The following is a 111,194-nucleotide window of genomic DNA, read 5'->3' as shown; positions in this document are numbered from 1 at the left end:
CGATCTCACATCGGGCACCGGCGTCATCCACGACCTGCCGATGCCGCGCCGTACCATCTGGCTTCAGGCCCGTTACAGCCTATAATCTTGGGATGACATTGCGCTTTCTACGCCACCTCCTGACGCTCCTGCTGCTCGCCTGTACCGTCCAGGTGGAAGCGGGCGTCACGCGCATCGCAGTGATCTTCGCCGAGGCGGACGATGCCGGCCCGGCCAATTTTGCCGGCTTGCTTGGTGGCATGGAAAACACACCGGGGATCGAAATCATCCGCTTGACACTGAGGGATTTCGAAGAACCCCGCTTCAGCCAGCTACTGCAGGCCAATGCGCAGCGCGGCGCTTCCATCCGGCTGGCCGCGGCGGGCGGCAACATCGGGCCGATCGCCGTGCTTTACCCGGATATCGGCGAGCCTTATCGCAGTGTTTTTTCCAAGATCATCGAGGGGATCGAGGAAAGCTCCCAGGCCAAGGTCAGCAGTTATGCAGTGGGTAGCAATTTCAACGCCCAGGCAATTTCCGGCGAACTGAAGCGCCAGGATATACGCGTCGTCATCGCCCTCGGCCGAAATGGCCTGAAAGCCGCCAGCGCGCTCGACAAGGAATTCGGCGTCATCGCCAGCGGCGTGGTTTCCGTACCCGACACCGAGGCCCGAACCGGCGCCATTCTCAGCCTGGCCCCCGACCCGGCGCTACTGTTCACGCGCCTGAAAGCTCTATCACCCAAAACCCAGCGTGTCTTCGTCGTCTTCGAACCGCGCCAGAACGCCTGGCTGATCAAACTCGCTAAGGACGCCGCGCGTAACCAAGGCATCGAATTGGTTACCCAGGAAGCCACCGACCTGAAGAGCGCCCTGGCGATCTACCAGAACATCTTCGCCCACGCCGATGCAAAGCGTGATGCCCTCTGGTTGCCTCAGGACAGCGCTACCGTGGACGAGTCACTGGTTCTGCCGCTGGTCTTGCAGGAGTCATGGAACAAGGGCATCCCGGTGTTTTCAAGTAACGTTTCCCATGTCAAGCGGGGAGCGCTGTTTGCCTTGTACCCCAACAACGTGGAACTGGGGCGCAACCTGGCCAGCTCCGCCCTCGGCATGGCGAGCGGCAGCCCGGTGGCGCGCGGCGTATTGCCGCTGCGCGACGTGTTAACCGCATTCAATACACGGACGGCCAGCCATCTCGGCTTGACCCCCTCGAAAGTCCAGCAGCAGGGCTTCGATCTCCTTTTCCCGGAACAATAAACGCACCATGGCTTGGTTGTCAGGTTTGCTGCGGCGCTTCAGGAAAACCACCTTCCGCAGTCAGCTGTCCATCCTGTTTTCAATCGGCGTCGTCTGCGCTTCGCTGCTCGCCGCCCTGATCACATCCTGGCAAGGTAGCCGCCAGCTCTACGACGGCAAACTGGATGACGGTTTGCGCATCACCCGGAACCTTGCTTCGCAAAGCAGGCTGGCCCTGGCCTTCGGATCGACGGAAAATGTTTCCGAAGCGTTGGCTGCCACCTCGGCTTTCCCCGATGTGACCCGGATCGAAATCCGCCACGCCGATGGCCGCATCCTCCTCGAAAAGGGAAAACCCAGCATCGATGCTGACCAGAAAACCCCGCAGCCAGATGTTCACGATCCTTACCTGGATGGCGAAAGTACCGCCGGCTGGCGCGTCGTAGGACCAGAGTGTTCGGTTTCCGGCCCCGATACCCAGTTCGAAACGACCGAGCGCAAGGACATGCTGCTCGGCTTCGTCATCATTGAACAAAGCAAGGCAACGTTGAAAACGCTGGTTCAGGAGGTTTTCATCATCAATTTTGCGGCGGGGATAGCCTTCGCCGCACTCTTTGTCCTCGCCCTCCGCTCGCTCGCCCGGCGTCTGACCCGGCCGCTGGCCAATCTGTCGGACACCATGGCACGCGCCGAAAAAGGCGAAATCGGACTGCGCGCCGACCTTTCTGGTCCACAAGACGTCGCCGACATGGCCCATGCCTTCAACAGCATGATGGAAGCCCTCGAACAACGTGAGCAGGAACTGCGCACGGCCCGCGACAGTGCGCTCCGCTTCGCCAAGCTGAAGGCCGATTTCGCGGCGACGATCAGCCACGAAATCCGTACGCCGCTAAATGGGGTCATCGGCACCCTCGACATGCTGAAATTGGGCCGCATGAATCGTGAACAGCAGGAATTGCTGGGCCTGGCCTGGGACTCCTCACAATACCTGCTCGAACTGATCAACAACATCCTCGACTTTTCTCGCCTGGAAGCCGGCCGGATGGAGGTCGATGCCTGCGACTTCCAGATACAGCCGCTGGTCGATGGTGTGATGAACATGTTCCGCACACAAGCCGAGCAGAAGAATATCGCCCTGACCGACAGCGTGGCGCCCGACGTTCCACTGGTCCTGACCGGCGACCCCGACCGTATCCGTCAGGTATTGATCAACCTGTTGGGCAATGCGCTCAAATTCACCGAGCAGGGCTCGGTCACCGTGACCGTCGAACGCATGGATGCAGGCCGGCAATTGCGCTTCAGTGTCCGCGATACCGGCATCGGTATCGCCAAGGAACTGCAGTCGGTCATTTTCGACTCTTTCACCCAGGCCGATACCTCGACCACGCGGCGCTACGGCGGCAGCGGCTTGGGACTTTCCATTTGCAAACAGATCACCCACCTGCTTGGCGGTGAAATCGGCGTCGAAGGCGCGCCGGGCGAAGGTAGCAATTTCTGGTTCACCGTGCCGTGTATACGCGGTGCATCGGTATCGCTTCAACAGCCGGAAAACAACCGGCAGGTGAGCCGTAGCGGCCGCATCCTGATTGCCGAAGACAACGCCACCAACCAATTGGTCGCCGCCGGCATGTTGCGCATGCTCGGCTGCACCTACGAGATCGCCAAGAATGGCATCGAAGCCGTGGCAGCCTGGCGGAAAGGCGATTGGGACCTGATCCTGATGGATTGCTCGATGCCGGAAATGGACGGTTTCCAGGCCACCGCAGCGATTCGCAGCCAGGAATCGGGCAGCGCCCGCCGCATACCGATCATCGCCATGACCGCCAACACACTGCCGGACGACATCGCGTGCTGCAAGATGGCCGGCATGGACGACCACCTGCCCAAACCGCTGACCCTGGACGCCCTCGCCTCCTGCCTGGGGCACTGGCTCAACTGGCAGGCCGAGCAGTTACCGCAGACCAATACACAGCAAGATACTGCCGACGGCAATTCGCCGCTCGACACTATGGTACTCAAACGCCTGAGAGAGATCCTTGGCACCTCGGTCAGCGAGGCCATCCGTCCTTTCCTCGAAGACGTCCCGAATTATCTGATCGAATTGGAAAATGGTATTGCACAAGGCGATGCGACGACGCTGCGCAACGTTTCCCATATCATCAAGGGTGCCGCGAGCAATCTAGGAGCAGTAGCCATGGCTGGCGTTGCCCGCGAGATGGAGTTGCAGGCTGAAGCGGGCACGCTGACTGAGGCAAGCGAACTGCTGCTGCGCCTGCGCACCGAATTCGCCGTCATCGAACCGGCCTTGATGGCCGAACTGGATGAACCGGCGGCGACTTTGCCGCCGGTACGCGAAGATGCGCCGGTTGTCCTCGTCGTCGACGACGACCGCAGCACCCGGTCAGCCCTGCGCCACGCCTTGTACCGGAGCGGCTTCCGGGTGGCGGAAGCGGGCGACGGCAGCGAAGTCATCGACTGGCTGGAATACAACACCGCCGATGCCATCCTGATGGATGCGCTGATGCCGGTGATGGACGGTTTTGACACCTGCACTGCGCTCAAGCGCCACCCGCGCTGGAAGGACATTCCCATCCTGATGATCACCGCGCTCGAAGACCGGCAGTCGATCGAACGTGCCTTCGAAGCCGGGGCCAGTGATTTCATCCCCAAGCCCATTCACCTCTCGGTGGTCAATCAGCGGGTCCGCCGCATCATCGACGCCACCCGGGCCGAGCGCCATGTTCGCCATCTCGCCTACAACGACACGCTGACCGGCCTGCCCAACCGCCTGCTGTTCATGGATTTCCTGACCCGTGCCATCGAGCATGCGGAGGGCAACGCCAGCATGCTCGGCATACTGTTCCTGGACCTCGACCGCTTCAAGTTCATCAACGACACCCTCGGCCACGAAGTGGGCGACAAACTGCTGGCCACCATGGCCCAGCGTCTCAAGGGATGCGTGCGTGCCGACGACTGCGTGGCCCGCCTGGGCGGCGACGAATTCACCGTGCTGCTCGACGACCTGCCCAATGCCTCCGTCGCTGCGAGCGTCGCCCAGAATATCTGCCGCACCGTCTCGGCCCCCCTGATCATCGACGGCCAGGAAATCGTCGTCACCGCCAGTGTCGGTATCGCGCTCTACCCGCAGGACGGACCGGACATCAACCGCCTGCTGCGTCATGCCGATACCGCGATGTATCGGGCCAAGAGCAGCGGCAGCGGTTTCTGCTACTACGAAGCGGCGATGGAATCGGCCATGTCCGGGCGCCTGAAATTGGAAACCGACCTGCGGCGGGCGCTCGAACGCGACGAAATCACCGTCTTCTACCAGCCGGTGGTCGAAACGGTCGACGGCAGGATCACCGGGGTGGAGGCACTGGTCCGCTGGCTACATCCCGAACGGGGGGTCATCTCGCCTGCCGAGTTCATTCCGATCGCCGAGGAAACCGGCCTCATCCTGCCGCTTGGCGAACGCGTCCTGCGCAACGCCTGCCAGCAGGCCAAGGCCTGGCTGGACAACGGCATCCCCGACCTGTACGTGGCGATCAATCTGTCATCCAAGCAACTGGAACAGCCCGACCTACGCAACATCATCCTCAGCGCGCTGAACGAAAGCGAATTACCGGCATCCTGTCTGGTCCTGGAAATCACCGAAAGCGTCATGATGGCGCGGGCAGCCGAAAGCATCGACCTATTGCGCGAATTGCGCAATCTGGGCATCCACATCTCGATCGACGATTTCGGCACCGGCTATTCCTCGCTCTCCTACCTGAAGCACTTGCCGGCCGATATCCTGAAAATCGACCGCTCGTTCATCCAGGACATTCCGCAGGATGGCGACGCCGTGGCCATCGTCAAGGGAATCACGGCATTGGCGCACAGCTTGCGCATGAAGGTCGTCGCCGAAGGCGTCGAAACCGCCGCCCAGCAGGAAACGATGACACAACTGGGCTGTAACTTCCTGCAAGGCTACCTGTTCTCCAAACCGCTGCCGGCCGAACTTATCGAAACGCAGTTGCATTCCGCCCGCCACAAGAAACCACAGGTCAGGAAACAGAACTGAACGCCGCCTATTTTTTAGGCAAGCCTCGATTTTCTTTCCAGTTCAGCGACTTGGCTACTCTGTCCCGAGCTTATCCACAGACTTACCCGACCGAAACGGGGATAAACAACATTTATTCAGTACCACCCCGGACTGCCTAAAAATCAGGCAGCGCAAGCAAACGCTATTCAGATCAACAAGTTGGAAAAACACCTCAGTGTTTATCCACAGGCTTACCCAGAGCAAACGGGGATAAACCGCGCTATCCCCGCTGCCTCCAGCGATTACAACGCCTGAGCCATCAGCGACGCGTTACCGCCCGCTGCGGTAGTATTGACTGTCTGAACATGCTCGCAAAGCAGGCGGAACAAGGGGTATCGTCCTTTCTCCCGGGGCGTGACCAAGGGAACCAGGGGGCCATCGCTGGCCGCCAGCCGTTGCTGCAGGCTGCGTCTGACCTTGGCATCACCCTCGTGCAGCACACCGCCGGCCAGGCAAGCCTCGGCGAATACCGCGCTGCGCCAGCCCGCACTCAAGGCCTCCGGCAAGCGGCTCAGCACGGCCTTGGCAACCGCATCGTAGCGATATAGGCCGGGCGTCGTATCCGCAGCGCTCAGCAGCACCGGGGCATTGCCCGTCGCCAGCACGGCAGCGATCTGGCGCAGCAGGCCGGCCTCGCTGTCGGCCAGGCAAAACACCTCGCCACGCGGCGAAAAGTCGAGCCGGTTGCTCTCGCCGGTCGGCCCAGGTAGATCGGCCTCGCAACCCCACGGCGTCAGCACGGCATATTCGCGGCACAGCGACTGCAAATCCGCCTCTCCGGCCTCGCCAGCCCAGGTGATGAAGCTCTCCAACGCCGGCAAGCCCTTGCCAGTCGCCAGACGATCGAGCCCCAGGACGGCCGGCGCGGGATTGACCGCACCCAGCAGACGCGGCAGATAGAGCGGACCTCCGGCCTTGGGTCCGGTGCCCGACATCCCCTCGCCGCCAAACGGTTGCACACCGACGACGGCGCCGACCATGTTGCGATTGACGTAGCGGTTGCCGGCGCGCACACGGCCGGTCACCGCCTCGATGCTCTCGTCGATCCGGCTGTGCATGCCGAAGGTCAGGCCGTAACCGGTGGCATTGATGGCGTCGACCACGGCCAGCATGTCGCGGGCGGCAAAGCGCAGCACATGGACGACCGGCCCGAACACCTCGCGCCTCAGTTGATCGAGGCGATCGATCTCGATCAGCGTCGGCGGCACGAAGCAGCCACGGGCGCAGGACAGCGGCACGGAAATCTGGTGGACACGATGTCCGGCCTGGCGCATGGCGGCGATATGCCCTTCCAGCACACTGCGCGCCGCCTCGTCGATAACCGGGCCGACATCCGTCGCCAGATCGGCCGGGTTACCCATGCGCAGCTCGCCCATGGCGGCGCGCAGCATATCGATCAGGCGATCGGCGATCTCTTCCTGCACGCACAGCACGCGCAATGCCGAGCAGCGCTGTCCGGCGCTGTCGAAAGCCGAGGCGATCACGTCCTGCACGACCTGCTCGGCCTGCGCCGACGAATCAACGATCATCGCGTTCTGGCCGCCCGTTTCGGCGATCAGGAAGGCATCCGGCGCCTCAGCCGGACGCTGGGCCAGACTGCGGTTGATGATCTGCGCCACTTCGGTCGATCCGGTAAAGATCACGCCGCGTACGCGCACGTCGGCAGTCAGCCGGGCGCCGACCGTCTCGCCGCGCCCCGGCAGCAACTGCAGCGCTGCCGTGGGTATCCCGGCTTCGTGCATCAGGCGCACGGCCAATGCAGCAATCAGCGGCGTCTGCTCGGCCGGCTTGGCGAGTACCGGCGAACCGGCCGCCAACGCGGCAACGACTTCACCGGTGAAGATGGCGAGCGGGAAGTTCCACGGGCTGATGCAGACCACGACACCGGGTTCGGCAAGCGCCGGCTGCAACGATTCGATCTGGGCGGCGTAATAGCGGCAGAAATCGACGGCTTCGCGAATCTCGGCGACGGCGTTGCTCCAGGTCTTGCCGGCCTCGCGCACGCACAGGCTGATAAGCTCGCTCCGGGCCTCTTCCAGCTTGTCGGCACAGGCGCGCAACAGCCGGGCACGTTCGCCGACCGGAACGGCCGACCAGTGCCCGACGAAGGCGCTGGCCGAGGCAAGCGCCATGTCGACCTCGGCCGTGCTGGCCTCATGGACCCGACCGACCACGTCGTCTCGATCCGCCGGATTGAAAACGGCCTCGCATTGGCAGCCCTCGCCTTCGCCATGCGCCAGCAGGGGCCGGGCCTCCCAGCGGCGCTCGCGCAAGGCGGCGAGTTCGGCGCCCAGGCGATCGATTTCCGGGTCGTCGGCAAGATCGAGGCCGGACGAATTGCGCCGCGTCGCGCCATACAGGTCGGCCGGCAAGGGTATCGCCGGGTGCGGCTGCCCTTGCCACTGCTCGACCACGAGCAGCGGCGAGGCCGTCAGCTCGTCGATACCGACCGCTTCATCGACGATGCGATTGACGAAGGAGCTGTTGGCGCCGTTTTCCAACAGACGACGGACAAGGTAAGGCAGCAGCGTCTCGTGACGCCCGACCGGTGCGTATATACGGCAGCGCAAGCCGTCGCCATCCTTGCCGACGACGTTGCCGTAAAGCGCTTCGCCCATGCCGTGCAGGCACTGGAATTCGTAATCGGCAACGCCACGGTCGGCGGCCATGCGTTCGACGCAAGCCAGGGTGTGGGCGTTGTGGGTGGCGAACTGCGGGTAGATGACATCGGCGGCGTCGAGAAGACGGCCAGCACACACCAGATAGGAAAGGTCGGTGTGCGCCTTGCGTGTGAACACCGGGTAGCCGGCCTGCCCGTCGACCTGGGCACGCTTGACCTCGCTGTCCCAGTAGGCCCCCTTGACCAGGCGGACCATCATGCGCCGCCCGGCCAGGCGAGCGATATCGGCAAGATGCGCGATGACCAGCGGCGCCCGCTTCTGGTAGGCCTGGACCACCACGCCCAGCCCTTCCCAGCCCTGCAGTTGCGGTTCGAAAGCCAGGCGCTCGACCAGTTCGAGCGAGATCGACAGGCGGTCCGCCTCTTCGGCATCGATGTTGAAGCCGATTTCGTAATCGCGGGCCAGCGCAGCCAAGGCAAACAGGCGCGGGTAGAGTTCAGCCATCACCCGCTGATGCTGGGCGCGGACGTAGCGCGGGTGGAGCGCCGACAGCTTGACCGAAATGCCGTCGCCATTGACCACCCCCTGGCCGTTCGACTTGCCGATGGCGTGGATCGCCGCCTCGTAAGCAGCGTAATAGCGCTCGGCGTCGGTCGCCGTCAGCGCCGCTTCGCCGAGCATGTCGAAGGAATGGGTAAAACCGCGCTCGACGTTGGCACGGCTGCGCTCCAGCGCATTCTCGATGGTTTCGCCCATGACGAACTGCTGGCCGAGCAGGGTCATCGCGAATTCGACGCCGCGCCGGATCAGCGGCTCGCCGCCACGCCCGATAAGGCGTGACAAGGCATTGCCCAGCGTCGCCTCGCGGTGCGTAGACACCAGATTGCCGGTAATCATCAGGCCCCAGGTCGCGGCATTGACGAACAGCGACCCGCTCTGCCCGAGGTGGGCGCGCCAGTCACCCTTGCTGATCTTGTCGCGGATCAGCAGGTTCATCGTCTCGGCGTCCGGGATGCGCAGCAGCGCCTCGGCCAGGCACATCAGCGCGATGCCTTCCTGGCTGGACAGCGAAAACTCGTGCATCAAGTGGTCGACGCCACTCGCCGTCTTGCGCTGGGCGCGCACGGCCGCGACCAGTTCGCCGGCCCGCCGGGCGATGGCCGCTTCATCGAGCGGCCGGGCCCGGTATTCGGCAGTCAGCGCGGCAATGCAGCCGGGCTCGTCGGCACGGCAATGAGCCGCCATCTCGGCGCGGCGCTCGGCAAAACGAAGATGCGTTTGATTCGGGGCATTCATGGTGGGCACTTTCACAACAGGGAGCAGAGCGGCTTGCGCCGGTCCCCGGCGCACCGCCCCGGACTCAGGATTGATACAGACGCAACAAGGTACTCTTGCCAAACAGGCTTTCCACCAGATCGACCGCCAGTTCGGCCGTCATGTTCCGGTTATCGAGCGCCGGGTTGAGTTCGACGATGTCGAGCGAACCGAGGCGGCCGGTGTCGGCGATCATTTCCATGCACAACTGCGCTTCGCGATAGGTCGGGCCGCCGCGTACCGTGGTGCCGACGCCAGGCGCGATTTCCGGGTCGAGAAAATCGACGTCGAAGCTGACATGCAGGTGGGTATTGTCGTCGAGGCCGGCGAGCGCCAGTTCCAGCGTGTGGCGCATGCCGACTTCGTCGATGTAGCGCATGTCGAAGACCTCGACGCCCTGCTCGCGCAGGAAGCGCTTCTCGCCCTCGTCCACGCTGCGGATGCCGATCTGGCGGATATCGGCCGGGCTGATCGCCGGCACGTGGCCACCGATCCCGGTCAGTTCCGCCGGCCCATGGCCGCACAGGCAGGCCACTGGCATACCGTGGATATTGCCGCTCGGCGTGATGGCCGAGGTGTTGAAATCGGCGTGGGCATCGAGCCACAGGATGCGCAGCTTCTCACCATGCTCGCGGCAATGCCGGGCAACCGCGCTGATCGAGCCGATGGCCAGACAATGATCGCCGCCGATCATCAGCGGCAGGCGCTCTTCGCTGAGTTCGCGATAAACTGCCTCGTGCAGCTTGCGGTTCCATTCGGCCACCTCATGCAGGTGACGAAAGCCATCCACCGGCCCCTGCTGTGGATTAAGCGGCCCTACCACGTCGCCGCAATCGCGCACCAGGCAACCGTAGCGGGCCACCGCCTCGACAATGCCCGCCACGCGCAGGGCTTCCGGCCCCATGCGGGCGCCGATGACGCTGGCGCCAATATCCGTCGGGGCACCGATGATGCTGACCGGTCGCATGCTCATTGCTGTCTCCAAAGCAAATCAGGCTGCACGGGAGAGAACGCGAACCTCGTCCGCCGCCGGGATGAAGCCGAACAGGTTCTTCGGGTCCGGCAAGGCGGGAATCAGCGAGATCTCGTCCTCGACACCCAATTCAATAGCCAAATCGCGCATAAAACGCAATGCGGAATAATCCTCAAGCGCGAAACCGACCGAGTCGAACACCGTCACATCGCTGTCTGCAGAACGACCGGCGGCCTGACCGGCCAGCACCTTCCACAGCTCGACCACGGCGAATTCGGCCGGCATCTGCTGGATGTCGCCCTCGATACGGGTCTGCGGCTCGTACTCGACGAAGACCTTGCCCATGTCGAGCACGCCGCGATGCAGTTCGGTCTTGCCCGGGCAATCGCCGCCGACACCGTTGATATGCATGCCCGGCTCGATCATGTCCGGGGTCAGGATAGTGGCATTGGTCTTGTCGGCGGTGACCGTGGTCACGATATCGCAGCCGCGCACGGCATCGCGGGTGCTGTCAAAACGACGGGCCTTCAAGCCCAGGGCGGCCAGGTTGGCGAGCAGCTTGTCGGTGGCGGCGGGATCGGTGTCGTAGAGATGGAATTCCTCGATGCCGAGGAGTCGGTGAAAGGCCAGAGCCTGGAATTCACTCTGCGCACCGTTGCCGATCAGGGCCATGCGGCGGCTGTTCGGGCTGGCCAGCGCACGGGCAGCAACAGCCGACATGGCGGCAGTGCGCAAGGCGGTAGTCAGGGTCAGTTCGCTGACCAGCGTCGGCGCCCCGGTTCCGACATCGGCCAGCACACCGAAAGCCATGACGGTCGACATGCCGAAACGGAAATTCTTCGGGTGACCGTTCACGTACTTGAAGGAATACAGGCTGTGATCGGAGATCGGCATCAGTTCGATCACGCCATCGTGCGAATGATTGGCAACGCGCGGGGTCTTCTCGAAATCCTGCCAGCGCAGGAAGTCGTCGACGATGTAATCGGCCATGCCCTCAAGGCAAACGGCAAGCCCCTTGCGCTGGATCATGCGGGCGGCGCTCTCGGCGCTCAGGAAACGGGTCTGGATACGGTGGTTGGCGGACATGGTGTGGCTCCTCGGTCGTTGTTATGTCTCGATGGAAACATCATCTCCGAAAAGCAAGCCAACCAAAATAGCAACTATTGCACTATTTCGGCAATTAGCTGAACATATCGATACCTATTTTTGGCAAATCGGCAAAATGGACAATCTGGACCAACAACTCATCGCCCTGTTGCGCAACAACGCCCGCACCAGCGTGGCCACCCTGGCCCACAAGCTCAAGGTATCGCGCGGCACTGTCACCAACCGGATCGCGCGGCTCGAAAACGAGGGCGTTATCGTCGGCTATACCGTACAGTTGCGCCCCGACTCGCAACCCAATGAAATCCGCGCCTGGATGAGCATCGTCGTCGCCGGCAACGAGACCCGCTCGGTCATCGCCAGCCTGCTCGGCGAACCCGGTGTCGCCTCGCTGCACGACACCAACGGCCGCTGGGATCTGCTCGCCGAACTGCGCGCCGAGAACCTAACCGAACTCTCCGACGTATTGGAGCGCATCCGCCTGATCCGCAGCATCCAGGCCACCGAAACCAGTATCCATCTGGCGACCTACCGCAGCGGCAGCGGCGCTTAGCGGCGCAAGGCACAGCCATCGCCGCCGCGCAGCGGCGAGTATGCGATCTCCCGGCAGCAGCGTAAACACCCGCGCAACATTATGCCAGGCGCAAATGGATCGATCCGCTCGTGACGGGCTACAATCCGACACACATGCGCACACCGGGGACAGTCGCCCCCCCGGTGCCGCATGACGAGACAACATCTGGAAATCCGCGCGAAGAGGAAAAAAACTCCCTCGCATTCTGCACGACAAAGCGTTTGAGTGCTGCCTGCCGCCTTTGCAGAACAGCGTTTCAGCAGCCAGCCATGAACTGGATAAAAAATGATCGCATGCAAAACCAAGTCAGCCATCCCCGGCACCAAAGATTCCAAGCCCCCATACACGACGAGTCATGCCTACCCGCTGCCTCGTCGTTTGACCGGCCGATTCGCTTCGAAGGCAAGAACCATCGCCTCTGGCGCGCTTACCGCCCTGTTCATTGGCCTGGTGACGGCGCCCTGGACTTCGGCATACGCACAACAATCCGAGGGGAAAATCATTACGCGTAGCGAACTCGGCGCTTGGGCCTTGCGCTATGACGAATCCACGCCCGGTCTGAATTGCGGCATCCGTTTCATTCCGGGCAAACGCAATGTGGCCAGCCTGGCGATATTTGGCCCCACCGCCAAAGCGGCTTACTCGACTCTCTTGTTCTCCGGTCCGGATATTCCGACGACGCGATCGCCCAAGGAAGTTCAACTGGGCTTGCGCCTGAAGGGATTGCCGGAGTCGAGCCTGAAAGGCGTCATCTTGCCCAAACAAGCCGACGCGAAGACCAATAACCTGATGATCGCCACCGGCGACATCCGGAAATTATTGCAATCGATGCGGGATAGCGAAGAAAAGCTCCGCTTGACGATACAGCGCGAAGTCATTCCTGAAACAATCGTCGATCTGGACTACGACGGGCTGGATAAAGCGCGTGTGGCAATGCTCGATTGCATAGCCGGACGTAAGCCGGGTGGACAGGATATGGACACGGCGCTTGCCGAAATCCGCCCGCTCGGGAAATCCACCATCCGCGGCAGCGCCTATTACAAGGGTGGATTCCTGGCAAGCAAACAGTATCCGCCGAAGGGAAGTGAAGCGGTCGCCCTGATCTGGATGAGCAAGGAATTCAAAGCGTGGTACGAAGAGGTCAAGGCAACCAAAAAAGCCCCGGATCATATTCCGGAAAACATTGCCAAGCACATCATGAGTACGAAGATTCTCGACGACGAAGGTGGCTTTTCCTTCAGTCGCCTGCCCGCTGGTGAATATATGTTGATCGCGAGTTTCAGCTACAACGAAACGATCAGCGTTCCAGAGGTAGTCGGCCAAACGCATGTATTTGCCGGGAACAGGCATATCGGCACACAGGATCACGTGGTCAATTGGTCTTATCTCATCAAGCAACCGACGACCTTCCAGAAGCAGGTAACAATCCAGAACGACGGGGACGTCCTGGATGTTGCGCTCGACAAGTCGCAAATCCTTTGTTTCTTTGTCTGCTTTTAATAGCGGATTCAAATTAGTTCGTCGCTCCATGCCAGCGACGGCTTCATTGCAGCAATAGCCAAGTTGGCTGGCGAAAGGGATTTGCCAGCCAACTTGATCGCTTCGTCTTTATTGCGGCAAGGGCAGCAGTCGGTATGCCGCAGATAACGCTAGCGCAGGGCCCTCAGGCGGGCAATGCGCTCGGTGGTGTCGGGATGCGAGGAAAGCATATCGCCACCGGAGGACTTCCCGCGCTTCTCCGCATGCGCTTTTTCCATGCTTTCCAGCATCGCGGCCAGCGGCTCGGTTCCCAAGCCGGCGGCCAGCATGCTGCGGGCAGCGTAGGCATCGGCTTCGTACTCAAATTCGCGTGAATAGCGCGACTCAAGCGCAAGAGCACCGAAGCTTGCAGCCATCGACGACACGTCGCCGAAATAGATGCCGACCACGAAGGAAACCACCGACGACTGAATCAACTGGCGCAACCCGTGACGGTACGCCACATGCCCCAGTTCGTGGGCGATGACGCCCGTCACCTCGTCGTTGCTGTTTGCCAGTTCGACCAGTTGATCGAAAACTACGACATCACCGCTCGGCAACGCGAAGGCATTGGGCCCCAGTGTCGATGAACGGAAGTGCAAGCGATGGGGCGGCAGATTACCCCCTTGCCCCAGAATCCGGCCGGCATACTCGGTCAGTTCGGTGCGTCTCGCTTCGCTCAGGCGTGACGGCGCCAACAGCTTTTCGTCGAGGAAACTCAGCGTGTGTTTCGACAAGCCCTGGAGAACCGTATCGGGAATCCTCGGCGCCATCATTTTGCCGAAGGCTGGCAGCCCCCAGAAATAGATTGCCGCGACCAGCAATACCGCCCCCAGCAACGAACCCAGTGACCACGACCAGCGCTTCTGCACGCACACCACCGCCGAATCCCTGAAGCCGGCCGCCACGAGCCAAAGACTGAAGGCCTCGAGATCGGCCACTTCGAAACTGCCGCCGTCGTCGAAACGCAACACGCGCGGTGCGCGCCCCATGGGTTCGGAAATGTCGACCCGGTCCCGCCGGGCTCGCAACTCACCGAAAGCGCCACGGGCGACAAGTTCATCGCCGATGGCGAACAGCTCGGCCGGCTGCCGGCGCGGCGTTCGCCCATCGTAGTAGATGGCGGCAATACCTTTCACAAACCGATATCCAGATCAAACATTTCGGCAGCTTCGTCGCCCACGGCCGTTGCCGCCGCCGCCTCGCCGGCGACGAAATCGTCGAGGCTGCCATCGACCGCCAGGGTCAGGTACTCAGCCCGGTAGCGGGCAACTCTGACCTTCGCCCAGGGGATGAACAAGCCCAGGGTGCACAGGATGCACAGCCAGTTCACCACGGTCAGGCCAATGAAGCCGCCGACCGGGATGTTGCTGCCAAAACGGTGGGGGCCGAGGGTGGTTGCGCTCCAGACGGCATTGTTGCTGCGGGCGGCAATATACGGGACGAGCACCACCTGCGGCAGGATCAGCAGCAACGGAATGAGCAGGAAGACGAAGCCGGCGGCGGCCAGCCCCGCGGTTCCCCCGCCGGCACTCATGACGGCAATCAGGATGATGGCCGCGAACAGCGCCAGGATAATGAAGCCGGGAAACAGGAATATCCGGTAGATGGCCCCCGTCGTCACCGAGCAATTGAATGCGGTATTGCCGAAATGCGTGTTGTCGAGGATGAACTTTCGCAACTGCCGGTAAAAAACCGGGAAAGCCAGCCAAAGCGTCACCATGGCCAGAAACCCGTAACCGACGAACACTTTGAATGCCTGGCCGTAGGTGCCATGAAAGGAGAAACGCAGCCCCCGATAGCTGGTGTTGAAGGCCCTGAAACGAAAGGCCTTGACTGCCAGCCAAGGCACTACCGGCACCAGGCACAGAAGCGCTACGCCGTAGGCCAGCGGACTGAAATGCTGGGCCGCCGAAAGGCCGCCGACCAGCAGCAGCGCGACGAGACGCCCCTTGAGGATGGCCGCTGGCTTGCCGTGATAGTCGAAACCCGAGCCGTCGAGCATCAGGTTGCGATGAAAATACTGTTCCCGGCGCACCTTGGCCCAAGCCGAATAAATGCCGAGGGTGACGATGGTCAGGAAGATGTTGACGATCCAGATCCTAAAATACTCCCCCCCCTCGCCGAGAAACTCGAACCGCTCCTCGCCTCCTCCACCGGTGTGCGGCACCGCCACGGGCGGCTCGGTTGGCAACGCTGACAGCGGCGGCATGTCATCCAATTCGGCATCGTAGGCAACCCGTGCTTGAGGATCGCTCAACGTCTTGAAGGCTTCGCGCAATGCATCAAGGGACTCCACCGGAGGCGGTTCGCGGCGGGCCAGCATGTCGCGAAACTCTGCCAGTTGCCTGGCGTAGGCCGCCTTGATTTCATCCAGTGTCGCCTTCTGCCCTATCCCGAGCAGTTCGTAGTAATTTGCCGCGAGCGCCTGCATGCTTCCCCCTGTCATGATCATCAATCGTGCTTGTGCGACATTCTATACATTTGTCACAGAATTGATGACAAATGATTCAACGCCAACCGATCAATCACACCACAGGGGAAGGCTTTCGGCCAGACAGCCGACGATCGGTCGTCAAGCCGCCTTGGCCGACTTGCGAAAAAGCATCGGGGCCAGTTGCACGCCCAGGATACAGACAAAAATGATGCCTCCACCCGCAAGCTGCAACGGGGTAAGGCGCTCGCCCAGGTAGAGGGCTCCCGCCAGGGCGGCGAACAGGATTTCCGAACTGAGCAGAATGGCGGCATCCGTCGCCGGCGTATGGCGCTGCGCGATCACCTGCACCGTGAAGGCGACACCGACCGACAGCAACCCACCGTAGAGTATGGCCGGCATGGCCTCGACCAAGCCTGACAACTCAATGTCTTCGATGGTCAGCGCAACCAGCATCGACAACACGCCGCTGACCACGAACTGCGTTACGGCCACCATGATCGGCGCGCCCCGGTGCGCGGCAACCCGACCGACCCAGAAAACGTGGGCGGCCCAGAACAAGGTACTGGCGATCACCCAGTAATCGCCGACGGTCAAGGCGTCGAATCGTCCGCCCGAAAGCATGAACGTCCCGATAAAGCTACCAATGGTTGCCGGCCAGACAGCGGGATGCGGCGCCTGGCGATCGATCAGCCAGGCAAGAATGGGCACCATGGGAACGTAGAGCGCGGTCAGGAAACCCGCATTGGAGACCGTGGTCCCCATGATGCCGATCTGCTGGAAAACGGCGCCCAGGAACAGCAATACACCCAAGCCGCACCAGGCGAACCAGTCGGAACGCTCGAGCCGAACGCCGCGCGCCTGAAGACGGCCGTACTCACGAAGGGCCAATGGGAGCACGAACAGGGCGCCGAGCAGGAAACGCACACCGGTATAGGTCAAGGGGCCGACATGCGCCATCCCCAGTTGCTGGGCGACGAAGGTTGTCCCCCAGATCAGGGCAACAAGGAGCATCAGGGAATTGGCGACGGAACGGCTCATGTGTTTCAGGGAATCATCGGTTGAGACGGCAGGGAAAAAGCGACCCGGACGCCGGAAATCAGCATTTGGACGGCAATCGTGGTCAGGATCAGGCCCATCAGGCGCTCCATGGCGGCCAGGCCCGCTTTCCCGAAAAGCCGGGCGAGACGCCCGGCCGACAACAGGATCAGGGTGTTGATGATAACAGCGATGACAATCGCCAAGACCAGCGATGTCGGGTGATCGGTCTGGCGCGCGTTGAGCAGAACGGTCGCCAGCGCCGACGGGCCGGCGATCATCGGTATGGCGAGCGGCACAATCAGCGGGTCGCCATCCACATCGCCGGCAGCCTCGTCGCTGGAACCGACGGGGAAGACCATGCGCAAGGCAATCATGAACAGGATCAGGCCGCCGGAGATTTCCAGTGCCTGCTCGGAAAGGCGCATGGCTGCAAGCAGCCAGTCGCCGACGAAAACGAAAATCAGGAGCACGCCGCCAGCAATGGCCGACTCGCGCAGAACGATGCGCTGCCGGTCCGACGGCGAGAAGCCGCGCAGCAGCGAGAGCAGCAGCGGGATGTTGCCGAGCGGATCGAGCAACAGCAGCAACAGGAATACGGTCGACAGCAGTTCTTGCATCGGTAGCGTCAGGCCATCGACCGGGGAAACACGGCACCGTGCACAAGCCCGGAGCCGTTTCGGTCAGGCCGCCTTAGTTGAAGTTGTAGCGGGCCAGGAAATTGATGCGGGACATGTTGCCATGCTCGCCGGCCAGGGTTTCGCGACGGCCATAGATGTACTCGAGACCGATATCCATGACCTTGACCGGGTTCCAGATACCGCCGATGTGGAACTGGCTGACATTACGGTTGACACCGTAGCGCCCGGAATCGAGGCCGTTGGCACGAGCCCAGTCGGTATAAGCGCTATCGAAGTTACGCTGATGCCCATAGACAAAGTTCATGCGGAAGGAGTCGCTGAATTTGCGCTGATAGCCAAGAACCACGCCCATCGCCTTTTCCATCTCGATGCTGTTGGTGGTGGCGTTGTAGCCCGCACCTTCGATGTAGTTGAAGTAGCGGCCGATACCTTCACCGCCGGTGACAATCCAGCTTATGAAATCATCTCCCCAGGTCTTGATCTGGCCGCTGGCCGCGAGGCCATAACCACGCTTGCTGCCATTGACATTGGCGGTTTCGCCCGGAATCGTCGAGTCGCAGTTGGAAACAAGGCAAAGCGTACCGTTGACGCGATGCTCGTGGCTGATCCCGCGCAGACTCAAGGAACCCCAGGTGAACGGTTTGTCCCAGCGCAACACCAGATCCGGAACCTTGGAGAAACCAGCTGCCGAGGCGCTGCCGGTCGGGTCAAGCACATAGCTGACCGAGTTTTCCAGCGCCACGGCAAAGTTGCCATACTGCGGCGTCACGTAGGTGTAGCGAATCTGCGGCTGACGAATGAAGGTGGAGCCGATCGGGCCGTTGAAGTCGATGGTTTCCGGCGTATTGTCGATGTCCATGAAGGTCGACCAGGTCTGGCCGAACAGCCAGTTCGGGGTCTGCACATAGGCATGGCGCAGACGGAAGCCATAGCTGTTGGTCGCCTGCTGGGTGTAGATGTTGTTCAGCGAACCGTAAACCGCCGAGTTGCCGGTGCGTGGATCGTTGTTGAAGTCGCCTTCGACCTTGGCCATGATCATGCCGAAGGGGCTGGGCGTCGCGCCTTCGATGCCGATGCGCGAGGTGCGGGCATGCAGGTAGGTCTGCCCTTTGCGCTCGGAGGCACGTGAGCCGTTAAGCGGCATGTAGGGCATGAAGGTCGAGTAATCGTTATTGCTGTTGTCGCCCTAGGTTTCGTGAATCATGTTCAGCTCGGCGACGCCGTACACACGAATCGACACATCGGAACCCGGAACGCGGAAAGAGTTCGGGATATCGCCGACGACGACGTTTTCCTTGGTTTGGGCGCTCATCTGGTCGCGCAATTCGGAGACCTCGCTGGCCGAAACCGAATTCTTCTTCATTTCATCCAGCTGGGCCTGCATCAGCTTGAGCTGTTTTTCGAGCTGGGCGATGCGGTCGGCGTCCGCGGCATGGACCAGCGGCGCACCGGCGCCGATGCCGGCGGCGAGCAACGCAATGACAATTTTCCTTACTTTCATAACTCCTCCTTGGAATGAACGGTATGACCGGCCCCCCCGGGGCCGAACCGACGTGCTTCGACTAGAAGCCGTGCCTGACCTGGGTCAGGAAGGCTTTTGCCCGGTCGTGCTTGGGATTGCTGAAGAACTCGGCGGGCGAAGAGTCTTCGAGGATGGTGCCGTGATCGAAGAAGATCAGGCGGTCGGCCACTTCGCGGGCAAAGCCCATTTCATGGGTAACGACCAGCATGGTGATGCCGGTGTGGGCCAGCTCGCGCATGACGGCGAGTACTTCGTTGACCATTTCCGGGTCGAGTGCCGAGGTCGGCTCGTCGAACAGCAACACCTTGGGATCCATGGCCAGTGCCCGGGCAATGGCGACGCGCTGCTGCTGGCCGCCTGACAACTGCACAGGGTACTTTTCGGCCTGGTTCTTCAGCCCGACCCGTTCCAGCAGCGCCAGCGCCTTGGCCTCGGCGGCCTCCTTGCTCATCTTGCGGACCCGTATCGGGGCCAGCGCGACATTGCGCAGGATGCTGAGGTGCGAGAACAGGTTGAAGCTCTGGAAAACCATGCCCACCTCGCGGCGGATGGCATCCAGGTTCTTCAAGTCGTCGTTGAGTTCGATGCCGTCGACCTTGATCGAGCCGGTGTCGTGCGTTTCGAGCCGATTGAGGGTGCGCAGGAAGGTCGACTTCCCCGACCCCGAAGGGCCGATGATGGCCGTGACCTGGCCTTCGTAGAAGGTTGCGTTGACCTTTTTCAGTGCATGGAATGCACCGAAATGCTTGTCAACGTCGCGGGCCTCGATGATCGGCTTCAATGCGGATGATGTGCTAGTCATCGTGGGCTCCTAGCGCTTGCGACCGACGTCGAGCTGCGATTCCAGCGCGGCGGTGAGCGAAGTGAAGGCGGTGGTCAATATCAGGTAGATCACGGCGATGGTGACGAACACCGGAATCGGCTGATAACTCTCGGCCTGCACCCGATAACCGACCATGGTCAGTTCGACCACGCTGATCGCGTAGGCCAGGGACGAATCCTTGACCAGTGAGGCGAGGTTATTGGCCAGAGCCGGCAAGGCGACCCGCATGCTTTGCGGCAAGGTGATATCGACGAAGGTTTGAAACGGCGACAGACCCAGTGCCCGGGCGGCCTCGACCTGTCCATGCGGAACGGCGAGGATGCCGGCACGGACGCATTCGGCGTTGTAGGCGCCGATGTTCAGCGCCAGCGCGATGGCGGCACAAGCGAAGTCCGATATCTGCATCGACTCCGGCAGCAAAGTCGGCACCGCCAGCCAGACGAAGAGAATTTGCAGCAGCAGGGGCGTGCCGCGGATCAGCCAGACGTAAAACTCGCTGATCCAGCGCAGCGGCGGCACCGACGACAGCTTGCCGAGGCCGGCGAGAACGCCGAGGACGACACCCGCCGAACCCGAGATCAGGGTCAGCAGCACGGTCATCCGCGTGCCTTCGGCGAACTGCTGCGCCGCCTGGCCGATGGGGTCCGGCGCCCACGACAGCGGCACCGCCATCCCCCACAGGAACAGCAGGAGGCCGATCATCGCCGCGAACATCGCCAGTCCGGGATGTTGCTTGGTCCAATTCATGTTGATTCGGACCTATCAGGAACGGCAGGAAATGTCGGTCTTGAAGTACTTCTGCGACAGCGTCTGGTAGGTACCGTTCTTCATGACCTCTTCCAGTGCCTTGTTCAGCTGGTCCTTCAGTTCCTTGTTGTTCTTGCGCAGGATCATCGAAACACGCTCGACGAAAACCTGCTCGCCGACGACGATGCCCGAGTCGGCGTTCTTTTCCAGCGTGGACTTGATCAGCCACTTGTCGGAAATCCAGGCATCGACCTTTTTCGACTTCAAGGCCGAGAAGGCCTCCGGGTCGGCCTTGTAGGTCTTGACCTCCTGCACCCCGGGGATCTTTTTCGCGTTGTCGAAGTAGCTGGTCGCCAGCTGAACGCCGACCGTCTTGCCGCTCAGTGCGGCCATGGTGAGCGGTCCGTTCGGATGGGCGGCGATCTGGCCGCCGGTGCAATAGTGCGGGTTGGCGAAATCGACAGCCTTGCCGCGCTCTTCGGTGAAACCGTGCGAGGCGATGGCGAAGTCAAAGCGGTCCTGGCGAATGGAGGCGAGCTGGGCATCGAAGGAGACCACGCGCCACTCGATCTTCATGCCCAACTGCTTGACCACCGCCTCGGCCAGTTCGACCTCGAAGCCGGTCAGTTTCGACCCTTCGAAATAATTGAACGGAAAGAAAGCGCCTTCCGTGGCTGCAATCACCGTTCCTGAATCCTTGATCGTCCCCCAGTCACGCGCCTCGGCTGCGCCTGCTGCCAGCAGCGCGACAGTGGACGCGACAGCCATCCATTTATTGATGAACTTCATAACTCCTCCTGTGAATTTGAACCTGAAAAACCCCCTATTTTTTATCAAGACGCCTTCTCTTCCAGTGAGTCGAATCGGGGATTACCGCGCTGCGACTCTATGGTTTAAGGGGTACTCAACCTAGTAGGGTAAACCCCCACTTTACTACCAAAAAAGATAACAAATTATCACTTTGACAACACAACAATAATTTATGCAACGTTATGACACTTTATTGTTGATTTTTTACATGCACAAATGACGTTTTGATCAAATCGGATATACAGTTAGTAAATCAATTACGCAAAATGGAGTAGTTTTCTCGCTTCCGCAGGGCTAGCAACCGGTCTACCCAGTGTGCCGGCCAGACCGGCGACCCGCTCGACCAGTTGCGCATTGCTGCTGGCGAGCACCCCTTTGCTGAAATAAATGTTGTCCTCGAAGCCGACCCGAACATGGCCGCCGAGGAGGATACCCAGTGTACCCATGGTTAGTTGGGCAGCCCCCAGCCCCGCCACCGTCCACGTCGCTCCGGCAGGAAGCTGCGACTTCAGATAGAGCAAGGCTTCCGGCGTCGCCGGCATGCCGCCCGGCACGCCGAGCACGAAATCGAAATGCGGATTGGCCGGCAGCTTGCCTTTCGCCAGCCAGCGGTTGGCCGTCGCCAGCATGCCGGCGTCGAAAATTTCCAGCTCCGGGCGGATGCCCCGCTCGCGCATGGCGGCGGCAAAGGTTTCGATATCATCCGGCACATTGAGAAATACCTCGTCGCCGAAATTGACCGAGCCCATCGACAGCGTCGCCATCTCCGGGTTGAGCGCCAGCGGCGCCATGCGTTCCTCGGTCGTCATGCCGACGGCGCCGCCGGTCGACACCTGGATGATCGCGTCGCAACGCGACCGCACGGCGGCGATGATCTCGCGATAGACACCGGCATCCTGCGTTGGCCGTCCATCCGGCCAGCGGGCATGCAGATGCACGATGGCCGCGCCGGCAGCCACGCATTCGGCTGCCGCCTCGCCGATTTCTTCCGGTGTGATCGGCAGGGCCGGCTGCTGGTCCTTGCCGACCTCGGCACCGGTCAGCGCGGCAGTGATGATCAGCGGATTCATTGGCGTCCGCCGCGCTGGCATTCGGCCGGCACCACGCAGGTGCCGCTGGCCCGGCAGACGACGACCGGCGGATCGAGCACATCGGCCGCCGAGGGCTGGCCGGGCACGTCAGCGGCGGCGATGACCTTGCGCGCCTCGAAACGCATCTTGCGTGAGGTCTTGCCCTGCGCAACGATTTCGCCGAAGGCCTCGATGTAATCGCCGGCCCGTACCGGCGCCAGGAACTCGACGCTGTCGTACGCGACGAACAGCCCTTCGTCGCCGTCGCTGCGAATCAGCAATTCGGTTGCCACATCGCCAAACAGATTGAGCATCTTGGCACCATCGACCAGATTGCCGGCGTAATGCACGTCGTGGGCGCCGATGCGCAGGCGGATCAGGCTGGTGATCGGGGTTTGCGTGGTTTCCATGTCAGGCGGCCTTTCTCTTGATCCATTCATTGATGGCGAACGAGGCGACATCCTCGGCGTAGCTCTTCGGGCCGAAACCGGCGTCGTAGCCCAGCTCCTTGGCCAGCTCGTGGCTGATGCGCGGCCCGCCGACGACGAGGATGATCTTCTCGCGCAGCCCCTCGGCCTCCAGGATGTCGGACAGGCGCGTCAGGTTGTCGAGGTGGATGTTCTTCTGCGTCACCACCTGCGACACCAGAATCACGTCGGCCTGTTCCTCGATGGCCCGCGCCACCAGTTCCTCGGAATCGACCTGCGCCCCCATGTTGATGGCGCGCACCTCGTGGTAGCTTTCCAGCCCCTTGTGGCCGTTGTAGCCCTTCATGTTCATGATGGCGTCGATCCCCACGGTATGGGCGTCGGTCTCGATGCAGGCGCCGACGACGACCATCTTGCGCCCCATCTTCTCGGCGATCAGCGCATTGACGCCATCCTTGTCGAGCACCTCGAACTCCGGCTTGGCGACCTGAATGGTCGACAAGTCGATGCGGTGCTTGCTCTGCCCGTAGAGAACGTAGAAGGAAAAGCCCTGCCCCATGTCCTCGGCGTGCACCACGGCCGGCTCGTCGAGGCCCATGGCCAGCGCCAGCCGGCGGGCGCCTTCCTTCGACACCTCGTCGAGGGGCACCGGCAGGGTGAAGGACAGCTGGACACGGCCGTCATCCTGCGTGTCGCCATAGGGTTTGATCCATTGTTCAGCCATGGCGGGCACCTCCTTGCAGCATGCGTTTCGGGAAGGGGTTGTAATAATCGGGCGCCTTGGCGATCACGCCGTCGAGACCCTTGCCGCCGGTCGCCGTGCGCTTGATCTCGGCGAACATGCCCTGGGCGATGGCCGACGGCAGGCCGATCCGCTCGATCTCGGCGAGCATGGCCTCGGTTTCGGCGAGTACCGCCTGCGCCCGCTGCTCGATCAGGCCGCCGGACTTGAACTCGATTTCCGAATGCAGGTCGCGCATGGTGCCGAAGACGTAGCGGGCATTCTGGATGGCGAGGAAACGATCCTGGATGAAGGGCGTGTGGATCGCCTCGGTCATCATGCCCAACAGGTGGATGTTCTGGCGGGTCACCGTGCTGACCATATTGAATAGCGCGTCCTGGACGTGGCCCTTGAAGATGTTGCCGGTCATGTGCTTGGTCGGCGGCATGTACTTCAGCGACGCTTCCGGGAAAACCTGGCGTACCAGCTGGGCGTGCGCCAACTCCCACAGGAAGCCGTTCTCCAGCTCGGGGTTGATCTCGAAGGCGTGGCCGAGGCCCATCTGCTCTGGAACCAGCCCCGACAGGTAGGCGAACTGCTCGTTGATCATCTGCGAGGCGAGCACGGTATGCGCCGCATCGTAGGCATCGGCCGTGGTCAGGTAGTTGTCCTCGCCGGTATTGATGATGATCCCGGCGTAGCCGTTGATCATGCGCGAGAAGAACTGGTCGATGAAAGTGCGCTGCATGTTGATGTCGCGGAAGATGATGCCGTACATCGAGTCGTTGAGCATCATGTCGAGGCGCTCGATGGCGCCCATGGCGGCGATTTCCGGCATGCACAGGCCGGAACAGTAATTGGTCAGGCGAATGTAGCGGCCAACCTTGGCGCCCACCTCGTCGAGCGCGGCGCGCATCAGGCGGAAATTCTCCTGGGTGGCGTAGGTGCCGCCGAAGCCCTCGGTCGTCGCGCCGTAAGGCACGTAGTCGAGCAGGCTCTGGCCGGTCGAGCGGATCACCGCGACGATGTCGGCGCCCTGCTCGGCCGCCGCCCGCGCCTGCTTGATGTCCTCGTAGATGTTGCCGGTGGCGACGATCAGGTAGAGCCAGGGTTGCGGCGCTTCGCCGCTGTTGCCGATCAGCGCGGCGCGCTGCGCCCGCTGGGCGGCAATATGCTCGCAGCTGCGGGCAGCCAGTTCGTCGGCCGTGTCGCGCGCCGCAGCATCGTCGCGCCCGCCGTCCAGCACCAGACGGCCGGCAGCAACGGCTTCGGCCACCTGCTGCGCCGTCCAGCCCTGCTCGTTCATCGCCGCTGCGACGGCCAGCGCCGCGCCCCGGTTGAGCAAACCCTGCTCCTGCAAATGGTCGACCACGCGGTTGGGCAGCGGCACCTGGTTTTCATCAACCCCATCGATGCCCATCAGGCGCAGGGTCGCCCGCTCCACGGTGGTTGTCGTCGAGCGGTCCATTTCATCGAACACCCGGCCGGCAATGCGCCGCGCCGAGCCCCGGGCGCGGTCGATACGCGCCTGGTCAAGCTGCAAATGAGCCATCTAATTGCTCCTCTTGTTGTTCCAGTGGTTTTCACCGTAGATGACGGAACAGGATGAAAGCGAAGGATTTGTTCCGCTGGCTAGGCGCGAACCGCAGCAATAGCCATCGCTATTGCGAGGATGAGCAACAACGCCAGCGGGGCAAAGACTAGCTTTCATGTTTCGTTATCTGCGGTGGAGACCACGCTTTCCAGCAGGACGTCGGTGACGTGCAGCCCGTCGAAGGCTACCCTGCTGGCTTCGAGAAATTCATGGGCGGCAAAATGGCCGCCCAGCGGTGAAAACGGATTGAGCGTCAGGCCGGCCATGCGGATGCGGCGCATCGCCGCCAGTTGCCCGCCGAGCGCCCGGAAAGCGGCCAGGTCGCCGGCATCGACAAACAGCCGCGTGCCGTCGGCGACCACCACCTGCAGCCCCTTGTGACGGCGAACCAAGGTTTCCAGCGCTTGCCACAACTGGCGCCCCACCGCCCCGCTGACCGCCACGCCGGCCAGCGATGGCTGGTCGTTGGCGAGCAGCACGCTACCGGCGTTGAGACTGGGAATGGCGGCACGGAAAAGCACCTTGCCGTCGGCATCCCACATCCCGACGCCGCCCTCGGCAAAGACCGACGCACAACGGGCCGCCGTTGCTGCATCGGCCTCGGCGATGCCGAGAATGGCCAGCCGGTCGCGCGTCTTGCGGATCACATCCTGAATGCCGCCGCCGACCGCCGCGCCGGTTGCCAGAACCACCCCGTCGGCAATGGCTGGCGAGGCGTGCTGACTGCGCCCGAGCGCACCGTCGAGAAAGACCTGGCTGGCGCCGCACTGGCGCAGCCGGGCAATGATCTTCAGCTGGTCATGGCCGCGCGAGGCGCCGGCGATTTCCATCTCGCCGCCATCAAGCACCTTGACCACGACGATCTCGCCCATCGGACTGTCGATGCCGCTGCCGTCGATCAGCTTGCAGCGTGCCTTGGCCTGCTGCAGCGTCTCGCGCGCCGTCGCCACCAGCGCCCCCGGCCAGACGACGACCGGCGGCTTGGGGATGGAAAACACCTGATCCAGCGCCTCGCCATCGCGCCCGATCGAGGTCAGACCGACCGCCACATCCTCGGCCGCCGCGCAGGCGAGCAGGCGATTGAGCGCCACCGTCTTGCCGGTGTTCTTGCTCATGCCCATCACCGCCAGCGTCGCCATGCCGCCATCGCGGATACCTTCCCACAGCTGGCTTTGGGGTCGTTTGAGATGCATTGCCGACGCCCTCAGACGTAACGCTGCTCGAACAGCCGGCGCAGCGTCTCGCTCTCGCGCAGCAGGTTCAGCGCCAGCTCGGCGTGACCGCGGGCATAACCGTTGCCGACGATCATCTCGACATCCTTGCCGACGCCTTCGGCGCCGAGCGCGGCGGCGGTGAAACTGGTCGCCATCGAGAAGAAGTAGATACGGCCGCCGTCGCGTGTGGCGAGAATGCTGCCCATCTCGGTGCCGGGAATGTTCACGCAGTTGATCGTCACGTCGGCCATCCGGCCTTCGGTGACAGCCGAAACCGCCTCCATCATCGCCACCGCGTTACCGGCATCGACCTGCAGCGTATGGTCGACCCAGCCCAGTTCGCGCATGCGCACGCAGTCGCTCTCGAAGGGCGAAACGCCGATCACGCAACCGGTCGGCCCGGCCTGCTTGCGCGCCTCATAGACGCACAGGGTGCCGGACTTGCCGCCCCCGCCGATGACCACCACCGTATCGCCGGCCTTGACCAGGCGGGCGGTCTGCGCCGGCGCCCCGGCCACATCGAGGATGGCGAGCGCCATCTTTTCCGGAATGTCTTCCGGCAGCACCGCATACAGCCCGGTCTCGAAGAGGATGGCCTGGCCGTCGATCTCAATCTGGTCGCGGTCGAGATGAATGGCGCGAATGGCGTCAATGCGCAGCGGCGTCAGCGACAGCGACACCAGCGTCGCGATGCGGTCGCCCGGCTTGAGGTCGGTCTTGCCAGCCAGCGCCCGGCCGATTTCGCGCACCCGGCCGATCAGCATGCCGCCCGACCCGGTGACCGGGTTATGCAGCTTGCCGCGCCGGGCCACGATGTCGGCGACGATCTCGCCGACCCGGCCGGCATCGCCACCGGCCTCGCCCTTGATCTGCGTGAAGCTGGCGGCATCGACGTTGAGCGCCAGCACGTCGATCAGGATCTCGCGCTCGCCGACCACCATGCTGTTGTCGATCTTCCACGCCCCTTGCGGTAGCACGCCGAGCGGTTCGACCACGCGGTGGGTGCCGTAGGCGGATTGCATTGCACTGCTCATGCCGCCCCCTCAGTTGCTCTGGCTCGGCACGCGGAACTCGACGCCGAGGCCCGGCATCTCGACTTCCATGCCCTTGTAGTTGCGGCACTTGATGGTCGTTCCCTGGCCGTCCGGGCGCACTTCCTCGCGCACATAGCTGGGGATGATCGGCAGCTTGCCGAGGCCGCCCAGGCCATCGACGATGAAGGTCGGCACCGCCGGCCCGCTGATCCAGCCGCGCAGGCCTTCGTACAGCGCAATCATGCGGGCATGCGGGACGATGAAGTGGTGGGCGCCTTCGACCATGTCGGTCGAGTACACATAATAGGGACGCACGCCCATCTCGATGGCCTGCATGAACAGCTCGCGCATGATCTCGACGCTGTCGTTCACGCCACGCAGGCACACCGTCTGCAAGCCCATCATGACGCCGGCCCTCTGGATCATCTTGACCCGCTCGCGCAGCAAGGGCGTGATTTCCTTGGGATGGTTAATGTGGATATTGATCATCTGCACACGATGCTTTTCCAGTACGGCGCACAGTTCCGGGGTAACGCGGGTGGGTAGCTGCACCACCATGCGCGATCCGATGCGCAGGAAGCGGACATGCGGCGCACGGCTGCGAATCTGGCCGAGGATGTAGTCCAGGCGCTCGTCGTCGAAGGTCAGCGGATCGCCGCCGGAAAGCAGCACATCGTCGATATCCTTGTTGCCGGCGATGTAGTCGATGGAACGCTCGATCTCGTCCTTGTGCACCGAACCGGTCGGCCGCGATACCATGCGCTTGCGGGTGCAGAAGCGGCACAGCGTGGCGCAGGTATTGCTGACCAGGAACAGCACGCGGCGCGGGTAACGGTGCACCACGCTGGTCCCGGGAATGGTGTCGCCCTCCTCGCCCAGCTCGTCGAGCATGGTGGCGAAGCCCGGCTTGGCTTCCTCGTGGAAGGTCGGCAGGTATTGCAGGCGGATCGGGCAGTTGGGATCGTCGTGAGGTGCCCCCGGTTTTAGTGCCAAGGGCGTTTTAGTAAAAGTCCTTGGGTTGTACCGTTAAAGACATTCTTCGGCGGCTGGCTGGGCAGAGGTGGTTGCCCGATGCTCGGCCGCGAACTCTGCCGGGGTTTGATAATTCAATGCGCTGTGCGGCCGATGCTGGTTGTAGTCCCGGCGCCAGGCGGCGATCAGGATACGAGCCTGTGGCAAGCTCGTAAACCAATAGTCATTCAGGCACTCATCTCGGAAGCGTCCGTTGAAGCTCTCGATGAACGCGTTCTGCGTGGGTTTCCCGGCCTGGATCAGTTTGAGCTGAACGCCATGCTGGCAGGCCCACTGGTCGAGCGCTTTGCCGGTAAATTCTGGTCCCTGGTCAGTTCGAATGGCCTTGGGGTAGCCCCGGAAGCGAGCCGCCTGATCAAGAACACGCGTAACGTAATGGCCTGAAATGCCGAAGTCGACCGCGAGATCGATGGCCTCCTTGCTGAAATCATCGACGATGGTCAGCACCTTGATCCGGCGGCCATTGGCCAGCGCGTCACTGACAAAATCCATCGACCAAACTTGGTTGGGCTCGGTAGGGCGTTCCAGTGCCTGCCGCTCAACAGCCACACCATGTCGCTTTTTGCGGCGCCGAACTGACAGACCGGCATCACTGTAGAGCCGATAAATCCGTTTGTGATTGGCTCGAACGCCCTCTCGCCGAACCAGCGCATGCAAGCGGCGATAGCCGAACCGGCGGCGCTCGCCGGCCAGTTCGACCAGCCTGGCTTGCAACTGCTCGTTCTCCGGCTGCGCCTTCGATACGTAATGCAGGACCGTGCGTGACAAACCCACCAGCTGGCAGGCACGGCGTTGGGAAATTGCTGTCGCTTTCCGCATCACCATGACTGACTCACGCTTTTGCTGGGGGCTCAGCGCTTTCGGCCCAAGGCCGCTTTGAGAGCTTCGGCATCAAGGATCGATTCGGCCAGTAGGCGTTTGAGCTTGGCGTTCTCGGCTTCCAGTTCCTTCAGGCGCTTCGCATCCGGAACTGACATGCCGCCGAATTTCGCCCGCCAGTTGTAGAACGAGGCGTCACTGAAGCCGTGTTGCCGGCACAGTTCCTTGATCGCCACGCCGGCTTCCGCCTGCTGCAAAAAACCGATGATCTGCTCTTCTGAAAACCGCTTCTTCAAGTCCATTCTCCTTCTCGAAAACGGACTTTACTAAATTGCCGGTGGCACTGATTACGGGGGGCACCTCAGTCGCGATCCATCAGCTGCGCCATGTAGGGCGTGACCGACACGGCAAACTTGTCGTAAACCGTCTCGTTCACATCCTCGATGTTGTTGAGAACGCCCTTCATCTCCGAATGATGGACATAACGACGGGCAAACTGCTTCTGCCACGGCTCGGCGGCCGGGTCGTAAGCGTCGAGTTCCTCGCGCAACAGCAGCTTGCCTGGGGTAACGGAAACGATCTTGTGCAACATGACTCCTCCTGTGACTGAATGACCCTGCGTTCAGCAGTGGCATGGGGGCATTCTAGGAAGCGCCTTCGGCCGACGAAAACAATCACAATGATCGAATCGGCCAAAAATAATCAGTCATAATGACCGATATCAAAACAAACTGAATGAGACACCATGAGCAGCACGCCGTTGGACACCCTGGACCGCCAATTGATCGACCTGCTCAAGGTCAACGCCCGCCTGCCCGTCGTCAAGCTGGCCAAGGCACTGGGCTGCGCACGCAGCACCGTGCAGCTGCGCCTCAAGGCGCTGGAAAGCAGCGGCGTCATCACCGGCTACACCATCGGCGTCTCGACCCCGCAACGCGGCCCCGGCATACGGGCCATGGTGCTAATCTCCATCGACTCCAAGTGCGAACACGAGATCATCCAGTCCATCTCGCGCCGCCACGAAGTCCGCAAGCTGTTTTCCGTCAGCGGCCGCTACGACCTGTGCGCCATGCTGAGCACCGACTCCACCGAAGAACTCGACAGCGTCATCGACCGCTTCCGCGCCATCAAGGGCGTCGTCGAAACCTTCTCGACCATCATGCTCAGCACCAAGCTGGATCGGCCGGATTGAAATGCCACGTCATTAAGCGGAGGGCTTTCAGTCGAAACGGCAACCCTGCCCGCAGCATCGCCCTCCCAGATAGCAGGTTCAGACGCCATGAACAGATCCACAGCGGATCACGACACGAGCCACCCACTCGACATAAAAACGCCACACACTTATGCCGTAGCACTTACTACAGACCACTCACGCACAGCTAAAGACAACAAAAAAACTTATTCAGTTCAGCGCCTTACACAAAGAACAAAATATGCCGCATGCAAATACAACAATCGACTCCTATGCAAACAACAAGCACTTTAGAGATGCCGTGTTGGCCAGAATGGACGGCACGTTCCCAGAATATACGTCGCTAACGCCTTATATCCCGGTAACTCGCCATGTTTCACCGCCATCCATCCTCGGAAATATGGCATCGCAATTAATCCAACACACCACAGGCCGTCCCTTTCAAGCTGATGTGTTAGCAAGCATAGGCGGCGGTTTTCCAGAACATATGGCGAAATCGCCATCGACTTTACGTTGGGCCTTTCGATCGTTCCTCTGTAAAGCCTCACAAGATGAATAAATTCGCTTTGTTATTTCTAGCAGCCTCTTGTGCCTCCATTGCAGCAACTGACGCTAATCCCTTCCCATTTGATCGCAGCCAGCTGTCTGGCTGGTGGGGAGAAAGCTATAACACCGACCCGGCATGTGGCCCCGAAAACTTGAAAAGCACTATGGAGGTAAGTTCGGACGGCAAACGCCTCCAAGTGCGTTTTGACCGCCGTTGGAAAACAGAACTTGGCGAAATGGAAGGAATTTCCGCAGACATTGTCTCTGCAACGGCACGCACGCTTGTAATCAGATATGAGAATGAAACCCGAAAGAAATCGTCAGGCGTACCGGTCGAATGGGAACTCGTGATCGTTGCTCCAGGTGTGTATCGTTGGCGGGAAACCGAATGGAAGCCAAGTGCAGTCAATACTGTTGTTGGTATCCGGTGCTCGCCCTAATGGGTGGCCCAACAAATCATTCCACCGGACCTGCGCGAAAAGCCGCGCAGGTCGGTGAATTCAAACGTTGTGCATCAATGCGAAAGGCCATGGCATGCGTCTAGCCTCCGTTGCTAGGTATTTAGGGTTGCTGGCTTTGCCTTCGGCATTGCTGGCATGTGGCTCCATGGTCACGTTTAGCGACATGGAAACCTCGCTCAATGCAGATGTAGGGAAGTCCGCACCGGATTTGGCAGTCGGTCACACGAGGTGGATGTTTAATTATCACGACGTTGACGCCGAAACTTATGAACTAACCAGTCTGAGACCAGATGAATGCAATTACGCCTTGATGGTTCGAAAGAAAGACAAGGTGATTATTGGTTGGCGCTATTTGCAGAATCCGCCGCCAACTGGCTGCAAGTTCCAAAGCATTAAACAATTGATGTAATACCAAATGGCAAATTCATATATTTGGCGTGGGAAATTGATGCCCAACATCACAATCCACCGGACCTCCAGCAAGCTGCGCTTGCCTTCGTCCGGTGATTTTCAACGTTGACGCTGTAGAAAAACCCTTTTCCAGCCAGATTTCCGGCAAAGAAATGGCGCAGGTTTGATCCGCGCCATTTTCGTTTTCAGGCTTTTTCCCGGTTGACCGTGGGATTCTCGATACGAGCTGTTTCGGCCCCGTCAGGTGAATTTCCCTTCTTTTTCCTCTACTGCCCGAACCCGTGATGCGCCAGTTTCTCGATGTTGTGCACCAGGCAATAGAGCTTCCACTGGGTATCGACCTTCTTCCACCCGCGTAGCGTGAACCGGTCCAGCCGTTTGTTGTGCCTCAGGTTGCCGAACACCGGTTCGACGGTGGCGAATCTTCGCCCGTAGCGGGCTCTGCCTGCTTCGCTGTCGATGGCTTTCTTCATCCGCTCGGTGTCGCTTTCTTCGGTTGTGTTGGCTTTGCCTCGAAAGAACGCAACTTGCCGCACCTTGGTCTTCTCGGGGGTACGCAGGCATTTGTCGCGATGTTCGCAGGACAGGCAATCGCGCAGGGTGCCGCTGTATTTGGTGGCGAGGTGGCCGTTGTGGATGCAGTTCGTGCCATTTCGATAGAGTTGCTTGCCGGCCGGGCAGGTGCAGATGCCGGTTTCCGGATCGAGCGTGAAGTCCTGCAGACGGTAGCGTTTTGCAGCTTTCTTCGGGTGCGCCTTGTCGTAGAGCGGATCGGGTTTGGCTTTGTGTTTGCCCTGATCCTTGAAGCGCTCGTCACGTTGGCGCATGCCGTTGTCAGCAATCAGGGCGTTGATGTTCTCTTGGGCCAGTGCTTTGAGGTTGTGTTCGGAGTGGTAGCTGGCATCCGCCGTGTAGAGCGTGTCCGGTGTGGCTTGCGCTTGAGTGGCGCGCACGACCTGCAGCAGTAGCTCTTGTTCCGAGCCGGTGCCGTGGGCCTGGGCTTCGATGATGATCTGGTGCTTGGCATCGACGGCGGCTACGCCGGTGTAGCCTTGAATGACGCCTTTGCTGGTGGCCATCTTGGCGCTCTCGGGGTCGGTGCGATTGCTTTTGCGGATGGTGCCTTTGCTACCCTTTCTGTCTTGGGGGTTGGCGCTCAGCCATTGGCGTAGCTGGGCAGCTTCCTGATGCAGGCGCTCGACACGCTGCCGGGATTTCTCGGCCAGCTCGGGTTCCACAGGCAAGCGGTCGTTCTCGCGATGGCGGGCCAGCATCTTCTTTGCGGCGGTTTCGAGTTTGTCGGCTTGATGGGCGAAGTCGGCTCGCGTACCACTCTTGGCTTTCGAAGCGTTGCTGGGCAGCTTGACGCCGTCAATGGCGAACATTTCCCGGCCGATCAGACCTTGCCGGTCGCAGAGGTAGAGCACCTGGGCGAAGAGCCGGGCGACTTCTTCGTCCAGGCTGGAAATGAAGGCAGACAGCGTCGTGAAGTGCGGCGCGGTGTCGCCACTGAGGGCGATGAAGGTAACTTGTTCGCGGCATAGTCGCTCAATGCCCCGGCTGCTGACGACGCCTTGGGCGTAGGCGCAGAGGATGACCTTGAGCAGCATCCCCGGCGGGTAGGCGCAGGCACCGCTCTGGTCATTGCGGTAGCGGGTGTCGAAGTGGGAAAGGTCGAATTCATGGTCGAGCAGATGATGCACGGCGTGTTCGAAGCTGCCCGGCAATAACTGCTTCTCCAGATCCACCGCCAGGAACCTCGGGCTGGTGTCGATTGCTTTGTAGCGGGCCATGGCGCCTCCCTGAATTCATCTTCAGCTTGGAGCCTTGTTATTCCATATGGTTCACGGCACGATGCCACCATGAATTCACTTTTTCTACAGCGTCGTTAAAGTATTTAAGAGGTGGCCCCGCGCAGTTGGACAGAAATTTGGTTTTCTTAAGTGAGTTCTCTGCGGGTTAAGCCGCTGCGGCGAGCAGCGGCTGGTTGAAGTAAGCCGTATCCGGGGTTTGCCCGTCAAGCGTTGAGTGCGGGCGACGACGATTGTAAAAATCGAAGTAGCGGGCCAGCGCCTGTCGGACCTCGGAAACGGTGTCGTAGCCGTGCAGGTAAATCTCCTCGTACTTGACCGATTTCCAGAGGCGTTCGACGAATACGTTATCGCGCCAGCAGCCCTTGCCATCCATGCTGACCTGAATGCTGTGCTCCTGAAGCAAGCCAATGAAGGCCGAACTGGTGAATTGGCTGCCCTGGTCTGTGTTCATGATTTCCGGTCGGCCATACTTCATGATGGCCTCTTCCAGAGCATCGACGCAGGGATCAGCCGTCAGGCTGTTCGACAGGCGCCAACTCAGCACCCGACGGGTTGCCCAATCAAGCACCGCGCTCAGATAGACGAAGCCCCGGCGCATCGGGATGTAGGTCGTATCCATGGCCCAGACCTGATTCGGACGCTCGATGGCAAGGCCGCGCAGCAGGTAGGGATAGATGCGGTGTGCCTGGTTGCGCCGACTGGTGTTGGCCTTGCGGTAGATGGCCTGGATATCGAGCTTCTTCATCAGCGTACCGACATGTTTGCGACCGATTTCATGGCCTTCGAGCTTGAGCATATCGCGCAACATCCGCGCACCGGCAAAGGGATGCTCCAGGTGCAGTTCATCAATCCGCCGCATCAGCATCAAATCGATTTCGGATGTGGGCTGCGGCTGGTAATAGACAGAAGAACGCGAAAGCTCAAGTAACTGGACTTGCCTGACGACAGGCAGATCGTGGGCCTTGTCGATCATCGTTTTGCGCTCGCATCGCCGATGCGACCGAGCGCGACGGCCAAAAAATCAATCTCCAACGCCTGCTGGCCTATCTTTGCATGCAAATCCTTCAGGTCCGGCGTGGCCGCCTGCTTCTCGGCAGCCGTCGCAAAGACACCCGAGGCGTTCTCGAGCAATTGTGTCTTCCATTGCGTAATCTGATTCGGATGAACGTCAAACTTCTCTGCTAACGCAGCCAGCGTCTCATCGCCCTTGAGGGCGGCAATCGCCACTTTGGCCTTGAAGGCGGCTGTGTGGTTACGGCGGGGTCTTCTCATTGCTTCTGCTCCTAGGCAGGCGATTTCCATCGCCCATTGAAGCAGAGATTTCACTTAACTCGATGTCCGGATTCGCGGAACCACCTCTTTATGCCATTGGTACGAATTGCAATTGGTTTAGTTCTACCCCTTGGACCTATCGCAATGTTTCTGTTCGTTTCAGCATTTCCAGGCCTTTTCAGTAGTAACACCATCCTTATGTGGCACTACTTGTCTGCATTTGGCCTTGTGCTCACAGGCCCCATCGGCTTTATTCTCGTAGTCACTGGAGTGATTGAGCTAATTAAATCCCCACAAAGAAACGCACATGACAATCAGCCATCTCAACCCTAACAATCAGGTCAAGGCGCAGCCTTCGGCTGCTAGGACGTCCTGCAAGCGGGCCACCCCTTATACCTCGGGAGCCCTGCATGTTCGGCCGTAAAGCCATCGAGCTGGAGAAGCCGCCTTTGTCACGCGACTACAGAGCTTTTGAAATATTGAGAGTGTGGGGCGGTGATAACTTGCCGCAGCAGTATTCATTGAAAACGGTCTGGGGCGACCCTGGAGCATGGGGCTTAATGCTTGTAGATATTGCGCGGCACGTTGCCAAAGCTTACGGAAATACCGGCGACCTCTCTGAAGAAGAGGCATTAAAACGAATTAAAGAGCTATTTGATGCCGAGTGGACTTCACCAACCGATGCGCCGCTTCAAGTCAAATAAGCATGCTACGTATAACACATTCAATGCACCGGACCGTCAAAAGCTTCGCTTTTGCTGTTCGGTGATTTAGCACGTTATGCGTCTTGGTGCGCCTCATGAGCGTTGTTGATCAGGCAGTTCTCTTGGCCGGTTATCTCCTCGCGCACTCGGCCGCGAATCTCTCCTTCGTTGAAGAAGTGAAGGTACTCACCCCATTCTCCATTTGTCTTCGGAACGGCCAGCTTTACACGAAGTTTCACACTGGAAAGACCCAGGCCGAGGCAGTAGTCAATGCAAAGGAAGAACTATCCGTCAACGCCGCCAAGTGCGATGCGTGGGCCTTCACACGGGAAGGCCGCATGGAAGAAGAAGGTCGCACCACTATGAGCCTAGCGGTATCGGCATGGGCAAACGGAATGAACGAACAAATCGTGTTCATCCAGCGCTTCAGCCGCGCACCGAAATTTAGACTCAATGGCTCGCCGACCGTAGCCATTGGAGAGCGGCTCCTCGAATCTTCGGAGTCTGAACCGCTCCTTACCGTCTTGCGCACTGGTATCTCTCGTCATGAAGAAGGTGGTCCACAGTGGAATTCCTGGTACTAAGCAATACGCATAACACGGCGCTCAACCTCGCTCCCTTCGGTCGCTGTACGCTGCGCGATAAAGCAGCGCAGCGCCGGTTCGCTCTACGTTGGGCATAATGACTACTACAGCAATCCGACACTCAGAGTTGCGCTCGGCACTTGAGTGGTACTTCGAGTCAAAGAATCTCGCAATCAAGAACGCGCTTGGATTCCGATGTCCGTTGTCTCCGGAGCAACAGAAGGAGCTACTTCAGTACTACTCCGAGTATTTTGTCGCCCTTACCCCCCTTTAACTCACTTCCTGCAACCAGCTTCGCCGGGCAACAGGTTACAAGCAAGAAAGTGGTTCAGGCGGCCTCTCCGAGTTGTCGGAAATCATCGCCATAGGGCATAACCGCCCACACCAGCCGCAGGTTCCTGGCGGCGATGGCGACCACCGCTTTCCGGTAGCCACGTCGCTCGACCAGATTTCTGGCCCAGCGACTGAAGCGGTCTTGCTTGTCGCCGAATCCGGCGAGAAGGCCCCCCCATGCAGCACATGCGCATGAAAATATTAAATTTGCCGGGTTAAAGGCATTTCTGGGTAATGAAACCTCCGCAGGCCCTCATTCTCAGACTCAGCTTATGCCATTCGACATATATAATAGGAGGCAACTATCGTGGCATATTGTGTTTTCACCTTTTTTTGAGACCAGCATGAACAAGTTTTCGCCACTCCTTGCCGTCGCGGTGCTTTGTAGCGGATGTGCATCCATCTTTTCGGGTACGACACAGGAAGTTTCCATCCGAACGACCCCTGGTGCCCGTTACAGCATCAGCAATTCCAACGGATCTCAAATTGCCGCTGGTGAATCCGCCGGAACGGTACAACTTCAACGCGGCGTTGGCTATTTCAGCCCGCATGCGTACAAGGCGAAAATCAGCAAGGAAGGTTATCAAACGAAATTCGTCGACATCACGCCCGGAATCAACCCTTGGTATTTCGCGAATATCTTGCTGGGTGGGGTGGTTGGCATGGTCATCGTCGACCCGCTGACCGGCGCAATGTTCAATTTGAACCCCAGCATGATCGATGCAGAGCTTGATCCCATATCCGGTGGAACCGATCACCACCCGACAACCGGGCAGTCGGTAAATCAGCAGGATGGGCAATACCCAGCTAAACAGCTACGCCCCGTTTCGCGATTCGACTACACGGCCAGCAGGCTTGCCAAGGATAAACAGTGCATTGCGAAAGATAGTCCGGAAGTCGCTGACCACGGAAAATCGGTTGAAACCTTGACCTTTCAATGCCAGGACGGGCGCCGCCTGGCGATAACCTGCGCCTCTCTCGAGGGATGCCGATAGCACTCGAATTTATCGGGAATAAAGCGCAATTAACCCAGCAAGGGGGATCTGTCGTAGAACTGGACAGCGCCCCCTTTGTTCTTCCGTATCGGTGCATGTATTGATGAAACAACTCCTGTGGCTTCTACTTTTCCCGGTAAATCTTCTGTTCTCGATCTTGTGCACCGTCATATCCCCACTTGCGGCCTGTTTTGTCACGCCTGATCGTCGCCATTTGCGCAGCCCGTTCAAATGGCTCGATACCATCGACAATGACTTGAGTGGTGACGCGGGCTGGAAACAAGAACACTTGATTGGCACCGACCCGCTGTCGTGGATTAACCGTACCCGATGGCTGATCCGCAACGGGGGAAATAAGATCAGCTACAACGTCTTTGGCTGTCTTGACACGCCCTATACCCAGCAGGGGTTTTACTACGCCAACCCAGAGGGTTATTGGCTGTATCGGCGGCCTTTGCCCATCACTTCGAAACGATTCATCGATCTGTTCATCGGATGGAATTTACCGGGGGCAAAGTATGGCCGGGCGAAGTACACCTCGTCTTTTCGCCTGAAAACCAAGCTGTGAAACACAGCTGAACACCATGCACCGCGGTTTGCCCCCCTGATCGCTCCGCCCCCCGACAAGCACTGGTTCCCGTCTCAAATTGCAGCCTTGCCGCAGCAAATCAATGCTTGACCTACAGCGGCGGCAACCCGCAACGCTGCCGCGCCCGGTTGCAGGCGGCGTGCTCGACATCGAATTCCCGGCACGGTGACGGCCGGGCGTCGTAGAGGGTGCAACTGACCGCGACGCCGACTTCGCCGGCGAGCGCGATGCAGCGTGGGGGCGAATCGTCGGTGCCGCGCATGCGGACGATGCTGGCGGTGACGGGTACGGTCAGGGCCTTGGGCACGCCCTCGCCCCAAGCGAAGGTGCCGCCGGCCAGTTCGGCCGGGTGGAAATCGACGCGGAAGCTGGCGCAGCAGGCGCCGCAGCTCTGGCAGACGCTCACGGCAGGCTCACCCGGCAGCGCCAGAGCTCGTGGCCCGAGGCCAGGTATTTCTTTTCGAAGGGCGTGATCGGGTCGTCGGTGTGCCAAGGTTCGGCAGCCACCGGCCGGCCGCTGAGCAGGGTCAGGGCCTGCGCCATTTCCTCGATGTAGATGCGCCAGTTGCTGCGGCATTCGAGTTCGCCGCCAAGCTGCCGCCATACGGGAAACACGGCGTGCCCGTGCCAGCGGCGGGCGAGATGGCCGATTTTCGGCCAGGGGTTAGGATAGAGGTTGTAGTGGCGCGCCAGACGAACGCCGTGCTCAGCGAGCAGGCGCCAGAAATCGACCAGATCGGCACGGACGAGCAGCGCATTGGCCGGCAGTTCCATGGGTTTGCCGCGACCGATGCGGTCGCTGGACTGGTCGACGCCGAGCACGAAGTGATCGGGGAAGGCCTCGGCGATGCGCAGGGTGCTCCAGCCGACACCGCAACCGGCATCGAGAATGAGCGGCGCGGCGGGGTTCCAGGCGGCGCGGGCGGCCATGGCCTGGGCGAAGGCGTCGCGGTTGTAGTCGAGGATGGGCTTGCGGAAGGGGTGCGCCAGATGGCGGCGGAGCAGCGCGTCGAGATCGTCGTGCGGGCCGCTCTGGGCACTGCTGATGAAGCGTGAGTTGCCTTCCATGGCCCTGGCCTCAGGCGGCGAGCAGGAGCTTGTCGGGCATGGCGTCGAGGATGCCGGCCTCGATCAGCATGCGGTCGATATCCTCGGCGGCCTTGACCGGGCGCAGCTGCTGGTAGAGCGCCTCCGCTTGCGGGTAATGGCGGCGCAGCAGCAGCAGCCACTGCTTGAGGCGGCCGCCGGCATGCACCGGCAGCACCCGCTCGCGCACGCCGCGCCAGTAGGTGGCGACCGAGGGCACGAGTTCTTCCCAGCCGCCGGTTTCCTCGCCGCGCACCTTGCGCGGAAGCAGCGGGTCGGCCAGCGCGCCTCGGCCGATCATCACGTCGGCACAGCCCGATTCCATCTGGCACTGGCGAAAATCGGCCACCGTCCACACTTCGCCGTTGGCGATGATCGGAATATTGACCGCCGCGCGGACGCGGTCGATCTGCGCCCAGCGGGCCGGCGGCTTGTAGCCGTCGACCTTGGTGCGGCCATGCACGATCAGTTCGTCGACGCCGCCGGCCTCGATGGCCTGGGCGCAATCGACGGCCAGGCTGCTGTCGGCGATGCCAAGGCGCATTTTGGCGGTGAAGGGGATGTCGGCCGGCACCATCGCCCGCACGGCGCTGACGATGTCGTGCAGCAGTTGCGGCTCGCCAAGCAGCGCCGACCCACCGCGATGCCGGAAAACGGTAGGTGCCGGGCAGCCGAAATTGATATCGACGCCGGCCGGCCGGTGCTTGACCAGGCGCCGGGCATTGGCCGCCATGAAATGCGGATCGGAACCGAGCAGCTGGACGCGCATCGGTGTGCCGGAGTCGGTCAGGCTGCCGTGGTGCAATTCGGGGCAGGTACGCAGGAAGGTGCGATTGGGCAGCACGCTCTCGGTAACGCGGATGAATTCGCAGATGCCCCAATCGTAGCCACCAACGGCCGTGAGCACGTTCCGCATGAGCGGATCGGCCAGACCTTCCATCGGGGCGAGAAGAATGCGGGACATCGACGAACTTTCGGCAAGCGCTTGAAAAGGCGGCGATTATAATCCACCCCATGCTGCGTATCGTCTTAGACACCAATGTCGTCCTCGACCTCTTCCACTGGGCCAATGTGGATGCGGTGCCGATCATGGCCGCCCTCGAGGCCGGCCACATCGCCTGCTTCGCCGACGCGCGCACGCTCGACGAACTTCAGCGGGTACTGACCTACCCGCAACTGAAGCTGACACCGGAGATGATCACCGAACGCTATGCCCGCTACAGCGGCCTGGTAGAGGTGATTCCCGAGGGCGAAGCGCCGCCCTTGCCGCGCTGCAAGGATCGCGACGACCAGAAGTTCCTCGAACTGTCGGCGCGCTGCAATGCCGACATCCTGGTCAGCAAGGACAAGGCCCTGCTCAAGCTGCGCGGTCGTACCAAACTCGGCTTCCAGATCATCGGCCCGGCCGCTGCCTCAAAACGTATCGGCGAGCTCGCCGGCAGCGTACCACCCGGCAATCCGCAACATACCCTGCCAGCTTGATCACCACCGGTGAAGCCCGGGCTTGAAAGCTCCGTTTTTTTCGCACACCCAAGCCGCCTGCCTGCCAATCGCACCTGCCCTTTCGGCCAATGCACCGCCTATTTCCCGACATGGCGAACTCACTCTCTGGCGCCCCGAATATCAGGCATCCACCCTCACGACATATGTTATCGTGCTAACCCAATCACATATTCAGCGTTGAACAGCCGTCGCCCCATGCAGGGATGACTGGTCGGCGAGACGCCCTCAGCCGCCATGGAAACGACACGCCAACCGTCGCCGCCTACGTCGCGCAAATACTTGCCATCCAGCCCGAGGCTGATTGCCCTTGGATTGGCCCTGGCGCTTGCCGCACTGCTCGGATACGACCTGTGGCAATCCTACCGGCAAGCCCATGCAAACACCCTGGCCATTGCCGAAAATCAGGCCAGCCTGCTGGAGAAACAGCTGACCACCAGCGTCAGGAAGATCGACATCGTCCTGCGCGAAACGGTAAACGACTACACGCCGGTCGTTACCGGCAACGCCCGGCTAACGCGAAGCGAGGGGAACCGCGATCTGCTGAGGCGGGAAGCGGTGCTCGAGGAAAGCCAGGCCAACAGCCTGCGCATCATCGACGCACAAGGCGCCGTGCTGTTCAGTGCGGGAAACGACGAGACGATCCCCAGCTTCAACATCGGCGACCGGGCGTACTTCCAGATCCAGAAAAACGCCCGGAAGCTACCCATGGTCATTTCCGAGCCCATTCTTTCCCGCTTCTCCGATCTGCGGGTCATGACCTTTAGTCGGCGCATCAACCACCCTGACGGCCGGTTTGCCGGTCTCGCGCAAACCGCCGTTCGCGCCGAGGTTTTCAAGAGCATGCTGAGCGGCGCGAATATTGGAAAGCGTGGGTCGATTGCCCTGCTCTCCGACAACAACCTTCTGGTCGCCCGCATTCCCGACACCGACGAACCGGCCGGAGAAACGCCGGCATCCGTTGAAATCCCGGTGGACGGGATACAGGGCAAGCAGCGCGGGTCGTACGTGGCCGTTTCACCGACCGACGAAATCGAACGCATACATCACCTCCGCAAGCTGGACGAATTGCCGCTGACCCTGAATATCGGACTATCCCCCGAAGACTTCCTGACGCCCTGGCGACAAAAGGCAACGCTGTACGCCATCAGTTGGCTGATTTTCTCCGGCGCCCTGCTGGCCATGATCCTGCTCACCAGACGGCGTACCCAAGAAACAAACCATCTCAACCTGCGTCTGGCAGCCCAGATCGCGCAGGCAGAGGCCGCGAACCAAGCCAAAAGCGAATTTCTGGCCAGCATGAGCCACGAAATCCGGACACCGATGAACGCCATCATCGGCCTCACGCACCTGCTACGCCGCGACCGGATCACACCGACGCAGTCCGAAAAGCTGTCGCGTATTGCCGGCGCGGCCGACCATTTGCTGGCGGTGATCAACGACATTCTCGATCTGTCGAAAATCGAGGCCGGCAAGCTGGAGCTGGAATCGGCCAATTTTTCGCCGGAAGAGATGCTGCAGCACATCTGTAATGCAGTCGTCAAACGCGCCCAGGCCAAGGGGCTTGAACTGGTCGTCGATATCGGCGACCTGCCCCCCGTCCTGCATGGGGATGTCACGCGACTGGGGCAGGCCCTGCTCAATTATCTCGGCAATGCCGTCCAGTACACCGACAAGGGCTCGATCGTGCTGCGCGGCAAGCTGGCGGACGAAGCGGACAGCACGCTGCTGGTCCGCTTCGAAGTCCAGGACACCGGCTGCGGCATTCCGGCCGAAGCCATGCCCTGGCTCTTCAACGCTTTTGAACAGCCAGGCGCCGCGACACACAGGCGGTTTCGCGGAACGGGCCTGGGCCTGGCGATTACCCGTCACCTTGCCGGCCTGATGGGTGGCGAGACGGGCGCCATCAGCACACCGGGCAAAGGCAGCACCTTCTGGATGACGGCCCGCCTGGGCAAGGCACATCAGGAGCTGCTACCACTCGAACCCGAACTGGCCGGGCGACGTGCGCTGGTGGCCGACGATCTGCAAATCACGCAGATGGTGCACACCCACCTCCTTACCCAGATCGGCCTTAGCCCTCAAGCCGTTGCCTCGGGCAAGGAGGCCATCGCGGCCATCGCGCAGGCGGATGCCGAAAACGACCCGTTTTCCGTCCTTCTGCTCGACCTGCTGATGCCCGACCAGAGCGGCATGGATACCCTGGCCGCCATTCAGAAGTTGAACCTGAAACACGCTCCGGCGTGCATCCTGGTAACCGCTTCGGGGGACAGCAGTATCGCCATGTCGGCACGAGCCGCCGGTTTTGCCGACGTGCTGGTCAAGCCGATCAACAAAGCCATCCTGCAAAAAGCGATCACCCCGCTCTTTTCCCCCTCACCGCCCGCCCCCGCCACGCCGGATGCCCGGCCCGACCTTCGCTTGCGCTGGGAATACGGCGGCACCAAGGTTCTGCTTGTTGAGGATGAACCGATCAACCAGAGCATCATCAACGAATTCCTCAGCGAGGCCGGCATGGCCGTGACCGTTGCCGACAATGGAGAAGCCGCCGTCATACTGGCGGAGGCACGGCATTTCGACCTGATCCTCATGGATATACAGATGCCCGTCCTGGATGGTCTGCAGGCCACCGGGAAAATTCGGGCGATCGGCGGTTACGGCGATGTCCCGATCATCGCCATGACCGCCAGCACAACCTCCGAAGACCGCAACAAATGCCTGCAAGCGGGCATGAACGATTTCGTCGGCAAACCTGTCGAGCCAAACCGGCTATTCGTTACGCTCCTGAAGTGGCTGGAGGGGCGAAAATCCTGAGTTTCGCCCCCTCAACAGCCCCCCGTCAAACGGTCAGTTGGGCGTTATGGCGTGGCCGCCATCCGGCGTCCACTTCACATTGGCATCGAGAAAATAGGCAGTAATCCCCGGTTTAGCCTTGCGCGCCTTATCGAGTGCATCCCCGCTGCGGCCACCGGCCGAACAGAAGAAAATCACGGGGCGGTCTGTGGGCAGTTCAGCTGCCCGTTTTTCAACCTCTGCGACAGGCATATTGATCGCGCCCTTGAACGTCCCCTTGGCGTATTCAGCCGGATCACGGACATCGACCAGTAGAACGGCGCCGGCTGATTCCTTCAGGATTTTTTCAAAGGAGGCGATGGCGATCGCATCCTGATCGGCGGTCGTCTGGATAACTACTTTCGGCGATGCCGAAGTGCCCGGCCCCGGTCCGTACAGCCTGGCCCACAGCGGATAGCCTTCCGGAACCACCTTGACCTGCTTGTAACCGAGCTTGACGGCTTTTTCCGCTGAATCGGAACTCAATTTGCAGTTCAGGCCTTCGCAATAGAAATACAGGGGGCTGTTCCTGTCGGCCGGCAGGCGGTCGATCAGCTTGTCGAAATCGCTGTCTGGCAGGCTGATCGCCCCCGGGATATGTCCCTTGTCGTATTTACGCTCCTTGGGTCTGGAGTCGATCAGGGTCAGCGGCGAACCTTCGTCCAGCTTTTTCTTGAGGAAGGGAACCGATACCGCAACCATGCGCCCTGACTTGACCCACTCCGGGTAGCCGGCGGCATAGACCCTGATGTTGGTATAGCCGAGCTTTTCCGCCCTGAAGGCCGAGTTATGGCTGAGCATGCACTCGTATCCCTCGCAGTAGAAAATAAGCAAGGTGTTCTTGTCGCCGGGAAGCTGATCGGCCAGCTTGTCGAAATCGCCATCGTGCAGATTCATGGCGGTCGGTATGTGCCCCGGGTCGAACTTCCGTGCCGCAGGCCGCGAATCGATGATCTGTACTCCCTCGGGTTTGGGCAGGACGGCGTATTTCGCGACAAACTCGGCATCGACCAGCTGGCTGTACCACCCAGCCCTGGCTTCAACCGCTACGCTCTCCGCCGCACGCGCGCCGACAATCAACACTTCGCCCGGCATGCCCGACAAAGCCGCCAGCAACGTCGCACACATCACTGTCAGACGTAGTTTCATATCATCCCCCTGTTCCACATCGCAAAATCAGGACAGGCCGCGAGTTCAAGCCAGTTGGCCTGTCCCATCAGTTGGATTCATGCCCCCGCAGACACGAAACACACACCAAAATATTAGCGCTTAAGAATATTGCTGTTTGGCAATGGATATGACCTAGATCAAGCTTGGTTCAAATATTGCCGGCGACGAAATCCGAATCACGAGCGGTAGGGCATGGCCGAAGGAATCCACTACAATCCGGCAACCGTTCGTTGCTGGATTTCCATGAAGCGCCTTATCCCCCTCCTCGTCGCCGCCCTGGCTCTGTTTTCCCCGGCATATGCCAGGCCCCCTGGCGAGGTGGAAGTCGGCAGCATGCTGCGCGACCTACCCATGCAGGGCTTGAATGGCCCCACAAAGAAGTTTTCCGACTTCCGGGGCAAGCCTTTGATCGTCAATGTCTGGGCCAGCTGGTGCGGGCCATGCCGTGCCGAGATGGGATCGCTCGACCGGCTGGCGAAGCGCTACGCCAAACAGTTCACCGTGATGGGCATTTCAACAGACGACTACCCGCAAAACGCCAAGACCTTCCTGCAAAAATCGGGCACGTCGTTCCCGATGTTCATCGACGACAAGCCCTGGCCGCTGGAAAACATGCTCGGCGCCAACCGCCTGCCGCTGACCGTTCTGGTCGATGCCGACGGCAAGGTGCTCGGCAAGTATTACGGTGCCCACGAATGGGACAGCCGCGAGGCTGTCGAGGCTATCGGCAAGCTTTTCAAGCTAAAGCTGTAAGCAGCGGTAACAAAATGAAGCGCGGCGGTCCTGGCTAGGCGTGCCGACGCAGACAGTACTGCGCGTGCGGCAAGGAAGCACAACAACGCCAGGATCATGTTGTTAGCGCTTCCAAGTCGCGACTTTCACACCCTTCCGGCTCAACGGCGGCAAGCCCGGAATCCAGGATTGGCGATTGCCGCCCACAATTACCGCCATAAAAAATGTCCGCTGTCAAGTCGTTAGTGCGGACATGCAACGGTACGAAAGGTCTTGTGGGGCAATAGGTTAGGCCAGATTTCGGCCTCGGTGTGCTCTTACCGCGTTTTGAGCTAGGTGCCGCATAGGCGCTTCGCGGTAGCAAGCCTAGGAGCGGCGGAGCGGGCAAGGTCGCACCGCCATCATAGCCCGGCCTATCGCAAGCCACCGCTCAAAGCGAAAGCGCAGCCCTTGGGCTGCGCTTTCATCGTGGGCGGATGGTAGAGGCGTCCGCATCGTCAACTCGGCTTCGGCGGGGCGGCCTTGCCTGCCCCTCCTTTTCTGAATCCCCGATCCCCCGCCATGAACGCTTCCAGCATGTGCGGGATCAGCGTCGCCGCATCGACTGCCTCGCCATACGCCTGCGCGTGCAGCGCGGCGTAGCGGTCGAGGTCGGTTTTAAGACTGGCCGGGCAGGCAAAGGTGAGCTTGACGCTTTCGGTCTTGGGCAGCGGCCCCAGCCGCAGCTTCTTGGTTGTGCTCATCGTGAAGTCCCCCGATTGAAGAACAGCGGCTGGTACGGCCGCAACACCAAGTCGCGGTTGACGATGATCCGCACCGGCAGGCCGGGCCGTTGGGTCAAGGTGGGCTGGATGTTGAGGTTGCGCCGGGTCACTTCCTGGCCGATTTGATTCACCGTGTCCTGCAAACTGTCACGCCCGGCGATGATGACGCGATCGCCATCTTGTCGATTCTCCGGCGCGGCCAGTTCGGCGCCGACGCCCAGCAGGGTCGTCAGCGCCGCACCGGCAAAGATGCGGCCCCAGTGGTAGTCCACATCGTCTTCCAGGCCGGCATAGCCGGCCGGATCTGCGCCGGCCAGATTGTCGAGCGTCAACGAAGACGTGTCCGGCAGAATGATCCGATTCCAGACGACTTGAACGCGGCTCTGCCCGTAACTGACCTGGCTGTTGTATTTGCCCAGGATGCGCGAACCCTGCGGGATCAGCAGGAAACGCCCGGTGGCCGTGTCATAGACCGGCTCTGTCACAGTGGCGATCACGTCGCCGGGCAAGTCCGACTTGATGCCCGTCACCAGCGCTCCGGCAACCACCGTTCCGGCCATGACCTGATACGGCGAAGCCGGCAGGGTCAGGTTGCCGGAATTGCGGGTTTCCGTAGAGCCGCCTTTCAGGAAAGCCTCCTTCTGGTCTTGCCGGTTCTGCACGGCGGTCGGATCGGCAGGCTGGGCCGCCGTCGAGGCCGGCCCGGCGGCCATCGGGTCGAACGCCGCATTGGCGGCGAAGCCCGGCGCGGTGGCGGCCTGCGACTGCGCGACCGGCGCGGCCGCCTGCGCACCCGAGCGGAAGAACACGGACGATGCTGCGGCAGCTTCGGCTTCCTTGCGCAGCGCATCGTTCGGGTCGTGGCCGGGAGCCGCGTAGGCGGCTGTCACCGGCTGCTGCGACTTCACGATGACCGGGCCGAGGTCGCCCGGCAGCGGCGGCCCCAGCTCGGGTACATCGTGCGGCAAGGCTGGCGGCAGCTTCGAGTAGTCCGTCGGTAGCGCATCCAGCCCTTCGGACTTCGAGACGCGATCGACGTTGTAAAGCTCGGTTTGCTCGCCCGTACCGCGCCGATGCGGTTGCAGCGACCAGATCGTGGCCCCAAGCACGGCGACCGACAGGCCGCCCGCGAGGATGGCCAGCGTGCGCCGGTTCAGGCGCGTGACCGGGCGTGGTTGGGCACGCAGTGCCACCGCCTCGGGTGCCACCTTGTCCACCTGCGGCGCGGCAAGGTCGGGAATGTCGTCCTGGCTCATGCTCAGTTCCTCCCGGTGATGCCATCCGTGCGCTCGATGCGCACCACATCGCCCTTGTCGGCCCCCAGGCGCAGTTCGGCCGCGCCGAACAGCCGATCCACGATGTAGTACGGCGAGCGGAAGCGATAGTTCACCAATTGCCCATCCCCCTGCGCGCCGATGACGAACAGCGGCGGCAGCTCACCCTGGGCGATGCCTGCCGGGAACTGGATATAGACCTTCTCGCCATCATCGAAGGCACGCAGCGGTTTCCACGGCGGATTGCTGCCGCTGATTGCATAGCGAAAGCGGATGTTCTCCAGCGACAGACCCGCATCAACCGGCGCGGCAGCGTTGGCGGCTTGGGCCTGGCGCTGCAAGGCCAGCATCCGATCCTTGGGGTAGTCCCAGGACACCGAGGCCATCCATGCCTTGTCAGTCGAAGTCAGTTCCAGCAGATAGGTGCGGCGGCTGGTGGTGATGACCAGATTGGTCTTCAAGCCGGAACGGATAGGTTTGACCAGCACATTGACGCGCAGCTCGGCACCGCTGCCGCTGGAGGTGTCACCCACGATCCAGCGCACGGTATCGCCGGCAGCGACCGTCACCAGTTCCTCGCCGGGCTGGAGCGCGATCACTGTCACGCGGCCCACGGACGCATAGACCTGGTACAGCGCGCCATCGGTGAAGGGCCAGACCTGGATCGCATTGACGTAGCCCTCGCGGGTCGGTGCGATGCGCGCCTCCGCGTTGGCGCGGGAGACGCGCACCTTCTCGTCAGCAGGCTCCGCCGTGATCGGGGCCGAATCAATGTCCGGCAGCGGCTTCAACTGTGCTGGCAGCGCCAAAGGTTCGGGCACTGCCACCACTTCGATGGGCTTGGGCGGCTCAGGCAATGGCTTAGCCTGCACCGGCTCATCGAGCGAGATCACCGGCGGCGGTTTGCCCTGTGTGGCGCAGCCCGCAAGGCCCAGCAAGATCAACGGCAAAGCGTAAAAACGGAAAGGCACACTCATGGCTTTACTCCTTCAGAAGAATCCAGTTCACGGCTCCACGACAGGCCATTGACGTAGATGCCCAGCGGGTTGCGGCGCAGGCGTTCTTCGGTGCGCGGGGTCTGCTGCACGATGGACACCACCGCCGTCCATCTCTCCAGCCCGTCAGCCGCGCCATTGACGTAACGGCGTTCCGTCCAGCGCACGTTGAACGACGCATCGCTGGCGCGAACCACACTGGTGATCTGCACCGTCACCGACTCCTTGCCGATGCGGGCGAAGGGGTCATTCACCCGCGCGTAGTCGTTGAGCACCGCCGCGCCCCGATCGGTGGTGTAGTCGTAGGCATCGAGCCAGTTCTGGCGCACGACGATGGGATCGATGGACAGCGAGCGCACCAGCGTCACGAAGCGCGCGATGTGGTGCGCCGTCTGCGCATCGGTGGGCCGGTACGGCGTGGCCGCTTCGCCCACGGTGCGCACCTGGCCGGACTGATCCACCTCGATGACATAGGGCGTGACGATGGACTGGGCCGAGCGCCACACCAGGCCACCGGCCATCAGCAGCGCGAGCACCAGGCAGCCGAAGGCCATCAGCCGCCAGTTCTTGGCCTGTACGCGGGCCGAGCCTATGCGCTCGTCCCACACCTGGGCAGCGGCTTGATACGGGGTGGCAGGCTGCGGCGTGTCGGCGTAGCGCACCTGCGGTCGTTTGAATCGCATGGAGTTCTCCTTGAAAGTCAGCTATCGGAATCCCGCAGGCTCGGGCCTTGGCCCGAACCGCCGCCGTCGCCACCGCGCAGCGTGTGCGCGGCCGTGGTGGTGGCCTGGGTGAGTCGTTGGCGGCGTTGCAGGCGCTTGGCCCAGCCGGGTTGTTCCTGCTTCCGCGCATTGGCCGTGTCGCCCGCGCCATCGCCTGTGGTGGCCTGCCCGGAACTGGCACTGCCATCGCCTGAGCCGCCATCTGCGCCAGAGCCTTGCCAGCCTGCTTTGAATGGCGCGGCCGCCTTGGCCGCCGCCGCTTTGATTCCTGCACCGGCGCGTTGGCCTGCCGCCTGTGCGCCGCCCTTGGCGACACTGCCCAGCCCTGCCATCGCTCCTTTGGCTCCGCCGCCCGCAGCAGCAGAACCGGCCTGGAAAGCCGACTTCGCGCTGCCAGCCGCCGAGGTCGCGGCCCGCGCGCCTGCCCCGGCGAGCTTGGCGGCAGCCGGTGCCATGCGCGCCCCAGCCATCACCGCACCGCCCACGCCAGTGGCGGCGGCACCTACGGCCACCGCCGCGCCTGCGGCACCCACAGCGGCCCCGGCCATCGCCCCGGCCCCCAACTGCGGTGCACCGGATACCAGGCCGGTGGCAATGCCAGGGCCGAAGATCCCCAACGCCAGCAGCGTGAGTGAGGCCAGCATGATGACCACCGCATGGTCGATGGAGGGTTCGGCAGGATGTACTTGGAACTCGGCGAACAGACCTGAGCCGATGCCGACGATGACGGCCAGCACCAGCACCTTGATGCCCGAAGACACCACGTTGCCCAGCACTTTCTCGGCGAGGAAGCTGGTCTTGTTCCACAGCGCGAACGGCACCAGTACGAAGCCCGCGAGCGTGGTCAGCTTGAACTCGATCAGCGTGATGAAAAGCTGGATCGCCAACACGAAGAAGCACAGGATCACTACCGCCCAGGCCAGGAACATGACCACGATGGGCGTCATGTTCACGAACACTTCGGGGAAGCCCGCCATGTCGCTGATCTGCTCAAGGATCGGCGCGGCCGCGTCGATGCCGGTCTTGGCCAGGCGGCCCGGTTGCAGGAACTCGCTCATGCTCATCGTCGAGCCGCTGGCCGTCAGACCCAGGCCAGCGAACGAACGGAAGACGATGCTGGCCAGCCAGTTGAAGTTGTTGATGATGTACGCGAAGGCACCGACGTAAAGCACCTTGCGCAGCAGCTTGGCGATCACATCATCGCCCTGGCCGGTGGCGTGGCTCATCGCCCAGTAAAGCCCGGCAATCGTCATGTCGATGACGATCAGCGTGGCGGTGAGGAACGCGACTTCGCCCTGCAGCAGCCCAAAGCCCGAGTCGATGTAGCGCGAGAAGGTAGCGAGAAAACGGTCGATCACTGTCACGTCATTCATGGCACGTCCCCCTCGAAGGGCATGGCGTCCTGGTCACTGGCGGGGGCATCAAAGCTCGGTGGGATCGGCGGCAGATCGGCCAGCGTGCGGAACTCGTCAGGCCCGGTTTCACCAGCGAAGAAGCGCCGCCGGAAAGCTTCAGCCGCTGCCAGGCAAGCGTCTTCGCCTGCCGTAGCTCGGTCGGCGGCACACTGCGCACGCAAAGCCTTGAGCCGCACGGGATCGGCGGCCAGGGCAGCGGCCAGGTCTTCGGTCGGCTGCTGGCTGCAAGCGACCAGCAGCACGGGAAGCAGCAAGGAAACGCATCGCATGGCCGTCTCCCGTCAGTTGCCGTAGAAATCCACGCGCTGCGGCGTGTAGGGCGTGCCACCACCCAGGAAGCGGCGCGTCACTTCACGGCCGCGTTCGACAGCCGCCGCTTGGCGTGCCAGTTCCAGCGCGGCGGCGCGCTCCTGCGTGATCTGGAGTTGCTGCGCCTGGATGGACTGCTTGGCCTGCAAGGCCAGAAGCTGGTTGGTTGCCTGCATGGCTTGCAGCGCGCCGGTGGCGGACTGACTCTGGCTGACCAGATCGGACAGCGCGCTTTCGTCTTGCGCCAGGTTCTGCGACACCTGCGCCTGCATCCGCATCGCGGTGTGCAGGCCGTTCAGCGTGTTCTTCCAGCGCTCCTGCGCATCGCGCAGCATCTGGTCGCCGCTGACGGTCGCGGCATACTGCTCCGGGTACAGCCGGGCGAAGGTGGCATCCATGCTCTGCACGTCGTAGGCCAGGCCACGCGCCTCGGCGATCAGGCGTTCGGTGGTCGCCAGCGTCGAACGCAGGCGATTGACGATGTTGAAGTCCAGATTCGCCAGATTGCGCGCCTGGTTCATCAGCATCTGCGCTTCGTTCTGGAGTTGGTTGATCTGGTTGTTGATCTGCTCCAGCGTGCGCACGGCGGTCAGCGTGTTCTGCACGAAGTTGGACGGGTCGAACACCGTCAGCGCGGACGCCGGCTGTGAGGCCAGCAGCGATACCGACAGCACGGCAGCGAGCGAGATGGACAGCAAACGGGGTTGGGTCTTCATGGTGAAACCTCCAGGGGTTGAGAAGCGAGGAAGGACGCTGCCGCCGGTGCGGACGGCAACAGGTCGGCAGCCCAATCGAGGCCGCGATGGCGCAACCAGGCACCGGCGAAGCCCGGTGTGCCGGCGTCCAGCAGCACGCGATCCATGTCACGTTGGTCTTGCGGGGTGGAAGCCCCGGCAAAGGCCAGCGTGGCTGGCCCCAGGTCGAGGTCGAACAGGCGGTTCCCGAGGCGCGATTGGTAGTAGTAGTCGCGCTTGGGTTGCGCGGTGGCGATGATTTCGATTTGCCGGCTGTTGAGGCCGAAGCCCTCGTAGATCGTGCGGATCTGCGGCTCGGTCGCCTGTGGGTTAGGGAGAAAAATCCGACTGGCGCAGCTTTCGATCACCGCCGGGGCAATGCTCGAATCCTTGATGTCGGCCAGCGACTGCGTGGCGAAGATGACGCTGACATTCTTCTTGCGCAGCGTCTTGAGCCACTGGCGGATGCGGGCGGCGAACACCGGGTCATCGAGGAACAACCAGGCTTCATCGAGGATCAGCAGCGTGGGCGCGCCGTCGAAGCGCTCATCGAAACGGGCGAACAGGTAGCCCAGCACGGCCAGCACCGCCGCCTTGCTGTGCATGAGTTCTTCCATCTCGAAGCACTGCACACTGCCGGAACCCAGGCGGTCGGCATCGGCATCCAGCAGCTTGCCGTGGGCACCACCCAGCACATAGGGCGCGAGCGCCTGGCGCAGTGCGTTCGATTGCAACAGCACCGACAGGCCCGTCAGTGTGCGCTGCTCGACCGGCGCACCGACGAGGCTGCCGAGTGCCGACCAGATCGCTGCCTTCTCGTCCGGGCCGATGGTCACGCCTTCGTGCAGCAAGCGGCCTTCCACCCATTCGGCGGCCCAGGTGCGGTAGCCCTCCTGGTCAATGCGGGCCAATGGCTGGAAAGCAATCGCCCCGCCGTTGCCCAGGTCGTAGTGCTCGCCGCCCAGTCCCAGGATGGTGGCGCGCATCGAGCGCCCCATGTCGAAGGCGAAAATGCGCGAACCGGGATAGCGGCGGAACTGCATCGCCAGCGTGGCGAGCAAGACCGATTTGCCCATGCCGGTCGGCCCGGCGACCAGCGTGTGGCCCACGTCGCCGATATGCGTCACCAGCCGGAACGGCGTTGCGCCATCGGTGCGGGTGACGATCAGCGGTGGGCCATCCAGATGCGCGTTCTTCTCCGGCCCGGCCCACACGGCGGACAGCGGCATCATGTGCGCCAGATTCAGCGTCGAGACGATGGGCTGACGCACGTTGGCGTAGGCGTTGCCAGGGATGGACGACAACCAGGCATCCACCGCGTTCAAGGTTTCAGGGATGGTGACGAAGCCCCGGCCCTGAATCACGCGCTCCACCATGCGCAGCTTCTCGTCGGCCACGGCAGCATCGGCATCCATGACGGTGACGGTGGCCGTCAGGTAGCCAAAGGCGACTTGATCGCTTCCCAACTCCTGCAAGGCGGCATCGGCATCGGCGGCCTTGTTGTTGGCGTCGGTATCGACCAGCGGGCTTTCCTGCTGGAAGATCGTTTCGCGCAACAGCGCGACGACGTTCTTCCGTTTCGCAAACCACTGGCGGCGCAGGCGACCCAGTTCTTTTTCTGCCTCGGCTTTGTCGAGGCACAGGAACCGGGTTGACCAGCGGTAGCCAAAGCCCAGGCGGTTGAGGTCGTCCAGTAAGCCCGGCCAGGTGGAAGTCGGGAAGCCGCGCACCGACACCACACGCAGGTGCTGGTCGCCCAGCATCGGTGCGAGGCCACCGACCAGGGCGGAGTCGGCCAACAGTGCGTCGATATGGAACGGCACGTCGGGCACACCGACGCGGTAGCGCCGCGTGGACACCGTGGCGTGCAGGTAGCTCAGTGTCTGGCTGTCATCCAGCCAGGCAATTTCCGGCATCACGCCGTCGAGCAGGTCGAGCACGCGATCAGTTTCCGCCACGAAGGCATCGAGTCGGCCGCGCCAGTCCACGCCATCACCGGGCGCGTTCTCATAGAGCATCTTTGCGGCACGGGCGCGGGATTCTTCTGGTGGCAGATAAGCCAGCGTGAGGTGATAGCCGCTCTGGTAGTGGTGGCCGGATTCCTCGAAAGCCGCGCGGCGTTCTTCCTCCACCAGCCAGGACAACGGCTCAGGGAAGTCGGAACGTGGATAGCCGGCTGCCGGGCGGCGCTCGGCCTCGACGAACAAGACCCAGCCCGATCCCAGTCGGCGCAGCGCGTTGTTCAGCCGCGCCGACGTGGCGATCAGCTCGCCTTGCGTGGCGCTGTCCAGATCCGGCCCACGAAAGCGTGCCGTGCGCTGGAACGAACCATCCTTATTGAGTACCACGCCCGGCGCGATCAGCCCGGCCCAGGGCAACCAGTCGGCCAGCAGCGCGGGCCGCTGGCGGTATTCGGCAAGGTTCAGCATGTCGGCTTCTCCCTATGCGTCCAGCAGCGGCTTGTGCTTGATGTGCCGGGCGAACACGGCCATGAACTGCGGATCGACGCGCGCACCCCAGACCGCCAGCGAGTGGCCGACGATCCAGAGCACCACGCCGGGAACCCAGAGTTGAAGGCCCAGCCCAACGGCGGCGGCCAGCGTGCCGTTGGCGATTGCCACGGTGCGCGGCGCACCGCCCAGCAGGATCGGCTCGGTCAGCGAGCGATGCAGCGGCACTTCAAAGCCCGGAAGATCGGTGGCCGTGCTCATACGACGGCCCCGCCGGAGAAGCTAAAGAACGACAGGAAGAAGCTCGAAGCCGCGAAGGCGATGGACAGGCCGAAGACGATCTGGATCAGCTTGCGGAAACCGCCACTGGTATCGCCGAAGGCCAGTGCCAGGCCGGTGGCGATGATGATGATCACTGCGACGATGCGGGCCACCGGCCCCTGGATGGATTCGAGGATGGATTGCAGCGGGCCTTCCCACGGCATTGAGGAACCGGCGGCCTGCGCCGTCCCCGCCAGCAACAGCATCAACACCGCGAGCAGCAACCCTTGTCCTGCGGGTCGGGCCAGGCGGTGCAGCCGCGCCAGCATGGGCAGCGGGGAAAGCGGATTTACAGAAAGACGGAAAGCATCAACGTGCGTCATGGCAGTTCTCCAGGTTGTTCAGGGGTCGAGGAAGGCGCAGCGACAGCGGCTGCAAGAGGAACCGGCGACAGCTCGGGAAGCGGCGCTTCCAGCGCATCCGCCAGGCGGTAGCCCGCGCCGTCGAAACCGACGACGCGAGAAATGGTTTCGACGTGGCGCTTGCGGCCACGGCCTGCGATGTGGATCACCACATTGACCGCCTCGGCGATCAGGGCACGAGGCGGATTCACCGCCACTTCGAGGATCAGTTGCTCCAGGCGCAGCAGCGCGCCCAAGGCGGAGCCGGCATGAATGGTGGCGATGCCACCGGGGTGGCCCGTGCCCCAGACCTTCACCAGATCCAGCGCTTCGCCGCCGCGCACTTCGCCGACGATCACGCGATCCGGGCGTAGCCGCATCGTGGCGCGCACCAACTCCTGCATCGACACCACGCCCGCACGGGTACGCAGCGGCACATGGTCACGGGCCGCGCATTGCAGTTCGATGGTGTCTTCGAGCACCAGCACGCGGTCGCCGGTGGCGGCGATCTCGGCCAGCAAGGCATTGGCCAGCGTGGTCTTGCCGGTGCTGGTGCCTCCGGCGATCAGGATGTTGTGCCGCTCGCGCACGGCATGGCGCAGGAACTCTGCCTGCCCGGCGGTCAGGATGCCGTCGGCCACATAGCGATCCAGGCCGATGATGCTCACGGCACGCTTGCGCAGCGCGAAAGCTGGGCCAGGCGCGGCTGGCGGCAAGATGCCCTCAAAGCGTTCACCGGTCTCCGGTAGCTCGGCGGTCAGCAGTGGCTGGCCGCGATGCACCTCAGCACCGACATGGGCGGCGACTAGGCGGATGATGCGTTCGCCATCCGCCTCGGGCAGTTCGACTCCGAGCGGTGCACGTCCAGAGGACAGCCGATCCACCCACAATGTCCGGTCGGGGTTGAGCATCACTTCCACCACGTCCGGGTCTTCCAATGCGGCGGCGATCACCGGCCCCATCGCCGTGCGCAGCATCTGGATGCGGCGATCCTGGGACGCTGCAACGGATGAGCGCGGTTCTGGTGGGATTTGTGGAACGGCGCTCATGAGGCACGCTCCGCAGCACGTTCATGGGCCTGTGCCTCTACGTCATCCATCCGCATCGGGTCGGGATGCAGTTCTTCCACCACGTCGCGCACTAGGCTGCGGCCACGCAGCAGGTGGCGGCTCAACTGTTCGACGAACTGCTCGAAACGCGCCTTGCCCTGGGCGCGGGCCGCATCCTGATGGGCCTCCGGCACCGGCGTGCTGACGGTCAGGTAGTAGCGGACGAACAGCGCCAGCGTTTCTATCTGGATGTTCTGGTCACGCTCCAGGCGCTCGGCCTGCCGCGACAGGCGATCCAGCCGCTTGGCAATGGCGGCCTCGCGCTGGTCGCCCGCGTCCGGCGACAGCCAGGACGCCAGCGCCGCCGCGACGATCGACGACTTGGACACGCCTTTCTTGGCGGCCAGCTCGTCCAGGCGCTTGGCGTGCTCGTGCTGGATGAACAGGTTCAATCGGTATTGGCTCATAAGTCGATTCCGTCATTGGGGTCGAGAGAAGCCAGTCGCGCCGTGCGTTGCAGGGCGGGGTCGAGCTGGCCGGGAAGCACCGGGGGCATTTCTTCGTCATCGAGAAGCGACAGGTCGCTAGCTGGCGCATCCATCTCGGGGGCATAGACGATGGCTTCGGACAGTTCGGGCTGGCGGCGTGGGCCGCCGTCGTCGGTCGAGCCCAAGGTCTCCAGGTCATCGCTGGATGCCGTGGCCGGTGCCGCAGGAACCGCAGGTATTGCCAGACCGCTCCAGTCGTCAGGTCGTGCAGGCGGCACATCGGCATAGCGGCCTGCCGCCACCGCAGGCGGCGGAATTACCCGTTGCTTGAAATTGGCGTCGGCGAAATAGCGCAGCTTCTTCGCCTTGATCGGTGCGACGCTGGACACCATGACCACCGATTCGTCGGGCGGCAGTTGCATGACTTCGCCCGGCGTCAGCAGTGGCCGTGCGGTTTCTTGGCGCGACACCATCAGGTGCCCCAGCCACGGTGCAAGCCGGTGGCCCGCGTAGTTGCGCTGAGCGCGCAACTCAGTAGCCGTGCCGAGGGTTTCCGAGATCCTTTTCGCCGTCCTTTCGTCGTTGGTGGCGAAGGTCACCCGGACATGGCAGTTGTCCAAAATCGAATGGTTCTGCCCGTAGGCTTTGTCGATCTGGTTGAGTGACTGCGCGATCAGAAAGCTGCGGATACCGTAACCCGCCATGAAGGCCAGCGCTGTCTCGAAGAAGTCCAGCCGCCCCAGCGCCGGGAATTCGTCGAGCATCAGCAGCAGCTTGTGGCGGCGTTGGATGCCGTCACTGCCATCCAGCGATTCGGTGAGCCGCCGGCCGATCTGGTTGAGAATCAAACGGATCAGCGGCTTGGTGCGCGAAATGTCCGACGGCGGCACCACCAGATACAGCGAGACGGGATGCTCTGCCGCGATCAGGTCAGCGATGCGCCAGTCGCAGCGCGAGGTGACTTCAGCCACCGTGGGGTCGCGGTACAGCCCCAGGAACGACATGGCGGTGGACAGCACGCCCGAGCGCTCGTTGTCGCTTTTGTTGAGCACTTCGCGGGCAGCAGATGCAACGACGGGATGCTGGGCATCACCCAGGTGTTTGGTCGTCATCATCCGGTGCAAGGTCAGTTCGAACGGACTGGCCGGATCGGACAGAAAATTGGCGACACCGCGTAGCGTCTTGTCTTCGCCCGCGTAGAGCACATGCAGGATCGCGCCGACCAGCAGCGCGTGACTGGTCTTCTCCCAGTGATTGCGCTTCTCCAGCGCACCTTCGGGATCGACCAGGATGTCGGCGATGTTCTGCACGTCGCGCACTTCATGCGCGCCGCGCCGAACCTCCAGCAGCGGGTTGTAGGCCGCCGAACTGGCATCAGTCGGGTTAAACAGCAGGCAGTGCGAGAAGCGCGAGCGCCAGCCAGCGGTGATCTGCCAGTTCTCGCCCTTGATGTCGTGGATGACGGCGGATGCCGGCCAGGACAGCAGCGTCGGCACCACCAGGCCCACGCCTTTACCCGATCGCGTCGGCGCGAAGGTCAGGACGTGTTCCGGCCCTTCGTGGCGCAGGTAATGGCCGTCATGCTGACCGAGAAAGACGCCAGCAGGCTGCGTCAGCCCGGCCTTGCGAATGTCGGCAGCATCGGCCCAGCGGGCCGAGCCATAGGTCGTCACCTTGCGCGCCTGGCGCGAGCGCCACACCGACATGGCGATGGCGAGCGCCACGGCCAGCAGGCCGCTGCTTGCCGCGATCATGCCGCCGGTGTCGAACACCTGCGGCGCGTAGGCGTCGAAGAAGAACCACCACTCGAACAGCTTCCACGGGTAATAGACCGGCGTGCCGTGGAAGTCGAACCAGGGCGAGCCCAGGCGTAGCTGGTAGCCCAATGCAGCGGCTGTCCATTGCGTGGCACCCCACACACCGGCAATCACGATGCCGAACACGGCGGCGATCTGCCCGAACAACACACCCTGAGCCTGCATACCTTGGCCTCCGATTTCTCCTGCGCTGATTCCCCGTGGAAAACGCGGCACAAAGGCGTGCCGCAGGCGTCAGGATCGGTGCCGGTTCAGTGCCGGTCAAAGACCGTTATCGGCAGCAAGGTGATGCGAAAAACATCGCTCCATGCAGGGACGAAGCCAATAAAAACGCCGCAGGCGTGAGCGCACTGCGGCGTGTCGAGAAAGAAAATAAGGATATGCGGCAAGCCGCCAACGGTCAGAACTTTGGGGGTGTTTCCGATGGCGTGTAAGGCACCTTGCCGTCGCCGAAGAAGCGCTTGTTCGTCGCTTCGGCCACCCGGTTACACAGCACGTCGCCCATTGCCGGACGCTCGGTCTTGCACTGGCGGCGCAGTTCCTTCAAACGATCGGGATCGGCGGCCAGTTCGTCCACGGTCGGCACATTGGCTTGCTGCTTCGGCGGCTCGGACGGGCCGCAGGCCGTGAGCGAGGCACCCAACAGGACCGGGAAGATCAGCTTCATGGTCATGGCTCGACTTTCTCCTGGGGGTCAGATTCAACAGTTGGTGTGGATCTACGGCCTTCTGGTGATTCGATTGACTGAACCCGTTCGATGAAGCGCGCCAGCGAGTCCGAGGATTCACCTTCCCGGTGCAGCACATAAGTGGTCAGCATGGGAGAGCGGCCCGCCAGCGGACGGGCAACCACACCGGACTCACGGCTACTTGCGATATGCGGCGCTCCGGCCAAGCCTAGGGCGAAGCCCGCCGCGACTAGCGCCATCATCAGGTCGAACGACGTCACCCGTTCGGCGATCAGCGGCTCCATGTCCATGCGCCGCAGCACGCGATCCACCTGGCGTGTATAGCCCTCGCAAACCTGCGGATCGCACAGCACCAGAGGATGGCGCAGCACGTCTTCCAGCGGGATACGTTTGTGCCTGAGCAGCGGGTGACGCGCAGGCACCGCCACCATTAATACATCACTCCAGACCGCTTCTGCCGTGATGCCTTCGCCCACCTCGTCGGACTGCGAAAATCCCACGTCGTACAAGTCGTCATGCAGCCCTTTGATCTGCTGAGACAGCGGCACCTCGAACAGACGGATCTCGATTTCGGGCTCCTCCTGGCGACATAGCGCCAGCAAGGTCGGCAGGCGCGACGGCGTGATGCCGTCGGACAGGGCAATGCGCAATTGCCCATGAAAGCCGTTGGCCGCTGCCTGCACGCTGTCGCGGGCTTGCTGCAAGGCCGTGAAGATGCGCGGCACATGCTCCAGAAACAGCTTGCCCGCCCGTGTCAGTCGTGTGCTGCGGCTGGTGCGGATGAACAACTGTTCGCCTAGGTCTTCTTCCAGTTCCTTGATGGTGCGCGACAGGGGCGACTGCTCGATGTGGAGCCGCTCGGCGGCACGGGCGAAATGGAGTTCTTCGGCAACGGCCAGGAAGCAGCGCAGATGACGTAGTTCCATTTCAAGCTCTCCCGCCGCAGTAGATCACCCCCTTGCTCGTCATCTCACATCATCCCAATCAGTTCTTCACTTGTAATGCTGCTGCCAAAGTGATGAATGACATGCGCAAGTACGTGCCTTTGCTGTTCTGCCGTGAATGCAGGTGCAGCATCTCTCACCACCGTCACGTCGTAACCAAGGTCATGAGCATGACGCATGGTGGACTCGACGCACACATGCAATGCAAAACCCAGCAGGTAAATGTGCTCGATTCGGTTGTTGCGCAAATAGGGGTCAAGATTCGAGTTGGTGATAACGCTTGCCCCGGATCGGCCCGCAACAACAAACTCTCCTGTCTGCGGAGAGAACGGGGCAGGAAAAGCGACCTGATCTGGACTTCGCCATGTCCCTGCCGTGGGAATGGCACCCCTCAATCCAGGCTTGTCTTTACCACCGGCAAAAATTAGGTAGTCCGGGTCTGCAACCAGCGACAATCCTGCGTGAACCACATTGGCTTGTCGCTCACGGGCTTTCCGAAGAACACGGGCAGAGTTCTCAACAGCAGCTGAAAATAATGCTCTGTCCTGCATCAAAGCATTCAGAGGGCTGGCTGAGTCCAGCCATTGGTTCTGAAATTCAATGAATATCAAGGCGGTCCTTTTATTATCGAAAGACCGACCACCGATGCTTTCTGAAATCGCAGGTGAAGCGAAAGACATTGCAGCCACACCCGAAGCCGCCGCCTTCAAAACATCTCTTCTGTTCATTGCCCTATCTGCTCCCATTGCTGTGTCATTGCTTGGCGTCTATTTTTTTGCTGCTTCACTCGGCCTGATCCTTCAGCCAGCTGTCGTGCAACCATTTCTCGGTCTTGCGATGGCCTGGGAAGGTGATCCAGACAATGTCGCGTTCGAACACCATCGGCTTTTCTTCGCTGCCGACGATGACCCAGAACCAGCGCCCGTCGGCCAGGTTGCGGGCCTTGACCTTCATGCCGGTCAGCGTGACGGTTTCGCTGCGACCGTCGCGCTGCACCCGGATTGGTTCGTCGTGCGCTTCGATCCAACTGATCTTCATGCGCGGCAGCAGGTCAGGTGCGGTTTCCTGAAGAAATGCACGCGCGATCTGCTCGCTGCGCTCACGCGATGGCAGCGGTTTATCAGCCAAGTCCAGAGATATATTGGCAAAACCCTTGAGCGTGCCATCAGTCGCCACGACTGCACTGAAGTGCTCGCCTTCCAACCCGGCATTGCGACCATCGCGGCGCTCATGGCGGATCAAGGTCGCGTTTTCGCCATCAACTGAGACAGCGCGTTCGGACACCTGCGCATAGGCATCAGGAACAAAGCGGGAAATAGCGGATGGGATGCTGGCGAAATGTGTCGTCATGGCAGGACGCTCCTGGCTGGATGGGTTGGATTGGGCAAACGCTGTGCTGCCTGTGCCGAGCACAAGCGCAGTCACCAGCGCGACGGTCTGAAAACGGGACATGGACGGATCTCCTTTCAATGGATGTTGATGAACTAAGGGGAAGTCAGGTGTCGGACGGCAGCACGGCCACGGCATCCACCTCCACCAGCACGTCGGGATGGAACAGCTCGGCCACGCCGATCAGCGCGCTGGCAGGCGGCTTTTCCTGATTGATGAAGCGGTCGCGTGCGCGGCGAATGGCGGGCAATTGATCCGGCTTGAAATCGCGCACATAGATGGTGATGCGCGCCAGATGGTGCGGCGTTGCACCAGCCGCTTCCAGCGTTGCTCCCAGGTTTTTGAAGACCTGATCCAGTTGGGCTTCAATATCCGGTGGCAGCACGGCTCCGTTTGCATCCATCGGCACATGCCCAGACAGAAACATCAATCGACCGTTTTCCACGACCATCGCCGAGGAAATACCGGGGATGGAAGCACCCGCAGGGTTCACGGGACGAAGCATGGCGTTGACAGTAGGCATGACGGGTTCCTGGTGGATGGACAGCGTGGAATTGACTTGGCTGGCATGGGCGCTGGCGCAGAACAACAGCGCCGCCGACAGCACGGATAAGCAACGAATGGGGTTCATGAAGTGCGATGCTCCGAGGATTGAAAGCGTGAAAGCGAAGGCGCCCAGCCATTGACCACCGCAGCCGCGCACAACAGTGCCGCAATGGGTGTCAGCAAGAGCGCGTTCCAGCCGAGTGGTGCCAAGGCTTGCGCAACAGGTGGCGCGACGCTGGCGCCAAGGAACAGGGAAAAGGTGTAGAGCGCGATGGCTTGCGCACGGACGTCTGGTGTGGCGCGGTTGGCGACGGTGCCAATCAGCCCCGGCACGGCCAAGGCAATGCCCGCCGACAGCACCACGCTGGCCATCAGCAACCACCCAAAACTCCCGCCCAGCCCGAACACCAGCCCAATCGCAGCCAGTAAAAGACCAGCGCGTGCTGTTGCCACCGTACCGAAACGACTGACCAGCCGCGCTGCCGCAATGCTGAGCAACAACGGCGACAGGCCCACCAGGCGCAAGGCTTGCAGATCTCCCGCAGAGACCCCGGCTGTCTGCGCGCCGGCATGGAAAACAACGAAAGCAAACAGCACTGTGACAGCCGCCAGCCATACGCCCATCAAGTGCGTTTGCCGCCACATCGGCACGGGTGCCGTTGCTGCGACAACACGGCTCACCAATGCAACACCAGCAGGCAGTAAACGATGCAGTCCAAGGGTCAGCAGCCCATACGCTGCCGCCAAGACCAGCATGATGGCGGGCAGGCCCAGCCCAGCGAACTGCGTAGCAAGGAATTGGGCAAGAGGCGCGGCAGCCAGAAAGGCAAAACTCATCAGCGAGATGCCAAGTGGCCGACGTGCCGGCGGCAAGGCTTCTGCCACCAATGCCAATGCAGCGGGCGGAAAAGCTGCCGCCACCAGCCCCTGCAATGCCCGTGCGGCCAACAGCATGCCGAAGTGCATGGACACTGCCACCAGCACGCTTGCCACAGCCGTCGCCAGCAGGCTGAACAGCAGTACCGCGCGCCTGCCAACCCGATCCGACAGCCGTCCCAGCAGCAGGAAACCTGCCGCATAGGCAAAACCAAAGGCACTGCCTACCCAGGCGGCTTGCCCATTCGTGATTTGCCAGCGCGAGGCCAGTGCTGGTGTCAAAGGCAACGTGACGTAGAGTTGGCCGACCACCAGCACGGCTCCTAACATCAGAAGCAGCAGCAATCGGGTGTTCTTCAATTCCATAAAAATAAACCTTACGTTAACTGTAGATTTGACTTAAAAAAGGGGACGGCCCAATGCCGCCCCATCCCGATCAGGACTGTTTGCGCGCCACTTCAATCAGCGTTTTCATGCGCGCAATGTTGGCTACCAGGTCACGCTCAAAGGCCTGCATCTCGCCCAGCTTGCTGCGCGTGGCCTGCAACTGAGTCTCCAGAATCTTCAGCACCTCTTCCTTGCCCTTGATGCCACTGGGGTCATCAAAGTACAGGTCAATGACCTGGCCGATTTCATCCAGGCTCAGGCCCAAGCCCTTCAAGGCGGCAATCTTTTCCAGCCGCTGCACGGCCTGTTCATCGTAGTAGCGATAGCCAGCGCCCTCACGCTCTGCCGGGCGCAGCAGGCCGATGCGCTCGTAGTAGTGGATGGTGCGATGGCTGACACCTGCCCGTTGGGCAAGCTCACCGATCTGCAACAAGGCGTGGGAAGACGACATGAAAAACAACCTGACGTTATGTGTAGATTGGATTGTAGGCACTCCCCTGGATACGGTCAAGCACGATCAACCAAACAAAGCAATGTGTCAGAACTTTGATCGCGATTCTGTGGAGCGTACAAGGCTCCTTGCAGTCACTGAAAAGCGCTTGATTTCTTACTCGGCCAAGCAACAGTGTTACGAGACGCCAAAGCTACGCTGCCGCCCAAGCTCCCACGAAACGCTACCACCGCGCACCGTCGCGGTGATCTGTTGCCCCAGCCGCTGTTCGATCACCGGCCGCCACGGCACCAAGCTGAATCCAATGCCGTCATCGAGCATCGCGTAGCGACCACTCGCCAGCATGACGGAGCGCCGGTAGATGCCGGCCACGCGCTGCCCGTCGGCCACCGGGCGATGCTCCAGGCCGGTTTCGGCGGCAATGTCCTTGGCGACCTGCGCCAGCTCTCGATTGCGCAGCGTGCCCAGCAGGTTACGTGCGAGAATGACGCGCTGCCCACGCCGCTGCACCAGCCCCTGTTCTTCGAGGAAGTCGGCGCGCTGGTGCATGGCCTGCTTCGCATCGCCGCCAAAACCCAGGTCGCCCAGCCCACGGCCGCCGCCGATCAGTTGTTGGTCAAGCCAGGTCGCGCCGATCACGCGGGCCTGCCGCTCGATGGGAAGATGGGACTTCATTTCCACGGCCACGCCACCCAGGCGCTGCGCGTCGTACTGGCGGCCACGCACGTCCAGGTCGTCCGGCACCTTCCATAGCCCTTCGGCCACGCGCTCCACGATGCCCGCCCGGCGCAGGACTTCCAGCCGCCGGACGTGGGCGGCGACAACCTCCTGCGGGTCGCGTCCGGGCTTGGCCCGGCCCTGTTCAATGGCCAAGTGATGATCGGCGCGATACAGGCCATCACTCGCCAGCGCGGCGATGTTCTTGTCGGCCGCCCGTACCTCGGCAGAACCGCGCACCTCCACCACCGCGCCGGTCGGGTAGTTCGACAGTTCGTCGCGGGCGTTCAAGGCGACGTAGTGGGCCTTGCCGTCCACGCCGTCGATGACCAGATAGCCACGGTCGTGCAGCTCGTCGGCTAGCCCCTTGGCAGCGACGCGGCCGATGATGGTGCGGCCGCTTCCGTCTGCATTTTGGCTCGGCTCGAACACCGCCAGCTCGCGCGGCTGTCCGCTCATGGCGCGCTGCATGGTGCGGATGATGTCGCCACGCTCGCCCAGGGCACGCAAGGTCTTCTCCGCATCGGCATGGACGGCCCAGGTGCCGGGCTGCGTCTCATCGGCCAAGCCCAGGCGCTGCAAGCGTTGCAGGCGGCCGATCAGCAGCAGGCGCTGGCGTTGCAGCCGGGGTTCATTGAAGCGTTCGATCTGCACCCGGCCATCTTCGCCGGCCTCACGCTGCAACGTGCGGTCGAGGCTCGTCCACCGCTCTTGCTCCACCTCGCGTTGCAAGGTCTGCTGGATCTCCAGTTCGGTGCGCTGCCCCAGCCACTCGGTCGCCAGTTCGGCGGCGCGATGACGGAGGCCGTGGGCAATGTAGTCGCCCGCGATGATGAGGTCTTTGCCGGTGTCGTCGCGTCCGCGCACGATCAAATGCGTGTGCGGGTTGTCGGTGTTCCAGTGATCGACCGCCACCCAATCCAGCCGTGTCCCCAGGTCGGCTTCCATCCGGTTCACCAGATGCCGGGTGTAGGTACGCAGGTCGTCCAGCTCGGCACCGTCCTCCGGGGAGACGATGAAGCGGAAATGGTGCCGGTCGTCGGCGGCCCGCTCCTTGAAGGCATCCAGGTCGGCTTCGTCGGTCTGCGACCCGTAGGCCCGCCCAGGTTCGCCATCCCGGCCCGTGCCGTCGCGCTCGACATAGCGCAGGTGCTTGGCGAGTGACTGCGGGCTGGCGTTGCGCTGATTGACCAGCAAGGTCTTGATGGTCACACGCCGCGACATGGGCGTTAGATTCGCGCCTGCGAAACGCGCCGCCGTGTGGCCGCGCCCCAAGCGCGAACCGGGACGTTGGCCGCTGCCGCCAGTACCAGGACGGCGCACCACCGACTTGCCGCTGCTGGCCTTGCCTGCTTGCTTGAGCACCTTGGAAACAAAGCTATGGCCCTGGCCCTTACCCCGATTCTTCGGGGCGCTGGGGCGCACGCGGAAATCGTCGTCGCGGCGGTCGGTCATAGCCGCTCTACCTGCAAGCTCTGGCGTGTCCCGTCGTGCGAAGCACGCGGACATGCCTGCATTGGCGCGACCTTCGCGCCCCACGCGGCACGGCGGCGGAGCCGCTGCGTGCCGCGCCACCCCCATGTGCAGACAGGCTCTCGACGCGGCCTGGTGCCGCGTCCTTTTGTCTTGCCTTCCGCCTTTGCCCTTCGCTGTCGCTCCGGGCGTCGGCGGCCCGGCGGCGCTGCGCTGCTTGCAACCCGCCCGCCGGCGAACGCGCCAATGGCTGCAGGCCGGGCGCGTTCGAGGCAAGACGCCTGCACGTTGGACGGCTGCGCCGGATGTTGCGCGAGGCGCGGCGCGGATGCGCCCGCGCTGCACGCGCGACGACACGGCGGCAGCCACCGGAACGACATGCCCGATGGCACGATGAGATGCACGGCAACGTGCAGCGAATCGGCGGCCATCATGGGCGTGTTTCCAGCCAGACCGGATACGCGACGCCGATCACGGCGGATGCGCTGACCGGCCCGAAATAGCGGCTGTCGAACGACGCTGGATTGGTCACGCTCAACAGGAACAGCTCGCCCGATTCGAGGCGGCGGCAAAGCTGCAAGGATGGCAGCGGCCGGCCCAGCCGGTCGGCAGGCAGCGCGGCGGCCGCAGGCACGCCGTCGATGCGTACCTGCCCGGCGACGATGCAAACGTGTTGCGGCGCGACCGCGCCCACACGTTTGAGCAGCGGAACGCGGGTCGGCAGGTAGCCGCGCTGCGCAGCCAGCATGGCGGCCCTGTCGGGCAGCGGCACCAGCACGATGCTGTCCACGGACAACGGACGTGGCAGCGAGGCGGTGCGCGGGTCGAACGGTTCGATGCGATACCAGCCGACCGCCACGCTGTCGGACGGGTTGTAGGTCAGACGCGGCAGCGGCGACACGAAAGCCGCCCAGGCCAGCGCAGCGAGGCCGACGGCGGCGAAGCCCGCCAGCACGATGCGAACGCGCAGGCGCGAGCGAGGTTGCGGCGCGACTTCGTGCGTGCATGGGGTGTTGGATTGGGTCGTCATGGCAGCGCCTTTCCGGCCAGCCAGGCGGCGTGCCGCTCGGCGGTGTATTCGGGCAGCGCCAGGCGGGCCGCCAGACGGTTGCCCAGCGTGCGCCAGTACGCTGGCGACACGTCGATGGCGGCGATGCCTTGCCCTTCGATGCCGTCGATGCGTTCCAGCACGGCACGCACCGCGTTTTCGCCTTCGGCGTGCAGCAGCAGGCGTGCGCCGGGCCGCACGCCGGGGATGCGCTGCATGTCGTCCAGCGGCGTGGCGGCTTGCATCACCATGAGCTGCCAGCGGATCGTGCCGTAGTCGTTTGCTTCCCAGCGCACGCGGCAGAACATTGCACGCGGCAGGAACACCGCGCAGCGCCGCCAGCGGTCGAGCCGCAACGTGCGTGCCGGTTCGCCGAAACGCAGGTAGAGCTTGAAGCGCGGTTCGATGTAGGCGAGCGATACGCGCGTCAGCGGCACGCTGCCGGCCTGGCCGGCGAGCGTCGAAAGCGAAGGCGGCGGCGCAGCAGCCGGTGCAGCCGTCGCCGCGTGAGCGGCAGGCAAGGCGGATGCGTTCATGGCAGGTTCTCCGGGCGCTTGTCGGGGAACTCCCGTTCCAGCAAGCCGCGCAGCAACTCGGCCACGGTCACGCCCTGGCCGAAGGCGGCGATCTTGATGCGTGCACGTAGCGCGGGCGTCACGTCGAGCGTCAGGCGGGCCGTATAAAGGTCGCCCTTGTTGAGCGCATCGGCATCGCCCTGGCGAATCCACGCCTCGGCGTGCGGATTCGCGGGCGGACGTGCGCCGATGCCGACGCGCTTGCTGCGCGGGCTGCTCATGTCGGCCACCGCAGCAGTTCATCGGTGAGCACGGCGATCTCGCGGGCGGCGGCGCTGTCGGGCGCCGTCTCGCGGGCGAGCCGGCCAGCGGCCACGCTGTCGGCGAAGACGATGCGCTGGCGCACTTCGCTGCGCAGCGCCGGCAGCGGCTGTTCGGCCAGCGATTGCCGCGCTTCCCTGCCGATGATGGTGGTGCTGACGCGCCGGTTGATGACGAAGGCCGCGTGCAGCGCAGGCCGGAACACCTGCGCTTCGCGGATCAGCGCCACCATCTCGGCGCTGGCCCACAGGTCATACGGACTGGGCTGCACGGGAATCAGCACGCGCTCGGCCGCCAGCAGCGCGGAACGCGCCAATGCGGCGATGCGCGGCGGGCCGTCGATGATGACGTGATCGGCGCGGCGGGCCAGCTCCGGCGCTTCCTGATGCAGCGTCTCGCGGGCGAGGCCCACGGTGCTGAACAGCCGGGGCAAGCCCTGCTGGCTTCTGCGCTGCGTCCAGTCCAGTGAGGAACCCTGCGGGTCGGCATCCAGCAGGATGACGTGCAGACCGCGCATCGCCAGTTCGCCCGCGATGTGCGTGGCGAGCGTGGTCTTGCCGACGCCGCCTTTCTGATTGAGAAGCGCGAAGATCATGACGCGGCCTCCCATGCTGGAAAGCCGGGATTCGCCTGCCCTGCAAAACGCTGTTCGCTGTGCCGTTTGGCGGTTGTCCACCGAAACGGTGCGCTTCTACTAAAAGTTAGAGATTTATAGTTAGGTAAGTTAGAGAGGCTGAAAACCCGCGCCATTACTGGCTTTGCGGCGTTTTCGTACTCCTGATAGCACGATAGGCGTACTCCCGATAGCACGATACCGGGTACTCCTGATAGCACGAGGCCGTCCACAGCTTTTCCCGCAGTTATCCCCGTGCCGTATGCAGCACGGGCCGGAAGGTCAGCAGTTCGGTGTTGTCGTCCGGCATGCGCTCGATGCCGAGGACGTAGCCGGGTAACGACTGCCGTGCCACCAGCACGCGCAGGTCGTAGGCGAAGTCCGAGAAGCGAGCCGCGCTGCCGGATTTGCGATGCAGATGCCGGAAGTCGAATTGCCAGCCGTGTTCCTGCCGCCCGCCGTGCTTGCGTACCAAGCGGTACAGCCAGCGTTCGATGCCGCCCTTCAAGCGGAAATAAGCCGGGTCGATGGTCAGCACCAGGGCGGCGTCGAGCACGCCGGCATAGAACCAGTCCGGCAGGATCAGCTCGATGCCCAGCGGCGTGCCGCTGGCATCGGCCAGTTCGCGCCATTCGTTGATCCACGAAAAGCGATGCAAGCGCCTGCCCGTGGTTTCTCGGATGGACGTGGCCACACTGGTCGATTGCAGCCGGTCGAGCGCCGCTTTCAGGCGCAGGTAGTCGTTGAGGGATGTGCCGCGCCCGATGAAGCGCAGGATCTCGTAGGGCGTGGCGTGTATCCAGCGCGACGGGCGAATGCCCGCGTCGCGTGCCTCCACGATCTGCGAGGCCGCCCAAATCAAAACGTCGGCATCCCATATCGTGGCGATGCCGTGCTCGGCCGTGCCTTCCACGCGGATGGTGATGTTCCCGCTGCGGAAGTCGATCGGCGCGATGCGCCGCGACTTCGCCAGCGAGAAGAATGGAAAGGCCATCAAGTCCTGGCTGTCGCGTGGCGCCATGTCGCCCGGCAGCGCGCGGAACAGGTCGAGCTGTTCGCACTGCGGCAAGGCTTGCCCTGGAGGGCCGGACATGGCGAAGGCCACCCACGCGCCGACGATCAGCGGCCATCACGGTAGTCACCCGCGTGGCGTTCGGCGTATTCCGGGTCGGATGTAGCCTCGTAGCTGCGCTGGTCGGCCCAGGCATCGAGGTCGCTTACTGCGTACATGACGCGGCGACCGAACTTGCGGAACTTCGGGCCACCGCCGATCACGCGCTGCTTCTCCAGCGTGCGAGGACTGAGGCGCAGATACTCGGCGGCTTCGTCGTTGGTCAGGTAGCGTTGGGGCTGCGAGGGCGCAGCGACAGTAGCGGCGGCAGGCCGCAAGGGAGAGGGTCGCATGGGGTGTACCTCCATCAAGCCCGGCCACACCACGCGGCCGGATAGAGGCACTTTCAAGAAAGCAAGGCTTCTTGCTAAGGGACGATTTGCAGGGGGCGCGAAACGTCCCCCCTCCTAATGCGACGGGAACGGCGGAAGCTGTGCCAGGCGGCGGTAGCCGCCGCGCATCAGCGCATCGCCCCGGCGCACCAAGCGCCGCACGCGGGCACGCAAGGCGCTGTCTTTGTGCCAATCGGCCGCGACGGCATCAACGCCGAACAGCCCCTCGGCAACCTCGCGCAAGGACGCGCCCGCCAGGGTCGCGTCGAGTGCCTGCAAGGTGTGCAGTTCCAGCACTGCGGCGTGCGTGGGCCGCGAGCGGGTCGCCGCCGCAGGCGCGGCCCCGGTTGCAGTGGACAACGCATCCAGCCCAGCCGCCAGTGCGCGATAGCGTGCGCAAGGCGTAGTGCAGCCTCGGATGGCGTAGAGGTAGGCCATTCCGTCGGCCATGCTCGGCGTGAGCGTGAGCCGCACGCAGCAGCCGGGCCATTGCGCCGTCAGCATCAGGCGCTTGCCATCATGGATCAGGTGCTTGCGTCCTGGGACGTTCCAGAACTCGAAGGCATCGGCATCCGGCGGCGGGTCGTCGTCCGGGTAGAGCTGGATCACGCCATCGTGATCGGGGAACCACGCCGGATGTGCGTCGCGCGCATCCAGGGCGGGATCTTCCAGCAGGCGCAAGCCCCAACGATGCGCCGTATCTGGTCGGCGGCGGCGGTGCAGCCAGTCGCGCCGGTAGTCAGGGTTTCGGCGCAGGTACTCCCAGGCCAGCGCGGGGCCGCCCTGGTGCAGAACGTAGAGATAAGCCGCTGTCGGATACCAGTGTTCGACGCTGCGATTAGTCATGACGGAACCTCCCTGTGCTTGGGGTGCGTCGCCTGGATTCCGTCGTGCGGGAGCTATCGAATCACCATCAGGTTGTCATCGAAATCGGGGTAAGCTGTAACTACTGGTGTCAAGACAGATTCGCTCCGGGGCATTGCTGAAATCGTCTGAATGCGACGGCTGCGCCGCCACGAAAATGGTGCGCGGCATGGCGCACGGTGCAGCAGCCCGCGCCAAAGATCATGACTGTTTGCGTCAGAAGCGCACCGCTTCGGTGCAAGGATGTGGATTCAGACCTGCCCGGTCTTGGGTAAGACCGAAATAGTCACGATGCGCCCGTTTGACCCGGCTGCGCTGGCTTGCATCAATCCATGATCGAGCCGTTTTCCTGCGCCAGCCGCACGTATTCCGATAGTCGCCGCGCAGGTTGAAAGTAACTGTCGCGCATCACGGGCCACTTGCACGGCCCGACGATGGCAGCCAGATCGGACAGCTTCACCGTTCCCAAGGCGGGCATCCCGATCCCGAGGTCGATCAGGCCGTAGGCCGTATCGCCATCGGTAGGATCGAGCGCGGCCAGCAACCAGGTCGCGTGCGCGTCCGGGGTGAATAGCCGCACCACGGGCATCGGGTCGATGCTCTGGCCGTTGGCGCGCGCCTCGCCAACGGCGAGCAGTTGTGCGTGCTGTTCGGCAGTGATGAGCGGTTGGGTCATGGTTGGCGCTCCCACGAATCCGACGATGCAAGGAGGAGCCTTCCTGCCAAAACACGGAAGCGGCGAAATGGATGCGTGCTTTCGTGCGAAAGCACGAAGGCGTAAGCCGTCGAATCCGTACAGGCACGGAAGCGCAGAAGCGGAATTGTGCAGGCCATGAAAGACACGGATGTGGCTCCACGGGTTTGAGGAAATCCGCATATGCGGATTTCCGTAAAAGCACGAAAGCGTGCCTCTCAGCCATAAATGAACACTATAGATTGTAGCCCTATAGGGCGCAATGGACTGTCATCTTGGTTTTTATGGGGAAACCAAGTTGGTGACAGCGAAACACTCATTGGCGACGGCGATACGGACAGTCAGGAAGGCGCGGGGCTTGAGCCAGGAAGCGTTTTCGGACGTGTCTAGCCGCACCTACATGAGTTCGCTGGAGCGCGACTTGAAAAGCCCGACCCTGCACAAGCTGACCGAGCTGTGCGAGGTCATGGAGGTGCATCCGCTCACGCTGCTGACGCTGGCCTATGCCGGCGACAGCACGGATAAGACCGATGAGCTGCTGGCGCGGGTACGCCAGGAGCTTGAGGCGGTGTTGAAAGAGCGCAGCACGCCGTAGCGCGCGTCGGCGTGTAAGACTGGATTCCGCAAGCGGAGCGCGTAGCGCCGCAGGCGCGAAGGCGTGAGGGATTGAAGCCGCATGGCCGTGACGGCTTGCCGGCACGGGGCGCAGCCCGAAAGCCCGGCGGTGCTAGCAGCGCCGACACGCCATCTTGGATTTGCCTCCACGGGCATTGAACCTGCTGAATATGACTGCGGCAATACCGGAACCAGAAACGATCGGGCGCGAGCTGACGGTTTCCCGCTGCCGCGTGTTCGGTGCTGCGATAAGCAGCGCTGCACCCCGCCGCAATGGGCGGGATGCTTGGGGTGGCCGTCAGGCCGCTTGCGGCCTGCTGCGCGACCAGATCAGGTCGTGCGTGCCGTCCTCGCCTTCGATCAGGCGGGCATACACCGGCGCCGGGAACGAAGGATCGTCGAGGGTCACGGACAGGTACTCCCGCCCGGCCTCGCTGGTCTTCTTCCACGCCGCGCCGATGTCGTGGCTGGCGGCCTGGAGGCGGAAGTCGGGGGCGTTCTCGCTGTTGCCCTTGTCGTTGGGAACCAGCTTGACCTTGACGTTGAGCGTCAGGGTGCGAAGCGTGCCGGTGAAGCCGTCTTTGTCTGCGGTGAAGGTGCCGATGTTGGCCATGATGTTTTCTCCTTTCGGTTGAACAAGGTTCGCGCCCATCGCGTCCTTGTTGTGATCCGGCCGGCGGGGGACGGGCTGGCTGCACCGCCTGCGGTCGCAACGCAGTGGAGAGCCGGGAGGCGAAAAGAATTTGCTGCGCGAGGAAGCCGCGCAGCGGCGGGGAAATTGTTTTCGCCGGACGGTTGCAGCCATGAAGCCCGAGGCGCAGCCGCGCCCCCGCCAGGATTCACAACGAGACAAGGACGCCTTGGGCCGAACCGCTCCGAAAGAAGATGGGGCCGGCTCGGCATCCCCGCCCGAAGGCTTCTCCGGCTCGCCCGCTGACGCGGGCCAGGTCAACCACCCAACGACAGGCGAGAGCGCCCCTGCCGCACCTTGCGGCGCCGGTTTTGAGGCGTGGCGTGGAAGCTCCATAGCGATGCCGGGCGGGATGTTCGTGAACCGTCCTTCGTGACGTGATGGGCGAGAACCGCCAGCGTTGAGGACGGCACGCATCCGAACAACCTGCCGCAGCAAGCGCCAGCGTGTTCGCCAGCACCCGTCCATCGCGGCGGGACGCTTGCCGGGCCGATCCGGCGCAGCCGGTTCGGCGGTATTAAGGGGCGCCAAGCTGCGCGCGGCGGGGATAGCCCGCAGGGCTTTCCCCTGGAGGCAAGCGAAGCACGCAGCGCCGCAGGCGCGAAGGCGTGAGGGATTGAAGCCGCATGGCCGTGACGGCTTGCCGGCACGGGGCGCAGCCCGAAAGCCCGGCGGCGCTGTGCGCCGACACGCTCAAGCAATTTACGGCATCATTCTATGACTGAATATTTAGCCATTTTCCCGTTGGGAACCGCTCATCAGGCAAGGAGGTTGTCGAGTCATGCGTGTTTATATGATCGACAGAAATATCGTATCCAAAATTTCATCAGGCTTCAAAAATTGCAGCATCGAAGATAAAAATTTCATTAAATCACTGGATACAAAAGGAAGTGCCATAAGCCTTCTTCTTTCAAACATCGAAGGCCGACTTGGGATTCCTCAAGACATGAGTCAAGCATCCTCCGGCATGTTCGCTGAAGGTGACATAGCTAAGGGGTTCTTCAAGAAGGCTCGCGTTGATTCAGGTTTTTTTGAAGCCTTCAACAATCTTGCCTCCTGGGGTATCACAACTCATCAGAGAGACTCTTTTCTGAAAAATTCAGAAATCGTCGCATACCTACAAGATACGTTGCATCAGCCGCGCAGCCCGGCCCAAGCTAAAGAGGTTAGGGAGGATATTTTAAATTTCGCATCTAAGCGAGATATGGAAATTGGCCACCCAATCATGCTGTGTGGCTTGTCGACTTTATATGGAAACAAGAATGCGCATGGAGTGCTAAAACCTAAGAAACCCAAACAGAATGATCCTAAGAGAAATGCGAGGATTTATAACGCATTGGCCGACCTGATGGTGATTGTCAATCTTTCAGAGTTGGCGGGCATAAGCAGAGGAATGAAAATGCGAATTCATTTCGCAACAATCGACAAACCTCTCCATGGATTTGTTCAGGAATTCGGACTGCTTGGTGTTACAAAGAGCCGTTTAGCCCTAGTCAATGACAGCACAATCACCCTTGGATTCAATATGTCGCTTTTCCCAAAGCTAACCGGCAACGAGGCAGAAGAGTTCAAGGAATGGTTCAACACCAAGAAGCAAAAAACATGAACATAAGGTTTAAGCCTTGACCTTGAACACCGGGCGCGGCTACTGCCGCGCCCGGATTTGCTTTTCACCGCGCCCAGGACGGAACGGCCTGGGCGCGGTGCTGATCGCGGTTATTCCTTCGTCTCGATGAGCCACCACACGGCACGCGGCAAGACGCGGCCCGTGATGGGATGAATGTCGGTGAGGTCGGCGCAGGCCGTCCAGCCCAAGGGCGGACGGTAGCCGCGCACGTCGCCATCGCCGTGCCAGCGGCGGGCGCGTACCGTGCCGGGGGCGTAGATCGCAGCCATACGCGGGCGGCTGATGGTGGTGCGGGTCATGGGGGTGTCTCCTTCCAGCGAAGCGCCCCGGTTGAGGCCGGGGCGCATGCCTTCGGCGCGGATCAAGCGGCCAGCGCCTCGGCAGGTTCATCCGCTATTGCCTCGGCATCCTCCGGGGCGTCCTGCTCCGGGCCTGCCTCCTGCGCGGCATCCTGCGGGCCTGCGGCCTTGAAGATGGCGGGCATCCAGCCGGTGCCATCGGCCAGCCGTTCGGCCTCGCTGGCAATGTCGGCCTTCTTCAACTTCGCCAGCCGGGTGACGTGCTGCGGCGCGTACTCGCCCACGGCATCCAGAATCACGGCCTTCGGAACGTGCTTGAAATAGCCTTCTGCGGTCGGCTGCCACCATGCGGCCATGTCGAGGCCCACGGCCTGCGCCAATTCCTCGCCGGGTTGCTGCACCGTGGTGCGGGGCGTCACCACGTCCACCGTGGAAGCCACGCATACGGCCAGCAGCCGCACCAGTTCGTCTTGCGGCTTCGCCAGCAGCGCGGCGAACAGTTCGGCGCTGTCCTCCGGCAAGGCTTCGCCCGCCACCTGTTGCAGTTCGCGCAGTGCCACGGCGGCGGGCGATTCCGGCCAGTCCGGGGCCATGCCTTCCAGCCGGTCTTGCACTTTCAAGCTCATGCCCAGCGGCAGGTCGTGGCCGTAGTGGCTGCCCTGCAAGATGGTCTGCACCATGCCATGCACCACGGCAGCCAGCGCGGCTTGCGGGTGCCGGGCGACTTCGATTTGCAGCGCGGCGGTGCGGTGGGCGCTCAACCGCTGCGCCAGCCGGTCAGACATGGCGGCGATCTTGGGCTGTTCGTCGTCCTCGCCTTCGTCGTCGTTTCCGGCTTCGCCTTCGCCGCCGAAACCCTGCCGCAAGCGTTCCAGCGTGCGCAGCGCCTTGGCTTCGGCCTCACGCATCAAACCGCGATGAATCACGGTTTCGCCGTTGCGGTCGATGGTGACGATAGCCCCGGCTGCGGCCTTCACGTTCGGACTGTAGTCCTGCAAGCCATCTTCCAGCGCCTGCAATTGCTCGCCCACGGCTTCGCCTTCCTCTTGCAGCGCGTCGGCCTTGTCCTCGTCCTCGGCGTCCAGCGCGGCATCCACTGCTTCGGCCAGTTCGTGCAGCTTGGCTTGCAGCTTCTCGATACGTTGGGCCTCGCGCTTGATTGGCTCGCGTCGCTCCCTGGGCGCACGCTGGAAGGCGTGCAGGTCGGAATGGGTCATTCCCGGCGTGGCATCCACCCATGCCCAACCTTCGGCGCGAACATTGGCGGCAATGCCTGCCAGCCGGTCTTGCACCAACCGTTCCAGCAACGCGGCATCGGTCAGATACACGCCCGCGTCACCTTCCGCGAACAGGTCACGGCGAATCCCGCCGCCTGCGGCTTCGTAGCTGTCCAGCCCGACAAAGCGCACCAACGGATGCCGGTAGGCGTCGATTTCCCGTTCGGTCAGGCGCTCGCGCAAGTGCGAGGGGTGGCGCTGCCATTGCGGGGCATCGTAGAACGCCGCTTCCTGCGCAGTGTGTTCGTCAGTGATGGCAAGGGCCATCAACTGGTCAAGGCTCACGGCATCGGCGCGATAGTCGGCCATTAGGCGCGGGGAGACATTCGCCAGCTTCAAGCGGCGCTGCACCACCAGCGGCGTGACGGAAAAATCCGCTGCAATGTCCTCGATGGGCCGTCCTTCGGCCACCAGCGCCGCGAAGGCTTCAAACTGGTCTGCCGGGTGCATGGCCTCCCGCTGCACGTTCTCGGTGAGGCTGGCCGTGCGGGCGGTTCCATCGGCCACCAGCAGGCAAGGCACTTCCCATTCCTTGCTGATGCGATGCTTCTTCGCCAGCAGCTTCAAGGCGGCGAGGCGACGGCCACCGGCCACGACTTCGTAATGCTCGCCATCGGCGGATGCAATCACAATCAGGTTTTGCAGCAGGCCCACGCGCTGGATGCTCGCGGCAAGTTCGGGAATCGACATGCGCGGGGTCTTGCGCACGTTGCGGCCCGTGGGGCGCAGTACCAACCGTGACAACGGAACCAGAATCAGGTTCTTGGTCGGGTCGGCGGCTTCCAGCGGGATAGCTGCGGCGGTATTGACGGCGCGGGCTTCGGTTTGGGTGATGGCGTTCATGATGATAACTCCTTGCGGTTAGGAAATGCAGCAGCGAAAGAAGCGGTAAGGGCTGCTGCCTGCCCCTGCCGCGTGGGGAATCAGGCTTTCAACTGGCGCAGGCCATCGGCCAGCAGCCACAGGGCGCGGTTCAGGCGCACATCGGAATCAATGCCCTGCACGGGGCGGGTACGTTGGCGGCGTCCGTTGGCGCTGCGGCCATGCAATCCGCCTTTGGTCAGGTTCTCCTGCGTGCGGTTGAACACGCTCCACAAGTCCGGGCGGCGGTCGTCGAACCGGCGCGGCATCAGGATTTGCGATTCGGTGATGGGTGCGGGCTTGTCGGGGTCGTCGTACTTGAGCGACAGCGCAGCGCGGGCGAACACTTCGGCCTCGCCTTCGTCCAGCGTGATGCTGCGCATCAGGTCACGGGATTCCTTCACCCGCTCGAAGCCGCTCAACACCTCGAAAGCGCCTTCGATGACGTGCCCGGCCACGTCGCCTTTGTGGGGTACGCGCACGTCCGCCACGGTGTCGCCACACACAAGGCCATTGCTGCACACGAACCGGAACATCCCGGCCAGCATCTGATAGCTGCTGGTGCCGTCGTGCGAGTTCAGCAACACGATTTCATTGGCTTCCGCGCCGTTGATCTGGCTGGCGTGGCGCAGGCGAATCATGTGTTTGGTGTGCTCGCGGCGGCCTTCATCGCGCACGCGGGTCTGCGTCACCATAAAGGGTTGAAACCCCTCCTTGCGAAGCTCGGTCAGCACCGTGGCGGTGGGGATGTAGCTGTACCGCTCGGAACGGCTCTCATGCGGGGCATCCGCGAAGATGGACGGGGCCACCCTGCGAATCTGGTCATCGGACAGCGGGTAGTCGCTGCGCAGTGCTGGGGAATGGGAAGCGAAACGGGATGCGAGTTGCATGGTCTTTCTCCTGACGAAAAGGGTTTGCTGTTCAAACCGCACACCGGATTCCTAGATTCGGAGCCCAGCCTTTCGGTTGTTCGGTGCGGTCGGCACGAGGAACCCGGTTGGCCCTGTTGCCACCGTCTTTCCTGAGTTCATCGCCCGCGACGGTCAGGAGCACGCGAACGGGTGCCGTCAAGGAGGCAAGCGCAGGGTTGGTGCGGCCCGCAGGCGAAGCCGAGGACACGGCCCTGCGCGCCTTGACGGCGCACGGGCGCGGGCTACAGTCGCGGACAAGGTGATGAAGTCAGGGGAGACGGCTCGACAAGGCAACGGCCTTCCCTGTGTGCCGAACCGCACGGCAAGCGAAGCGCGCAGGCCCGAAGCTGGAAGCCGGGCCGGAGGCGTCAGCCGAGCGGAGCGAGGGAACGATGGAAGCCCGTCAGGGGCGAAACCCCGCAGGGGGTTCGATGCGCAGCACGACAGCGCGACCGGCCATGTTTCTTGGCCGGGGACGCCCGGATTTCAAAGCTCGATGCACAAGCTCATTCGCCAAGCATCGGGAAGCAGAGCCAGTTGTGCCGGTGATTGCTTCGGTCTGGCCGATCCCGCGTAGCCGGTTCGGCGGTCTTTGAGGGGCGCTAAGCATCGCGCGGCGGGGGTGGCCCGCAGGGCTTTCCCCTGGAGGCAAGCGCAGCGCCCCGTCAGGGGCGCGAAGGCATCACGCCGAGTCGTCAGGACACAGGCTGGATTCCGCAACCGGCATCCACGGCGAAGTCGAGTTCAGGTAGTAGCGCCTACCACGCGCATACAACCCCGAAGGCTCGGTGGGCTGGTAGAACCCGGTGACGCGGCGCCAGAACTGCACACCAAACTCGTTGGTGTAGATCACCGCGTCGCCGATCTTGAAGCACAGCGGCTGCCCGTTCTCCGGCGCGAACGGTTTGAGCGCATCGTGCTGCGCCGTGATTTCGATGATCTAGTCGTGATGGCTACTCATGGCATGGATCTCCTGCAAAGGTTGAGAAAGCACAAGGAGCGCCTTGCGGCGCTCCCAGGGCCGAGTCAGACAGCGATCCGCCCGGCCAGCCGCGCATCGCGTGCGTAGGCGCTCAACCGCTTCTCGGCGCGGAAAGACAGGTCGCGCTCGATCGGCAAGCCCAGCCCGCCGCGCACCGTCGCCAGCTCGCCCAGGCTGACCCAGCCGATTTCCGGCATCCCCAGGCCCAGGTCGCAAAGACCAAAGGCGTGGTCGTGGTCGTCGGGATCAATCTCGGTTAGCAGCCAGGTCGCGCCGCTATCCGGCGTGAACAGCTTGACCACGGGCGCCGGATCGAAGTCCGGGTTCTCCAGCGATTCGCGGCCGTTGGCCAGCAGCACGATGCGCTGCTCGTCAGTGATGAGTGGGTTGTTCATGGTGAACTCCTGAAGGGTTGCCGGGCGGAATTGCCCGACCCTTCCGTGGCACGGCGCAGCGCAAGCAGTCAGGGGTCAACGACGGCCGCCAGGACGCAAGCGCCATCGGCGCGCAGCCCTTGACGGCGAGCACGCCGTGGCACGATGAAGGGAACAGCAAGACCGCCTCCCTTGCACCTCCATATGCGTCGGTTTTAGGCGAGCAGAGCACCCAGGTCGGAGGCGCCAGGGGGCATAGCCGGATGGCCGTGATTCGACACGAAGCGCGGGACACAGCCCGCGAACCCGACGGCGGCACGCCGGGGCGCTACGAGGTTCTGTTTGCTGGTTTCTTGCGCAATGATTCAATAAATGTTGTATTATCGAACTATGAACGAAGATCAAGCTGTTTCCGCCCTCGGCGCCCTGGCCCACACCCAACGCCTGCGCGTGTTCCGCGCCCTGGTCGTCGCAGGCCCCGAGGGGCTGACGCCCAGCGTCTTGGCCGACCAGCTCGACGTGGCCCGCAACTCTCTGTCCTTCCATCTGAAGGAGCTGGCTCACGCTGGCCTCGTCACCATCGAACAGCAAGGGCGCAACCTGATCTATCGCGCTGACTTCGCGCAGATGAACAGTCTGCTTGGCTACATGACCGAGCACTGCTGCCAGGGCGGCGTATGCGAAGTCACTGAATCTCCCTCCACCTGTGCCTCCTGCTGAAAGGAACTCTCCATGAAGCGCTTCCACGTCCACCTGCACGTCGATGACTTGAACCGCAGCATCGGCTTCTATTCCCAACTATTCGCGGCGCAGCCTGCGCGCGTCGAAGGCGACTACGCGAAGTGGATGCTCGAAGACCCGCCGGTCAACTTCGCCATCTCCACGCGCGGCAGCAAGCCGGGCATCGACCACCTGGGTATCCAGACCGACGACGCCGAGGAACTGGCCGCCCTGAAACTCCGCGCACAAGCCGCCGACATGGCGTTGCTCGACGAAGGCACGACCACCTGCTGCTACGCACGCAGCGAGAAGCATTGGGTCACCGACCCGCAGGGTATTGCCTGGGAGCACTTCCACACGTTAGGCAGCATCCCGGTCTTCCATGAAGCGGCTTCAGTCACGACACCGATCACCGCACCGGCTTGCTGCACAGCAAGCCCCCGTTCTTCCTGCTGTTGAGAAAGCACACCATGACCACAGAGGCCGCATACAACGCACTGTTCATCTGCACGGGCAATTCCGCACGTTCCATCCTCGCCGAAGGCATCCTCAACAAACTGGGCCAAGGGCGCTTTCGGGCGTACTCGGCAGGTAGCCAGCCCAAGGGCGAAGTGCATCCGCTGGCGCTCGCCACGCTGGAGCGGCTGCACATGCCAACGACTGGCTACCGCAGCAAAAGCTGGGATGAGTTCGTAGCGCCGGGGGCGCCGGTGTTCGACTTCATTTTTACCGTCTGCGACAACGCCGCCGGCGAGGCTTGCCCGTTTTGGCCGGGCAAGCCGGTATCGGCTCACTGGGGCGTGCCCGATCCGGCAGCCGTCGAAGGTAGCGAAGAACAACGACTCAAAGCGTTCAAGGATGCCGCGCTGATTTTGCGCCGCCGCATCGAGCTGTTTCTCTCGCTGCCACTGCAACGCCTGGACGCCATGTCGCTGCAACGCGAGTTGCGAAACATCGGCCAAGAGTGAAGAGCGTCACTTCATCAACAACCAATTTGAAAGGACACCCCATGCCAAGCATCCAGATTTTCGACCCGGCGCTATGTTGTAGCACCGGCGTATGTGGCGTTGAAGTGGATCAAAACTTGGTGAACTTCGCCGCCGATGTGGATTGGGCCAAGCAACACGGTGCTCAGGTCGAACGCTTCAACCTGGCACAGCAACCCCTCGCTTTCGCCGAAAACCCGACAGTGAAAGGCTTTTTACAACGCTCGGGCCAAGAGGCGCTGCCCCTGGTTCTGGTCGATGGTGAGGTGGCCTTGGCCGGTCGCTACCCCAGCCGAAGCGAATTGACCCGCTGGGCTGGCATCGAGGCGCCCGAAGCCTCGCCAGCCCAAAACGCCTGCTGCTCTGGCGGCCGCTGCTGCTGAACAAGGAGATCCCATGCACTTCCTGACCCAGCCGCCTCGCTTCCTGTTTTTCACCGGCAAAGGGGGCGTCGGCAAGACCTCCATCGCCTGCGCAACGGCCGTGCAACTGGCGACCCAGGGCAAGCGTGTGCTGCTCGTCAGTACCGACCCGGCTTCCAACGTGGGGCAGGTTTTCGGCGAACGCATCGGAAACCACATCACGATGATTGCCGCCGTGCCGAATCTATGGGCACTGGAAATCGACCCGCAGGCAGCCGCGCAAGCGTACCGTGACCGCATAGTCGGCCCAGTGCGAGGCGTGTTGCCCGATGCGGTAGTGGATGGCATCGAAGAATCCCTGTCGGGTGCCTGCACCACGGAAATCGCCGCCTTCGATGAGTTCACGGCCCTGCTGACCGATGCGGCGCTGACGCAGGATTACGCGCACATCATTTTCGACACAGCCCCTACCGGCCACACCATCCGCCTGCTGCAACTGCCGGGCGCATGGAGTGGCTTTCTGGAAGCAGGCAAAGGCGATGCGTCGTGCCTGGGGCCGCTGGCGGGCCTGGAAAAACAGCGCAGTCAGTACAAGGCTGCGGTAGAGGCGTTGGCCGATCCCTTGCGCACTCGTCTAGTGCTGGTTGCCCGTGCGCAGCGCCCCACGCTGCGCGAGGCGGCCCGCACCCATGAAGAACTGGCCGCTATCGGCCTGTCACAGCAACACCTGGTCATCAACGGCGTATTTCCTGCCAGCGAGGCCGAAACCGATACGCTTGCCGCTGCCATCTACGAAAAAGAGCAGGCTACGCTGGCCGCCATTCCGTCTGTCCTCCAGGCGTTGCCTCGGGATCAGATCGCGCTCAAGCCGTTCAACCTCGTGGGCCTCGACGCTCTGCGCCATCTGCTGGTCGATACCGACGCCACATATGGCGCCGATGCCATCGAGCTGCCCGACCAGATCAATGCGCCGGACTTATCCGCCCTGGTCGATGAAGTCGCTGCCGATGGGCACGGTCTGGTCATGGTGATGGGCAAAGGCGGCGTGGGCAAGACCACGCTGGCCGCTGCCATTGCCGTGGAGCTGGCGGGCCGGGGCCTGCCCGTGCATCTGACCACCTCCGACCCGGCTGCGCATCTGGCCGACACGCTGGAAGGTTCGCTTCCCAATCTGGCTCTCAGCCGCATCGACCCCCAGGAAGCCACGGCACGCTATCGCCAGCATGTGATGGACACCAAGGGCGCGCAGCTCGATGCCGAAGGCCGCGCCTTGCTGGAAGAAGACCTGCGCTCGCCCTGCACCGAGGAAATCGCGGTGTTCCAGGCATTCTCCCGTGCCATCCGCGAAGGGGGCAGAAAGTTCGTGGTGATGGACACCGCGCCCACAGGCCACACCTTGCTGCTGCTCGACGCCACCGGCGCATACCACCGCGACATCGCCCGGCAGATGGGTGAGACGGGCGTTCATTTCACGACGCCGATGATGCAGTTGCAAGATCCGAAGCAGACCAAGGTGCTCATTGTCACCCTGGCCGAAACCACGCCCGTGCTGGAAGCGGCCAACCTGCAAGACGACCTGCGCCGCGCGGGCATCGAGCCGTGGGCCTGGATCGTTAACAACAGCGTGGCGGCCGCACATCCGCATTCCCCGCTGCTGCGCCAGCGTGCACGCAACGAGTTGCGGGAAATCGACGCCGTGGCCACACAACATGCCCGACGCCATGCTGTCGTGCCGCTTCTGACCGAAGAGCCGGTGGGAGTGGAGCGTCTGCGGGCTTTGGCAAACAGGAAAACCTCATGAATCACGACAGCCCCCAAAGCGGGCATTCGATGCTGAACACGCCATCGCGCCTGTCCTTCCTAGATCGCTATCTCACCGTCTGGATTTTCGCCGCGATGGCGCTGGGTGTTGCATTGGGTACGTTCTTCGACGGTTTGCCCGATGCGCTCAATGCGCTCTCGATCGGCACGACCAACGTCCCGATCGCCATCGGCCTGATCCTGATGATGTACCCGCCGCTGGCCAAGGTGCGCTACGAGACGCTACACGAGGTCTTCGCCGACCGGCGCGTGCTGTTGCTGTCACTGGTGCAAAACTGGATCATCGGGCCGGTGCTGATGTTCGTGCTGGCGGTGATTTTCCTACGCGACCAGCCGGAATACATGACCGGCCTGATCCTGATTGGACTGGCACGCTGCATCGCTATGGTGCTTGTGTGGAACCAGTTGGCGCGTGGTGATAACCAGTATGTCGCGGGCCTGGTCGCCTTCAATTCGATCTTCCAGATCCTGTTCTTCTCGACCTATGCCTGGTTCTTCCTGTCGGTGCTGCCGCCTGTGTTCGGCCTGCAAGGCAGCGTCATTGACGTGGGCTTTTGGACGATCACCGAGGCGGTACTGATTTACCTGGGCATCCCGTTCCTGGCCGGCTACCTGACCCGGCGCTCGCTGATTCGACGCAAGGGCCAGGACTGGTACGAGCGTGCATTCCTGCCGCGGATCAGTCCCATCACGCTGGCGGCGCTACTGTTCACCATCGTGGCCATGTTTAGCCTCAAAGGTGCCGACGTGGTGCGCCTGCCGATGGACGCGCTAAAGATTGCCGTGCCGCTGACACTCTACTTCGTGATCCAGTTCCTCATCAGTTTCTTTATGGGCCGGCTGATCCAGGCCGACTACCCACGCACCACCGCCATCGCCTTCACTGCCGCAGGCAACAACTTCGAGCTGGCCATCGCCGTGGCTATTGCGTCGTTCGGCCTGGCTTCGCCTGTCGCCTTCACCACGGTGATCGGGCCGCTGGTGGAAGTGCCGGTGCTCATCCTGCTGGTGCATGTCGCCTTGCGGTTGGGCCGCCGGTGGCGGCTCAAGGGCGCCAGCATGTATTCCGCCAACCCCACGAATCCCTGAACCGAGGCAATGGCATGAGCCAGATCAACATCTATCACAACCCCGACTGCGGTACGTCGCGCAACGTGCTGGGCTTGATTCGCAACAGCGGCGAAGAGCCGACCATCATCGAATACTTGAAAACACCGCCCGACCGCGAGACGCTGAAAACGCTGATCGCTGCGATGGGTGTGCCAGTGCGTGCGGTGCTGCGCGAGAAAGGCACACCTTATGCGGAATTGGGCCTGGATGATTCCAAATGGAGCGACGAACATTTAATCGACTTCATGCTCCAGCACCCCATCCTCATCAACCGCCCCATCGTGGTCTCGCCGCTGGGCGCACTGCTGTGCAGACCTTCGGAAGCGGTGCTGGACATCCTGCCCCAGCCGCAGCGCGGTGCATTCAGCAAGGAAGACGGCGAAGCCGTCGTGAATGCGGAAGGCCGCCGTGTCTGAATCCAGAATCGACCTACCCAATATCGACACCGCGCTGTTCCAGCAACCCGATGCCCAGCGGTTAATGGCACCCGAGCGTGCCACCCACGCGCCGCGCTTCCTGCTGCTCTATGGCTCGCTGCGCGAACGCTCGTTCAGCCGCCTGGCTGCTGAAGAAGCGGCACACATCCTGAGCGCGCTCGGCGGCGAGACACGGATGTTCAACCCCTCGGGCCTGCCGTTGGTGGATGACGCGCCTCACGATCACCCAAAGGTCAGGGAACTGCACGAACTGGTGCAATGGGCCGAAAGCATGGTGTGGAGTTCGCCCGAGCGCCACGGTGCCATGACCGGCTTGATGAAGACCCAAATAGACTGGATTCCTCTGTCGGTCGGCGCGGTGCGCCCGACACAGGGCAAGACGTTGGCGGTGATGCAGGTGTCGGGTGGATCGCAGTCCTTCAACGCCGTTAACCAAATGCGCGTGTTGGGCCGCTGGATGCGGATGCTGACCGTCCCAAACCAGTCTTCGGTCGCCAAGGCATACCAGGAGTTCGATGAAGCGGGACGCATGAAGCCCTCGGCCTATTACGACCGCATCGTGGATGTGATGGAAGAGCTGATGAAGTTCACGCTGCTCACGCGCGACGTGGCGCCATATCTGGTAGATCGCTACAGCGAACGCAAGGAAAGCGCCGAAGCCCTGAGCCGGCGCGTCAATCAAGCAGCGATCTGAGAGCCGCCATCGCAGCAAAATGGGGGCCGAAGCCCCCTCGGTCAAATCAGACCGCGTTCGGCGAAGGATATGGTGCTGCCACCCGCCACGATGATGTGATCCAGCGTGCGGACATCCACCAGCGCCAGCGCCTCCCTGAGCCGCTGGGTCAGTACCTTGTCGGCGCCGCTCGGTTCGGGGTTGCCGCTCGGATGGTTGTGCGAAACGATGACCGCTGCCGCATTGAGCCGCAGCGCCTCCTTGACCAGCTCGCGTGGATACACCGATGCACTGTCGATGGTGCCTCGGAAAAGCTCGCTGTATTCGATCAGGCGATGCTGCGTATCCAAGAACAGCACAGCGAAGACTTCATGCTCGAAACCAGCCAACTTGGCGCTCAGGTACTCCTTGACCGCCACCGGCGAACTGAACGACGCACCGCGCTGCATCTTGTACTCGATGGCCTGGCGCGCGGCCTCCAGAATTTGGTCGGCCGTCGCCAGCAGGTAGCGGCCCTGTGCATCGCGCACCATCAGCGAGGCATCGAACGAGGAAAAGGACAGTTGCGACATGATCGTGCTCCGGTTGCTCGGGCGGAATTGCCCGGAACCGTGGCCAGCACGGCGCAGCGCAAGCAGTCAGGGGTCGCAGACGGCCGCCAGGACGCAAGCGTGCATGGCACGCGCCGCCCTTGACGGCGAGAACGCCGTGATACGGTGAAGGGAACAGCAAGACCGCCCACACCCCGCCCACTGCACACTGTCGTCTTTTGGGCAAGCGAAGCACGCAGGCCCGAGAGGGCCGGAGGCGTCAGGGGTCAAAGCCGGATGGCCGCGATTCGGCACGAAGCGCGGGGCGCAGCCCGCGAACCCGACGGCGGCACGCCGGGACGCCCGACTGCTTGGGGCAGGGCTACTCGTTGTCGGTCTTGCGCTGCTCGATCTGCAACTGCGCCCGCTGCGTTGCCTGTTGTAGCCGCTCCACCAGCACGCCCCTCGGCGGCAAGGCGGTCAGGTACTCGGCGACGTGGATGCCCGACTTGTCCAGCTCCAGCAATTCGATCTGCTCGCGCTTTTTGCCGGTGCAAAGGATGATTCCCAGCGGCGAGGCTTCCTCCGGCTCCCGTTCGTGCTTGTCCAGCCAGCGAAGGTAAAGCTCCATCTGTCCCTTGAAAGCCGCCTTGAACTCGCCGACCTTCAACTCCACTGCCACCAGCCGCCGCAGTTTGCGGTTGTAGAACAGCAAGTCAAGGTGGAAATCTTCGCCGTCAATTTGGATGCGCTTCTGCCGAGCCACGAAGCTGAAACCTGCGCCCAGCTCCAACAGGAAGGATTCCATTTCGCGGATGATCGCCGCCTCCAAGTCGCCTTCCTGCCATGTGTCCCGCAGTCCCAGGAAGTCGAGGATGTACGGGTCACGCATGACCAGGGCGGGCGACATGCGCTGCGCATCGCGCATCGTCGCCAGCTCCTGCGCGATCGTCTCGCCCGGCTTTTGGGACAGTACCGTGCGCTCGTACAGCATCGAGTCGATGCGCTCGCGCAGCGTGCGCACGCTCCAGCGCTCGGCGCTCGCCATCTGCGCGTAGTAGTCCCGCTGGAGCGGGTCTTTCAGCGGGATCAGGGCAATGAAGTGCGTCCAGCTCAATTCTCGTATCAGTGATACGAGAATCTGCTCGTCGGGGAAGGTGGTGGCGAACTGCACCATGCGGCGCAGGTTTTGCTCGGCAAAGCTGCTGCCGTACTCCTTCACCAACTGCGCCGCCAGGGTAGGCAAGACTTCCTTGCCATAAGCGCCCCGGCGCCCGTCCAAGACCTGCGTGTGGATGCGCTGGCCGATGCGCCAGTAGAGCATCGTCAGCTCGCTATTCACCGTCGAGGCGGCGTGCTTACGCGCCGCCTCGATCAGTGCCCGAATGTCGCCCAGCAGCGCCGACGGCGCTGCGGGCGATGCCACAGATGACCGGCGCCTGGTCATGCTGTCGCCTCCGCAGGAGGCTGCTTGGCGCCGGTAATCGCCTTGCGCCGGTTCGCCACCAGTTCGGCCGCCTCGCGCACTGGATCGTCCTCGGTGTGGACATAGCGCATGAACATCACGACGGTCTTGTGCGCCGTCAGCGCCATGCCGACCTTGACCGGGATACCTGAATTGGCAATGTCGGTCGCAGAGCGATGGCGGATGCCATGCGTCCCCACGTGCGTCGCACCCGCCGCCTTGAGCACGCGGCACCAGCCGCCGTAATATTCGCCTGTGGTCAGGTGCTGCGCCGGATGGCGTGGCGACGGCAGCACATAGGGATTGCCTTCCTGTCTCGGTGCCGTCGAAAGCAGCCGGTAGGCTTCCTCGCTCATGGGCTTGGACATGCCGCCGGTCTTGCTGTCGGGCCAGACGACGCGCCGATTCTCCAGATCGACCCATTCCCATTCGAGCGTGACGATTTCGGAGCGGCGGGCGGCGAACTCGAATTGCAGGCGAATCGCCAGAGGGATGACGTAGTTCTCAAGCCCTTCGACCTCGATCTTGTCGAGCTGCCGGAACAGCTTGCCCATGTCGTCGTCGCTGATGAGATGGGTGGACTTGCCGGCAGGGAACATCGGGACATGGCGGCAAGGATTGGTGCCGTCTGGCCGATAGCCCCACACCTCCGCCATGTTGAACATCTTGCGCAGGATGCTGAACGCCTTGTTCGCCTCGGTCTGCTTGTATGAAAGTTTCTCCATCAGCCCGGCAACGTCCGGCCGCTTCACGTCGTGAACCTTCTTGCGGCCCAGCAGCGGGATGATGCAGCGGTCGATGACGCCTTGATAGCCGACTCGGGTGCTGGGCTTGTTGCGCTTCTTGGAGTAGTCCTCCATGAACTTCTTGCACAATTCCTCAACGGTGGGTGCCTGGCGTGCCTCGGCCTTGTCCGCTGCCGGATCGCCGCCCCGGCGCACCTGGGCCAGCCATTCCTGCGCCAGCGAGCGGGCCTGTTCAACGGTCAGCTCGCCGAACAGGCCCAGGGCCGGCTTGCGTCGCTCGCCGGCGTTGGTTCGGTACTGGAGCATGAACACCTTGCGACCGGCCGGCGTAATCTTGCACAGGAAGCCGGGAACAAGGGTATCGCGCAGCTCGATGGCTTGCGCTTGGGGTTGTGCCGCATCTACTGCGGACTTGGTGAGCTTGATCTTAGCCATGATGACTCCTCGGAAAGACCCGATTCCCAGGAGCCTCGTAGGAGCCAGTAGAAGGGAAGCCGGGTCAAGTTTCAGAAAGCACCGGCATATGTTGAACTCGCCTAAGTCATTGATAAACTTGCTGTATATGGCTGTGGCGTAGTCCAGCAAAGTGCGGTACTGGAGTCATCCTGAAATAAAAAAGCCGGCAGTTCGGCCGGCTTGGCATTGGCGCGAATTCCTTACTGAACGGGGGTAATGCTCGCTTCTTCGATGAGCAGCGGATAGCTGTAGCCCATTCCAAAATCGCGGTTCAGCGTTACTTTGCCGACAATCTTGACAGTCTGTCCGACAGCGGCGGTCTGCTTGCTTGTGGCGATCAGGTTATTGGTATTGGCGTCACCACTACCGTCCTGCACGTGTACGAAATTGCGCTGCATGATCCCGTTATTCACCTTGACGACCTTACCCTGGAAAGCGACCTCTTTCCCCGACAAGGCTGCCTTTTCCTTGTTGATCGACTCGACCGACCGGGCGACAGGATCGGCAGCCAAGGCGCTGCCCGCCACCAGCATGCCGACCAAGGCCAGCGCAATGAACTTCTTCATGTAAGGAATGCTCCTCTAGGTGAAAGCGCGCCAGTCTCCCCCTCACTCCCAGCCTCGTCAATTGCAGATTGGCGGCTAGCTGATCCAGGTCAACAATCCCCCGTTTGATCCCGATGATCCGACTCGTGCCTCTTGATCCTAGCCTCCACCAAGCTATAGCTCCGCCAGCGCTCGGCACTCAGCCCGTGCGACGACGGAACACCCAGCTCGTCGCATCCGAAGCCTCGGGCACATAGGCGTAGCCGTCGTAATCGAATGCCTTTAGTCCTTCTGGATCGGTCAGCCGGTTCACTACCGCGTAGCGCGTCATCAGTCCGCGGGCGCGCTTGGCGTAGAAGCTGATGATCTTGAATTTGCCGCTTTTCCAGTCCTCGAATACCGGCTGGATGACCGTCCCCTTGATCTTGCGCCCGACGGCTGCCTTGAAATATTCCTCGGAAGCGAGATTGACCACCACCGGCTGCGACATCTCGTCCAGTTCGGCATTGATCGCGTCGAGCAGGGTTTCGCCCCAGAACGCGTACAAGTCCTTGCCGCCCGCATTGGCAAACCGTGTCCCCATCTCCAGGCGATAGGCTTGCATCAGATCGAGCGGCTTCAGGATGCCGTACAGGCCAGACAGGATGCGCACATGCTGTTGGGCAAAATCGAGATCGTCGGCACCAAGCGTACGCGCCGCCAATCCGTCGTACACGTCGCCGTCGAAAGCCAGGACGGCCTGCTTGGCGTTGGCCGGAGAAAATGGAAGCGACCAGTCGGCATAGCGGTTGAAATTGAGCAGCGCCAGTTGATCCGACAGATCCATCAGCTTGGCGATGTCGGCCGGCGACAGGCGGCGCAACTGGTCGATCAGGACCTGCGACTGTTTCAGGTAAGCAGGCTGGGTAAAGGTGGCAACTTGCGGCGGGGTCTCGAAATCCAGCGATTTGGCAGGCGAAAGGAAGATCAGCATGGTGGTCAGGTCACGACATCCGGTGTTTTTCTGGTCGCCATTCTACCGGCCCGGACTCATCGCACAGAACCCATGGCCCGCCATGTTGTCGTAGATTGCCGGTGATGCGGGCAATCTCCCGGTTTTTGATAGGATGCGCCTGCTCGAGTACATGACATTCAAATCCGCCCTGTAAAAATCGTGCGCAAACTGACCCCCATACTCTTCCTGTTCCTCGCGGCCTGTGCCACCGTCGCCACGCTGCGCCTCGACGACCGTTTCGGCCCGGCCGATCCAGCCCGTTTCGACCGCCTGCCAGCCACGTCGGTCGATGCCCCCGACTACTGGCGCGATGTCCGTCCTGTGCTCGACAGCCGCTGCGTCACCTGCCACGCCTGTTACGACGCCCCCTGCCAGCTCAATCTCGCCAGTTACAGCGGCCTGACACGCGGCGCCAGCACCAGCCGGGTGTTTGCCGACCGCCTGCTGGCCGGCGAGCCGACACGACTCGGCATCGACGCCCAAACCAACGCCCAGTGGCGCAACATGGGGTTTTTCCCGGTCCTCAACGAACGCCTGCAGACGCCGCAAGCCAACCGCGAAGCGAGCGCGATGGCCCGTCTGCTCGCCCTCAAGCAGGCCCACCCCGGCCCGGATAGCGGGCCGCTGAACGACCCGGATCTCGATTTTTCGCTCAATCGCGCGCAAATCTGCGTGCCAACCGAAGGTTTGGATGAGTATGCACGCCGCCACCCCACGCGCGGCATGCCCTTCGGCCTGCCGCCGGTCAGCGCCGACGAACACGCCACGCTCACCCGCTGGCTGGAGGCCGGCGCCCCCTATCGCCCGGCGCCGCCGCCAGCGGCCGCCGTGCTGCGCGAGCTTGCCGACTGGGAAGCCTTCCTCAACGCCGACGATGCCAAGAGCCGCCTCACCGCCCGCTACATCTACGAACACTGGTTCATCGGCCAGCTGTGGTTTGCCGCCCAGCCCGGCACCTATTTCGAGCTGGTCCGCAGCCGTACGCCACCGGGCCAGCCGATCGATCTGGTCGCCACCCGCCGCCCCTACGACGACCCGGGCGTCGACCGCGTGTGGTATCGCCTGCGTCGCATCGAATCCACGCCAGCAGCCAAGACCCACATGCCGATGCAGTTGGACGCGGCACGCATGGAACGTCTGCGCGAGTGGTTCCTGAAGCCTGACTACACCGTGACACACCTGCCCGGCTACGATCCGGAAAGTGCGGCCAATCCCTTCATCACCTTCCGCGACCTGCCGCTCGTTGCCCGCTACCGACTGATGCTCGACGAAGCGCAATTCACCCTGGCCGGCTTCATGAAAGGCCCGGTCTGCCGTGGCCAGTTCGCGCTCAACTCGATCAACGATCACTTCTGGGTCTACTTTGTCGCCCCCAACGACAAGAGCTCCCAGTTCATGCAGGCGATCATCGATGCCGCCAGCCCGGTGCTGCGTCTCCCCGCCGAACGCGACAGCACGGCCGGCCTGCTGGCCTGGCAGGAATATTCCCGCCTGCAGCGCAAATACACCGAGGAACGCAGTCGAATCACCGCCAAGTTCAAGTACGGCGATACCCGCCCGACGCTGAACGACATCTGGGACGGCGATGGTAGCAACCCCAACGCCGCGCTCACCGTCTTCCGGCATTTCGACAGCGCGTCGGTGATCAAGGGGCTGGCCGGCGAACGGCCGCAAACCAGCTTCCTCATCGGCTACCCGGTCCTTGAGCGCATGCATTACCTGCTGGTGGCCGGCTTCGACGTCTACGGCAACATCGGCCACCAGCTGGCCACCCGCCTCTATATGGACTTCCTGCGCATGGAGAGCGAGCTGAACTTCCTCGCCCTGCTGCCGATCAAGGATCGCCAGCCGGTTCTCGACCACTGGTATCGCCAGCGCAGCAAGCCGCACAACGACTACCTCGCCGATGCCACCCGCTATTTTCCGCTGGAAACCGGCATCCGCTACCGCAGCAAGGACACCTTGAACGAGCTCTACGACCTGCTCGCCCAACGCACCGCCAAAACCCGCGACCGCTCGCGGGAACTGGCGGCCAGCGGGCTGCCGGAAAGCGAACTGGCCGCCCTGCGCCGGCTGTCCGCCATCCAAGGCCTGGCCGCGTCGCAGATGCCGGAGGACAGCCTGCTCGTCTATCGGCCGGCAGTCGGCAAACCCCGGGTCTTTTCACTGATCCGCAACAGCGCCCACACCAATGTCGCCGAAATCTTCAGCGAAGCCGACCGCCGGCTTCCCGAGGAGGACACGCTGCTGGCCTTGAACGGCATCGTCGGCGCCTACCCGAATGCGATTTTCGCCATCGACCCCCAAAATGCCCACCGCTTCGCCGACGCCGTCGCCGCGCTGCGCAGCGCGGCCGACCTGGCCCGCCTGACCGACACCTACGGCATACGCCGCACCGACCGGCGCTTCTGGCCGACCAGCGACGCCATCCACGACGACTACCGGAACTCGCGGCCAGTCGAATTCGGCATCCTCGACTACAGCAGGCTGGAGAATCATTGACCGGAATCGGCGCCGCGGCGGGCAACAGCCTCGCGGCGCCGATTGAGCCGCGCAAGCCGATACGCGGCTGGTAAAATCCCGTTTTTGTATTTTCTGGATCACCAATGAAACGCACCCGCTTTGGTTCGCGCGACCGACTTTCCCGCGAAGCGGCAGAACTGCAACGCCTGGCCACCGGCCTTTCCGAATCCGGCGGCAAGCTGGAGGACAGCTACTGGGAAAGCCAGCTGGCCGAAGCCGTCGACAGTCTGCTCAAAAATGGTGCCGAAGACGACATCAACACCGCCCTTGACCGCCTGTTCGAGGCCAACCCGCGCGCCCACGACGAACTCGCCGACATGGTCGAGTCGCGCGCCGAAACGCATCGCCTGGAAACCTCGGGGCAGGCATTTGACATGCAGTTGTTCGCCGCCCCGGTTCTCGCCTGGTCGCGCTTCTCCATCCCCGCCAGCCCGCTGCCCCAAAGCACACTGCAGGCGCTCACCGTGCAACTCGGCGCCCATGTTTTCGGCGGCGACGCCAAGCTGGCACTGGCCGACTTCCTGTTCAGCCCGGACCAGTTGCCGCGCAGCTTCTGCGACACCTGGCAATTGACCAAGCAACTGGGCGAAGCGGCGCTGGCCGGCGGCCACCTCGGCATCGACACGGCCGGCATGCCGGAAACCAACCGTTTCCTGTCCGATGTGCGCTATCTCGTCGGCGCCATCGCCGTTCCGCGCGGCAAGCCGCTGTTCCGCTGGAACGAGGCCGACGGCAACCGGGAAACGGCGCTCAAGGAATGGCTCAAGCAGGGCAGCCCCAACCTCGAACCGCTGCTCACCGGCTGCGCCTGGCAGCCGCTGCTGCCGGACGCCTACCATGCCGCCTGCCGCAATGCCGACAAACTGTCGCGCCCGTATTCGCTGAAAGCCTCGGTCGCCTTCCTGCAGACCATGCTCGGCCTGATGCCGGCCGACATCCGTGCCGTCGTCGGCCCGTGCTATGACCGCCGGATGGAGGAATACCGCGTCAGCCTCGGGCCGAAGACCGGCGACGAGGTCTACCACGGCATCGTCTGGCCGCTGCTTGGCGCCGAGGACGAAGCCACCGATGCGGCCGGCGAAATCGAGGCCGTGCTGCGCGAAACCGGTGTCAAGGAAGTGCTCTTCCTCGACCACCATTTCCCGATGGAATTCTGCGACGACTGCGGCGCCCCGCTCTTCCCCAACCGCGAGGGCGAGCTGGTGCATACCGAAATGCCGGAACAGCCGACCGGCGGCGGGTCGCAGATCCTGCACTGATGGGCAACACGAACAACCGGGATTGGCTGGCCCGCAGCCAGGCTGCGGTGTGGCACCCCTGCACGCAGATGCAGCACCACGCCCAGCCGGGTTCGCCGGCCTACCTGCCACTGGTGCCGATTGCCCGTGGCGAGGGGCCCTGGTTGTTCGACTTCGACGGCCAACGCTACCTCGACGGCATCAGCTCCTGGTGGACCAACGTCTTCGGCCACGCCAATCCGCGCATCAACGCCGCGCTCAAGGAACAGCTGGAAACGCTGGAACACGTGATGCTCGCCGGCTTCACGCACCAGCCGGTGGTCGAACTGTCCGAGCGCCTGAGCGCCTTGACCGGCGGCGCCCTCGGCCACGCCTTCTACGCCTCGGACGGCGCCTCGGCCACCGAGATCGCGCTGAAAATGAGCTTCCACTACTGGCGCAACGTCGGCCGGCCGGAGAAGGCCGAATTCCTGTGCCTGGCCGGCAGCTACCATGGCGAGACGGTCGGCGCACTGGCCGTCACCGATGTCGCCATCTTCAAGGATGCCTACGCCCCGCTGGTGCGCGCCGCCACGGTGATCCCGTCGCCGGATTTCCGCCTTGGCGAAGACGGCGAAACGCCGGCCGATGTCGCCCGCCGGGCGGCTGCCGCGCTGGCAAACCATCTCGAACAACATGGCGAGCGCATCGCCGCGCTGATCGTCGAACCGCTGGTCCAGGGCGCCGCCGGCATGGCGATGTACGACCCGGAATACCTGCGCCTTGCCCGGCAACTGTGCGACCGCCACGAAGTCCACCTGATCTGCGACGAAATCGCCGTCGGCTGCGGCCGCACCGGAACCTTCTTCGCCCATGAGCAAGCGGTGATCGATGGCAAACCCATCCGCCCGGACCTGATGTGCCTGTCGAAGGGCATTTCCGGCGGCTACCTGCCGCTGTCCATCGTCCTGAGCAGCGACACCATCTATGGTGCCTTCCTCGACGACTCGGTCGCCCGCGCCTTCCTGCACTCGCACAGCTACACCGGCAACCCGCTGGCCTGCCGGGCCGCGCTGGCCACGCTCGACATCTTCGAGCAGGACGACGTGATCGCCGCCAACCGCCTCAAGGCCCGGCGCATCGGCGACGCCCTAGCCCCCCTGGCCGACCACCCGCAAGTGCGTCACCTGCGCCAACGCGGCATGATCGCCGCCTTCGATGTCGCCACCGACGACCTGCACTTCTCGCGCAAGTTCTACCGCGCCGCCCTCGATCGCGAGGCACTGATCCGCCCCATCGGCAACACGGTGTACCTGATGCCGCCGTATATCGTCGGCGATGACGATATCGCGCATCTGGCCCGAGCCGCTCAGGGCGCCCTGGAGGAGGCTTTGCGATGATCGAACAGGACTTGCAGCGCGAACTCGCCGAGCTGGCTGCCGCCGGCCTGACCCGCCGCCGCCGTGTGCTCGATTCGCCGGCCGGCCGTATGGCCACGGTCGATGGCCGGCAGGTGCTCAATTTCGCCAGCAACGACTATCTCGGCCTGGCCGGCAATGCCGGGATCGCCCGCGCCCTGGCCGACGGCGCGCTGCGCTGGGGCGCCGGCAGCGGCGCCTCGCATCTGGTCAGCGGCCACCTGACGCCGCATGACCAATTGGAGCAGGAAATCGCCGCCTTTACCGGCTTCCCGCGCGCCCTGACCTTCTCGACCGGCTACCTGGCCAATATCGCCGTCACCCCGACGCTGGCCGGCCGTGGCGACACGGTGTTCGCCGACAAGCTCAACCATGCCTCGCTGATCGACGCCATGCAGCTGGCCAAGGCCAACGGCGCCGAGGTGCAGCGCTACCCGCACAACGACGTTGCAGCGCTGGAACGCCAACTGGCCGCGAGCGGCGCCCGCCGCAAGGTCATCGTGACCGATGCCGTCTACAGCATGGACGGCGACCTCGCCCCGCTGCCGCTCATCTTCGAACTGGCCGAACGCCACGACGCCTGGCTGGTCATCGACGATGCCCACGGCTTCGGCGTGCTCGGCCCACACGGCGCAGGCACCCTGGCCCATTTCAATCTGCCGGCCTCGCCGCGCATCCTGCTCATGGGCACCCTGGGCAAGGCCGCCGGTGTCGGCGGCGCCTTCGTCGCCGGCTCGGCCATCGCCATCGAATACCTGCTGCAAAAGGGGCGCGGCTACATCTTCACGACGGCGGCACCGCCTGCCACCGCCTGCGCCCTGTCGAAAAGCCTGGAAATCATCCGTGACGGCGATGCCCTGCGTGCCAACCTGATGGCGCGCATCGCCCAATTGCGCAACGGCTTGGCCGGAAAGCCGCTTTTGCCTTCGGCCACCGCTATCCAGCCCTACGTCGTGGGCGACAACGAGGCCGCCGTCTCCCTGTCGAAAGCCTTGTGGGAACGCGGCCTGTGGGTACCGGCCATCCGCCCGCCGACGGTTCCCAAAGGTACGGCCCGGCTGCGCATATCCGTCTCGGCCGCCCATACCGCCGACGATATCGACCAACTCCTTTCCGCCCTGAAGGAACTCGCATGACCGCTCCCTTTGTCTTCCTGCCCGGCTGGTGCGTCGGCCGCAGCCCGGTTAGTGCCGCCGTTGAAGCCTTGAGCGGCAGCATCATCGATCTGCCAGGCTACGGCAGCGAAACACTGATCTCCGATTTCGACGCGGCGGTGGACGCCTACGCAGCCCGCCTGCAACCGGGGAGCACGCTGGGCGGCTGGTCGCTCGGCGCCCAGATGGCGCTGGCCATCGCCGCCCGTCATCCGGACAAGGTCGGCAAGCTGCTGCTGGTGGCCGGCACCGCTTCCTTCGTTCAGCGCGATGGTTGGCCGCACGCCATGCCGCAACCCATGCTCGCCGAGTTCGCCGCCGGCATCGCCACCGATGTCGAAGCCATGCTGCCGCGCTTCGTCGGCGGCTTCAACCGGGGCGACGCACGGGCCAAGGCGGTGACGTCCGAACTGCTCGCATTAGCCGATCCGCGCCCGGCCGGAGAAGTGCTGGCAACCGGTCTCAACTGGCTGCGCGATGTCGATCTGCGCCCCGACGCCGCCAAGGTCGCCTGCCCCACCCTGCTCATACATGGCGTCGCCGATCCGCTGATGCCGCAGGGCGCTGCCGAAGCACTGGCAGCCCTGATTCCTGGCGCACAACTCGCCCTTTTCGATGACTGCGCCCACGCCCCCTTCATCTCCCGTCCGGATGACTTCGTCGCCCGGGCCCGTCGTTTCCTGAATGACTAAACCGAGCAAGGCGCGCGTCCGGCAATCCTTCGAGCGGGCCGCCGGCACCTACGATAACGCCGCTGCCGTCCAGCGCCGCATCTGCCACGACCTGAGCGACCGGCTGCCGCCTCATACGGTACAGCGCTTGCTCGATGCCGGCTGCGGCACCGGCTACGCACTGCCGCTACTGCGTCAACGTTTCCCGCAAGCCCATGTCGTCGGACTCGATCTGTCGCCAGCCATGCTAAGCCGCGTCCCAGAGCCTTGCTGCCGTGTCGCGGCCGACCTCGAACACCTGCCGCTGGCGGATGCTTGTCTCGATTTGTTCTGGTCCAGCCTGGCCGTGCAGTGGTGCGACCTTCCGGCCACTCTGCACGAAGCCCGGCGCATCCTGAAGCCGGGCGGCACCCTGGCGCTGGCCAGCCTCGGCCCGGCTACCTTCCATGAACTGCGACAGGCTTTCGCCGGCGTCGACGATTACCGGCATACGCTGCCCTTCCATGGCGTCGACGATATCCACCGCATGGCCGCCGATGTCGGACTCCAAGGCATCGCGATCGACCAATACCCGCAGCTTGCCTGCTACGCAGACTTCAAATCACTGCTGCGCGCCGTCAAGGCGATCGGCGCCAACCAGGTGGGCAGCGGCCGACGGACCAGCCTGATGAGCCGCAGCGCCTTCCAAAAAGCAGAAGCGGCCTACGAAATGCAGCGCACGCCGAATGGGCTACCGCTGACCTACGACGTCATCACCCTGATTGCCCACGCATGAGCCAAGCGTATTTCCTGACCGGCACCGACACAGAGATCGGCAAGACCTTCGTCACCTGCGCCCTGTTGCACCTCGCCCGCCGGCAAGGCCTGCGCGCCGCCGGCCTGAAGCCGATTGCCGCCGGCACCGACGCCAACGGACGAAACGAGGATGTCGAAAACATCCGCGCGGCCAACAGTGTCGCCTTGCCGGACGAGGTGATCAACCCGTATTGCTTTGCTCCGCCGATCGCCCCGCACATCGCGGCAGCAGAAAGCGGCATTGCCATCGATTTTCCGACGATCGGAAAGACGGTGGACCAAAGCAGGCTGCAGGCCGATCTGGTCATTGTCGAAGGAGCCGGCGGTTTTTGCGTTCCGCTGGGCGAGGATCGGGGCTTTGACGATCTCGCGATCAAACTGGCGCTTCCCGTCCTGCTCGTTGTCGGCATGCGCCTGGGCTGCATCAACCACGCCCTGCTGACTGCAGAGGCCATCGCCGCCCGCGGCCTGACGCTGGCCGGCTGGGTAGCCAACCGGATCGATCCGGCGATGTCGCGTTTCGAGGAAAACCTGGCGGCGCTACGGACGCGCCTGCGCGCCCCGCTGCTTGGCGTAGTCCCTCACTCCCCGGCGGACGGACCGAAGGGGGCCGCCGATTACCTGACGCTACCCGGCGCGTAACGCATTTGCCACTTCGTGCAAACGTTGCTGGAGATAGTCTACGGCATCGCCCAACTCGTCGAGGTCCCCGACCTTGGCCTTCCGTTCTACCTCCTGCGCCTCGGCAGCCCCGTCCTCATCGGAAAAGGTGGCCAGCAAGCCCTTGATCGTGTGTGCCTCCCGCTGGATCACCGTCGCCTCGCCGGAGGCGAATGCGCTGGCTAGCGCAGCGCTGTTGGCTTCCACATCGTCGAGGAACATGTTGACCATCATTGAATAGATTTCCTCGTCCCCGCCCAGGCGGTCAAGAATGGATACGCGATCAAGAACGAAAGGTGCTGCCATTGCTCACTCCATTGGATTTTTTTGAGCGACCGCCCGAAGCCGGATCAAATCTGCGGTATTTCTTCGTCGCGAAAACGCTGGCGCACCTCGAGGACATCCTCCCAGCCGGCAAGAAAAGCCTCGACGCACATCGGATCGAAATGCTTGCCTCGCCCTTCCTCGAGAAAGCGACAAGCATCATCCAGAGACCAGGCACGCTTGTAGGGACGCTCCGAGGTCAATGCATCAAAGACATCGGCCACCGCGACAATGCGGCCGAATTGGGGAATCTGGCTCCCCTTCAGTCCGTACGGATAGCCTGAACCATCGTATTTCTCATGGTGCGAAAGCGCCACCTCGGCCCCGGCTCGCAAGATTTCCGAGCCGCTGTCCTTGAGCAGCTCGTAGCCAATCCGGGCGTGCCCCTTCATCACATCGAATTCCTCGGGCGTCAACCTGCCCGGTTTCAACAGGATGTAGTCCGGAATGCCGATTTTGCCGACATCGTGCATGGGCGCCGCCTCGAGAATCAACTTCTCCATGGCCGCGCCGAGATCCAGGCCGCGCGCGATGATCTGCGAGTAGTGCGCCATGCGCTGAATATGGGCGCCGGTTTCCGGGTCGCGAAATTCGGCTGCGCGCGACATCCGGAAGATCAGCTCCTTTTCCCGCTCGCGAATGTCACTGGTGCGCTCGTCGACCAGTTTTTCGAGATGCTTGGCGCGATCCGCCAGGAATTTCTGGCCGGTACGCAACGACAGCATGTTGCGGGCACGTGCCGAAAACTCGACGCGATCGATCGGCTTGGTCAGGAAATCATTGGCACCGCCAAGCAGGGCATCGTAGCGAATATCCTTCTGATCGTTGGCCGTGATCATCAACACCGGAATCTCGTCCCTGCCGTGCAGGGCTCGGAAGGCGCCGATGAAGCGGAGCCCGTCCATCTCCGGCATCATGTAGTCGACGATGACCAGATCGGGCTCGTTTTCCCGACACCACTCCAGCGCCTTGAGCGGCCTGTCGAAAAGAACCGGGCTACACTCGCCCAGCTTGAGCACCAAGGCCTTGATCAGGGTCAGGTTGATGTCGCTGTCGTCGATGATCAGGACGGTGTGCATGGCAGATTCGGCTTGCGGGAGAGTAATCGCTGCGAGTATATAATGCCCCGCCATGAAACTGCTCTTCGACCTCTTTCCCGTCATTCTCTTTTTCGCAGCCTTCAAGTACTCGGAAAAGAACCCCGAAACCGCTGCCAGCTGGGTCGCAGCCCTGCTCGGATCAGCCTTGGTCGACGCCAAGCAGGCGCCGATCCTGCTTGCCACTGTCGTCGTCATCGCTGCCACCGTGGCGCAAATCGCCTGGGTGCATTTCCGTCACGGCAAGGTGGACAAGATGCTGTGGATCAGCCTCGGCCTGGTCGTCGTCTTCGGCGGCCTGACCCTGGCCTTCCAGAACGAAGCCTTCATCAAGTGGAAACCGACCATCCTGTACTGGGTATTCGCCGTCAGCATGGCGTTCAGTGCGCTGGCCCTCAGGAAAAATCCGATGAAAGCAATGCTTGGTGAGCAACTAATTCTGCCAGATGCTGTCTGGAGCAAGGTGAACCTGTCCTGGATCGCCTTCTTCGCAATCATGGGCGTACTCAATCTGGTCATCGCCTTCAATTTCCCGACCGATACCTGGGTCAATTTCAAACTCTTCGGTGGCATGGGCCTGATGTTGGTCTTTGTGCTCGCCCAAGGTGTGTTCCTGTCCAAATACATGGAGGAAGAAAAGTAATGCTCTACGTCATCATCGGTGAAGATCGCCCCGGTACGCTGGACCTTCGGATGTCCGTCCGCCCAGCCCATCTTGAGCGTATGCAAATCTTGCAAGCCGAAGGTCGCATCATCCTAGCCGGTCCCTTCCCCGCTATCGACTCACCTGACCCCGGCCCTGCCGGATTTTCCGGCAGCCTCATCGTTGCCGACTTTCCCTCACTCGAAGCGGCGAAAGCCTGGATCGAAGACGACCCTTATACAACTCATGGTGTCTTCGAAAAGATAACGGTCAAACCCTTCAAGAAAGTCATGCCCGCGTGAGCAGTCAAACGGTCGACCTGCTCCGCCAACGCCTGAGCGCGTTGCAACCGGTATCACTGACTATTCGCGACGACTCGCACCTGCACGCCGGGCACGCGGGCGCCCGTGACGGAGGTGGCCACTTCCATGTCGACATCGTCTCCATGATTTTTGCCGGCAAAAACACCGTCGCCCGCCATCGCTTGATTTATGATGCTGCCGGTGATCTGATGCGCGGTCCGATCCATGCGCTCAGCATCCGCGCTGAAGTACCCGGCGCAGTATAATTTTCAGGTTGTTCTCCACCCAAGGATAGATACATGCATAAGCTCTCCCGTTTGGCCGCCCTGCTCGTCGCCGGCGCCATCGTTTCCGCCCCGGCACTGGCTGCCGAAAAGGGCAAGGCTTTCGCCACCGTCAACGGCCAGCCGATCTCGCAAACCGTATTCAACGCCTTTACCGCCGAACAGCAGGCCCAGGGCGCTCCGGATTCGCCGGAACTGAAGGATGCCATCAAGGAAGAACTGGTTCGCCGCGAGATCCTCGCCCAGGAAGCCAAGAAGAAGGGCCTGGACAAGAACCCGAACATTCAGGGGCAGATCGAACTGGCCAAGCAGGCCGTGCTGATCCGTGCCTTCCTCTCCGATTACGTCAAGGCCCACCCGATCAGCGAAGCCCAGTTGAAGGCCGAATACGAACTGATCAAGACCAACCTCGGCAGCACCGAGTACAAGTCCCGCCACGTCCTGGTCGAAAAGGAAGAAGACGCCAAGGCCATCATCGCCAAGCTCGACAAGGGCGAGAAGTTCTCCGAACTGGCCAAGCAGTCCAAGGATCCCGGCTCCAAGGACAAGGGCGGCGACCTCGGCTGGAGTTCCCCGGCTGCCTACGTCAAGCCGTTTGGCGAAGCGCTGACCAAGCTGAAGAAGGGTGAATACACCAAGACCCCGGTCAAGTCGGACTTCGGCTACCACGTCATCCAGCTTGAAGATTCCCGTCCGGCCACGCCGCCGCCGTTCGATCAGGTCAAGCCGCAACTGCAACAGCGTGCCAGCCAGCAACAGATCGAAAATCTGGTCAAGGAACTGCGCGTCAAGGCCAAGGTCGACTAAAACGCGACCCCGCATGCGAAAATCACCACACCTCGTGTGGTCCGGAAATGCCCACCCTCGGTGGGCATTTCCTTTTGGGAGAGCGCATCGTGTTCAGCCACCTGAAAAAGCTGTTCGGCAAATCCGCCGATCCCCGCAACGGAAAGGAAACTGCCGATGGCAGCAATGCCGGACCGTGCTTACTCAGCCAGCCCCCGTTCCTGCGTCGTGAAGCCATTTTCGACCGCGGCAATCGCCCGGCAGGCCACATCTTTCGACTGCAGCACTCCACCATCGCGGCCGATGCCACCAGCAACCTGCAACGCGATCACGACGACGCCCTGCTTGCGGCTCTACTGGCCGTCGGCGAGGCATGGAACAATACCCCGGTCTACATTCCGCTCAGCTCGGCGAGCCTCGATTCTCCTGTGCTCGAAAAGCTCGCTGGCAGCAACGTAACACTGCTCATCCAGCTGGCCCGCGACGCCGAAGCCGACCTGGTTTCCGACGCAATCACGCGCCTGCGTGAACGCGCCTACCGATTCGGATTGTTCCGACAGCCGAAGAATCCGGCCTTCGCCAAGATTATCCAGAAGGTCGATTGCGCCGCAATCGATGTGGCTGGCAGCGAGCCAGGCTCGGTCCGCGACTTTTCGGCCGCAGTACGGGCTGGACTCCGGGAGAATGCCATCTACCTCCTGGCATGCAACATCGATACCGACGACGATCATCAGCTCTGCCTGCAGTGGCATTTCGACGCCTGCCATGGCCGATTCACCGAACAATCAGTTCCCCGGCAGCAAGACCCAAGCAGCGATCCGCACAAGGCCCAATTGCTAAACCTGCTTCGCCTCGTCCAGGGCGATGCCGAAACGGCCGAGATTGCCGAAGCGATGAAACAGGACCCGCTACTCAGCTTTCGCGTCCTGCGCTACCTCAACTCGCCGATGCTCGGACTGACGCGCCGGATCGACTCGCTCGAACAGGCCTTGATCATCCTCGGCAGGCAACGCCTGACCCGTTGGCTGGCGGTACTGCTGTTCTCCGTCCGCGAACCGCAGATGAGCGACTGGCTGCTCGTCGAGAATGCGCTGACCCGAGGCCGCCTGATGGAACTCCTGGCCGAATGCCTGATGCCGGGTCAGCCGCACGACCCGTTCTTCCTGACGGGCATCTTCTCTTGCCTCGATCGACTCCTGCACCGCCCGCTCACCGACGTTCTCGCCGCCATGCCGATTGCCGAGGAAATCCGCCAGGCACTGCTCGAACGCAGCGGCCCCTACGCGCCACTGCTGGCCGTCGCCGAACAATCGGAAAAACGCGATCAGTCGGGTATGGCCGATGCAGCGCAAAGCGCCGGAGTCACGCCGGACATGGTCAATCGCGCCCTGCTTGCCGCCACGGCATGGGCCAGCGAAGTGACCGAGTATTGGGAATAGCCGACCGATTGGCGGAAACTTGATTCAGATTGCGGCAAACAGCCCAGCCAAACGGCAAAATCCCGCCCGATGCGCCTTCGATTTCTCCTGATTCTTCCGCTGATCAGCCTTTCCCTGGCGGCTGTTGCCCAACAGTCCCTGCAAACATGGTTAGACATGGCGCTGCCAGGCAGTGTTCTGCGCCTTCCGGCCGGCCAGTATCGCGGCCCGGCCACGATCAGCAAGCCCCTTACCCTGGAAGCCCAGGGTAAGGTGATCATCGACGGCGGCGGAAAAGGAACGGTGCTGACCATCAAGTCCGACCAAGTCACCGTGCGGGGCCTCGTCATACGGGGCAGCGGCGGCTCGCACGATGCCATCGATGGCGGCATCATGGCCGAGGGCAACAGCCTGCTGATCGAGAACAATGTGATCGAAGACGTTCTGTTCGGCATTTCGCTGCACAAAAGCAACGACAGCGTCGTACGCGGCAACCGGATTCGCTCCCGCCCCGTCGACTCCGCCGATCGCGGCGACGGCATCCGCCTCTGGTACAGCACGGGAAACCGCATCGAGAACAACGATATCGCGCAGATCAGGGACATCACCGTCAGCAATTCGCCACGTAACCGCTACACCGGGAACACCATCCGCGACAGCCGGCGCGCCTTCAATTTCCTGTTCGCCCATCGCAGCCTGATCGAAGGCAACCTGCTCGAAAAGAACTCGACCGGCATCATCGCGCTCAATTCCGAAGGACTGATCATCCGCAACAACCGTATCCTGCATGCCATGGATGCTTCGGGTGCAGGCGTCGCCCTCAAGGAAACCTCGGCCGCCCTTGTACAGGGCAATGAAATCGTCCATTGCGCCCACGGCATCATGGCCGACTCGCCGATGAACCCGATCAACCGCATCGTCTTCATCGACAACATCATCGCCCACAACATCACCGGCATTTACTTCTACGGCGCCAAGGGCGGGCACATCGCCATCAACAATACCTTCAAAAGCAATCTATGGCCGGTCACCATCATCGGCGACGGCGACCCGATGAACGACACCTGGTGGGGCAACAGCTGGGATACCTACGAAGGCTTCGACCTGGATGGCGACGGTTTCGGCGACAAGCCGCACGAACTGCACGCCTGGGCTGACCGTATCTGGATGGAAACCCCGAGTGCGACCTTCTTCCGGAACTCACCGGTGCTGGAACTGCTCGACTTCCTTGAACGACTTGCCCCTTTCTCGACCCCCAGCCTGATACTCAGGGACACCGCCCCGCGCATGCGCAAATGAGTCTCGCCCGGAGCCACATCAGTCCAGATTGTCGAGCACATCCTCGATCAGATCGTCCACCGCACCCAGCGACAAGTTGAAGTAGGCGCACACCGCTTGAGCGGCCTTATCCCACTCCTCGTCCCCTCCACCGCCCCCCTGGAGGCGCCCGATATGTTCGGCAAGAACCCCCAGCCCGATCAGGGCGCGTGCGGTATCGCTGAGTCCGTCTGGCTTGCCGAGGACGGTATAGTCATGGTGATGGAGAATCGCCTCGGCCAGCACGCCTGAAAAATGCCAGCGTTTCGCCAGGAAATAACCGACCACCGCGTGGTTGGTCCCCAATTCGCTGTCCTCAACATCCGTGAAGCGGCGCTCATCGCAGCGATTGGCCTTGGCCAGCACTTCCTTGGTCTGCGGAAAACGCTTTACCAACAGGGGAATGCCGCAATCGTGAAACAGCCCGAAGGTGTAGGCGACATCCGGCCGCACACAACGCAGGCGCCGGGCAAGTTCGGCCGCAATCCGCGCGGTTTGGGCCGAACTATCCCAGAAACGTTCCATCGCAACGTCGGTTCCGCTGGCCAATGCCACCTGCAGCAGGTGGCCGACCACCATGCTGAAGACGCTTTGCATGCCGAGTACGGCAATCGCCTGCATAACGGAATCCACCTTGCGCCCGGTTGAGAATGCGGGGGAATTGGCAATCAGCATCACGTGCCCCGACAAGGCGACGTCCTGGCTGATCAGGCGGGCCACTTCGCGCTGATCCGGCACCTCTTTATTGAGTTCGGCATCCAGCGCGATCAGGATGGCCGGGCAGGGAGGAATATCGACCCCGCTCAACATGCTTGGCAACAACTTCTCTTCCGCGACGGCATTCATGGTGAGTCATTCTCCAAATGTGAAGCGGAGACTACCATTCGCCACCCTCTTGGGAAATATAACAAAAGTTATAGCTGATACGCGTCGCCGCCGCCCTGCATGGCCATTTCCACGACGCGCCGCGAAAGATGCGGGGCAAACAAGCCGATCAGATCAAAATCATAGCGCCGCAGGTAGGTGCCGCGGCGCAGCGCCAGGCGCGTGGTGTTGGATTCGAATAAGTGACTGGCATCGATCGCGACCAAACCCGAGTCGCGCTGAGGATCGACCGCGAGCGCGGAGATAATCCCCAAACCCAGCCCGAGACCGACATACGTCTTGATCACATCGGCATCGAGGGCGGTCAGTGCGATGTTCGGCTGCGTACCAATGCGTTCGAAAGCCCGGTTGATGCGCGAACGGCCGGTGAACGCCGTGTCGTAGGTAATCAGGGGCCAACGGGCGAGCTCGTTCAGCGACAAGGGTTGGCATTTGAGAATCGGGTGATTCTCCGGAACGATCACGCAATGGCTCCATTGGCGCACCGGCAGCGTGATCAACTGCGGATACTGGTCGAGCGCTTCGGTGGCGATGCCGATATCGGCCTCGCCTGCCACTACCCATTCAGCAATTTGCGTCGGGCTTCCCTGATGCATTTCGAGCTTGACCGATGGATGCTGGGCAACGAAATCCCGCACGACGATGGGTAAGGCGTAGCGCGCTTGCGTATGCGTCGCCGCCAGCACGAGACGCCCACTATCCCCGGAAGCGAACTCGGCGCTGGCACGCTTCAGGTTTTCGGCTTCGCGCAGGATACGTTCGGCAATGCCCAGCACCACCTTGCCCGGCTCGGTGACCCCGGTAAAACGTTTGCCGCTGCGTTCGAAGATGGCCACCCCCAATTCGTCCTCCAACAATTTGACCTGCTTGGAGATGCCGGGCTGCGAGGTATAGAGCGTCTCAGCCGCCTCGGAGACGTTCAGGCCCTGGCGCTGGATTTCGACGATATAACGAAGTTGCTGGAGTTTCATGGAATAGGCCATTGCTAGTTATTAGTCATGGGTTGTCAGCGGGCGACTAACAATCCATGACTAATAACTTACAGTTATACCAATCTAACCCAATATTCTTTTTGATTCAAATCTGCGCTGCTACGATGCGCCTCCATGGATTATCTCTATACCCTCTCCGGCTTTGCCGTCGGCGCAATCGTTGGCCTTACCGGTGTTGGCGGCGGTTCGTTGATGACGCCGCTGCTCGTGTTGCTGTTCGGCGTGCATCCCGCAACGGCCGTCGGCACTGACCTGCTCTACGCGGCGATGACCAAGGCCGGCGGTACGGTGGCGCATGGCCGCAAGGGACATATCGACTGGGCGATTACCGGACGCCTTGCCGCCGGCAGCATCCCGGCTGCCGCCATCACCATATTCGTTCTTTCCCAGCTGCCCAAAGGCAGCAACACCATCGGTACCATCATTTCCCACGGCCTGGGGTTTGCCCTGATGCTCACCGCGATCGCCATCCTGTTCGGTCGCAAGCTGCGCGACTACGCCGGCAAGCATGACGAATCGCCGCTGCGTCAACGCTATCTGGGCAAGATCACCGTCGTCGTTGGCGCCATTCTCGGCGTGCTGGTCACCATTTCGTCGGTAGGTGCCGGCGCGCTGGGTGTCGCCGCGCTGTTTTTCCTCTACCCCAAACTTTCGCCCGTTAAAATTGTCGGATCGGATGTCGCCCATGCCGTGCCGCTGACCTTGGTCGCCGGCCTGGGACACTGGATGCTCGGCGGCGTCGACTGGTCGCTGCTGGGTGCGTTGCTGCTCGGCTCGCTACCCGGCATCTGGATCGGCAGCCATCTTTCAGCCAAGGTGCCGGAACACATCCTCCGCCGCATCCTGGCCTCCATGCTGGTACTGATCGGTACCAAGCTGGTTCTTTCCTGATTTGCCCAAGGACGTTTCATGTACAAATACGATGCCATCGACCGCCAACTGATCAACGAACGCGTTGCCCAGTTCCGCGACCAGGTTCGCCGCTGGAAGGCCGGCGAGCTGGCCGATGACGAATTCCGCCCGCTGCGCCTGCAGAACGGCCTCTACATCCAGCGCCACGCACCGATGTTCCGCATCGCCGTACCCTATGGCATGCTGAACTCCGCCCAACTGCGCGTCATGGCCTCCGTCGCCCGCAAGTACGACCGTGGCTACGGCCATTTCACCACACGCCACAACCTGCAGTTGAACTGGCCGAAGATCGAAGATGTGCCGGAGATTCTGGCCGAATTGGCCGAAGTCGAGCTGCACGCCATCCAAACCTCGGGTAACTGCCTGCGCAACATCACGACCGACCAGTTCGCCGGCGTTGCCGCCGACGAGATCATCGACCCGCGCCCGCTGGCCGAGATCATGCGTCAGTGGACCACCTTCCACCCGGAATTCGCCTTCCTGCCGCGCAAGTTCAAGATCGCGATCTCAGGCACGAAGGAAGACCGCGCCGTCACCTGGTTTCACGACATCGGCCTGCATCTCAAGGTAGTCGACGGCCAGGTCGGCTTCACCGTCATCGTCGGCGGTGGCCTTGGCCGCACCCCGATCCGCGGCGAAGTAATCCGCGACTTCCTGCCCTGGCAGGACATCCTCTCCTACTGCGAAGCCGTTCTCCGCGTGTACAACCGTTACGGTCGCCGCGACAACGCCTACAAGGCCCGTATCAAAATTCTCGTGCAGGCGCTCGGCATCCACGCCTTCCGCGAGCAGGTCGAGGCCGAATGGGCACACGGCAAGGGCGGCCCGATGACCATCACCCAGGCCGAATACGACCGCGTCGCTGCCCACTTCACCGCGCCGTCCTACGAAACCGTCGGCAATGTCGAACTGCCGAACGAAAAGGCCTTCCTCAACTGGCTGGACCGCAACACCCACGCCCACAAGGTGCCGGGCTACGCCGCCGTCACCCTGTCGCTGAAGAAGCACGGCATCGCGCCGGGCGACATCACCTCCGAGCAGATGGACATCGTCGCCGATCTGGCCGACCGCTATAGCTTCGGCGAACTGCGCATCAGCCACGAACAGAACATCATCCTCGCCGACGTCAAGCAAACCGACCTCTACGAAATCTGGCAAAAGGCCAAGGCCGCCGGCCTGGCGACGCCGAACATCGGCCTGCTGACCGGCATGATCTGCTGCCCGGGCGGCGATTTCTGCGACCTTGCCAACGCCAAGTCCATCCCCATCGCCAACGCCATCCAGGCCCGCTTCGACAATCTCGACTACCTGTTCGACATCGGCGAACTCGACCTCAACATCTCGGGCTGCATGAACGCCTGCGGCCATCACCACGTCGGCCACATCGGCGTGCTCGGCGTAGACAAGAACGACGCCGAGTTCTACCAGGTCACGCTGGGCGGCCGCCAGGGCAACGACGCCAAGCTCGGCAAGGTGATCGGCCCGTCTTTCGCCGCCGAGGAAATGCCGGACGCCGTCGAGAAGATCATCCAGGTCTATCTGGAAAATCGCCACGAAGACGAACGTTTCATCGACACCTTCGATCGCATCGGCATCGACCCGTTCAAGAACCGCGTTTACGAAGGCCGTGCCCACGGCAAGGCCAAGACGGCACAGAAGGAGGCCGCATAATGTCCCAACTGATCAAGAACGGCGCCGCAGCGGTCGATAGCTGGCACCCCCTGGAAATCGGCGACGGCGAAACGGCGGAAACCGTCGCCCTGCCGGCCGGCGACATCCTCTTCCCGCTCGCCGTCTGGCAAGCGCGCAAGAGCGAACTGGCCGGCCGCGAACGCATCGGCCTGCTGCTGCAACCGGATGACAAGGTCGAGGACGTGGCCGACGACGTCGCCCGCTTTGCGCTGATCGCCGTCAATTTCCCCAAGTTCGTCGATGGCCGCGGCTACTCGACCGCCGCCCTGCTCCGCCAGCGCTACGGCTACACCGGCGAGTTGCGCGCCGTCGGCAACGTGCTGCACGACCAGCTGTTCTTCATGAAGCGCGTCGGTTTCGACAGCTATGCGCTGACCGACGGCAAGAACCTGGCCTACGCCATCGAACGTGGCTTCAGCCCCTTCGGCAACGCCTACCAGGGCGCGACCGACCAGCCGCAGCCCTATTTCCGCCGCCGCGCCTGATTTTTCGAGAGCGAACATGAATCCGAGCCTGCTCAACGTCACGCCCGAACTCGCCGCCAGCGTCGCCGCCAAGACCGACGCCGCGCGCGACCTGCTCGCCGACATCGCCGGCAACTGGTCGCCGGCCACCTTCGCCAACAGCCTGGGCGCCGAGGACATGGTGCTGACCGACCTGATCGTCAAGTCCGGCCTGCCCATCGAAACCTTCAGCCTCGACACCGGCCGCCTGCCGCTCGAAACCTACGACTTGATGGCCGCGGTGCACAAGCACTACGGCCTGAAGCTCAAGGTCTATTTCCCGCAATCCGCAGCCGTCGAAAACTACGTGCGCCAGCACGGCATCAACGCCTTCTACGACGCCATCGAACTGCGCAAGGCCTGCTGCCACGCCCGCAAGGTCGAGCCGCTGCAACGCGCCCTGGCCGGCAAGAAGGCCTGGATCACCGGCCTGCGCGCCCAGCAGGCCACTACCCGCGTCGGTCTGCCGACCCGCGAGTACGACGAAGGCAACAAGCTGGAGAAGTTCAACCCGCTGGCCGACTGGAGCGAAAAGGAAGTCTGGACCTACATCAAGCAGAACGGCGTGCCCTACAACGCCCTGCACGACAAGTTCTACCCCAGCATTGGCTGTGCGCCCTGCACGCGTGCCATTTCGCTGGGCGAAGACATCCGCGCAGGCCGCTGGTGGTGGGAGAATCCCGAATCGAAGGAATGCGGGCTGCATTTGAAGGCTGCCCCGTAAATCCGCCTCCCGGCGCGCCCGGGACCAACGCAAGCATTCGACGCAGACGCTTGCCGCAGTAGCCCAACGGCGTTGACCGAGTGCCTTGGCTAGCGCCAGGCATGGTCGCTCCGTGACCGTATCGATTTGGCTTGAACCAATAGCACGATCGTTCTATTATTTTCCCATGGCTACCACCAACAAGCGTCTCGCCAGAAAAGGCGAAGAAACCCGTGCTGCGATTCTCGACATTGCCGTCCGGCAATCGGCGACGCAGGGCTTCGATGCGTTGACCATTGGCCGCCTCGCCGCCCTGACGGGCTTGTCCAAGAGCGGTCTGTTCGCCCATTTCGGCTCGAAAGAAGAGTTGCAACTGGCCACGCTCGACGAGGTCGTCCGCCGCTTTACAGAAACGGCCTACCTTCCCTCCCTCGCTGCACCGGCCGGTGCTCAGCGCTTGAGCCTGCTGTTCGTCAACTGGCTGCTCTGGACAGAGCGATGCGGACTCAAGGCCTGCCCGATGATGTCCGCCATGAGCGAATTCGACGACCAGCCAGGTCCGATGCACGACGCGGTCGCTCAGCAGATGCGAAAACTGGATCGCGAAGTAGCCCGCAATGTGCAAGTAGCCATCGAATCGGGGGATTTTTCCGGAGCAATTCAACCGGATCAGTTCGCCTTTGAACTGTTCGGCATCATTGCCGCCTGCTATCGCAACCACAGCCTCTACCGCGATGCCGAGACCGGCAACCGAGCCAAAGCCGCCTTTCAACGGTTGATCGATTGCGCTCGATCGCCATCCGCCAGCACCGCCTGACAGCCACTTTCCCTGGAGTCTCCTCATGAAAACCTTCGCATTAGTCGATCTCGCACCTGAAAATAGCACGACCGTTCGTTCATTATTTATCCGCGCAGCTGGCGCGGCACTGGCCGGCATCGGCATTCGCTTGGCGCCACGCTGGATTGCCCGAACAACCGCTCGTCGATTCATCACGCCGCCCCGATCTTCCCGTCAGGGTGAGGAAACACCGTTCCTTCAGTCAGGTCGGCATCACGCCATCCAGAACGCCGACGGTAGCCTCGCCTGCTGGCGTTTCGGCCCTAGCGGATCGCCCGCCGTGATTTTCAGTCATGGCTGGGGCGGTCGCGGCAGCCAGGGAGAAGCTTTCGTTCCCGCCTTGCTCGCGGCAGGATTCCAGGTCTGGCTATTCGACC

At 62.5% G+C, this 111,194-nt stretch carries 115 protein-coding genes and 1 pseudogene (2 of these 116 only partly in view); 44 read left to right on the top strand and 72 right to left on the bottom strand.

Annotated features, from left to right (window positions below; all coding sequences use genetic code 11):
- The 3 genes in view from AB6Q56_RS04160 to AB6Q56_RS04150 are tightly spaced (at most 7 nt apart) and all read left to right on the top strand, a layout consistent with a single transcriptional unit that may run on beyond the window.
- A protein-coding gene (locus tag AB6Q56_RS04160; protein WP_434515878.1) for a hypothetical protein crosses the window boundary here: on the top strand, positions 1-85 show its 3' portion. The gene continues 89 nt to the left of window position 1, outside the view; 85 of the gene's 174 nt are visible here — the last part of the coding sequence; the start codon falls outside the window, past its left edge; it ends in the stop codon at positions 83-85.
- A gap of 7 nt (positions 86-92) precedes the next feature.
- Positions 93-1,238 (top strand): ABC transporter substrate-binding protein, encoded by a 1,146-nt coding sequence (locus AB6Q56_RS04155; protein WP_434515877.1) that lies wholly within the window; start codon positions 93-95, stop codon positions 1,236-1,238.
- Between the two features lie 7 nt (positions 1,239-1,245).
- Positions 1,246-5,280: an EAL domain-containing protein gene (locus AB6Q56_RS04150; protein ID WP_434515876.1), complete on the top strand. Its 4,035-nt coding sequence runs from the start codon at positions 1,246-1,248 to the stop codon at positions 5,278-5,280.
- 263 nt (positions 5,281-5,543) lie between these two features.
- On the opposite strand, the gene putA is transcribed toward AB6Q56_RS04150, so the two are convergent.
- From putA to AB6Q56_RS04135, 3 genes are all read right to left on the bottom strand, one after another.
- Positions 5,544-9,218 carry a bifunctional proline dehydrogenase/L-glutamate gamma-semialdehyde dehydrogenase PutA gene (gene putA, locus AB6Q56_RS04145; protein WP_434515875.1) on the bottom strand — a complete coding sequence of 1,225 codons (3,675 nt, stop codon included), beginning with the start codon at positions 9,216-9,218 and terminating at the stop codon, positions 5,544-5,546.
- Between the two features lie 64 nt (positions 9,219-9,282).
- Positions 9,283-10,209 carry an arginase gene (gene rocF, locus AB6Q56_RS04140; protein WP_434515874.1) on the bottom strand — a complete coding sequence of 309 codons (927 nt, stop codon included), beginning with the start codon at positions 10,207-10,209 and terminating at the stop codon, positions 9,283-9,285.
- 18 nt (positions 10,210-10,227) lie between these two features.
- Positions 10,228-11,295 (bottom strand): ornithine cyclodeaminase, encoded by a 1,068-nt coding sequence (locus AB6Q56_RS04135; RefSeq protein WP_434515873.1) that lies wholly within the window; start codon positions 11,293-11,295, stop codon positions 10,228-10,230.
- 136 nt (positions 11,296-11,431) lie between these two features.
- Between AB6Q56_RS04135 and AB6Q56_RS04130 the strand changes: the two genes are divergently transcribed.
- Together AB6Q56_RS04130 and AB6Q56_RS04125 are read left to right on the top strand one after the other, a co-directional pair.
- A complete protein-coding gene (locus AB6Q56_RS04130) occupies positions 11,432-11,866 on the top strand; it encodes an Lrp/AsnC family transcriptional regulator (RefSeq protein ID WP_150427810.1) in 435 nt (144 codons plus the stop codon).
- A 306-nt stretch (positions 11,867-12,172) separates the two neighbouring features.
- Positions 12,173-13,387 (top strand): hypothetical protein, encoded by a 1,215-nt coding sequence (locus AB6Q56_RS04125; RefSeq protein WP_434515872.1) that lies wholly within the window; start codon positions 12,173-12,175, stop codon positions 13,385-13,387.
- Positions 13,388-13,536: 149 nt separating this feature from the next.
- On the opposite strand, the gene AB6Q56_RS04120 is transcribed toward AB6Q56_RS04125, so the two are convergent.
- From AB6Q56_RS04120 to AB6Q56_RS04035, 18 genes are all read right to left on the bottom strand, one after another.
- Positions 13,537-14,544 carry a M48 family metallopeptidase gene (locus AB6Q56_RS04120; protein ID WP_434515871.1) on the bottom strand — a complete coding sequence of 336 codons (1,008 nt, stop codon included), beginning with the start codon at positions 14,542-14,544 and terminating at the stop codon, positions 13,537-13,539.
- On the bottom strand, positions 14,541-15,854 hold the full coding sequence (locus AB6Q56_RS04115; protein ID WP_434515870.1) for a DUF898 family protein: 1,314 nt from the start codon (positions 15,852-15,854) through the stop codon (positions 14,541-14,543). Before AB6Q56_RS04115 ends, AB6Q56_RS04120 begins: the two co-directional genes overlap by 4 nt.
- A 126-nt stretch (positions 15,855-15,980) precedes the next feature.
- Complete coding sequence (locus tag AB6Q56_RS04110) at positions 15,981-16,880, bottom strand: DMT family transporter (RefSeq protein ID WP_434515869.1); 900 nt, start codon at positions 16,878-16,880, stop codon at positions 15,981-15,983.
- A 5-nt stretch (positions 16,881-16,885) separates the two neighbouring features.
- The gene (locus AB6Q56_RS04105) at positions 16,886-17,497 is read right to left on the bottom strand and encodes a MarC family protein (protein WP_434515868.1); all 612 of its coding nucleotides are present in this window, start codon (positions 17,495-17,497) and stop codon (positions 16,886-16,888) included.
- A 73-nt stretch (positions 17,498-17,570) separates the two neighbouring features.
- Positions 17,571-18,671 (bottom strand): DcaP family trimeric outer membrane transporter, encoded by a 1,101-nt coding sequence (locus tag AB6Q56_RS04100; protein WP_434515867.1) that lies wholly within the window; start codon positions 18,669-18,671, stop codon positions 17,571-17,573.
- Between the two features lie 33 nt (positions 18,672-18,704).
- Positions 18,705-19,019: a hypothetical protein gene (locus tag AB6Q56_RS04095; RefSeq protein ID WP_434515866.1), complete on the bottom strand. Its 315-nt coding sequence runs from the start codon at positions 19,017-19,019 to the stop codon at positions 18,705-18,707.
- A 61-nt stretch (positions 19,020-19,080) separates the two neighbouring features.
- The gene (locus AB6Q56_RS04090; RefSeq protein ID WP_434517125.1) at positions 19,081-19,812 is read right to left on the bottom strand and encodes an amino acid ABC transporter ATP-binding protein; all 732 of its coding nucleotides are present in this window, start codon (positions 19,810-19,812) and stop codon (positions 19,081-19,083) included.
- 39 nt (positions 19,813-19,851) lie between these two features.
- A complete protein-coding gene (locus AB6Q56_RS04085; RefSeq protein ID WP_434515865.1) occupies positions 19,852-20,610 on the bottom strand; it encodes an amino acid ABC transporter permease in 759 nt (252 codons plus the stop codon).
- Positions 20,611-20,625: 15 nt separating this feature from the next.
- Positions 20,626-21,399: an ABC transporter substrate-binding protein gene (locus AB6Q56_RS04080; RefSeq protein ID WP_434515864.1), complete on the bottom strand. Its 774-nt coding sequence runs from the start codon at positions 21,397-21,399 to the stop codon at positions 20,626-20,628.
- 278 nt (positions 21,400-21,677) lie between these two features.
- On the bottom strand, positions 21,678-22,490 hold the full coding sequence (locus tag AB6Q56_RS04075) for a 3-keto-5-aminohexanoate cleavage protein (protein WP_434515863.1): 813 nt from the start codon (positions 22,488-22,490) through the stop codon (positions 21,678-21,680).
- Positions 22,487-22,900, bottom strand: coding sequence for a hotdog domain-containing protein (locus tag AB6Q56_RS04070; RefSeq protein WP_434515862.1), 414 nt, complete (start codon positions 22,898-22,900; stop codon positions 22,487-22,489). Before AB6Q56_RS04070 ends, AB6Q56_RS04075 begins: the two co-directional genes overlap by 4 nt.
- A 1-nt stretch (position 22,901) precedes the next feature.
- Positions 22,902-23,642, bottom strand: a complete 741-nt coding sequence (locus AB6Q56_RS04065; RefSeq protein ID WP_434515861.1) for an OAM dimerization domain-containing protein — start codon at positions 23,640-23,642, stop codon at positions 22,902-22,904.
- Positions 23,635-25,191 carry a lysine 5,6-aminomutase subunit alpha gene (locus AB6Q56_RS04060; protein ID WP_434515860.1) on the bottom strand — a complete coding sequence of 519 codons (1,557 nt, stop codon included), beginning with the start codon at positions 25,189-25,191 and terminating at the stop codon, positions 23,635-23,637. The genes AB6Q56_RS04065 and AB6Q56_RS04060 overlap by 8 nt, the downstream gene beginning before the upstream one ends.
- 155 nt (positions 25,192-25,346) lie before the next feature.
- Positions 25,347-26,426 carry a hypothetical protein gene (locus AB6Q56_RS04055; RefSeq protein WP_434515859.1) on the bottom strand — a complete coding sequence of 360 codons (1,080 nt, stop codon included), beginning with the start codon at positions 26,424-26,426 and terminating at the stop codon, positions 25,347-25,349.
- Positions 26,427-26,437: 11 nt separating this feature from the next.
- The gene (locus tag AB6Q56_RS04050; protein ID WP_434515858.1) at positions 26,438-27,481 is read right to left on the bottom strand and encodes an L-erythro-3,5-diaminohexanoate dehydrogenase; all 1,044 of its coding nucleotides are present in this window, start codon (positions 27,479-27,481) and stop codon (positions 26,438-26,440) included.
- A 9-nt stretch (positions 27,482-27,490) separates the two neighbouring features.
- Positions 27,491-28,474 carry a KamA family radical SAM protein gene (locus AB6Q56_RS04045; RefSeq protein ID WP_434515857.1) on the bottom strand — a complete coding sequence of 328 codons (984 nt, stop codon included), beginning with the start codon at positions 28,472-28,474 and terminating at the stop codon, positions 27,491-27,493.
- Between the two features lie 33 nt (positions 28,475-28,507).
- Positions 28,508-29,628, bottom strand: a protein-coding gene (locus AB6Q56_RS04040; RefSeq protein ID WP_434517116.1) for an IS3 family transposase whose coding sequence is annotated in 2 segments (ribosomal slippage) — positions 28,508-29,379 and positions 29,379-29,628 — 1,122 coding nt in all. Because the reading frame shifts where the segments join, the coding sequence is not laid out codon by codon here.
- 65 nt (positions 29,629-29,693) lie between these two features.
- Positions 29,694-29,924, bottom strand: a complete 231-nt coding sequence (locus AB6Q56_RS04035; RefSeq protein WP_434515856.1) for a hypothetical protein — start codon at positions 29,922-29,924, stop codon at positions 29,694-29,696.
- A gap of 153 nt (positions 29,925-30,077) precedes the next feature.
- Between AB6Q56_RS04035 and AB6Q56_RS04030 the strand changes: the two genes are divergently transcribed.
- From AB6Q56_RS04030 to AB6Q56_RS04020, 3 genes are all read left to right on the top strand, one after another.
- A complete protein-coding gene (locus tag AB6Q56_RS04030) occupies positions 30,078-30,524 on the top strand; it encodes an Lrp/AsnC family transcriptional regulator (RefSeq protein WP_434515855.1) in 447 nt (148 codons plus the stop codon).
- A gap of 551 nt (positions 30,525-31,075) precedes the next feature.
- Positions 31,076-31,510: a hypothetical protein gene (locus AB6Q56_RS04025; protein WP_434515854.1), complete on the top strand. Its 435-nt coding sequence runs from the start codon at positions 31,076-31,078 to the stop codon at positions 31,508-31,510.
- A 94-nt stretch (positions 31,511-31,604) separates the two neighbouring features.
- A complete protein-coding gene (locus tag AB6Q56_RS04020) occupies positions 31,605-31,940 on the top strand; it encodes a hypothetical protein (protein WP_434515853.1) in 336 nt (111 codons plus the stop codon).
- A 268-nt stretch (positions 31,941-32,208) separates the two neighbouring features.
- Here AB6Q56_RS04020 and AB6Q56_RS04015 read toward each other — a convergent pair whose 3' ends face one another.
- Positions 32,209-33,735, bottom strand: coding sequence for a transposase (locus AB6Q56_RS04015; RefSeq protein ID WP_434515852.1), 1,527 nt, complete (start codon positions 33,733-33,735; stop codon positions 32,209-32,211).
- A gap of 166 nt (positions 33,736-33,901) precedes the next feature.
- Positions 33,902-35,028 (bottom strand): IS3 family transposase gene (locus tag AB6Q56_RS04010; protein ID WP_374755713.1). Its coding sequence is split into 2 segments (ribosomal slippage): positions 33,902-34,770 and positions 34,770-35,028, totalling 1,128 coding nucleotides; the frame shifts between segments, so codons are not numbered across the junction.
- A 410-nt stretch (positions 35,029-35,438) separates the two neighbouring features.
- Here AB6Q56_RS04010 and AB6Q56_RS04005 point away from each other — a divergent pair.
- Together AB6Q56_RS04005 and AB6Q56_RS04000 are read left to right on the top strand one after the other, a co-directional pair.
- Entirely contained in the window at positions 35,439-35,732 is a 294-nt protein-coding gene (locus tag AB6Q56_RS04005) for a DUF5076 domain-containing protein (RefSeq protein WP_434515851.1), read from the top strand.
- Positions 35,733-35,827: 95 nt separating this feature from the next.
- Positions 35,828-36,316: a hypothetical protein gene (locus AB6Q56_RS04000; protein WP_434515850.1), complete on the top strand. Its 489-nt coding sequence runs from the start codon at positions 35,828-35,830 to the stop codon at positions 36,314-36,316.
- A 328-nt stretch (positions 36,317-36,644) separates the two neighbouring features.
- On the opposite strand, the pseudogene AB6Q56_RS03995 reads toward AB6Q56_RS04000, so the two are convergent.
- Positions 36,645-36,797: pseudogene (locus AB6Q56_RS03995) on the bottom strand (IS110 family transposase); the annotation flags it as partial.
- A 196-nt stretch (positions 36,798-36,993) separates the two neighbouring features.
- Here AB6Q56_RS03995 and AB6Q56_RS03990 point away from each other — a divergent pair.
- Both AB6Q56_RS03990 and AB6Q56_RS03985 read left to right on the top strand, forming a co-directional pair.
- A complete protein-coding gene (locus AB6Q56_RS03990) occupies positions 36,994-37,644 on the top strand; it encodes a hypothetical protein (protein WP_434515849.1) in 651 nt (216 codons plus the stop codon).
- Positions 37,645-37,747: 103 nt separating this feature from the next.
- A complete protein-coding gene (locus AB6Q56_RS03985; RefSeq protein ID WP_434515848.1) occupies positions 37,748-38,212 on the top strand; it encodes a DUF7338 family protein in 465 nt (154 codons plus the stop codon).
- 112 nt (positions 38,213-38,324) lie between these two features.
- On the opposite strand, the gene AB6Q56_RS03980 is transcribed toward AB6Q56_RS03985, so the two are convergent.
- The 3 genes from AB6Q56_RS03980 to AB6Q56_RS03970 are packed head-to-tail and all read right to left on the bottom strand — an operon-like array spanning position 38,325 to position 40,283.
- Positions 38,325-38,639 carry a YkgJ family cysteine cluster protein gene (locus tag AB6Q56_RS03980; RefSeq protein ID WP_434515847.1) on the bottom strand — a complete coding sequence of 105 codons (315 nt, stop codon included), beginning with the start codon at positions 38,637-38,639 and terminating at the stop codon, positions 38,325-38,327.
- Entirely contained in the window at positions 38,636-39,301 is a 666-nt protein-coding gene (gene trmB, locus AB6Q56_RS03975; protein WP_434515846.1) for a tRNA (guanine(46)-N(7))-methyltransferase TrmB, read from the bottom strand. Before trmB ends, AB6Q56_RS03980 begins: the two co-directional genes overlap by 4 nt.
- A gap of 10 nt (positions 39,302-39,311) precedes the next feature.
- The gene (locus tag AB6Q56_RS03970; RefSeq protein ID WP_434515845.1) at positions 39,312-40,283 is read right to left on the bottom strand and encodes a tRNA dihydrouridine synthase; all 972 of its coding nucleotides are present in this window, start codon (positions 40,281-40,283) and stop codon (positions 39,312-39,314) included.
- A gap of 50 nt (positions 40,284-40,333) precedes the next feature.
- Here AB6Q56_RS03970 and AB6Q56_RS03965 point away from each other — a divergent pair, with 50 nt between their 5' ends.
- Positions 40,334-40,801 (top strand): putative toxin-antitoxin system toxin component, PIN family, encoded by a 468-nt coding sequence (locus tag AB6Q56_RS03965; protein ID WP_434515844.1) that lies wholly within the window; start codon positions 40,334-40,336, stop codon positions 40,799-40,801.
- Positions 40,802-41,056: 255 nt separating this feature from the next.
- Entirely contained in the window at positions 41,057-43,633 is a 2,577-nt protein-coding gene (locus AB6Q56_RS03960; RefSeq protein WP_434515843.1) for a response regulator, read from the top strand.
- Positions 43,634-43,666: 33 nt separating this feature from the next.
- Here the strand turns inward: AB6Q56_RS03960 and AB6Q56_RS03955 are convergent, their stop codons facing one another.
- Positions 43,667-44,800 (bottom strand): rhodanese-like domain-containing protein, encoded by a 1,134-nt coding sequence (locus AB6Q56_RS03955; protein WP_434515842.1) that lies wholly within the window; start codon positions 44,798-44,800, stop codon positions 43,667-43,669.
- A 264-nt stretch (positions 44,801-45,064) separates the two neighbouring features.
- Here AB6Q56_RS03955 and AB6Q56_RS03950 point away from each other — a divergent pair, with 264 nt between their 5' ends.
- Positions 45,065-45,574 carry a TlpA family protein disulfide reductase gene (locus AB6Q56_RS03950; protein WP_434515841.1) on the top strand — a complete coding sequence of 170 codons (510 nt, stop codon included), beginning with the start codon at positions 45,065-45,067 and terminating at the stop codon, positions 45,572-45,574.
- Between the two features lie 476 nt (positions 45,575-46,050).
- Here the strand turns inward: AB6Q56_RS03950 and AB6Q56_RS03945 are convergent, their stop codons facing one another.
- The 29 genes from AB6Q56_RS03945 to AB6Q56_RS03805 all read right to left on the bottom strand — a co-directional run bounded on the left by AB6Q56_RS03945 (position 46,051) and on the right by AB6Q56_RS03805 (position 71,183).
- Positions 46,051-46,296, bottom strand: a complete 246-nt coding sequence (locus AB6Q56_RS03945; RefSeq protein ID WP_011716368.1) for a DUF2274 domain-containing protein — start codon at positions 46,294-46,296, stop codon at positions 46,051-46,053.
- Positions 46,293-47,573: a TrbI/VirB10 family protein gene (locus tag AB6Q56_RS03940; protein ID WP_059319157.1), complete on the bottom strand. Its 1,281-nt coding sequence runs from the start codon at positions 47,571-47,573 to the stop codon at positions 46,293-46,295. The genes AB6Q56_RS03945 and AB6Q56_RS03940 overlap by 4 nt, the downstream gene beginning before the upstream one ends.
- A 2-nt stretch (positions 47,574-47,575) precedes the next feature.
- Positions 47,576-48,568 (bottom strand): P-type conjugative transfer protein TrbG, encoded by a 993-nt coding sequence (gene trbG, locus AB6Q56_RS03935; protein WP_059319156.1) that lies wholly within the window; start codon positions 48,566-48,568, stop codon positions 47,576-47,578.
- Positions 48,565-49,269: a conjugal transfer protein TrbF gene (gene trbF, locus AB6Q56_RS03930; protein WP_059319155.1), complete on the bottom strand. Its 705-nt coding sequence runs from the start codon at positions 49,267-49,269 to the stop codon at positions 48,565-48,567. Before trbF ends, trbG begins: the two co-directional genes overlap by 4 nt.
- 17 nt (positions 49,270-49,286) lie before the next feature.
- Positions 49,287-50,681: a P-type conjugative transfer protein TrbL gene (trbL, locus tag AB6Q56_RS03925; RefSeq protein ID WP_059319154.1), complete on the bottom strand. Its 1,395-nt coding sequence runs from the start codon at positions 50,679-50,681 to the stop codon at positions 49,287-49,289.
- Positions 50,678-50,992: a hypothetical protein gene (locus AB6Q56_RS03920; protein ID WP_059319153.1), complete on the bottom strand. Its 315-nt coding sequence runs from the start codon at positions 50,990-50,992 to the stop codon at positions 50,678-50,680. Before AB6Q56_RS03920 ends, trbL begins: the two co-directional genes overlap by 4 nt.
- 12 nt (positions 50,993-51,004) lie before the next feature.
- Positions 51,005-51,748, bottom strand: coding sequence for a P-type conjugative transfer protein TrbJ (gene trbJ / locus AB6Q56_RS03915; protein ID WP_059319152.1), 744 nt, complete (start codon positions 51,746-51,748; stop codon positions 51,005-51,007).
- Positions 51,745-54,195 carry a conjugal transfer protein TrbE gene (gene trbE / locus AB6Q56_RS03910; protein ID WP_059319151.1) on the bottom strand — a complete coding sequence of 817 codons (2,451 nt, stop codon included), beginning with the start codon at positions 54,193-54,195 and terminating at the stop codon, positions 51,745-51,747. The genes trbJ and trbE overlap by 4 nt, the downstream gene beginning before the upstream one ends.
- A 12-nt stretch (positions 54,196-54,207) precedes the next feature.
- Positions 54,208-54,477: a VirB3 family type IV secretion system protein gene (locus tag AB6Q56_RS03905; protein ID WP_059319150.1), complete on the bottom strand. Its 270-nt coding sequence runs from the start codon at positions 54,475-54,477 to the stop codon at positions 54,208-54,210.
- A complete protein-coding gene (locus tag AB6Q56_RS03900; RefSeq protein ID WP_022960600.1) occupies positions 54,474-54,860 on the bottom strand; it encodes a TrbC/VirB2 family protein in 387 nt (128 codons plus the stop codon). Before AB6Q56_RS03900 ends, AB6Q56_RS03905 begins: the two co-directional genes overlap by 4 nt.
- The gene (trbB, locus tag AB6Q56_RS03895; RefSeq protein ID WP_434517124.1) at positions 54,857-55,840 is read right to left on the bottom strand and encodes a P-type conjugative transfer ATPase TrbB; all 984 of its coding nucleotides are present in this window, start codon (positions 55,838-55,840) and stop codon (positions 54,857-54,859) included. Before trbB ends, AB6Q56_RS03900 begins: the two co-directional genes overlap by 4 nt.
- Positions 55,841-55,923: 83 nt before the next feature.
- A complete protein-coding gene (locus AB6Q56_RS03890; RefSeq protein ID WP_088475543.1) occupies positions 55,924-56,394 on the bottom strand; it encodes a ribbon-helix-helix protein, CopG family in 471 nt (156 codons plus the stop codon).
- Complete coding sequence (locus AB6Q56_RS03885) at positions 56,391-58,397, bottom strand: conjugal transfer protein TraG (RefSeq protein ID WP_088475542.1); 2,007 nt, start codon at positions 58,395-58,397, stop codon at positions 56,391-56,393. Before AB6Q56_RS03885 ends, AB6Q56_RS03890 begins: the two co-directional genes overlap by 4 nt.
- A 235-nt stretch (positions 58,398-58,632) precedes the next feature.
- The gene (locus AB6Q56_RS03880; RefSeq protein ID WP_045929718.1) at positions 58,633-58,905 is read right to left on the bottom strand and encodes an EexN family lipoprotein; all 273 of its coding nucleotides are present in this window, start codon (positions 58,903-58,905) and stop codon (positions 58,633-58,635) included.
- Positions 58,902-59,846 carry a LysR family transcriptional regulator gene (locus AB6Q56_RS03875; protein ID WP_082238078.1) on the bottom strand — a complete coding sequence of 315 codons (945 nt, stop codon included), beginning with the start codon at positions 59,844-59,846 and terminating at the stop codon, positions 58,902-58,904. Before AB6Q56_RS03875 ends, AB6Q56_RS03880 begins: the two co-directional genes overlap by 4 nt.
- Before the next feature lie 44 nt (positions 59,847-59,890).
- Positions 59,891-60,592 (bottom strand): cysteine hydrolase, encoded by a 702-nt coding sequence (locus AB6Q56_RS03870; protein WP_088475541.1) that lies wholly within the window; start codon positions 60,590-60,592, stop codon positions 59,891-59,893.
- 55 nt (positions 60,593-60,647) lie between these two features.
- Positions 60,648-61,316 (bottom strand): hypothetical protein, encoded by a 669-nt coding sequence (locus AB6Q56_RS03865; protein WP_216358990.1) that lies wholly within the window; start codon positions 61,314-61,316, stop codon positions 60,648-60,650.
- A 43-nt stretch (positions 61,317-61,359) separates the two neighbouring features.
- Positions 61,360-61,884, bottom strand: a complete 525-nt coding sequence (locus AB6Q56_RS03860) for a RidA family protein (RefSeq protein ID WP_216358989.1) — start codon at positions 61,882-61,884, stop codon at positions 61,360-61,362.
- Positions 61,881-63,020 carry an MFS transporter gene (locus AB6Q56_RS03855; RefSeq protein WP_434515840.1) on the bottom strand — a complete coding sequence of 380 codons (1,140 nt, stop codon included), beginning with the start codon at positions 63,018-63,020 and terminating at the stop codon, positions 61,881-61,883. Before AB6Q56_RS03855 ends, AB6Q56_RS03860 begins: the two co-directional genes overlap by 4 nt.
- A 91-nt stretch (positions 63,021-63,111) precedes the next feature.
- Complete coding sequence (locus tag AB6Q56_RS03850) at positions 63,112-63,513, bottom strand: MerR family transcriptional regulator (RefSeq protein WP_088475539.1); 402 nt, start codon at positions 63,511-63,513, stop codon at positions 63,112-63,114.
- A 177-nt stretch (positions 63,514-63,690) separates the two neighbouring features.
- Positions 63,691-65,685, bottom strand: coding sequence for a relaxase/mobilization nuclease domain-containing protein (locus AB6Q56_RS03845; RefSeq protein ID WP_434515839.1), 1,995 nt, complete (start codon positions 65,683-65,685; stop codon positions 63,691-63,693).
- A gap of 448 nt (positions 65,686-66,133) precedes the next feature.
- Positions 66,134-66,733 carry a S26 family signal peptidase gene (locus AB6Q56_RS03840; RefSeq protein ID WP_023112221.1) on the bottom strand — a complete coding sequence of 200 codons (600 nt, stop codon included), beginning with the start codon at positions 66,731-66,733 and terminating at the stop codon, positions 66,134-66,136.
- Complete coding sequence (locus AB6Q56_RS03835) at positions 66,730-67,287, bottom strand: DUF2840 domain-containing protein (RefSeq protein ID WP_021204046.1); 558 nt, start codon at positions 67,285-67,287, stop codon at positions 66,730-66,732. Before AB6Q56_RS03835 ends, AB6Q56_RS03840 begins: the two co-directional genes overlap by 4 nt.
- Positions 67,284-67,547 carry a hypothetical protein gene (locus AB6Q56_RS03830; RefSeq protein ID WP_023094609.1) on the bottom strand — a complete coding sequence of 88 codons (264 nt, stop codon included), beginning with the start codon at positions 67,545-67,547 and terminating at the stop codon, positions 67,284-67,286. Before AB6Q56_RS03830 ends, AB6Q56_RS03835 begins: the two co-directional genes overlap by 4 nt.
- The gene (parA, locus tag AB6Q56_RS03825; protein ID WP_021204048.1) at positions 67,544-68,182 is read right to left on the bottom strand and encodes a ParA family partition ATPase; all 639 of its coding nucleotides are present in this window, start codon (positions 68,180-68,182) and stop codon (positions 67,544-67,546) included. The genes AB6Q56_RS03830 and parA overlap by 4 nt, the downstream gene beginning before the upstream one ends.
- Before the next feature lie 265 nt (positions 68,183-68,447).
- Positions 68,448-69,293 carry a replication initiator protein A gene (locus AB6Q56_RS03820; RefSeq protein ID WP_031270617.1) on the bottom strand — a complete coding sequence of 282 codons (846 nt, stop codon included), beginning with the start codon at positions 69,291-69,293 and terminating at the stop codon, positions 68,448-68,450.
- Between the two features lie 26 nt (positions 69,294-69,319).
- Positions 69,320-69,604 (bottom strand): helix-turn-helix transcriptional regulator, encoded by a 285-nt coding sequence (locus AB6Q56_RS03815; RefSeq protein ID WP_023083109.1) that lies wholly within the window; start codon positions 69,602-69,604, stop codon positions 69,320-69,322.
- Positions 69,605-69,718: 114 nt separating this feature from the next.
- Positions 69,719-70,489: a DUF2285 domain-containing protein gene (locus AB6Q56_RS03810; RefSeq protein ID WP_021204051.1), complete on the bottom strand. Its 771-nt coding sequence runs from the start codon at positions 70,487-70,489 to the stop codon at positions 69,719-69,721.
- A 343-nt stretch (positions 70,490-70,832) separates the two neighbouring features.
- A complete protein-coding gene (locus AB6Q56_RS03805) occupies positions 70,833-71,183 on the bottom strand; it encodes a DUF2958 domain-containing protein (protein ID WP_021204052.1) in 351 nt (116 codons plus the stop codon).
- A gap of 400 nt (positions 71,184-71,583) precedes the next feature.
- On the opposite strand from AB6Q56_RS03805, the gene AB6Q56_RS03800 reads away from it, so the two are divergent.
- The gene (locus AB6Q56_RS03800; RefSeq protein ID WP_434515838.1) at positions 71,584-71,796 is read left to right on the top strand and encodes a hypothetical protein; all 213 of its coding nucleotides are present in this window, start codon (positions 71,584-71,586) and stop codon (positions 71,794-71,796) included.
- 318 nt (positions 71,797-72,114) lie between these two features.
- Here AB6Q56_RS03800 and AB6Q56_RS03795 read toward each other — a convergent pair whose 3' ends face one another.
- A complete protein-coding gene (locus AB6Q56_RS03795; RefSeq protein WP_021204054.1) occupies positions 72,115-72,429 on the bottom strand; it encodes a DUF736 domain-containing protein in 315 nt (104 codons plus the stop codon).
- An 859-nt stretch (positions 72,430-73,288) separates the two neighbouring features.
- On the opposite strand from AB6Q56_RS03795, the gene AB6Q56_RS03790 reads away from it, so the two are divergent.
- Entirely contained in the window at positions 73,289-74,113 is an 825-nt protein-coding gene (locus tag AB6Q56_RS03790) for a hypothetical protein (RefSeq protein WP_023124806.1), read from the top strand.
- Positions 74,114-74,223: 110 nt separating this feature from the next.
- On the opposite strand, the gene AB6Q56_RS03785 is transcribed toward AB6Q56_RS03790, so the two are convergent.
- From AB6Q56_RS03785 to AB6Q56_RS03765, 5 genes are all read right to left on the bottom strand, one after another.
- A complete protein-coding gene (locus tag AB6Q56_RS03785; RefSeq protein ID WP_434515837.1) occupies positions 74,224-74,403 on the bottom strand; it encodes a hypothetical protein in 180 nt (59 codons plus the stop codon).
- A 92-nt stretch (positions 74,404-74,495) separates the two neighbouring features.
- Positions 74,496-76,553, bottom strand: coding sequence for a ParB/RepB/Spo0J family partition protein (locus tag AB6Q56_RS03780; protein ID WP_008643221.1), 2,058 nt, complete (start codon positions 76,551-76,553; stop codon positions 74,496-74,498).
- A gap of 80 nt (positions 76,554-76,633) precedes the next feature.
- On the bottom strand, positions 76,634-77,461 hold the full coding sequence (locus AB6Q56_RS03775; RefSeq protein ID WP_008643219.1) for a DUF932 domain-containing protein: 828 nt from the start codon (positions 77,459-77,461) through the stop codon (positions 76,634-76,636).
- Positions 77,462-78,164: 703 nt separating this feature from the next.
- The gene (locus AB6Q56_RS03770) at positions 78,165-78,311 is read right to left on the bottom strand and encodes a hypothetical protein (RefSeq protein ID WP_425502556.1); all 147 of its coding nucleotides are present in this window, start codon (positions 78,309-78,311) and stop codon (positions 78,165-78,167) included.
- Positions 78,312-78,508: 197 nt separating this feature from the next.
- Entirely contained in the window at positions 78,509-78,859 is a 351-nt protein-coding gene (locus AB6Q56_RS03765) for a DUF2958 domain-containing protein (RefSeq protein WP_434515836.1), read from the bottom strand.
- A gap of 369 nt (positions 78,860-79,228) precedes the next feature.
- Here AB6Q56_RS03765 and AB6Q56_RS03760 point away from each other — a divergent pair, with 369 nt between their 5' ends.
- The 8 genes from AB6Q56_RS03760 to arsH are packed head-to-tail and all read left to right on the top strand — an operon-like array spanning position 79,229 to position 84,968.
- A complete protein-coding gene (locus AB6Q56_RS03760; protein WP_008643211.1) occupies positions 79,229-79,558 on the top strand; it encodes an ArsR/SmtB family transcription factor in 330 nt (109 codons plus the stop codon).
- 12 nt (positions 79,559-79,570) lie between these two features.
- Positions 79,571-80,017, top strand: coding sequence for an ArsI/CadI family heavy metal resistance metalloenzyme (locus AB6Q56_RS03755; RefSeq protein ID WP_023124804.1), 447 nt, complete (start codon positions 79,571-79,573; stop codon positions 80,015-80,017).
- A gap of 11 nt (positions 80,018-80,028) precedes the next feature.
- The gene (locus AB6Q56_RS03750) at positions 80,029-80,526 is read left to right on the top strand and encodes an arsenate reductase ArsC (RefSeq protein WP_008643209.1); all 498 of its coding nucleotides are present in this window, start codon (positions 80,029-80,031) and stop codon (positions 80,524-80,526) included.
- A gap of 41 nt (positions 80,527-80,567) precedes the next feature.
- Positions 80,568-80,927: an arsenite efflux transporter metallochaperone ArsD gene (arsD, locus tag AB6Q56_RS03745; RefSeq protein WP_008643208.1), complete on the top strand. Its 360-nt coding sequence runs from the start codon at positions 80,568-80,570 to the stop codon at positions 80,925-80,927.
- Between the two features lie 13 nt (positions 80,928-80,940).
- Entirely contained in the window at positions 80,941-82,707 is a 1,767-nt protein-coding gene (gene arsA / locus AB6Q56_RS03740) for an arsenical pump-driving ATPase (protein ID WP_008643205.1), read from the top strand.
- Positions 82,704-83,816: an ACR3 family arsenite efflux transporter gene (arsB, locus tag AB6Q56_RS03735; RefSeq protein WP_008643204.1), complete on the top strand. Its 1,113-nt coding sequence runs from the start codon at positions 82,704-82,706 to the stop codon at positions 83,814-83,816. The genes arsA and arsB overlap by 4 nt, the downstream gene beginning before the upstream one ends.
- 14 nt (positions 83,817-83,830) lie before the next feature.
- A complete protein-coding gene (gene arsC, locus AB6Q56_RS03730) occupies positions 83,831-84,253 on the top strand; it encodes an arsenate reductase (glutaredoxin) (RefSeq protein WP_034067299.1) in 423 nt (140 codons plus the stop codon).
- On the top strand, positions 84,246-84,968 hold the full coding sequence (arsH, locus tag AB6Q56_RS03725; protein ID WP_008643201.1) for an arsenical resistance protein ArsH: 723 nt from the start codon (positions 84,246-84,248) through the stop codon (positions 84,966-84,968). The genes arsC and arsH overlap by 8 nt, the downstream gene beginning before the upstream one ends.
- 41 nt (positions 84,969-85,009) lie before the next feature.
- On the opposite strand, the gene radC is transcribed toward arsH, so the two are convergent.
- The 5 genes from radC to yaaA form a co-directional block, all read right to left on the bottom strand.
- Positions 85,010-85,519 (bottom strand): RadC family protein, encoded by a 510-nt coding sequence (gene radC / locus AB6Q56_RS03720; RefSeq protein ID WP_008643200.1) that lies wholly within the window; start codon positions 85,517-85,519, stop codon positions 85,010-85,012.
- A gap of 340 nt (positions 85,520-85,859) precedes the next feature.
- Entirely contained in the window at positions 85,860-86,924 is a 1,065-nt protein-coding gene (locus AB6Q56_RS03715; protein WP_008643197.1) for a PDDEXK nuclease domain-containing protein, read from the bottom strand.
- Positions 86,921-88,123: a tyrosine-type recombinase/integrase gene (locus tag AB6Q56_RS03710; RefSeq protein WP_008643195.1), complete on the bottom strand. Its 1,203-nt coding sequence runs from the start codon at positions 88,121-88,123 to the stop codon at positions 86,921-86,923. Before AB6Q56_RS03710 ends, AB6Q56_RS03715 begins: the two co-directional genes overlap by 4 nt.
- Before the next feature lie 221 nt (positions 88,124-88,344).
- Positions 88,345-88,710 carry a hypothetical protein gene (locus AB6Q56_RS03705; RefSeq protein WP_434515835.1) on the bottom strand — a complete coding sequence of 122 codons (366 nt, stop codon included), beginning with the start codon at positions 88,708-88,710 and terminating at the stop codon, positions 88,345-88,347.
- Positions 88,711-88,888: 178 nt separating this feature from the next.
- Positions 88,889-89,662 carry a peroxide stress protein YaaA gene (gene yaaA, locus AB6Q56_RS03700; RefSeq protein WP_434515834.1) on the bottom strand — a complete coding sequence of 258 codons (774 nt, stop codon included), beginning with the start codon at positions 89,660-89,662 and terminating at the stop codon, positions 88,889-88,891.
- A 180-nt stretch (positions 89,663-89,842) separates the two neighbouring features.
- Here yaaA and AB6Q56_RS03695 point away from each other — a divergent pair, with 180 nt between their 5' ends.
- From AB6Q56_RS03695 to bioD, 7 genes are all read left to right on the top strand, one after another.
- Entirely contained in the window at positions 89,843-92,185 is a 2,343-nt protein-coding gene (locus AB6Q56_RS03695) for a fatty acid cis/trans isomerase (RefSeq protein WP_434515833.1), read from the top strand.
- A 104-nt stretch (positions 92,186-92,289) separates the two neighbouring features.
- Positions 92,290-93,465 carry a DUF2863 family protein gene (locus AB6Q56_RS03690; protein ID WP_434515832.1) on the top strand — a complete coding sequence of 392 codons (1,176 nt, stop codon included), beginning with the start codon at positions 92,290-92,292 and terminating at the stop codon, positions 93,463-93,465.
- Complete coding sequence (gene bioA / locus AB6Q56_RS03685) at positions 93,465-94,823, top strand: adenosylmethionine--8-amino-7-oxononanoate transaminase (RefSeq protein ID WP_434515831.1); 1,359 nt, start codon at positions 93,465-93,467, stop codon at positions 94,821-94,823. Before AB6Q56_RS03690 ends, bioA begins: the two co-directional genes overlap by 1 nt.
- Positions 94,820-95,977 (top strand): 8-amino-7-oxononanoate synthase, encoded by a 1,158-nt coding sequence (gene bioF / locus AB6Q56_RS03680; protein ID WP_434515830.1) that lies wholly within the window; start codon positions 94,820-94,822, stop codon positions 95,975-95,977. Before bioA ends, bioF begins: the two co-directional genes overlap by 4 nt.
- Positions 95,974-96,687: an alpha/beta fold hydrolase gene (locus AB6Q56_RS03675; protein WP_434515829.1), complete on the top strand. Its 714-nt coding sequence runs from the start codon at positions 95,974-95,976 to the stop codon at positions 96,685-96,687. Before bioF ends, AB6Q56_RS03675 begins: the two co-directional genes overlap by 4 nt.
- On the top strand, positions 96,680-97,441 hold the full coding sequence (bioC, locus tag AB6Q56_RS03670; RefSeq protein WP_434515828.1) for a malonyl-ACP O-methyltransferase BioC: 762 nt from the start codon (positions 96,680-96,682) through the stop codon (positions 97,439-97,441). The genes AB6Q56_RS03675 and bioC overlap by 8 nt, the downstream gene beginning before the upstream one ends.
- Positions 97,438-98,103: a dethiobiotin synthase gene (bioD, locus tag AB6Q56_RS03665; protein WP_434515827.1), complete on the top strand. Its 666-nt coding sequence runs from the start codon at positions 97,438-97,440 to the stop codon at positions 98,101-98,103. The genes bioC and bioD overlap by 4 nt, the downstream gene beginning before the upstream one ends.
- Here bioD and AB6Q56_RS03660 read toward each other — a convergent pair.
- Together AB6Q56_RS03660 and AB6Q56_RS03655 are read right to left on the bottom strand one after the other, a co-directional pair.
- On the bottom strand, positions 98,089-98,427 hold the full coding sequence (locus AB6Q56_RS03660; protein WP_434515826.1) for an Hpt domain-containing protein: 339 nt from the start codon (positions 98,425-98,427) through the stop codon (positions 98,089-98,091). The genes bioD and AB6Q56_RS03660 overlap by 15 nt on opposite strands.
- 44 nt (positions 98,428-98,471) lie before the next feature.
- Positions 98,472-99,524 (bottom strand): HD-GYP domain-containing protein, encoded by a 1,053-nt coding sequence (locus AB6Q56_RS03655; protein ID WP_434515825.1) that lies wholly within the window; start codon positions 99,522-99,524, stop codon positions 98,472-98,474.
- 52 nt (positions 99,525-99,576) lie between these two features.
- Here AB6Q56_RS03655 and AB6Q56_RS03650 point away from each other — a divergent pair, with 52 nt between their 5' ends.
- The 6 genes from AB6Q56_RS03650 (at position 99,577) to nosD (ending at position 104,274) form a co-directional block, all read left to right on the top strand.
- On the top strand, positions 99,577-100,185 hold the full coding sequence (locus tag AB6Q56_RS03650; RefSeq protein WP_434515824.1) for a septation protein A: 609 nt from the start codon (positions 99,577-99,579) through the stop codon (positions 100,183-100,185).
- Positions 100,185-100,487, top strand: coding sequence for a YciI family protein (locus tag AB6Q56_RS03645; protein ID WP_434515823.1), 303 nt, complete (start codon positions 100,185-100,187; stop codon positions 100,485-100,487). The genes AB6Q56_RS03650 and AB6Q56_RS03645 overlap by 1 nt, the downstream gene beginning before the upstream one ends.
- On the top strand, positions 100,484-100,753 hold the full coding sequence (locus tag AB6Q56_RS03640) for a BolA family protein (RefSeq protein ID WP_434515822.1): 270 nt from the start codon (positions 100,484-100,486) through the stop codon (positions 100,751-100,753). Before AB6Q56_RS03645 ends, AB6Q56_RS03640 begins: the two co-directional genes overlap by 4 nt.
- A 33-nt stretch (positions 100,754-100,786) precedes the next feature.
- Positions 100,787-101,578 carry a peptidylprolyl isomerase gene (locus AB6Q56_RS03635; protein WP_434515821.1) on the top strand — a complete coding sequence of 264 codons (792 nt, stop codon included), beginning with the start codon at positions 100,787-100,789 and terminating at the stop codon, positions 101,576-101,578.
- 89 nt (positions 101,579-101,667) lie between these two features.
- Positions 101,668-102,996 carry an EAL and HDOD domain-containing protein gene (locus tag AB6Q56_RS03630; protein WP_434515820.1) on the top strand — a complete coding sequence of 443 codons (1,329 nt, stop codon included), beginning with the start codon at positions 101,668-101,670 and terminating at the stop codon, positions 102,994-102,996.
- 69 nt (positions 102,997-103,065) lie between these two features.
- Positions 103,066-104,274: a nitrous oxide reductase family maturation protein NosD gene (nosD, locus tag AB6Q56_RS03625; protein ID WP_434515819.1), complete on the top strand. Its 1,209-nt coding sequence runs from the start codon at positions 103,066-103,068 to the stop codon at positions 104,272-104,274.
- Positions 104,275-104,292: 18 nt separating this feature from the next.
- On the opposite strand, the gene AB6Q56_RS03620 is transcribed toward nosD, so the two are convergent.
- Positions 104,293-105,138, bottom strand: coding sequence for an HDOD domain-containing protein (locus tag AB6Q56_RS03620; RefSeq protein WP_434515818.1), 846 nt, complete (start codon positions 105,136-105,138; stop codon positions 104,293-104,295).
- Positions 105,139-105,206: 68 nt separating this feature from the next.
- The gene (locus AB6Q56_RS03615) at positions 105,207-106,148 is read right to left on the bottom strand and encodes a CysB family HTH-type transcriptional regulator (RefSeq protein ID WP_434515817.1); all 942 of its coding nucleotides are present in this window, start codon (positions 106,146-106,148) and stop codon (positions 105,207-105,209) included.
- Between the two features lie 135 nt (positions 106,149-106,283).
- On the opposite strand from AB6Q56_RS03615, the gene AB6Q56_RS03610 reads away from it, so the two are divergent.
- From AB6Q56_RS03610 to AB6Q56_RS03585, 6 genes are all read left to right on the top strand, one after another.
- Entirely contained in the window at positions 106,284-107,060 is a 777-nt protein-coding gene (locus AB6Q56_RS03610) for a sulfite exporter TauE/SafE family protein (protein ID WP_434515816.1), read from the top strand.
- Between the two features lie 18 nt (positions 107,061-107,078).
- Positions 107,079-108,752 (top strand): nitrite/sulfite reductase, encoded by a 1,674-nt coding sequence (locus tag AB6Q56_RS03605; RefSeq protein ID WP_434515815.1) that lies wholly within the window; start codon positions 107,079-107,081, stop codon positions 108,750-108,752.
- Complete coding sequence (locus AB6Q56_RS03600; protein WP_434515814.1) at positions 108,752-109,258, top strand: DUF934 domain-containing protein; 507 nt, start codon at positions 108,752-108,754, stop codon at positions 109,256-109,258. The genes AB6Q56_RS03605 and AB6Q56_RS03600 overlap by 1 nt, the downstream gene beginning before the upstream one ends.
- Before the next feature lie 16 nt (positions 109,259-109,274).
- On the top strand, positions 109,275-110,000 hold the full coding sequence (locus AB6Q56_RS03595) for a phosphoadenylyl-sulfate reductase (RefSeq protein ID WP_434515813.1): 726 nt from the start codon (positions 109,275-109,277) through the stop codon (positions 109,998-110,000).
- A 166-nt stretch (positions 110,001-110,166) separates the two neighbouring features.
- Entirely contained in the window at positions 110,167-110,796 is a 630-nt protein-coding gene (locus AB6Q56_RS03590; protein WP_434515812.1) for a TetR/AcrR family transcriptional regulator, read from the top strand.
- Between the two features lie 25 nt (positions 110,797-110,821).
- Positions 110,822-111,194 carry the 5' portion of an alpha/beta fold hydrolase gene (locus tag AB6Q56_RS03585; RefSeq protein WP_434515811.1) on the top strand. 584 nt of this gene lie beyond the right edge of the window, so only the first 373 of its 957 coding nucleotides appear in the window; the start codon lies at positions 110,822-110,824; its stop codon lies beyond the right edge, outside the window.

The organism is Dechloromonas sp. ARDL1 (genome assembly GCF_051122455.1).
In the GTDB taxonomy this organism is placed as follows: Bacteria; Pseudomonadota; Gammaproteobacteria; order Burkholderiales; family Rhodocyclaceae; genus Azonexus.
The sequence above is the reverse complement of the archived record's forward strand: the minus strand, read 5'-3'. Positions and strand labels throughout refer to the sequence as shown.

Bases quoted from the DNA above. Each gene is read 5' to 3' on its own strand.
- AB6Q56_RS04155 (WP_434515877.1), top strand. From the start codon at position 93: ATGACATTGCGCTTTCTACGCCACCTCCTGACGCTCCTGCTGCTCGCC.
- AB6Q56_RS04150 (WP_434515876.1), top strand. From the start codon at position 1,246: ATGGCTTGGTTGTCAGGTTTGCTGCGGCGCTTCAGGAAAACCACCTTC.
- putA (WP_434515875.1), bottom strand. From the start codon at position 9,218: ATGAATGCCCCGAATCAAACGCATCTTCGTTTTGCCGAGCGCCGCGCC.
- rocF (WP_434515874.1), bottom strand. From the start codon at position 10,209: ATGAGCATGCGACCGGTCAGCATCATCGGTGCCCCGACGGATATTGGC.
- AB6Q56_RS04135 (WP_434515873.1), bottom strand. From the start codon at position 11,295: ATGTCCGCCAACCACCGTATCCAGACCCGTTTCCTGAGCGCCGAGAGC.
- AB6Q56_RS04130 (WP_150427810.1), top strand. From the start codon at position 11,432: ATGGACAATCTGGACCAACAACTCATCGCCCTGTTGCGCAACAACGCC.
- AB6Q56_RS04125 (WP_434515872.1), top strand. From the start codon at position 12,173: ATGATCGCATGCAAAACCAAGTCAGCCATCCCCGGCACCAAAGATTCC.
- AB6Q56_RS04115 (WP_434515870.1), bottom strand. From the start codon at position 15,854: ATGACAGGGGGAAGCATGCAGGCGCTCGCGGCAAATTACTACGAACTG.
- AB6Q56_RS04110 (WP_434515869.1), bottom strand. From the start codon at position 16,880: ATGAGCCGTTCCGTCGCCAATTCCCTGATGCTCCTTGTTGCCCTGATC.
- AB6Q56_RS04105 (WP_434515868.1), bottom strand. From the start codon at position 17,497: ATGCAAGAACTGCTGTCGACCGTATTCCTGTTGCTGCTGTTGCTCGAT.
- AB6Q56_RS04100 (WP_434515867.1), bottom strand. From the start codon at position 18,671: ATGCCCTACATGCCGCTTAACGGCTCACGTGCCTCCGAGCGCAAAGGG.
- AB6Q56_RS04095 (WP_434515866.1), bottom strand. From the start codon at position 19,019: ATGAAAGTAAGGAAAATTGTCATTGCGTTGCTCGCCGCCGGCATCGGC.
- AB6Q56_RS04085 (WP_434515865.1), bottom strand. From the start codon at position 20,610: ATGAATTGGACCAAGCAACATCCCGGACTGGCGATGTTCGCGGCGATG.
- AB6Q56_RS04080 (WP_434515864.1), bottom strand. From the start codon at position 21,399: ATGAAGTTCATCAATAAATGGATGGCTGTCGCGTCCACTGTCGCGCTG.
- AB6Q56_RS04075 (WP_434515863.1), bottom strand. From the start codon at position 22,490: ATGAATCCGCTGATCATCACTGCCGCGCTGACCGGTGCCGAGGTCGGC.
- AB6Q56_RS04070 (WP_434515862.1), bottom strand. From the start codon at position 22,900: ATGGAAACCACGCAAACCCCGATCACCAGCCTGATCCGCCTGCGCATC.
- AB6Q56_RS04065 (WP_434515861.1), bottom strand. From the start codon at position 23,642: ATGGCTGAACAATGGATCAAACCCTATGGCGACACGCAGGATGACGGC.
- AB6Q56_RS04060 (WP_434515860.1), bottom strand. From the start codon at position 25,191: ATGGCTCATTTGCAGCTTGACCAGGCGCGTATCGACCGCGCCCGGGGC.
- AB6Q56_RS04055 (WP_434515859.1), bottom strand. From the start codon at position 26,426: ATGCATCTCAAACGACCCCAAAGCCAGCTGTGGGAAGGTATCCGCGAT.
- AB6Q56_RS04050 (WP_434515858.1), bottom strand. From the start codon at position 27,481: ATGAGCAGTGCAATGCAATCCGCCTACGGCACCCACCGCGTGGTCGAA.
- AB6Q56_RS04035 (WP_434515856.1), bottom strand. From the start codon at position 29,924: ATGTTGCACAAGATCGTTTCCGTTACCCCAGGCAAGCTGCTGTTGCGC.
- AB6Q56_RS04030 (WP_434515855.1), top strand. From the start codon at position 30,078: ATGAGCAGCACGCCGTTGGACACCCTGGACCGCCAATTGATCGACCTG.
- AB6Q56_RS04025 (WP_434515854.1), top strand. From the start codon at position 31,076: ATGAATAAATTCGCTTTGTTATTTCTAGCAGCCTCTTGTGCCTCCATT.
- AB6Q56_RS04020 (WP_434515853.1), top strand. From the start codon at position 31,605: ATGCGTCTAGCCTCCGTTGCTAGGTATTTAGGGTTGCTGGCTTTGCCT.
- AB6Q56_RS04015 (WP_434515852.1), bottom strand. From the start codon at position 33,735: ATGGCCCGCTACAAAGCAATCGACACCAGCCCGAGGTTCCTGGCGGTG.
- AB6Q56_RS04005 (WP_434515851.1), top strand. From the start codon at position 35,439: ATGTTCGGCCGTAAAGCCATCGAGCTGGAGAAGCCGCCTTTGTCACGC.
- AB6Q56_RS04000 (WP_434515850.1), top strand. From the start codon at position 35,828: ATGAGCGTTGTTGATCAGGCAGTTCTCTTGGCCGGTTATCTCCTCGCG.
- AB6Q56_RS03990 (WP_434515849.1), top strand. From the start codon at position 36,994: ATGAACAAGTTTTCGCCACTCCTTGCCGTCGCGGTGCTTTGTAGCGGA.
- AB6Q56_RS03985 (WP_434515848.1), top strand. From the start codon at position 37,748: ATGAAACAACTCCTGTGGCTTCTACTTTTCCCGGTAAATCTTCTGTTC.
- trmB (WP_434515846.1), bottom strand. From the start codon at position 39,301: ATGGAAGGCAACTCACGCTTCATCAGCAGTGCCCAGAGCGGCCCGCAC.
- AB6Q56_RS03970 (WP_434515845.1), bottom strand. From the start codon at position 40,283: ATGTCCCGCATTCTTCTCGCCCCGATGGAAGGTCTGGCCGATCCGCTC.
- AB6Q56_RS03965 (WP_434515844.1), top strand. From the start codon at position 40,334: ATGCTGCGTATCGTCTTAGACACCAATGTCGTCCTCGACCTCTTCCAC.
- AB6Q56_RS03960 (WP_434515843.1), top strand. From the start codon at position 41,057: ATGGAAACGACACGCCAACCGTCGCCGCCTACGTCGCGCAAATACTTG.
- AB6Q56_RS03955 (WP_434515842.1), bottom strand. From the start codon at position 44,800: ATGAAACTACGTCTGACAGTGATGTGTGCGACGTTGCTGGCGGCTTTG.
- AB6Q56_RS03950 (WP_434515841.1), top strand. From the start codon at position 45,065: ATGAAGCGCCTTATCCCCCTCCTCGTCGCCGCCCTGGCTCTGTTTTCC.
- AB6Q56_RS03945 (WP_011716368.1), bottom strand. From the start codon at position 46,296: ATGAGCACAACCAAGAAGCTGCGGCTGGGGCCGCTGCCCAAGACCGAA.
- AB6Q56_RS03940 (WP_059319157.1), bottom strand. From the start codon at position 47,573: ATGAGCCAGGACGACATTCCCGACCTTGCCGCGCCGCAGGTGGACAAG.
- trbG (WP_059319156.1), bottom strand. From the start codon at position 48,568: ATGAGTGTGCCTTTCCGTTTTTACGCTTTGCCGTTGATCTTGCTGGGC.
- trbF (WP_059319155.1), bottom strand. From the start codon at position 49,269: ATGCGATTCAAACGACCGCAGGTGCGCTACGCCGACACGCCGCAGCCT.
- trbL (WP_059319154.1), bottom strand. From the start codon at position 50,681: ATGAATGACGTGACAGTGATCGACCGTTTTCTCGCTACCTTCTCGCGC.
- AB6Q56_RS03920 (WP_059319153.1), bottom strand. From the start codon at position 50,992: ATGCGATGCGTTTCCTTGCTGCTTCCCGTGCTGCTGGTCGCTTGCAGC.
- trbJ (WP_059319152.1), bottom strand. From the start codon at position 51,748: ATGAAGACCCAACCCCGTTTGCTGTCCATCTCGCTCGCTGCCGTGCTG.
- trbE (WP_059319151.1), bottom strand. From the start codon at position 54,195: ATGCTGAACCTTGCCGAATACCGCCAGCGGCCCGCGCTGCTGGCCGAC.
- AB6Q56_RS03905 (WP_059319150.1), bottom strand. From the start codon at position 54,477: ATGAGCACGGCCACCGATCTTCCGGGCTTTGAAGTGCCGCTGCATCGC.
- AB6Q56_RS03900 (WP_022960600.1), bottom strand. From the start codon at position 54,860: ATGACGCACGTTGATGCTTTCCGTCTTTCTGTAAATCCGCTTTCCCCG.
- trbB (WP_434517124.1), bottom strand. From the start codon at position 55,840: ATGGGGCCGGTGATCGCCGCCGCATTGGAAGACCCGGACGTGGTGGAA.
- AB6Q56_RS03890 (WP_088475543.1), bottom strand. From the start codon at position 56,394: ATGAGCCAATACCGATTGAACCTGTTCATCCAGCACGAGCACGCCAAG.
- AB6Q56_RS03885 (WP_088475542.1), bottom strand. From the start codon at position 58,397: ATGCAGGCTCAGGGTGTGTTGTTCGGGCAGATCGCCGCCGTGTTCGGC.
- AB6Q56_RS03880 (WP_045929718.1), bottom strand. From the start codon at position 58,905: ATGACCATGAAGCTGATCTTCCCGGTCCTGTTGGGTGCCTCGCTCACG.
- AB6Q56_RS03875 (WP_082238078.1), bottom strand. From the start codon at position 59,846: ATGGAACTACGTCATCTGCGCTGCTTCCTGGCCGTTGCCGAAGAACTC.
- AB6Q56_RS03870 (WP_088475541.1), bottom strand. From the start codon at position 60,592: ATGAACAGAAGAGATGTTTTGAAGGCGGCGGCTTCGGGTGTGGCTGCA.
- AB6Q56_RS03865 (WP_216358990.1), bottom strand. From the start codon at position 61,316: ATGTCCCGTTTTCAGACCGTCGCGCTGGTGACTGCGCTTGTGCTCGGC.
- AB6Q56_RS03860 (WP_216358989.1), bottom strand. From the start codon at position 61,884: ATGAACCCCATTCGTTGCTTATCCGTGCTGTCGGCGGCGCTGTTGTTC.
- AB6Q56_RS03850 (WP_088475539.1), bottom strand. From the start codon at position 63,513: ATGTCGTCTTCCCACGCCTTGTTGCAGATCGGTGAGCTTGCCCAACGG.
- AB6Q56_RS03845 (WP_434515839.1), bottom strand. From the start codon at position 65,685: ATGACCGACCGCCGCGACGACGATTTCCGCGTGCGCCCCAGCGCCCCG.
- AB6Q56_RS03840 (WP_023112221.1), bottom strand. From the start codon at position 66,733: ATGACGACCCAATCCAACACCCCATGCACGCACGAAGTCGCGCCGCAA.
- AB6Q56_RS03835 (WP_021204046.1), bottom strand. From the start codon at position 67,287: ATGAACGCATCCGCCTTGCCTGCCGCTCACGCGGCGACGGCTGCACCG.
- AB6Q56_RS03830 (WP_023094609.1), bottom strand. From the start codon at position 67,547: ATGAGCAGCCCGCGCAGCAAGCGCGTCGGCATCGGCGCACGTCCGCCC.
- parA (WP_021204048.1), bottom strand. From the start codon at position 68,182: ATGATCTTCGCGCTTCTCAATCAGAAAGGCGGCGTCGGCAAGACCACG.
- AB6Q56_RS03820 (WP_031270617.1), bottom strand. From the start codon at position 69,293: ATGTCCGGCCCTCCAGGGCAAGCCTTGCCGCAGTGCGAACAGCTCGAC.
- AB6Q56_RS03815 (WP_023083109.1), bottom strand. From the start codon at position 69,604: ATGCGACCCTCTCCCTTGCGGCCTGCCGCCGCTACTGTCGCTGCGCCC.
- AB6Q56_RS03810 (WP_021204051.1), bottom strand. From the start codon at position 70,489: ATGACTAATCGCAGCGTCGAACACTGGTATCCGACAGCGGCTTATCTC.
- AB6Q56_RS03805 (WP_021204052.1), bottom strand. From the start codon at position 71,183: ATGACCCAACCGCTCATCACTGCCGAACAGCACGCACAACTGCTCGCC.
- AB6Q56_RS03795 (WP_021204054.1), bottom strand. From the start codon at position 72,429: ATGGCCAACATCGGCACCTTCACCGCAGACAAAGACGGCTTCACCGGC.
- AB6Q56_RS03790 (WP_023124806.1), top strand. From the start codon at position 73,289: ATGCGTGTTTATATGATCGACAGAAATATCGTATCCAAAATTTCATCA.
- AB6Q56_RS03785 (WP_434515837.1), bottom strand. From the start codon at position 74,403: ATGGCTGCGATCTACGCCCCCGGCACGGTACGCGCCCGCCGCTGGCAC.
- AB6Q56_RS03780 (WP_008643221.1), bottom strand. From the start codon at position 76,553: ATGAACGCCATCACCCAAACCGAAGCCCGCGCCGTCAATACCGCCGCA.
- AB6Q56_RS03775 (WP_008643219.1), bottom strand. From the start codon at position 77,461: ATGCAACTCGCATCCCGTTTCGCTTCCCATTCCCCAGCACTGCGCAGC.
- AB6Q56_RS03765 (WP_434515836.1), bottom strand. From the start codon at position 78,859: ATGAACAACCCACTCATCACTGACGAGCAGCGCATCGTGCTGCTGGCC.
- AB6Q56_RS03760 (WP_008643211.1), top strand. From the start codon at position 79,229: ATGAACGAAGATCAAGCTGTTTCCGCCCTCGGCGCCCTGGCCCACACC.
- AB6Q56_RS03755 (WP_023124804.1), top strand. From the start codon at position 79,571: ATGAAGCGCTTCCACGTCCACCTGCACGTCGATGACTTGAACCGCAGC.
- AB6Q56_RS03750 (WP_008643209.1), top strand. From the start codon at position 80,029: ATGACCACAGAGGCCGCATACAACGCACTGTTCATCTGCACGGGCAAT.
- arsD (WP_008643208.1), top strand. From the start codon at position 80,568: ATGCCAAGCATCCAGATTTTCGACCCGGCGCTATGTTGTAGCACCGGC.
- arsA (WP_008643205.1), top strand. From the start codon at position 80,941: ATGCACTTCCTGACCCAGCCGCCTCGCTTCCTGTTTTTCACCGGCAAA.
- arsB (WP_008643204.1), top strand. From the start codon at position 82,704: ATGAATCACGACAGCCCCCAAAGCGGGCATTCGATGCTGAACACGCCA.
- arsC (WP_034067299.1), top strand. From the start codon at position 83,831: ATGAGCCAGATCAACATCTATCACAACCCCGACTGCGGTACGTCGCGC.
- radC (WP_008643200.1), bottom strand. From the start codon at position 85,519: ATGTCGCAACTGTCCTTTTCCTCGTTCGATGCCTCGCTGATGGTGCGC.
- AB6Q56_RS03715 (WP_008643197.1), bottom strand. From the start codon at position 86,924: ATGACCAGGCGCCGGTCATCTGTGGCATCGCCCGCAGCGCCGTCGGCG.
- AB6Q56_RS03710 (WP_008643195.1), bottom strand. From the start codon at position 88,123: ATGGCTAAGATCAAGCTCACCAAGTCCGCAGTAGATGCGGCACAACCC.
- AB6Q56_RS03705 (WP_434515835.1), bottom strand. From the start codon at position 88,710: ATGAAGAAGTTCATTGCGCTGGCCTTGGTCGGCATGCTGGTGGCGGGC.
- yaaA (WP_434515834.1), bottom strand. From the start codon at position 89,662: ATGCTGATCTTCCTTTCGCCTGCCAAATCGCTGGATTTCGAGACCCCG.
- AB6Q56_RS03690 (WP_434515832.1), top strand. From the start codon at position 92,290: ATGAAACGCACCCGCTTTGGTTCGCGCGACCGACTTTCCCGCGAAGCG.
- bioA (WP_434515831.1), top strand. From the start codon at position 93,465: ATGGGCAACACGAACAACCGGGATTGGCTGGCCCGCAGCCAGGCTGCG.
- bioF (WP_434515830.1), top strand. From the start codon at position 94,820: ATGATCGAACAGGACTTGCAGCGCGAACTCGCCGAGCTGGCTGCCGCC.
- AB6Q56_RS03675 (WP_434515829.1), top strand. From the start codon at position 95,974: ATGACCGCTCCCTTTGTCTTCCTGCCCGGCTGGTGCGTCGGCCGCAGC.
- bioC (WP_434515828.1), top strand. From the start codon at position 96,680: ATGACTAAACCGAGCAAGGCGCGCGTCCGGCAATCCTTCGAGCGGGCC.
- bioD (WP_434515827.1), top strand. From the start codon at position 97,438: ATGAGCCAAGCGTATTTCCTGACCGGCACCGACACAGAGATCGGCAAG.
- AB6Q56_RS03660 (WP_434515826.1), bottom strand. From the start codon at position 98,427: ATGGCAGCACCTTTCGTTCTTGATCGCGTATCCATTCTTGACCGCCTG.
- AB6Q56_RS03655 (WP_434515825.1), bottom strand. From the start codon at position 99,524: ATGCACACCGTCCTGATCATCGACGACAGCGACATCAACCTGACCCTG.
- AB6Q56_RS03650 (WP_434515824.1), top strand. From the start codon at position 99,577: ATGAAACTGCTCTTCGACCTCTTTCCCGTCATTCTCTTTTTCGCAGCC.
- AB6Q56_RS03645 (WP_434515823.1), top strand. From the start codon at position 100,185: ATGCTCTACGTCATCATCGGTGAAGATCGCCCCGGTACGCTGGACCTT.
- AB6Q56_RS03635 (WP_434515821.1), top strand. From the start codon at position 100,787: ATGCATAAGCTCTCCCGTTTGGCCGCCCTGCTCGTCGCCGGCGCCATC.
- nosD (WP_434515819.1), top strand. From the start codon at position 103,066: ATGCGCCTTCGATTTCTCCTGATTCTTCCGCTGATCAGCCTTTCCCTG.
- AB6Q56_RS03620 (WP_434515818.1), bottom strand. From the start codon at position 105,138: ATGAATGCCGTCGCGGAAGAGAAGTTGTTGCCAAGCATGTTGAGCGGG.
- AB6Q56_RS03615 (WP_434515817.1), bottom strand. From the start codon at position 106,148: ATGAAACTCCAGCAACTTCGTTATATCGTCGAAATCCAGCGCCAGGGC.
- AB6Q56_RS03610 (WP_434515816.1), top strand. From the start codon at position 106,284: ATGGATTATCTCTATACCCTCTCCGGCTTTGCCGTCGGCGCAATCGTT.
- AB6Q56_RS03605 (WP_434515815.1), top strand. From the start codon at position 107,079: ATGTACAAATACGATGCCATCGACCGCCAACTGATCAACGAACGCGTT.
- AB6Q56_RS03600 (WP_434515814.1), top strand. From the start codon at position 108,752: ATGTCCCAACTGATCAAGAACGGCGCCGCAGCGGTCGATAGCTGGCAC.
- AB6Q56_RS03595 (WP_434515813.1), top strand. From the start codon at position 109,275: ATGAATCCGAGCCTGCTCAACGTCACGCCCGAACTCGCCGCCAGCGTC.
- AB6Q56_RS03590 (WP_434515812.1), top strand. From the start codon at position 110,167: ATGGCTACCACCAACAAGCGTCTCGCCAGAAAAGGCGAAGAAACCCGT.